At 40.1% G+C, this 115,343-nt stretch carries 113 protein-coding genes and 8 tRNA genes (2 of these 121 running past the window's edge); 48 read left to right on the top strand and 73 right to left on the bottom strand.

Going from position 1 to position 115,343, the window contains the following annotated elements:
• A protein-coding gene (gene ubiD, locus HWV01_RS21995; RefSeq protein WP_211673495.1) for a 4-hydroxy-3-polyprenylbenzoate decarboxylase crosses the window boundary here: on the top strand, nucleotides 1–760 show its 3' portion. 707 nt of this gene lie to the left of the window's left edge; 760 of the gene's 1,467 nt are visible here — the last part of the coding sequence; the start codon falls outside the window, past its left edge; it ends in the stop codon at nucleotides 758–760.
• A 61-nt stretch (nucleotides 761–821) separates the two neighbouring features.
• Nucleotides 822–1,511: an NAD(P)H-flavin reductase gene (fre, locus tag HWV01_RS21990; RefSeq protein ID WP_211673494.1), complete on the top strand. Its 690-nt coding sequence runs from the start codon at nucleotides 822–824 to the stop codon at nucleotides 1,509–1,511.
• Nucleotides 1,512–1,607: 96 nt separating this feature from the next.
• Here the strand turns inward: fre and HWV01_RS21985 are convergent, their stop codons facing one another.
• The 15 genes from HWV01_RS21985 to HWV01_RS21915 form a co-directional block, all read right to left on the bottom strand.
• The gene (locus HWV01_RS21985; RefSeq protein WP_211673493.1) at nucleotides 1,608–2,780 is read right to left on the bottom strand and encodes a heme biosynthesis HemY N-terminal domain-containing protein; all 1,173 of its coding nucleotides are present in this window, start codon (nucleotides 2,778–2,780) and stop codon (nucleotides 1,608–1,610) included.
• Nucleotides 2,781–2,795: 15 nt separating this feature from the next.
• Complete coding sequence (locus HWV01_RS21980) at nucleotides 2,796–3,935, bottom strand: uroporphyrinogen-III C-methyltransferase (protein ID WP_211673492.1); 1,140 nt, start codon at nucleotides 3,933–3,935, stop codon at nucleotides 2,796–2,798.
• Nucleotides 3,936–4,703 (bottom strand): uroporphyrinogen-III synthase, encoded by a 768-nt coding sequence (locus HWV01_RS21975; protein WP_211673491.1) that lies wholly within the window; start codon nucleotides 4,701–4,703, stop codon nucleotides 3,936–3,938.
• On the bottom strand, nucleotides 4,700–5,638 hold the full coding sequence (gene hemC / locus HWV01_RS21970; protein ID WP_211673490.1) for a hydroxymethylbilane synthase: 939 nt from the start codon (nucleotides 5,636–5,638) through the stop codon (nucleotides 4,700–4,702). The genes HWV01_RS21975 and hemC overlap by 4 nt, the downstream gene beginning before the upstream one ends.
• A gap of 283 nt (nucleotides 5,639–5,921) precedes the next feature.
• A complete protein-coding gene (locus tag HWV01_RS21965) occupies nucleotides 5,922–9,071 on the bottom strand; it encodes an efflux RND transporter permease subunit (RefSeq protein WP_211673489.1) in 3,150 nt (1,049 codons plus the stop codon).
• On the bottom strand, nucleotides 9,071–10,573 hold the full coding sequence (locus HWV01_RS21960) for an efflux RND transporter periplasmic adaptor subunit (protein ID WP_211673488.1): 1,503 nt from the start codon (nucleotides 10,571–10,573) through the stop codon (nucleotides 9,071–9,073). The genes HWV01_RS21965 and HWV01_RS21960 overlap by 1 nt, the downstream gene beginning before the upstream one ends.
• Before the next feature lie 8 nt (nucleotides 10,574–10,581).
• Nucleotides 10,582–11,838 (bottom strand): TolC family protein, encoded by a 1,257-nt coding sequence (locus HWV01_RS21955; RefSeq protein WP_211673487.1) that lies wholly within the window; start codon nucleotides 11,836–11,838, stop codon nucleotides 10,582–10,584.
• Between the two features lie 560 nt (nucleotides 11,839–12,398).
• Nucleotides 12,399–12,474 (bottom strand) — tRNA-Lys (locus tag HWV01_RS21950).
• A gap of 51 nt (nucleotides 12,475–12,525) precedes the next feature.
• Nucleotides 12,526–12,601, bottom strand: a tRNA-Val gene (locus HWV01_RS21945).
• A gap of 39 nt (nucleotides 12,602–12,640) precedes the next feature.
• Nucleotides 12,641–12,717, bottom strand: a tRNA-Met gene (locus tag HWV01_RS21940).
• A gap of 48 nt (nucleotides 12,718–12,765) precedes the next feature.
• Nucleotides 12,766–12,841 (bottom strand) — tRNA-Lys (locus HWV01_RS21935).
• A 51-nt stretch (nucleotides 12,842–12,892) separates the two neighbouring features.
• Nucleotides 12,893–12,968, bottom strand: a tRNA-Val gene (locus tag HWV01_RS21930).
• 39 nt (nucleotides 12,969–13,007) lie between these two features.
• A tRNA-Met gene (locus HWV01_RS21925) sits at nucleotides 13,008–13,084 on the bottom strand.
• Between the two features lie 23 nt (nucleotides 13,085–13,107).
• Nucleotides 13,108–13,183 (bottom strand) — tRNA-Lys (locus tag HWV01_RS21920).
• Nucleotides 13,184–13,248: 65 nt separating this feature from the next.
• Nucleotides 13,249–13,324, bottom strand: a tRNA-Val gene (locus tag HWV01_RS21915).
• A gap of 408 nt (nucleotides 13,325–13,732) precedes the next feature.
• Between HWV01_RS21915 and HWV01_RS21910 the strand changes: the two genes are divergently transcribed.
• Complete coding sequence (locus tag HWV01_RS21910; protein ID WP_211673486.1) at nucleotides 13,733–16,219, top strand: class I adenylate cyclase; 2,487 nt, start codon at nucleotides 13,733–13,735, stop codon at nucleotides 16,217–16,219.
• A gap of 939 nt (nucleotides 16,220–17,158) precedes the next feature.
• Nucleotides 17,159–17,815 carry a Qnr family pentapeptide repeat protein gene (locus HWV01_RS21905; RefSeq protein ID WP_211675941.1) on the top strand — a complete coding sequence of 219 codons (657 nt, stop codon included), beginning with the start codon at nucleotides 17,159–17,161 and terminating at the stop codon, nucleotides 17,813–17,815.
• Between the two features lie 662 nt (nucleotides 17,816–18,477).
• On the opposite strand, the gene cyaY is transcribed toward HWV01_RS21905, so the two are convergent.
• Nucleotides 18,478–18,789, bottom strand: coding sequence for an iron donor protein CyaY (gene cyaY, locus HWV01_RS21900; protein WP_211673485.1), 312 nt, complete (start codon nucleotides 18,787–18,789; stop codon nucleotides 18,478–18,480).
• A 78-nt stretch (nucleotides 18,790–18,867) separates the two neighbouring features.
• Between cyaY and HWV01_RS21895 the strand changes: the two genes are divergently transcribed.
• The 8 genes from HWV01_RS21895 (at nucleotide 18,868) to HWV01_RS21860 (ending at nucleotide 26,624) form a co-directional block, all read left to right on the top strand.
• The gene (locus HWV01_RS21895) at nucleotides 18,868–19,080 is read left to right on the top strand and encodes a lipoprotein (protein ID WP_211673484.1); all 213 of its coding nucleotides are present in this window, start codon (nucleotides 18,868–18,870) and stop codon (nucleotides 19,078–19,080) included.
• Between the two features lie 68 nt (nucleotides 19,081–19,148).
• Nucleotides 19,149–20,405, top strand: coding sequence for a diaminopimelate decarboxylase (gene lysA / locus HWV01_RS21890; protein ID WP_211673483.1), 1,257 nt, complete (start codon nucleotides 19,149–19,151; stop codon nucleotides 20,403–20,405).
• 39 nt (nucleotides 20,406–20,444) lie between these two features.
• Entirely contained in the window at nucleotides 20,445–21,275 is an 831-nt protein-coding gene (dapF, locus tag HWV01_RS21885) for a diaminopimelate epimerase (protein WP_211673482.1), read from the top strand.
• The gene (locus HWV01_RS21880) at nucleotides 21,272–21,991 is read left to right on the top strand and encodes a DUF484 family protein (RefSeq protein WP_211673481.1); all 720 of its coding nucleotides are present in this window, start codon (nucleotides 21,272–21,274) and stop codon (nucleotides 21,989–21,991) included. The genes dapF and HWV01_RS21880 overlap by 4 nt, the downstream gene beginning before the upstream one ends.
• Nucleotides 21,975–22,940: a tyrosine recombinase XerC gene (xerC, locus tag HWV01_RS21875; RefSeq protein WP_211673480.1), complete on the top strand. Its 966-nt coding sequence runs from the start codon at nucleotides 21,975–21,977 to the stop codon at nucleotides 22,938–22,940. Before HWV01_RS21880 ends, xerC begins: the two co-directional genes overlap by 17 nt.
• Complete coding sequence (gene yigB / locus HWV01_RS21870; protein WP_211673479.1) at nucleotides 22,940–23,656, top strand: 5-amino-6-(5-phospho-D-ribitylamino)uracil phosphatase YigB; 717 nt, start codon at nucleotides 22,940–22,942, stop codon at nucleotides 23,654–23,656. Before xerC ends, yigB begins: the two co-directional genes overlap by 1 nt.
• 46 nt (nucleotides 23,657–23,702) lie before the next feature.
• Nucleotides 23,703–25,871, top strand: a complete 2,169-nt coding sequence (gene uvrD / locus HWV01_RS21865) for a DNA helicase II (RefSeq protein ID WP_211673478.1) — start codon at nucleotides 23,703–23,705, stop codon at nucleotides 25,869–25,871.
• A 108-nt stretch (nucleotides 25,872–25,979) separates the two neighbouring features.
• Entirely contained in the window at nucleotides 25,980–26,624 is a 645-nt protein-coding gene (locus HWV01_RS21860; RefSeq protein ID WP_249185404.1) for a chromophore lyase CpcT/CpeT, read from the top strand.
• A gap of 46 nt (nucleotides 26,625–26,670) precedes the next feature.
• On the opposite strand, the gene rarD is transcribed toward HWV01_RS21860, so the two are convergent.
• The 6 genes from rarD to HWV01_RS21830 all read right to left on the bottom strand — a co-directional run bounded on the left by rarD (nucleotide 26,671) and on the right by HWV01_RS21830 (nucleotide 34,475).
• Nucleotides 26,671–27,576 carry an EamA family transporter RarD gene (rarD, locus tag HWV01_RS21855; RefSeq protein WP_211673476.1) on the bottom strand — a complete coding sequence of 302 codons (906 nt, stop codon included), beginning with the start codon at nucleotides 27,574–27,576 and terminating at the stop codon, nucleotides 26,671–26,673.
• Between the two features lie 96 nt (nucleotides 27,577–27,672).
• Entirely contained in the window at nucleotides 27,673–28,167 is a 495-nt protein-coding gene (locus tag HWV01_RS21850; RefSeq protein ID WP_045108564.1) for a thioesterase family protein, read from the bottom strand.
• Nucleotides 28,168–28,284: 117 nt separating this feature from the next.
• The gene (locus tag HWV01_RS21845) at nucleotides 28,285–30,465 is read right to left on the bottom strand and encodes a hypothetical protein (RefSeq protein ID WP_211673475.1); all 2,181 of its coding nucleotides are present in this window, start codon (nucleotides 30,463–30,465) and stop codon (nucleotides 28,285–28,287) included.
• Entirely contained in the window at nucleotides 30,458–31,138 is a 681-nt protein-coding gene (locus tag HWV01_RS21840; RefSeq protein ID WP_211673474.1) for a polyphosphate polymerase domain-containing protein, read from the bottom strand. Before HWV01_RS21840 ends, HWV01_RS21845 begins: the two co-directional genes overlap by 8 nt.
• Nucleotides 31,135–33,750, bottom strand: coding sequence for a CotH kinase family protein (locus HWV01_RS21835; protein ID WP_211673473.1), 2,616 nt, complete (start codon nucleotides 33,748–33,750; stop codon nucleotides 31,135–31,137). Before HWV01_RS21835 ends, HWV01_RS21840 begins: the two co-directional genes overlap by 4 nt.
• Before the next feature lie 2 nt (nucleotides 33,751–33,752).
• Nucleotides 33,753–34,475, bottom strand: coding sequence for a DUF4956 domain-containing protein (locus HWV01_RS21830; protein WP_211673472.1), 723 nt, complete (start codon nucleotides 34,473–34,475; stop codon nucleotides 33,753–33,755).
• A gap of 222 nt (nucleotides 34,476–34,697) precedes the next feature.
• Here HWV01_RS21830 and recQ point away from each other — a divergent pair, with 222 nt between their 5' ends.
• Both recQ and HWV01_RS21820 read left to right on the top strand, forming a co-directional pair.
• Nucleotides 34,698–36,518 carry a DNA helicase RecQ gene (gene recQ / locus HWV01_RS21825; protein WP_211673471.1) on the top strand — a complete coding sequence of 607 codons (1,821 nt, stop codon included), beginning with the start codon at nucleotides 34,698–34,700 and terminating at the stop codon, nucleotides 36,516–36,518.
• Between the two features lie 33 nt (nucleotides 36,519–36,551).
• Entirely contained in the window at nucleotides 36,552–36,839 is a 288-nt protein-coding gene (locus tag HWV01_RS21820) for a DUF3630 family protein (RefSeq protein ID WP_211673470.1), read from the top strand.
• A 20-nt stretch (nucleotides 36,840–36,859) separates the two neighbouring features.
• On the opposite strand, the gene HWV01_RS21815 is transcribed toward HWV01_RS21820, so the two are convergent.
• Complete coding sequence (locus HWV01_RS21815) at nucleotides 36,860–37,225, bottom strand: STAS/SEC14 domain-containing protein (RefSeq protein WP_211673469.1); 366 nt, start codon at nucleotides 37,223–37,225, stop codon at nucleotides 36,860–36,862.
• Nucleotides 37,226–37,357: 132 nt separating this feature from the next.
• Complete coding sequence (locus HWV01_RS21810; protein ID WP_211673468.1) at nucleotides 37,358–37,489, bottom strand: DUF3149 domain-containing protein; 132 nt, start codon at nucleotides 37,487–37,489, stop codon at nucleotides 37,358–37,360.
• Nucleotides 37,490–38,103: 614 nt separating this feature from the next.
• Here HWV01_RS21810 and HWV01_RS21805 point away from each other — a divergent pair.
• From HWV01_RS21805 to polA, 4 genes are all read left to right on the top strand, one after another.
• Complete coding sequence (locus tag HWV01_RS21805; protein ID WP_211673467.1) at nucleotides 38,104–38,838, top strand: hypothetical protein; 735 nt, start codon at nucleotides 38,104–38,106, stop codon at nucleotides 38,836–38,838.
• A 214-nt stretch (nucleotides 38,839–39,052) separates the two neighbouring features.
• Nucleotides 39,053–39,730: a 7-cyano-7-deazaguanine/7-aminomethyl-7-deazaguanine transporter gene (locus HWV01_RS21800; RefSeq protein WP_211673466.1), complete on the top strand. Its 678-nt coding sequence runs from the start codon at nucleotides 39,053–39,055 to the stop codon at nucleotides 39,728–39,730.
• Nucleotides 39,731–39,892: 162 nt separating this feature from the next.
• Entirely contained in the window at nucleotides 39,893–41,041 is a 1,149-nt protein-coding gene (locus tag HWV01_RS21795; protein ID WP_211673465.1) for a 1-acyl-sn-glycerol-3-phosphate acyltransferase, read from the top strand.
• 1,413 nt (nucleotides 41,042–42,454) lie between these two features.
• Nucleotides 42,455–45,250 carry a DNA polymerase I gene (gene polA, locus HWV01_RS21790; protein WP_211673464.1) on the top strand — a complete coding sequence of 932 codons (2,796 nt, stop codon included), beginning with the start codon at nucleotides 42,455–42,457 and terminating at the stop codon, nucleotides 45,248–45,250.
• A gap of 292 nt (nucleotides 45,251–45,542) precedes the next feature.
• Here the strand turns inward: polA and yihA are convergent, their stop codons facing one another.
• Entirely contained in the window at nucleotides 45,543–46,223 is a 681-nt protein-coding gene (gene yihA / locus HWV01_RS21785) for a ribosome biogenesis GTP-binding protein YihA/YsxC (RefSeq protein WP_211673463.1), read from the bottom strand.
• 139 nt (nucleotides 46,224–46,362) lie between these two features.
• Here yihA and HWV01_RS21780 point away from each other — a divergent pair, with 139 nt between their 5' ends.
• The 7 genes from HWV01_RS21780 to HWV01_RS21750 all read left to right on the top strand — a co-directional run bounded on the left by HWV01_RS21780 (nucleotide 46,363) and on the right by HWV01_RS21750 (nucleotide 53,814).
• Nucleotides 46,363–46,986, top strand: a complete 624-nt coding sequence (locus HWV01_RS21780; RefSeq protein ID WP_211673462.1) for a cytochrome c — start codon at nucleotides 46,363–46,365, stop codon at nucleotides 46,984–46,986.
• Between the two features lie 270 nt (nucleotides 46,987–47,256).
• Nucleotides 47,257–47,913: a Der GTPase-activating protein YihI gene (gene yihI / locus HWV01_RS21775; protein ID WP_211673461.1), complete on the top strand. Its 657-nt coding sequence runs from the start codon at nucleotides 47,257–47,259 to the stop codon at nucleotides 47,911–47,913.
• A 2-nt stretch (nucleotides 47,914–47,915) separates the two neighbouring features.
• Nucleotides 47,916–48,377, top strand: a complete 462-nt coding sequence (locus HWV01_RS21770; RefSeq protein WP_211673460.1) for a DUF2489 domain-containing protein — start codon at nucleotides 47,916–47,918, stop codon at nucleotides 48,375–48,377.
• Between the two features lie 95 nt (nucleotides 48,378–48,472).
• Nucleotides 48,473–49,846, top strand: coding sequence for an oxygen-independent coproporphyrinogen III oxidase (hemN, locus tag HWV01_RS21765; protein ID WP_211673459.1), 1,374 nt, complete (start codon nucleotides 48,473–48,475; stop codon nucleotides 49,844–49,846).
• 252 nt (nucleotides 49,847–50,098) lie between these two features.
• Nucleotides 50,099–50,704 (top strand): HAD family acid phosphatase, encoded by a 606-nt coding sequence (locus HWV01_RS21760; RefSeq protein WP_249185403.1) that lies wholly within the window; start codon nucleotides 50,099–50,101, stop codon nucleotides 50,702–50,704.
• A 150-nt stretch (nucleotides 50,705–50,854) separates the two neighbouring features.
• Nucleotides 50,855–51,592 (top strand): DNA-binding transcriptional regulator YciT, encoded by a 738-nt coding sequence (locus HWV01_RS21755; RefSeq protein WP_045108587.1) that lies wholly within the window; start codon nucleotides 50,855–50,857, stop codon nucleotides 51,590–51,592.
• 137 nt (nucleotides 51,593–51,729) lie between these two features.
• On the top strand, nucleotides 51,730–53,814 hold the full coding sequence (locus tag HWV01_RS21750; protein ID WP_211673458.1) for a permease: 2,085 nt from the start codon (nucleotides 51,730–51,732) through the stop codon (nucleotides 53,812–53,814).
• Here HWV01_RS21750 and HWV01_RS21745 read toward each other — a convergent pair.
• The gene (locus HWV01_RS21745; RefSeq protein WP_211673457.1) at nucleotides 53,811–54,005 is read right to left on the bottom strand and encodes a hypothetical protein; all 195 of its coding nucleotides are present in this window, start codon (nucleotides 54,003–54,005) and stop codon (nucleotides 53,811–53,813) included. The two genes, HWV01_RS21750 and HWV01_RS21745, sit on opposite strands and share 4 nt — an antisense overlap.
• 210 nt (nucleotides 54,006–54,215) lie before the next feature.
• On the opposite strand from HWV01_RS21745, the gene HWV01_RS21740 reads away from it, so the two are divergent.
• The gene (locus HWV01_RS21740) at nucleotides 54,216–54,833 is read left to right on the top strand and encodes a PilZ domain-containing protein (protein ID WP_211673456.1); all 618 of its coding nucleotides are present in this window, start codon (nucleotides 54,216–54,218) and stop codon (nucleotides 54,831–54,833) included.
• Between the two features lie 46 nt (nucleotides 54,834–54,879).
• On the opposite strand, the gene glnG is transcribed toward HWV01_RS21740, so the two are convergent.
• From glnG to glnA, 4 genes are all read right to left on the bottom strand, one after another.
• Entirely contained in the window at nucleotides 54,880–56,298 is a 1,419-nt protein-coding gene (gene glnG / locus HWV01_RS21735; protein WP_211673455.1) for a nitrogen regulation protein NR(I), read from the bottom strand.
• A gap of 11 nt (nucleotides 56,299–56,309) precedes the next feature.
• Nucleotides 56,310–57,362 carry a nitrogen regulation protein NR(II) gene (glnL, locus tag HWV01_RS21730; protein ID WP_211673454.1) on the bottom strand — a complete coding sequence of 351 codons (1,053 nt, stop codon included), beginning with the start codon at nucleotides 57,360–57,362 and terminating at the stop codon, nucleotides 56,310–56,312.
• 102 nt (nucleotides 57,363–57,464) lie between these two features.
• Nucleotides 57,465–57,986 (bottom strand): DUF4124 domain-containing protein, encoded by a 522-nt coding sequence (locus tag HWV01_RS21725; protein WP_211673453.1) that lies wholly within the window; start codon nucleotides 57,984–57,986, stop codon nucleotides 57,465–57,467.
• Between the two features lie 122 nt (nucleotides 57,987–58,108).
• A complete protein-coding gene (gene glnA, locus HWV01_RS21720; RefSeq protein WP_211673452.1) occupies nucleotides 58,109–59,518 on the bottom strand; it encodes a glutamate--ammonia ligase in 1,410 nt (469 codons plus the stop codon).
• Nucleotides 59,519–60,037: 519 nt separating this feature from the next.
• Here glnA and typA point away from each other — a divergent pair.
• The 5 genes from typA (at nucleotide 60,038) to HWV01_RS21695 (ending at nucleotide 65,431) form a co-directional block, all read left to right on the top strand.
• A complete protein-coding gene (gene typA / locus HWV01_RS21715; protein WP_211673451.1) occupies nucleotides 60,038–61,855 on the top strand; it encodes a translational GTPase TypA in 1,818 nt (605 codons plus the stop codon).
• A gap of 104 nt (nucleotides 61,856–61,959) precedes the next feature.
• Entirely contained in the window at nucleotides 61,960–62,916 is a 957-nt protein-coding gene (locus HWV01_RS21710) for a virulence factor BrkB family protein (RefSeq protein ID WP_211673450.1), read from the top strand.
• A 105-nt stretch (nucleotides 62,917–63,021) separates the two neighbouring features.
• The gene (gene pip / locus HWV01_RS21705) at nucleotides 63,022–63,996 is read left to right on the top strand and encodes a prolyl aminopeptidase (RefSeq protein WP_211673449.1); all 975 of its coding nucleotides are present in this window, start codon (nucleotides 63,022–63,024) and stop codon (nucleotides 63,994–63,996) included.
• A 61-nt stretch (nucleotides 63,997–64,057) separates the two neighbouring features.
• Nucleotides 64,058–64,495 carry a D-aminoacyl-tRNA deacylase gene (gene dtd, locus HWV01_RS21700; protein ID WP_211673448.1) on the top strand — a complete coding sequence of 146 codons (438 nt, stop codon included), beginning with the start codon at nucleotides 64,058–64,060 and terminating at the stop codon, nucleotides 64,493–64,495.
• Between the two features lie 36 nt (nucleotides 64,496–64,531).
• Nucleotides 64,532–65,431: a bifunctional GNAT family N-acetyltransferase/hotdog fold thioesterase gene (locus HWV01_RS21695; RefSeq protein ID WP_211673447.1), complete on the top strand. Its 900-nt coding sequence runs from the start codon at nucleotides 64,532–64,534 to the stop codon at nucleotides 65,429–65,431.
• A 27-nt stretch (nucleotides 65,432–65,458) separates the two neighbouring features.
• Here the strand turns inward: HWV01_RS21695 and recG are convergent, their stop codons facing one another.
• From recG to HWV01_RS21630, 13 genes are all read right to left on the bottom strand, one after another.
• Entirely contained in the window at nucleotides 65,459–67,531 is a 2,073-nt protein-coding gene (gene recG / locus HWV01_RS21690) for an ATP-dependent DNA helicase RecG (protein WP_211673446.1), read from the bottom strand.
• A 126-nt stretch (nucleotides 67,532–67,657) separates the two neighbouring features.
• Nucleotides 67,658–68,344 (bottom strand): tRNA (guanosine(18)-2'-O)-methyltransferase TrmH, encoded by a 687-nt coding sequence (gene trmH / locus HWV01_RS21685; RefSeq protein ID WP_211673445.1) that lies wholly within the window; start codon nucleotides 68,342–68,344, stop codon nucleotides 67,658–67,660.
• Nucleotides 68,345–68,537: 193 nt separating this feature from the next.
• Nucleotides 68,538–70,658 carry a bifunctional GTP diphosphokinase/guanosine-3',5'-bis pyrophosphate 3'-pyrophosphohydrolase gene (spoT, locus tag HWV01_RS21680; protein ID WP_211673444.1) on the bottom strand — a complete coding sequence of 707 codons (2,121 nt, stop codon included), beginning with the start codon at nucleotides 70,656–70,658 and terminating at the stop codon, nucleotides 68,538–68,540.
• A gap of 256 nt (nucleotides 70,659–70,914) precedes the next feature.
• On the bottom strand, nucleotides 70,915–71,190 hold the full coding sequence (gene rpoZ, locus HWV01_RS21675) for a DNA-directed RNA polymerase subunit omega (protein WP_211673443.1): 276 nt from the start codon (nucleotides 71,188–71,190) through the stop codon (nucleotides 70,915–70,917).
• Between the two features lie 59 nt (nucleotides 71,191–71,249).
• On the bottom strand, nucleotides 71,250–71,876 hold the full coding sequence (gene gmk, locus HWV01_RS21670) for a guanylate kinase (RefSeq protein ID WP_211673442.1): 627 nt from the start codon (nucleotides 71,874–71,876) through the stop codon (nucleotides 71,250–71,252).
• Nucleotides 71,877–72,002: 126 nt separating this feature from the next.
• A complete protein-coding gene (locus tag HWV01_RS21665; protein WP_211673441.1) occupies nucleotides 72,003–72,332 on the bottom strand; it encodes a multidrug efflux SMR transporter in 330 nt (109 codons plus the stop codon).
• A 166-nt stretch (nucleotides 72,333–72,498) separates the two neighbouring features.
• A complete protein-coding gene (locus HWV01_RS21660; protein ID WP_211673440.1) occupies nucleotides 72,499–73,629 on the bottom strand; it encodes an S-(hydroxymethyl)glutathione dehydrogenase/class III alcohol dehydrogenase in 1,131 nt (376 codons plus the stop codon).
• Nucleotides 73,630–73,915: 286 nt separating this feature from the next.
• Nucleotides 73,916–74,275, bottom strand: coding sequence for a glutathione S-transferase N-terminal domain-containing protein (locus HWV01_RS21655; protein WP_211673439.1), 360 nt, complete (start codon nucleotides 74,273–74,275; stop codon nucleotides 73,916–73,918).
• A gap of 125 nt (nucleotides 74,276–74,400) precedes the next feature.
• Nucleotides 74,401–76,461, bottom strand: a complete 2,061-nt coding sequence (locus HWV01_RS21650) for a heavy metal translocating P-type ATPase (RefSeq protein ID WP_211673438.1) — start codon at nucleotides 76,459–76,461, stop codon at nucleotides 74,401–74,403.
• Nucleotides 76,458–76,748, bottom strand: a complete 291-nt coding sequence (locus HWV01_RS21645) for a YtxH domain-containing protein (protein ID WP_211673437.1) — start codon at nucleotides 76,746–76,748, stop codon at nucleotides 76,458–76,460. The genes HWV01_RS21650 and HWV01_RS21645 overlap by 4 nt, the downstream gene beginning before the upstream one ends.
• Nucleotides 76,741–77,046: a magnetosome protein MamC gene (locus HWV01_RS21640; protein WP_211673436.1), complete on the bottom strand. Its 306-nt coding sequence runs from the start codon at nucleotides 77,044–77,046 to the stop codon at nucleotides 76,741–76,743. The genes HWV01_RS21645 and HWV01_RS21640 overlap by 8 nt, the downstream gene beginning before the upstream one ends.
• Before the next feature lie 3 nt (nucleotides 77,047–77,049).
• Entirely contained in the window at nucleotides 77,050–77,838 is a 789-nt protein-coding gene (locus HWV01_RS21635) for a YtxH domain-containing protein (protein WP_211673435.1), read from the bottom strand.
• On the bottom strand, nucleotides 77,828–78,166 hold the full coding sequence (locus HWV01_RS21630) for an HMA2 domain-containing protein (RefSeq protein WP_211673434.1): 339 nt from the start codon (nucleotides 78,164–78,166) through the stop codon (nucleotides 77,828–77,830). Before HWV01_RS21630 ends, HWV01_RS21635 begins: the two co-directional genes overlap by 11 nt.
• A gap of 133 nt (nucleotides 78,167–78,299) precedes the next feature.
• Here HWV01_RS21630 and HWV01_RS21625 point away from each other — a divergent pair, with 133 nt between their 5' ends.
• Nucleotides 78,300–78,659, top strand: a complete 360-nt coding sequence (locus HWV01_RS21625) for an HMA2 domain-containing protein (protein ID WP_211673433.1) — start codon at nucleotides 78,300–78,302, stop codon at nucleotides 78,657–78,659.
• Here HWV01_RS21625 and HWV01_RS21620 read toward each other — a convergent pair.
• From HWV01_RS21620 to HWV01_RS21610, 3 genes are all read right to left on the bottom strand, one after another.
• Complete coding sequence (locus tag HWV01_RS21620; RefSeq protein ID WP_211673432.1) at nucleotides 78,646–79,059, bottom strand: hypothetical protein; 414 nt, start codon at nucleotides 79,057–79,059, stop codon at nucleotides 78,646–78,648. The two genes, HWV01_RS21625 and HWV01_RS21620, sit on opposite strands and share 14 nt — an antisense overlap.
• Before the next feature lie 198 nt (nucleotides 79,060–79,257).
• A complete protein-coding gene (locus HWV01_RS21615; protein ID WP_211673431.1) occupies nucleotides 79,258–80,490 on the bottom strand; it encodes an NADH:flavin oxidoreductase/NADH oxidase family protein in 1,233 nt (410 codons plus the stop codon).
• Between the two features lie 103 nt (nucleotides 80,491–80,593).
• Nucleotides 80,594–81,193, bottom strand: a complete 600-nt coding sequence (locus tag HWV01_RS21610; protein WP_211673430.1) for a TetR/AcrR family transcriptional regulator — start codon at nucleotides 81,191–81,193, stop codon at nucleotides 80,594–80,596.
• A gap of 302 nt (nucleotides 81,194–81,495) precedes the next feature.
• Here HWV01_RS21610 and HWV01_RS21605 point away from each other — a divergent pair, with 302 nt between their 5' ends.
• The gene (locus HWV01_RS21605; protein WP_211673429.1) at nucleotides 81,496–81,954 is read left to right on the top strand and encodes a DUF1772 domain-containing protein; all 459 of its coding nucleotides are present in this window, start codon (nucleotides 81,496–81,498) and stop codon (nucleotides 81,952–81,954) included.
• Nucleotides 81,955–82,005: 51 nt separating this feature from the next.
• Here HWV01_RS21605 and HWV01_RS21600 read toward each other — a convergent pair whose 3' ends face one another.
• Complete coding sequence (locus HWV01_RS21600) at nucleotides 82,006–83,250, bottom strand: dicarboxylate/amino acid:cation symporter (protein ID WP_211673428.1); 1,245 nt, start codon at nucleotides 83,248–83,250, stop codon at nucleotides 82,006–82,008.
• A 177-nt stretch (nucleotides 83,251–83,427) separates the two neighbouring features.
• Between HWV01_RS21600 and HWV01_RS21595 the strand changes: the two genes are divergently transcribed.
• The gene (locus HWV01_RS21595; protein WP_211673427.1) at nucleotides 83,428–84,303 is read left to right on the top strand and encodes a LysR substrate-binding domain-containing protein; all 876 of its coding nucleotides are present in this window, start codon (nucleotides 83,428–83,430) and stop codon (nucleotides 84,301–84,303) included.
• Between the two features lie 18 nt (nucleotides 84,304–84,321).
• Here the strand turns inward: HWV01_RS21595 and HWV01_RS21590 are convergent, their stop codons facing one another.
• Nucleotides 84,322–84,810 carry a hypothetical protein gene (locus HWV01_RS21590; protein ID WP_249185402.1) on the bottom strand — a complete coding sequence of 163 codons (489 nt, stop codon included), beginning with the start codon at nucleotides 84,808–84,810 and terminating at the stop codon, nucleotides 84,322–84,324.
• A 193-nt stretch (nucleotides 84,811–85,003) separates the two neighbouring features.
• Between HWV01_RS21590 and HWV01_RS21585 the strand changes: the two genes are divergently transcribed.
• Nucleotides 85,004–85,915: a winged helix-turn-helix domain-containing protein gene (locus HWV01_RS21585; RefSeq protein ID WP_211673426.1), complete on the top strand. Its 912-nt coding sequence runs from the start codon at nucleotides 85,004–85,006 to the stop codon at nucleotides 85,913–85,915.
• Nucleotides 85,916–86,516: 601 nt separating this feature from the next.
• On the opposite strand, the gene HWV01_RS21580 is transcribed toward HWV01_RS21585, so the two are convergent.
• The 4 genes from HWV01_RS21580 to HWV01_RS21565 all read right to left on the bottom strand — a co-directional run bounded on the left by HWV01_RS21580 (nucleotide 86,517) and on the right by HWV01_RS21565 (nucleotide 89,379).
• Nucleotides 86,517–87,188, bottom strand: a complete 672-nt coding sequence (locus tag HWV01_RS21580; protein ID WP_211673425.1) for a YceH family protein — start codon at nucleotides 87,186–87,188, stop codon at nucleotides 86,517–86,519.
• Nucleotides 87,188–87,796 (bottom strand): cob(I)yrinic acid a,c-diamide adenosyltransferase, encoded by a 609-nt coding sequence (gene cobO, locus HWV01_RS21575; protein WP_211673424.1) that lies wholly within the window; start codon nucleotides 87,794–87,796, stop codon nucleotides 87,188–87,190. The genes HWV01_RS21580 and cobO overlap by 1 nt, the downstream gene beginning before the upstream one ends.
• Before the next feature lie 72 nt (nucleotides 87,797–87,868).
• Nucleotides 87,869–88,168: a YdcH family protein gene (locus tag HWV01_RS21570; protein ID WP_249185401.1), complete on the bottom strand. Its 300-nt coding sequence runs from the start codon at nucleotides 88,166–88,168 to the stop codon at nucleotides 87,869–87,871.
• 8 nt (nucleotides 88,169–88,176) lie between these two features.
• Nucleotides 88,177–89,379, bottom strand: coding sequence for a multidrug effflux MFS transporter (locus tag HWV01_RS21565; RefSeq protein WP_211673423.1), 1,203 nt, complete (start codon nucleotides 89,377–89,379; stop codon nucleotides 88,177–88,179).
• Nucleotides 89,380–89,488: 109 nt separating this feature from the next.
• Here HWV01_RS21565 and HWV01_RS21560 point away from each other — a divergent pair, with 109 nt between their 5' ends.
• Entirely contained in the window at nucleotides 89,489–90,445 is a 957-nt protein-coding gene (locus tag HWV01_RS21560; protein WP_211673422.1) for a LysR substrate-binding domain-containing protein, read from the top strand.
• Here HWV01_RS21560 and HWV01_RS21555 read toward each other — a convergent pair.
• Entirely contained in the window at nucleotides 90,411–90,680 is a 270-nt protein-coding gene (locus HWV01_RS21555) for a helix-turn-helix domain-containing protein (RefSeq protein WP_249185400.1), read from the bottom strand. The two genes, HWV01_RS21560 and HWV01_RS21555, sit on opposite strands and share 35 nt — an antisense overlap.
• Nucleotides 90,681–91,336: 656 nt before the next feature.
• Between HWV01_RS21555 and HWV01_RS21550 the strand changes: the two genes are divergently transcribed.
• Nucleotides 91,337–91,588 (top strand): DUF1127 domain-containing protein, encoded by a 252-nt coding sequence (locus HWV01_RS21550; protein ID WP_211673421.1) that lies wholly within the window; start codon nucleotides 91,337–91,339, stop codon nucleotides 91,586–91,588.
• A gap of 95 nt (nucleotides 91,589–91,683) precedes the next feature.
• Here the strand turns inward: HWV01_RS21550 and HWV01_RS21545 are convergent, their stop codons facing one another.
• Nucleotides 91,684–91,866, bottom strand: a complete 183-nt coding sequence (locus HWV01_RS21545) for a hypothetical protein (RefSeq protein ID WP_211673420.1) — start codon at nucleotides 91,864–91,866, stop codon at nucleotides 91,684–91,686.
• Nucleotides 91,867–92,218: 352 nt separating this feature from the next.
• On the opposite strand from HWV01_RS21545, the gene HWV01_RS21540 reads away from it, so the two are divergent.
• A complete protein-coding gene (locus tag HWV01_RS21540; protein ID WP_211673419.1) occupies nucleotides 92,219–93,130 on the top strand; it encodes a hypothetical protein in 912 nt (303 codons plus the stop codon).
• 17 nt (nucleotides 93,131–93,147) lie between these two features.
• On the opposite strand, the gene maiA is transcribed toward HWV01_RS21540, so the two are convergent.
• The 13 genes from maiA to HWV01_RS21475 form a co-directional block, all read right to left on the bottom strand.
• Complete coding sequence (maiA, locus tag HWV01_RS21535; protein ID WP_211673418.1) at nucleotides 93,148–93,804, bottom strand: maleylacetoacetate isomerase; 657 nt, start codon at nucleotides 93,802–93,804, stop codon at nucleotides 93,148–93,150.
• Nucleotides 93,791–94,783, bottom strand: coding sequence for a fumarylacetoacetate hydrolase family protein (locus HWV01_RS21530; RefSeq protein ID WP_211673417.1), 993 nt, complete (start codon nucleotides 94,781–94,783; stop codon nucleotides 93,791–93,793). Before HWV01_RS21530 ends, maiA begins: the two co-directional genes overlap by 14 nt.
• 58 nt (nucleotides 94,784–94,841) lie before the next feature.
• On the bottom strand, nucleotides 94,842–95,966 hold the full coding sequence (locus tag HWV01_RS21525; protein ID WP_211673416.1) for a homogentisate 1,2-dioxygenase: 1,125 nt from the start codon (nucleotides 95,964–95,966) through the stop codon (nucleotides 94,842–94,844).
• 23 nt (nucleotides 95,967–95,989) lie between these two features.
• A complete protein-coding gene (gene hppD, locus HWV01_RS21520; RefSeq protein ID WP_211673415.1) occupies nucleotides 95,990–97,081 on the bottom strand; it encodes a 4-hydroxyphenylpyruvate dioxygenase in 1,092 nt (363 codons plus the stop codon).
• Between the two features lie 157 nt (nucleotides 97,082–97,238).
• Nucleotides 97,239–97,652, bottom strand: coding sequence for a hypothetical protein (locus HWV01_RS21515; RefSeq protein ID WP_211673414.1), 414 nt, complete (start codon nucleotides 97,650–97,652; stop codon nucleotides 97,239–97,241).
• 80 nt (nucleotides 97,653–97,732) lie between these two features.
• On the bottom strand, nucleotides 97,733–99,394 hold the full coding sequence (locus tag HWV01_RS21510) for an AMP-binding protein (protein ID WP_211673413.1): 1,662 nt from the start codon (nucleotides 99,392–99,394) through the stop codon (nucleotides 97,733–97,735).
• 30 nt (nucleotides 99,395–99,424) lie between these two features.
• Nucleotides 99,425–99,844 carry a thioesterase family protein gene (locus tag HWV01_RS21505; RefSeq protein WP_211673411.1) on the bottom strand — a complete coding sequence of 140 codons (420 nt, stop codon included), beginning with the start codon at nucleotides 99,842–99,844 and terminating at the stop codon, nucleotides 99,425–99,427.
• Between the two features lie 60 nt (nucleotides 99,845–99,904).
• Nucleotides 99,905–100,285: a holo-ACP synthase gene (locus HWV01_RS21500; protein WP_211673410.1), complete on the bottom strand. Its 381-nt coding sequence runs from the start codon at nucleotides 100,283–100,285 to the stop codon at nucleotides 99,905–99,907.
• A complete protein-coding gene (locus tag HWV01_RS21495) occupies nucleotides 100,261–101,217 on the bottom strand; it encodes a hypothetical protein (RefSeq protein ID WP_211673408.1) in 957 nt (318 codons plus the stop codon). Before HWV01_RS21495 ends, HWV01_RS21500 begins: the two co-directional genes overlap by 25 nt.
• Nucleotides 101,214–101,507, bottom strand: coding sequence for a hypothetical protein (locus tag HWV01_RS21490; RefSeq protein WP_211673407.1), 294 nt, complete (start codon nucleotides 101,505–101,507; stop codon nucleotides 101,214–101,216). The genes HWV01_RS21495 and HWV01_RS21490 overlap by 4 nt, the downstream gene beginning before the upstream one ends.
• Before the next feature lie 23 nt (nucleotides 101,508–101,530).
• Nucleotides 101,531–101,701, bottom strand: a complete 171-nt coding sequence (locus HWV01_RS21485) for a rubredoxin (protein ID WP_211673405.1) — start codon at nucleotides 101,699–101,701, stop codon at nucleotides 101,531–101,533.
• An 18-nt stretch (nucleotides 101,702–101,719) separates the two neighbouring features.
• Nucleotides 101,720–102,208: a DUF4442 domain-containing protein gene (locus HWV01_RS21480; protein WP_211673403.1), complete on the bottom strand. Its 489-nt coding sequence runs from the start codon at nucleotides 102,206–102,208 to the stop codon at nucleotides 101,720–101,722.
• A 484-nt stretch (nucleotides 102,209–102,692) separates the two neighbouring features.
• Nucleotides 102,693–103,556: a YicC/YloC family endoribonuclease gene (locus tag HWV01_RS21475; RefSeq protein ID WP_211673402.1), complete on the bottom strand. Its 864-nt coding sequence runs from the start codon at nucleotides 103,554–103,556 to the stop codon at nucleotides 102,693–102,695.
• A gap of 122 nt (nucleotides 103,557–103,678) precedes the next feature.
• Here HWV01_RS21475 and rph point away from each other — a divergent pair, with 122 nt between their 5' ends.
• Both rph and pyrE read left to right on the top strand, forming a co-directional pair.
• Complete coding sequence (gene rph, locus HWV01_RS21470; protein WP_211673401.1) at nucleotides 103,679–104,410, top strand: ribonuclease PH; 732 nt, start codon at nucleotides 103,679–103,681, stop codon at nucleotides 104,408–104,410.
• 144 nt (nucleotides 104,411–104,554) lie between these two features.
• Entirely contained in the window at nucleotides 104,555–105,196 is a 642-nt protein-coding gene (gene pyrE, locus HWV01_RS21465) for an orotate phosphoribosyltransferase (RefSeq protein ID WP_211673400.1), read from the top strand.
• Between the two features lie 103 nt (nucleotides 105,197–105,299).
• Here the strand turns inward: pyrE and slmA are convergent, their stop codons facing one another.
• From slmA to coaBC, 3 genes are all read right to left on the bottom strand, one after another.
• Nucleotides 105,300–105,893 carry a nucleoid occlusion factor SlmA gene (gene slmA, locus HWV01_RS21460; RefSeq protein WP_211673399.1) on the bottom strand — a complete coding sequence of 198 codons (594 nt, stop codon included), beginning with the start codon at nucleotides 105,891–105,893 and terminating at the stop codon, nucleotides 105,300–105,302.
• Nucleotides 105,894–105,921: 28 nt separating this feature from the next.
• Entirely contained in the window at nucleotides 105,922–106,380 is a 459-nt protein-coding gene (dut, locus tag HWV01_RS21455) for a dUTP diphosphatase (RefSeq protein ID WP_198155594.1), read from the bottom strand.
• 90 nt (nucleotides 106,381–106,470) lie between these two features.
• Nucleotides 106,471–107,688 carry a bifunctional phosphopantothenoylcysteine decarboxylase/phosphopantothenate--cysteine ligase CoaBC gene (gene coaBC / locus HWV01_RS21450; RefSeq protein ID WP_211673398.1) on the bottom strand — a complete coding sequence of 406 codons (1,218 nt, stop codon included), beginning with the start codon at nucleotides 107,686–107,688 and terminating at the stop codon, nucleotides 106,471–106,473.
• 211 nt (nucleotides 107,689–107,899) lie between these two features.
• On the opposite strand from coaBC, the gene radC reads away from it, so the two are divergent.
• The 5 genes from radC (at nucleotide 107,900) to mutM (ending at nucleotide 110,645) form a co-directional block, all read left to right on the top strand.
• Nucleotides 107,900–108,574 (top strand): DNA repair protein RadC, encoded by a 675-nt coding sequence (gene radC, locus HWV01_RS21445; RefSeq protein ID WP_211673397.1) that lies wholly within the window; start codon nucleotides 107,900–107,902, stop codon nucleotides 108,572–108,574.
• Between the two features lie 151 nt (nucleotides 108,575–108,725).
• Nucleotides 108,726–108,962, top strand: coding sequence for a 50S ribosomal protein L28 (rpmB, locus tag HWV01_RS21440; RefSeq protein ID WP_006030956.1), 237 nt, complete (start codon nucleotides 108,726–108,728; stop codon nucleotides 108,960–108,962).
• 11 nt (nucleotides 108,963–108,973) lie between these two features.
• Nucleotides 108,974–109,129, top strand: coding sequence for a 50S ribosomal protein L33 (gene rpmG / locus HWV01_RS21435; protein ID WP_045108636.1), 156 nt, complete (start codon nucleotides 108,974–108,976; stop codon nucleotides 109,127–109,129).
• 176 nt (nucleotides 109,130–109,305) lie between these two features.
• Entirely contained in the window at nucleotides 109,306–109,770 is a 465-nt protein-coding gene (locus HWV01_RS21430) for a hypothetical protein (protein WP_211673396.1), read from the top strand.
• Nucleotides 109,771–109,832: 62 nt separating this feature from the next.
• Nucleotides 109,833–110,645: a bifunctional DNA-formamidopyrimidine glycosylase/DNA-(apurinic or apyrimidinic site) lyase gene (mutM, locus tag HWV01_RS21425; RefSeq protein ID WP_211673395.1), complete on the top strand. Its 813-nt coding sequence runs from the start codon at nucleotides 109,833–109,835 to the stop codon at nucleotides 110,643–110,645.
• A gap of 20 nt (nucleotides 110,646–110,665) precedes the next feature.
• On the opposite strand, the gene coaD is transcribed toward mutM, so the two are convergent.
• Both coaD and HWV01_RS21415 read right to left on the bottom strand, forming a co-directional pair.
• Nucleotides 110,666–111,151 carry a pantetheine-phosphate adenylyltransferase gene (gene coaD, locus HWV01_RS21420; RefSeq protein WP_211673394.1) on the bottom strand — a complete coding sequence of 162 codons (486 nt, stop codon included), beginning with the start codon at nucleotides 111,149–111,151 and terminating at the stop codon, nucleotides 110,666–110,668.
• A gap of 47 nt (nucleotides 111,152–111,198) precedes the next feature.
• Nucleotides 111,199–112,203, bottom strand: a complete 1,005-nt coding sequence (locus tag HWV01_RS21415; RefSeq protein WP_371816348.1) for a glycosyltransferase family 9 protein — start codon at nucleotides 112,201–112,203, stop codon at nucleotides 111,199–111,201.
• A gap of 93 nt (nucleotides 112,204–112,296) precedes the next feature.
• Between HWV01_RS21415 and HWV01_RS21410 the strand changes: the two genes are divergently transcribed.
• Nucleotides 112,297–113,004 (top strand): 3-deoxy-D-manno-octulosonic acid kinase, encoded by a 708-nt coding sequence (locus tag HWV01_RS21410; protein WP_211673393.1) that lies wholly within the window; start codon nucleotides 112,297–112,299, stop codon nucleotides 113,002–113,004.
• Between the two features lie 94 nt (nucleotides 113,005–113,098).
• Nucleotides 113,099–113,764, top strand: a complete 666-nt coding sequence (locus HWV01_RS21405; RefSeq protein ID WP_211673392.1) for a TetR/AcrR family transcriptional regulator — start codon at nucleotides 113,099–113,101, stop codon at nucleotides 113,762–113,764.
• A gap of 84 nt (nucleotides 113,765–113,848) precedes the next feature.
• Here the strand turns inward: HWV01_RS21405 and waaA are convergent, their stop codons facing one another.
• Nucleotides 113,849–115,156 carry a lipid IV(A) 3-deoxy-D-manno-octulosonic acid transferase gene (gene waaA, locus HWV01_RS21400; RefSeq protein ID WP_211673391.1) on the bottom strand — a complete coding sequence of 436 codons (1,308 nt, stop codon included), beginning with the start codon at nucleotides 115,154–115,156 and terminating at the stop codon, nucleotides 113,849–113,851.
• An 86-nt stretch (nucleotides 115,157–115,242) separates the two neighbouring features.
• Between waaA and HWV01_RS21395 the strand changes: the two genes are divergently transcribed.
• Nucleotides 115,243–115,343, top strand: the 5' portion of a protein-coding gene (locus HWV01_RS21395; protein WP_211673390.1) for a glycosyltransferase family 4 protein. 985 nt of this gene lie beyond the right edge of the window; the window shows 101 of its 1,086 coding nt (coding positions 1–101); the start codon lies at nucleotides 115,243–115,245; its stop codon lies beyond the right edge, outside the window.

Genomic DNA, 115,343 nt, shown 5'->3' with positions numbered 1-115,343 from the left:
ATCTGAATATGCTTTTGCAGGTTTATTACGTGGTAGTCGTACTGAAGTAGTTAAATCTATTTCCAATGACCTTGAAGTGCCTGCAGGTGCTGAAATTATCTTAGAAGGTTATATCGCGCCGGGCGAGATGGCAGAGGAGGGTCCTTATGGTGATCATACTGGTTACTATAACGAGACTGATTCTTTTCCTGTATTTACGGTGACGCATATTACGATGCGTAAAGATGCTATTTATCATTCTACCTATACAGGCCGTCCTGCAGATGAACCTGCGGTACTGGGAGTTGCGTTGAATGAAGTCTTTGTGCCTATTTTACAAAAGCAATATCCCGAAATTGTTGATTTTTATTTGCCACCTGAAGGTTGTTCTTATCGCATGGCGATCGTGACAATTAAGAAACAATATCCGGGCCATGCGAAACGAGTGATGCTGGGGGTATGGTCTTTTTTACGTCAGTTCATGTATACCAAATTTGTGATTGTCTGTGATGATGATATTAATGCACGTGATTGGAATGATGTGATTTGGGCAATTACGACCCGTATGGACCCTGCTCGTGATACGACAATGATTGAGCATACACCAATTGATTATTTAGATTTTGCATCACCGGTCTCTGGTCTTGGCTCTAAAATGGGTATGGATGCAACCAATAAGTGGCCAGGCGAGACAGATCGCGAATGGGGCGAACCAATTGTGATGGATGAGAAGGTTAAGCAGCGAGTCGATGATTTATGGGACGAATTAGGGATTTTGTGATATAAATGAGTTAGATCATAAAAGTTCGTGCTTGTCAGATATTGAGATTGAAAGGGAATATATGTTAAGAATTAAGTGTGAAGTGACGTTGTTAGAGTCGTATACTGAGACTGTATTTAACGTGAAACTAAAACCAGAGCAGAAGGTTGAGTTTCAGGCTGGACAATATCTAATGGTAGTCATGGCAGAAGACGACAAGCGCCCATTTTCTATTGCTTCAAGCCCAAGTAATGATGATATTTTAGAATTACACATTGGTGCATCAGAACAAAATTCATATGCAATGCAAGTTGTGGAAAGACTAAAATCAGGCACGATAGAAGTTGAACTACCAGGTGGTAATGCTGGTTTAAGAGAAGACTCAGAGCGTCCTTTAGTATTGATTGCTGGCGGTACTGGTTTCTCTTACACAAAATCTATTCTAGAGCGTGCGGTAGAAGTTAATCAACGTCCTATTTCATTATATTGGGGTGCGCGTGAAGCATCGCATTTATATGCATTTTCGTTGGCACAAGAATTAGCTGATGCGCATCCACAAGTGACTTTCATCCCTGTTGTCGAAACTGCTCCAGAGCAATGGTCTGGTAAAGTTGGCCAGGTGCATAAAGTCGTGATGGAAGATGTTGCTGATTTAGCTGCATGTGATGTTTATATTGCTGGTCGTTTTGAAATGGCTGGTGCAGCGCGTACTGACTTTGCACCGCTAGGTGTTAAAGAACATTTATATGGCGATGCATTTGAATTCATTTAATTGATAATGAATGTATTCGGATTAAAAAAGCCGTAACAGATGTTACGGCTTTTTATTATTTTAAATATAATACTGGCTTAGTTGTGAGTTGTACGATTAAGCTTGTTGATGATAACTTAAGCTTTTTTTATACGTCGCATTTGCATCATTAACGAGACCTAATTTTTCGTAAGCGTGTGCTAGTGCACTATACGCAGAGGTAGACGGCGATTGACTGATACCTTGGCTTAACTCTTCTACAGCTTCGTTCCAACGACCTTCTTTTACCATTAACTGACCAATACATACAGCTAATAAACCTGAGCCTTCACGCGTGTTCTGCAGACGCTTAAGACGTTCGATGAGCGCATGGTAATCACCAAGATTTAATTTGGGTGTTAGGCTGATCAGTTCTGGATACAGTTCATTACTTAATGCGTCCATCAGCAGCAGATAAGCTGACTGGTGGTCGTTACGTCCTATTAACAGATTAACTGTTTCTGCTAGATAACGGCCATCATGTTTAAGTGCTTTTGGTAGTGAGCTCCAGGTATCAAGTAATCCAGTGCTACCTTGCTGTTTGGCTACTTCACCTAAATGTTGGAAATGACTATGTTTACGTAGTTCATCAGCTTCGCCTGAGGTAAGTAATTTTTGTTTTTGTAATGCTGGAATAAGCGTGAGTAATTGTCCCCATTCTTTTCTTTCAATACAGACCGCTTTAAACATCGTTAGCACTACCTTATGCTTTGGATGTTTATCATGTAACGCGGATAGTGATGCAAATGCTTGTTCAAATTGCTGTTGCTCAATTTGCAACTTAGCTTGTGTTATCTCGACCGCAAGGGTATTTTTATCTGCATTCTTGTGCGCTAATAATAAATACTCATCACGTTTTTTTTCGTTGCCGAGACCTTGTGCAGATTGCGCTGCGGCAAGGTAATTTAACACGGGTACTTGTGCTTTTTTGGCTGCTTTTAAAGTTAACGTTTCTGCTTTTTTAAAGTCACCACTGGCTAATGCTAAAATGCCTTTTTCTGTTTGTATTTTAGCGCGTGCTTGATGATAGCGATTAAACCAACCTAGGCTGTGAGTCAGTTTATTGATTAATGCTTCAAACCCTAATAAAGTAAAGTAGAAAGCAATCACCATCACAACGGCACTACTGACGGTTGCATCGATGACGTAGTCACCAGCTGCAATCATCACATAACCTTTATTGCCCATTAAATATGGGGCACCGATTGCACCTGCAAGAAGCAGCGCGATTAATACTATAAATCTGACCATTTTATCTGCCTCCGTTTATTTTGTGCTTGTGCTATTGGCTAATGCGTTGATTTTACGATCTCTGATGGTTGTCTGGATCAGTACTGCACTGTTTAGTTTTGCAGGGTATTTCGTTGTAATCGTTGCTTTGCTCAATGTATCAAGACTCGCCAGCATACTTTTTGCTGTGGGTTGATTTACATCGTAATAACGCTTAATCCAAGTTTTTGCTGTTTTCAATGCATGCTTGAATTTAGCTTGATCTTGACGATATATTGCGAGTTCTGCTTGTAACAGTTGTGTTTTTAAATTTTCAGTTAAATACCAAGCTGCTTGTGGTGATAACAGGGCGTCAACTGAATTATCTTGGCGACGGATAGTGATAAAGTTATCGCTGAAAGATTGCCATGACTTGGTGAGATTCGCTTTCCAGTCTGAACTATTACTTGATAATGTACTGTCTGTTTTCACGATATCAGGACGAGTAAGGCCTGCTAATACGAGATTATCCACTTGTTCTGCTTGAATCGCGAGTTTCAGTGCTAACCCATCATGATCAATACGCGGTAATTTAGTCAGTGTGGCAATATCTTGTTCAATCACTTTGCGTAATGGTAATAAGCTCGGATCATTTAATTGTGTTAAACGACGACTGGCAGATGATAATAAGGCTAAGCTGGTATCAATATCTTGTTCTAGGGCTATTTTACGACCTGCGATACGAATTAAGTATTCAGCTTCTGCGAGCATCCATTCATTAGGATTACGCATTTTAAGGTTCGCGACCGCCAGTTGTACGGTTTCGAGTTGTGCCGCGGTTAGCTTTTCACTGTCTTGGATCTGGCTAAGCTGTTGCGTCGTTTTCTTTAATTGGCTGGCTACAGTTTCTTTGTCTTCGCTTAGTTGCTGACGTAATGATTGTTGTATGTCTTTTTGATCTTGCAACTGTGCTTGTAGTTTTGTTAACACTTGTTGCTGCAGTTGGCTGTGCTGATGGCTATGATAATAGAGACCTGCGCTAAGGCCTAGCGTTAACAGGATCGCCACCGCACCAGTGACAATACCCGCTTTACTTGCAGGCTTACCTTCCGTTGTAATCGTGTCTGATGAATCAACAATGCCTTTGTTGGTTGTTTTAGTATTGGCATTTTGACTGTTTTTTTTCTTGTCGGTCATTTAGCTTATTCCTATCTGCATATCCAATTGCTTAACAGCATTAAATAATGAATTATTTGATGCACCACTAGCAATGGTGACGTGTTCTATTCCTAACGCATGAGCAAGTGCTGCTATTCGTTGGCTAGGAACAATAAAGTGTAAGTTTAGCACCCAAGGTAACGCTGTGTAGGGTATCGTTTTTATTAGGTTACCCAGAATTTCACCGCTAGTGATAATAACACTATTAATGGCGAATTGTTGCCACTTATTAATCAACAACTCAGGTTCGTAGTAGGGGGAAGTACGTTGATAAACTTCACAATATGTCACGTTAGCCGAGCGTTTTATTAGATCTTCTGCCATCGTCTCTCGACCCCCATTACCGCGTAGAATAACAATGTTTTTATGTTCTACGGCCGTATTAGTAAGTAGTTTTAACACCCCTTCGCTATCATGTGTTTGGGGTATTTTGGCGTGATTTATACCGTGTTTTTTCCAGCGTAGTGCTGTTGTTGGACCTACGGCTATGTAATTGATATGCTGTGGCCACGTTTTATTTTCTTGTATTAAACTGCTATTAGCATAATTTACAGCATTATCGCTTATGGCAATAATATAGTCATCAGGCTGTAATTTTTCCAGTAATGAACTGACTTTATTAAATTGCTGTCCTGCGGATATGTCGATAAACGGACAACATAAGGCAGCCCCATTAGCTGCCTCAATTTGACGAGCGAGTTGCTCGCCTTTAACGCGTGGGCGAGTGATTAGCGCCCTGATTTTCATGCGTCAGCGTTATTATAAACAGTCGCTAAAATTTCTTTTGCACCTTGTGCCAGTAATTTATCTGCAAGTGTTAGTCCCAGCTGGCGTGCATCTTTACGGTCACCACGGATTTCTGCACGAATTACTTCAGTGCCGTCAGGTTTTCCAACCAGTCCACGTAGCCATAATTCATCACCGTCGATTAGCGCGTAACTACCTATTGGTACCTGACAACCACCTTCAAGCGCCAAGTTCATTGCGCGTTCGGCAAGCACGCGATCACTGGTTAGCGCATCATTTAATGGTGCTAATAATGCTTTTACACGTTCATCAGTAGTGCGACATTCAATGCCTACAGCACCTTGTCCTACTGCTGGTAGGCTTTGCTCTGGTTCAATGTAGCTGGCAATACGGTATTCCATATCCAGACGTTTTAATCCAGCTGCCGCTAAAATTATTGCATCATAATTTTTATTATCGAGCTTATTTAAACGTGTATTTACGTTGCCACGTAAGTCCATAATTTTTAGATCTGGACGCGCTTCACTCAACTGGCATTGACGGCGTAAACTACATGTACCAACGATTGCACCTGGTGGTAGTTCTTCAATTTGACGGTAAGTATTTGAAACAAATGCATCACGTGGGTCTTCACGTTCACAAATAACTTCTAAGCCTAAACCTTCTGGAAATGCAACTGGCACATCTTTCATGGAATGCACGGCGATATCGGCGCGATCTTCAAGCATTGCTATTTCTAGCTCTTTTACAAAAAGACCTTTACCACCCACTTTTGCTAAAGGCGTATCTAAAATGATGTCACCCTTGGTTACCATTGGGATTAATTCAACGGTAAGGTTTTGATGAATCGCTTCTAGACGTGCTTTTACATATTCAGCTTGCCACATTGCTAATGGGCTTTTACGGGTTGCAATTCTTAGAGTTTCAGTAGCCATTTTATTTCCAAATTTAACTAGATTAGCTAAATATTAACAGATTTAATCCGTTAATGGTTGATCTAAGATGAGGTTATTTGTAAATAATACTCCTTATTTAAGCATGCGATAACGTACATAATTGGGTCTAAACAGTACGTTATTCAGAGGGCGTAGGTGTGATAGTTAAGTAAGGGAGAGGTTAAGATAATGATTTATATTGTGGGTTATTAGGCTGCAGCGTGTACTACTGCAGCTTAATAAATTAATGACGATCAACTAGTCGAAATTAAGGCAGAATGCGTTATGACTTTTTTTGATGTATTGCTTCCTTTATATCAATCATCTGGGACTTTAAGCTGATGGATTTCCACAGGTAGAAAGACGCAGGTAATACTAATAGTGTCAGAATGATCGCTGATGCCATGCCTCCAATCATAGGTGCGGCGATGCGTTGCATTACCTGTGAACCCGTACCGTCACCATACATAATTGGGATTAAGCCGATGATCACGGTTGCCACTGTCATCATAATTGGACGGACACGTAAGCCTGCGCCATCCATCACTGCTTGCTGTAATTTGGCTTTAGTGAAGTTACCCGCAGCTTGTGCGCTTGCTAACGATTGGTTTAAATAAACGAGCATGATCACGCCGATTTCGACAGAGACACCAGCTAGGGCGATAAAACCAACCCCTACGGCGATTGAGAAATTGTAGTCGAGTAAATATAATAACCAGATACCACCAATCATGGCTAATGGGAGTGTACCGAGGATCAGTAATACTTCACCCACACGTCTAAAGGCGAGATACAGTAATAACACGATAATCGCGAGCGTTGCTGGGATCACCACGGATAGAGTCTCTTTGGCACGCTGCATATATTCGTATTGTCCCGACCAGGTAATTGAATACCCTGCGGGTAATACTAATTGCTCGGCTACAGCTTGCTGGGCATCGACTACATAAGAGCCGAGATCTCGGGCTTCAATGTCCACATAAATCCAACCATTAGGGCGGGCATTCTCGGTTTTGATCATAGGTGCACCGTCTTCGACGTAGATGTTTGCGACATCACTTAAGGCGATTCTTGCACCTAATGGTGTTATCAGTGGTAATAATTTCATTTGCTCAATACTGTCTCGATAAGATTGAGGGTAACGAATATTTACCGGGTAACGCTCTAATCCTTCAATGGTTTGAGTGACGTTAACCCCGCCTACTGCTGTGGATATGACTTCTTGTACATCCGCAATATTCAGCCCATAGCGTGCCGCTTTTTCACGCTCGATATCAATTTTCACATAACGTCCGCCAACAACACGTTCAGCATAAGCGGATGCGGTACCGGGTACGTTAAGTAAGATTTTTTCTATCTGTTTACCAATTTTTTCAATCTCAGCAAGTTTTTCACCCGCGATCTTGATACCAATCGGCGTTTTGATGCCTGTGGCTAACATATCAATACGGGTTTTGATTGGCATTACCCAAGCGTTGGTTAAGCCCGGAAATTGGACTAATTTATCAAGTTCCTGACGTATACTCTCAGAGGTAACCCCTTCTCGCCATTCGGCTTTCGGTTTTAAAGTGATGAACGTTTCAATCATGGTTAATGGTGCTGCATCGGTGGCGGTTTCGGCGCGACCTGCTTTACCCCATACGCGTTCTACTTCGGGCACAGTTTTGATTAACTTATTGGTTTGCTGTAATAACTCTCTGGCTTTACCTATGCTGATGCCTGGGTAAGTGGTTGGCATATACATGAGATCCCCTTCATCAAGCGGTGGAATAAATTCACTACCGATCTTATTTACAGGATAAAAGCCGACAGCGATAAGGCCAATAACGATACAAAGTAGCAGTACTGGCGCTTTGAGAGAGAATGCCAATGCCGGACGGTATAATGCGATTAAACCACGGTTGATTGGGTTTTTATGTTCAGGTAAAACCCTACCGCGAATAAAGTAGCCCATTAAAATCGGTACTAAAGTAACTGCTAGTCCAGCTGATGCCGCCATCGCATAAGTTTTAGTAAAGGCGAGCGGGGCAAACATTTTACCTTCTTGGCCTTCCAGTACGAACACGGGGACAAAGCTGAAAGTAATAATCAGTAACGAAAAGAATAATGCCGGACCGACTTCTGCAGCCGCTTTACTGATGATCTGCCAACGGTTTTTATCCGTTAACGGGGTTTTCTCAATATGTTTATGGACGTTTTCGACCATCACAATTGCCCCATCGACCATCGCGCCAATGGCTATCGCGATCCCACCTAGGGACATGATATTGGCATTGATGCCTTGCCATGACATTACGATGAAGGCAACGAGAATACCGATGGGTAAACTGACTAATACGACTAATGAGCTGCGAATATGGAATAGGAATAATGCGCAAACTACAATAACGACAAGAAATTCTTCCAATAATTTCAGGTAAAGGTTTTCGACCGCATTGTCGATTAATGTTGAACGATCATAGGTAGGAACAATTTCAACACCTTCCGGTAACGAGGCTTGTAATGTTTGTAGTTTGTCTTTGACTGCGGCAATAACGTCACGGGCATTTTCGCTGTAGCGCATGACAATAATACCACCAACCACTTCGCCTTCACCGTTTAGTTCGGAAACGCCACGACGCATTTGTGGACCCAGTACAATATCAGCGACATCACCGAGTAATAAAGGTGTGCCAGTATTACTGAGTTTTAAGGGGATGTTTTTCAAGTCATCGATTGAGCTGATATAACCATTTGCACGCACCATGTATTCGGCTTCCGCCATCTCGATGACGCTGGCTCCCGCTTCCTGATTACCGCGTTTAATCGCATTCGTGATTAATGATAATGGGATCTGGTAACTGCGCAGCTTATCAGGGTTCACACTGATCTGATATTGCTTAACCATACCCCCGACAGTCGCGACTTCCGATACTCCGGGTACGGTCTGTAATTCATATTTTAAAAACCAATCTTGAATACTGCGAAGTTGGCTTAGATCGTGATTACCACTGGTATCGGTTAGTGCGTACGAATATACCCAACCCACACCCGTTGCATCAGGCCCCAGTGCTGGTTTTGCAGTGCTGGGTAGATTCGGAGTCACTTGCGATAAATATTCTAAAACACGCGAGCGAGCCCAGTACATGTCAGTACCATCATCAAAGATAATGTAAACATAAGAGTCACCAAAGAAAGAGTAACCGCGCACTGTTTTGGCGCCAGGCACCGATAACATCACCGTCGTCAGTGGGTAGGTGACTTGATCTTCAACAACTTGTGGTGCTTGCCCTGGATAACTGGTTTTAATGATAACCTGTACATCAGAGAGATCTGGGATGGCATCAATCGGGGTATTTTTGATCACAAAACTACCGTAGATAAGGACGATCAAAGTAGCCAGTAATACCATGACACGATTGTGTATCGACCATTCAATTATTTTTTTGATCATTACAGCTCTCCTGCGTCATCAAAGTCTAACCAAGCTAAATCATCTTTACCTTGAACTGCGGGTGTGGTTGTTTTTGACATCGCCTTATTGTCCATGCTGTCCATATTCATCGAGCTATGATCCATATCCGCCATTGCACTGTGATCTATTGCTATACTGTTCTTGTTACTTGTTGTTGGCGGACCAATACGGCTGAAATCTGCGGTTAAGCTTGATTCTGAGTCCAACAAGAATTGCGCACTAGTAACCACGTTATCGCCATCTTTAAGCCCGGCTAAAACCTCAACATAACCTGCAGACTCTCTGCCTAAAGTGATTTTGATTGATTGATATTGGCCGTTACCTTTTGCTAGTACGATACGGTCCAAGGTACCTGAGCGGATGATAGCTTCACGTGGCACCTGGATTGCTTTGGTCTGCTGTTGGCTGCTAAGCGTTAACGTTGCAAACATGTTTGGTTTTAATTGCTCATCAGGATTGGCTATTTTTATTCTGACTTTCAGCGTGCGGGTTGCTGCATTTAATTCCGGGTATATATAATCAACTTCACCTAACCAGGTTTTTCCAGGGAAACTATCTACTTGCATTTTAGCCTTGTCACCAACTTGTACTTGACCTGCTTGAGATTCAAAAATTTCGGCTTGTAACCATATTTCTGTTAATAGTCCCGCTTCTATTATCTGCGCTGAAGGCGTGATATAAGCGCCTTCACGGATCGCAAGTTTGGTTATATAACCGGATTCTGGGGCTGATATAGTGACATTTTGGATCACTTTTTTAGCACGCGTGAGCTGCTTAATCTGTGTTTGGTTAATGCCTAATGCGGATAAACGATGTTTTGCTGATGTGATGAGGGTTTTATTGCCGATACGGAGTGTGTTGAGTAACTCTTCTTGTGCTTTAATTAGCTCTGGAGAATATAAGGTTAATAGTGGTTGTCCTTTTGTGACGTACTCACCTGTATTATTGATGTAGAGTTTATCTATCCAACCAGACACACGACTATTAATTTGCCATAACGAATCTTGATTAAACTCCAACATGCCTACGGTATTAATTTGCGTAATGAAAGGGCGACGTTGTGCCATTTGTGTTCGTACGCCTAAATTATTTTCTACACGTGATGAAATTGTCACTAAGCCTGCATCGTTTTCCGTTGAGGCATCTTTGTATACTGGGATTAAATCCATTCCCATCGGTGATTGGCCCGGTTTATCGCGGCGGTAATTGGCATCCATCGGTGCAACCCAGTACAGCGGCTCTTGGGCTGCGGTGTTTTGCGTTGCTGTTGTTTGTGATTTTTTAGCATAAATGGGGACTAAATCCATCCCCATCGGTGATTTACCGGGGTTATCGCGGCGGTAATTAGCATCCATTGGGGCTACCCAATACAGGATCTCTGGTTCTGCGCTAGTTGTATTCGTTGTTGCTTGTGTACTAAACCAAGTACCTGCAGCAAGACCCAATGCTAATGTAATTGAGCTGGTAAGTAATGTTTTCATATCGGCCTCTATAATGCTTGAAAATAACGAATGCGAGCTAAGGTTTTTAAATTTTGAAAGTGCAATTGCTGATATTCAAGCGTGAGTGCTTGTTCATCCATTAATGCTTTGATGACTTGTTCAAAATCATTGGTATTGGCTTGATAACCTTGTATTGCGGCATCACTATTGGCTTTAGCTTGCACTAGAAGGGTGTCTTGGTAGCGCTGCATTCTGGCTTGGGTATTACTGAAATTAGCGATAGCACCATTTAATATGCCATTGAATTTAATCAGTAATAGATCTTTTTCTGCTTGCTTAATCCCCCTACCTTGAGCGGCCGCTATAACTACTTGATCTTGGCGGTTACTCGTGAATAGAGGAATGTTCATTGTGATGGAACCACTGATTAAATCACTACGGCTGGATCCGGACGCCATATCTAGCGCTTCACGATGACCGTAACCAATATCAACTTTAAAGGCTGGTTTATAGGATTCATTAGCGGTGGCTATATTATTTTGAGCTACGTCAATGGCTTGTTGCGCGGCTAATACCTGTGGGTGATCAGCCAGTAACCGATAGTGTTTTAGATTCGCTTGCTGTGCATATTCAAGGCTTTGCGGCCACGTTGGTAGCTGAGAATCAAATTCATCAAACGCTTGAGGCCCAATCCAAGAGACGAGTTGCCCGCGCAGCGCTTGCTCTTGCTGCGCAAATGCGGCAATTTTGTCATCAAACTTGGCGAGTTCTAATTCTGCTTTAATCAAATCTTGGTTTTGACGATAACCTAGCTCAAATTGACGGTAGAGGTTGGTAACATGCTGGCTAAATAATTGCTTATTTTTAGCGAGAATGGTTTGGGCTATTTTGGCAAAGCTAATATCAAACCATAATTCTCGGATCTGTAGTTTTAGTTCTAATTGGCGATTTTCTGCGAATTGTATGCTCTGTTGTGTTTGTAGTGAGAACCCTTTCGCTGTTAACTCCAGGGTATCACCCGCTGAAAACTGTTGTGATAAACCAAGACTAAATTGGGTCATTGGATCATCGGATAATGAGAAATTATCAACAGGCACATTGGATAAACCGAATTTAATCATAGGGTCTGCAAGCTGAGATTGGCTAATGCCTTGTGCTTTTAAACGTGCTTGTTGGGCACTGTATAAGATTGCTGAAGGATCGCGTTGTAGGGCAGTGTCTTCTGCAATCGCGAGCGTTAATTGTTGAGCATTGGCATTTATAGTCAGTAATGCGAATAGCCCCAAATAAATTTTTGATAGCATTATACTTCCTTAATTGATTGATTTTTAAATGTTATTAAAATCAGCTAATCAAAGGAGGTCGATAGAGGCTATCTTGGTGTTGTTTTAGAGGTAGGGTTAATTCGTAACGTAGTGAGTTACTTTGTTTATGGGGGTTTAAGAGCGGCTTATTATTATAATTAATAAATGATGATACGCAGGTCGTATTACAGTCGCTGCAATCATCGTCATTATATTGATTTTTTGAATGTTGAAGCTGTGGATTATCATGCTGCATTTTACTCATACTGCTTTGAGAGTTGCATGGCATGTCTGGCATATCACAAGAAATATTGGCTGGCATCGTACGCATGCTCATAGCCTGAAGCGGTAATGAGAATGTGTTTATTAATATTAATAAAATCAACAACACTATACGCATGAAAAAGACACATCAAAAAGGTAAATAATGAATATGGCAGAGAGCATAATCTTTACCTTAAGGGGAAGGTCAAGTATTGAGATAATTATATTAGCAGGTAAATTTTAGGTATAAAAAAACCTCGATAAACGAGGTTTTTTTATTTGTTCTTGTAAGAAAGTGGTGGGCTGTGAAGGATTTGAACCTTCGACCAATTGATTAAAAGTCAACTGCTCTACCAACTGAGCTAACAGCCCCCGTATTCTTTCTTTTTATAGTTTATGTCTTATGACATAACACCACAATAGTGGTGGGTCCTACTGGGCTTGAACCAGTGACCCTCGCCTTGTAAGGGCGATGCTCTCCCAACTGAGCTAAGGACCCACATTATTTTTTAGCGATAGTTGTGTCTATCGTTTAAACTGGTTGCGGGAGCAGGATTTGAACCTACGACCTTCGGGTTATGAGCCCGACGAGCTACCAAACTGCTCCATCCCGCGACAATGCTGTTGTTCACTGTTTATCTAATAGATAGAACAGTAAGAAAGTGGTGGGCTGTGAAGGATTTGAACCTTCGACCAATTGATTAAAAGTCAACTGCTCTACCAACTGAGCTAACAGCCCCCGTATTCTTTCTTTTTATAGTTTATGTCTTATGACATAACACCACAATAGTGGTGGGTCCTACTGGGCTTGAACCAGTGACCCTCGCCTTGTAAGGGCGATGCTCTCCCAACTGAGCTAAGGACCCACATTATTTTTTAGCGATAGTTGTGTCTATCGTTTAAACTGGTTGCGGGAGCAGGATTTGAACCTACGACCTTCGGGTTATGAGCCCGACGAGCTACCAAACTGCTCCATCCCGCGACAATACTGTGTTATAAAGAAAGTGGTGGGCTGTGAAGGATTTGAACCTTCGACCAATTGATTAAAAGTCAACTGCTCTACCAACTGAGCTAACAGCCCCCGAATTCTTTCTTCATAGTAAATCCCGTTACTTATCTTATAAAAGATATACCAGATTTAATATATGGTGGGTCCTACTGGGCTTGAACCAGTGACCCTCGCCTTGTAAGGGCGATGCTCTCCCAACTGAGCTAAGGACCCCATACTTTCGATTAATGTTGGAAACGTTGTTTTGAAGCAGCGCCCCTAATCGAGGAGGCAGATATTATCCAGTTCTAAATGTTTATGCAACCCTTAATTTGATTATTTTATTTAAACTGCTTGAGGGCGATCTTTTTTACTGCGCTTTGTCTACAAAGTGTGCGCAAATGGTTTGTTTACAGCTAGTTTTTTAATAGTAATAAACAAATTAACGAAAGGCGACTGCGATACGAATATTCGGTCACCTTAATTCCAACATTAATAATGTGACTATTTTGGCGCTATAAGTTTACCATTATCTAGAAAACTGTTAGCATCATCACACTTCTATGCCTGCTGTTATGGCTAAATTTCATTGTAAAAAATCAATAAAATTTAAGCATGGTTTCTCTCATTTAAGGTTTTATTTTGCAGAGTAAAATTGTTGAACTGAAACATAAAGCTAAGTTGTTTAATCAACTTAGACTTGATCGCGCCTTATCCATTATGGATGATAACGGGCGTGAAGTGACAGCTATCCTACCTCTTTTACTGCATTTTAATCACCCAAATCTACCTGTTTATCTTGATGAACCCGTACCTCAGGGAATCTGTTTATTTATCCCCGATGAACAACAACAAGATTATTTAACCTCATTAAATGTAGCACTAGATGATGATAAATGTGCCACTTGTTCTCCTATATATAGCTTATATGCAATGGGGAGCACGGGCTCTATTGGTCAAAATTGGCGTAGTGATTTAGATATTTGGGTATGTCATGATCCGGCTATGAGTAATGAGGATACTCAGTTTCTAGAGCAAAAATGTACATTGATAACGGCGTGGGCAGAAACCTTTAATGTTGAAGTTAACTTTTTCTTGATTGCTGAAGATAAATTTAGAAAAGTGAATAATGCGGTAATGACGAAAGAGAGTTGTGGCAGTGCCCAACATTTCTTATTACTGGATGAATTTTATCGTAGTGCCTTACGGATCGCGGGTAAGCCTAGTTTATGGCATATTTTACCGGTTGAATTTGATAATAATTATGATGATTATGTTGATCAGCTGGTTGCCGACGGGGTCCTTGACCGTAACGAGTGGGTTGATTTAGGTGGTTTTCCTTGTATCCCTGCCGAAGAATACTTTGGTTCTGCGTTGTGGCAATTATATAAAGGTATCGACTCTCCTTATAAGGCGGTATTGAAAACCTTATTAATGGAAGCTTATTCGGCTGAATATCCAAATAACCGTTTATTATCGCAGATAATGAAAGAAAATTTTCAGTTGGCGTCTTCACAACAGCTGGAACTGTCGCACGATACCTATTACCAGATCTTAATGAAAGTAACCGCTTATCTCGAAAAAATAGGTGATACTGCGCGTGTAGATTTACTACGTCGCTGTTTTTATTTAAAAATGTTTAGCGGTAATTGCGCTAATGAGAAAAATGCCCGTCCAGAATGGCACCGTACCTCTGTCGCTGAAGTCATTAGTGAGTGGAATTGGCATCCTGACCGTATTGCTCATCTCGATAATCGTGATAACTGGAAGATCGAACAAGTTCAGGAAGCGCATCCTGAATTGCTTGATGCGATGATGAAGGGTTATCGTAATCTGATTGGTTTCGCCCGTCGTAATAATATTAGTGAATCGATTAATCCTGCGGATATTGGTATTTTATCTCGTAAATTATATGCTGCGTTCGAATCGCTACCCGGTAAAGTGACTTTTATTAATCCACAGATCTCGCCTGATTTGTCTGAGCAACAATTAAGTTTCGTGCAAGTACCCGACGGTCGTTTTAATAATTCGGGTTGGTATTTATATAACTCTTCGTTAGAGCCGATGCAGATTGTTGGTCGTAAGCCTTTAGAACATAACGGCTATCTGAGTAAATTGGTGGCTTGGAGCTATTTTAATGGATTAATGACCGATAACACTCAGGTCGAAATTTTCAATCAAGACTCAGATATGAACAGAGATGTATTGAATTCATTCTGTAAAGATCTTAAAAACAAATTCCCAATTCAAGCAAAACCGGCCTCAAATCAGGCTTTGAGTCGTCCTTGTGAGATCCGTGATTTATCTATTTTTCTAAACTTAGAGCACGATCCGACTAATCACTGGGGTGGTCGAATTATTGAGTTTGATACTAATACCAGCGATGTATTCTCATTTGGTGACTGTAAAGCCTGTTTAGTGGGTAGTATTGATCTGATTTATCGTAATTCTTGGAATGAAGTGCGTACATTGCACTTTTCTGGTCAAGAACGTATTGTTGATGCATTAACCACGATCATGGGCAAGATGCATCAAGATGCGACAGAACCCGATTCCATTAAAATATTTTGCTATAGCTTACATTTTCGTGGCTTGATTCGTCATAGCTTCGAACGTTTGGTGCGAGATTGTATTAGTACCCGATTACAGCGCGATAAAGATCAGATTGTTAAAATGCTGACTATTAGTGACGACCGCTTTGGTATTTATTTTGAGCGTCGTGGTGTGTCTATTCGTAAACTTGAAACATCACTCGATCTGTATAACCATATCTCTGAGCGTAAGCTAGAACAAATGCCACTACGAATTGATAAAACTACCACGGCAGAAGGCACGCCTTTAGCTGTGGAATCTCATTCGTCAGAAGGTTTAGTACAGTTCTTTTTTGAAAACTATAAAAATGGTTTTAACGTTTATATTGTCGATGAAGCCAATCGCGTGGAAACTTACCAACATCTTAGTGGTAATAAAGATGAATTAATCAAAGGTGTTCATCGCTTTTATACTAATTCACAAGAAGAATCACGTAACGAAGGTACATTTGCCAATTTCAATTTACCGCAATTTTACGATATCGTTCGTTCAGAAAATAAAGAATTAGAAGTAATTCCTTACGTATCCTCTAAATAATTCTATTTTTTTATAAATAATCCTCATTTTTTAGTCCATTTATCGAAAACGGCAAATTTTATTTTTTTATTTGTTTTTTGTATGTAAGATATTGACCATTCACTGTGTGAGAATATGCATGTCAATTATCGTGGGCATAATCGTTTCTGTCTATGTGATACACGTTGTGGTGTTTTTAAGTTATTGATTTTATATTTCTTATTTTTCAGTGTGACTTGGATCTCCTATTTTTTTTCAAAAAAACACAATTTCTGTATTGCGGCGGTATTGGATTACTTTATAGTAGGTATTCGAAAGGACGCAGTAAGAAGTTGGTAAGGATTACCGACTTGATAACGGATTATCGAAATAGGATTTACCACAGGATGTGGTCGCAAGGAAAAGTCTTCAGGATGAAGATGCGATGGACACTCAAAGGATTTGAGTTAAAGGACACCTCTAGGATGGAGATGAAATAAATCGGAATGATTTATTGTACCAGGATGGTAATAACAAAAACCCGATGGATTGGGAGTTAAACCTAAAGGAAATTAGGTCAGTCAATTTGCAGGGAGCAAAATTAGTTCAAGGACAGAGCTACATGACTACTTTAAGGACGGCATTTATGCCGTCCTTTTCTTTATATACCGTTTTTTTTACGTCTCTTTCCTTTACTAGGCAATACGCTTGCTTTGCTTGTTTATTATACAATAACTTCCCTTTGTTGCTTATTTAATACCACGGCCAATTAAAGCCCCTTATTAGCGCTCTATTTACAGTAGGTAAGTATTTTACCGCGCATTAATTATATTCATATTTGTATCGCTATGGTTCAATTACGCAGCTTAAAATCGCAATTTAAACGACCTGTTTTTATTTGGGATTGACCCTGTAATAGTGCTAGATCTGATTGGTATATTGATAGTAACCTGATGTTAATTCGAACAAGAGAACAAGATGATGAAGACTATCGATAACACATTTATTGAAGAAGATTTTGCTGATCAAGACTTAGAGTCGATGATCTTTACTCGCTGTTATTTTTATCGCTGTGATTTCAATCATGCGCAATTAAGTGATGCCGAGTTTATTGATTGTCAGTTTATCGAACGCGGTGATATTACAGGTTGCCGATTTGATTATGCTGACTTAAAAGGCGCGAGTTTTAAAAACTGCGATTTAAGTATGACTAAATTTACTGGCGCAGAATGTTTTGGTATTGAGTTTCGTAGTTGTAATTTGAAAGGGGCTGATTTTAGTCGTGCTAGCTTTGCCAATTATATTACGGCTAAAACCTTCTTTTGTTCTGCTTATATAACCCAGTGTAACTTGAGCTACGCCAATCTTGTCGATCAACGTATCGAAAAATGCGACTTATATGAAAATCGCTGGACAGGCTGCAACTTACTGGGCGCTTCTTTACAAGGGTCTGATTTGAGTCGAGGTGAATTTTCGGCAGACATGTGGTCGCAGTTTAATTTACAGCACTGTAATTTAAGCCACGTTGATTTAACGGGTTTAGATCCGAGACGGGTTAATTTACATGGTACACGTATTTGTAGTTGGCAGCAGGAACAGCTATTAGCACCATTTGGATTAATAATTATTGGTGATTAATCAATGAATACGATCAAGATCACAAATTTACTGCTGCTAAGTTAGCGGTAGTAGGTACTATTATTGCGTTATATTGATGGGCTGTTTTTATCCTGTAAGAGATCGACTATTCGTGTTGATAGATAAAGTACTTTTATTAAGGTGTGATCCTAGGTATCCATTGTATATATTTCTTTTTGCTTGATTGTTAAATCCTACTCTCACGGCTTGTATAGCTATTCGCGCTAAATAATTAGTGTTTAAGCACTAATTAAATTTGTTTTTTATCGCTATTTATTGTTTTTAGGTTTGCTATATTTGTTTCCAGAGACGCAGGAAGTTCATCAGGATGATGACTTGGCACTCTACATGAAACTGCAAGGATGTGGTGGATTACAAGGATAGCACTCATGGATTTAGAGTGAATAAAGGACACCTCCAGGATGGAGATGAGAAGCAGGTTAGGATGACTTGTTAGGCTAGGATTGCCAAAGGAACAACTCAAAGGATTGGGGAAAAGTAAATCACCTAATGGATTAGGTAAATGTCTAAGTGCAGGGAGCACAATCAGTTCAAGGATATGAGCTATTACGACAACGTAAAAGGGCTGCACTAGTTATTAGTGCAGCCCTTTTCTTTGTCTAAAATTTAGGTTTTATATAAATAAGACCTATCACTTCACGTTAGAAATTAACATTTTCACCGCCTTGATTCTTAACGGCTTCGGTTAATACCAGTGATAATTCTTGTTGGGTGCGGTTATCAATCCATGCATCATTGATAAATGCAAAATGATGGCCATTCGCTTTTGTTGCTACCCATAACTGGTGTAATGGCGCTTGTTTATTCAAGATGATTTGCGAACCATCACGACAATATAGAGTCAAAATACTGTTGCTGTTTTCATAATCGAGTTCAACATCACTGTCATCAATGATTTCTTCAAAGCTTATTAATAGTTCATCAACCTGTTGGTGAAATTCTGAATCAGTCATTTTTTATTAATCCTATTGCTTTTAATTTTGTCGGTGCGATTATAAGGTATATAGAATTAATTTATCATTGAGTCGGTTATGAGCCAAGTAAGAAAAACAACATTTATTACATTAGTCTTTATGTTTAGCGCTGGTTTACTCAGTGGTTGTGGTATTTCAGGTCCTTTATATGCACCTGGCACGGGACCCGATGCTAAAAAAGCACAACAAATCCAGGTAGCAACACCGGTTACAGAAAATGTGAATAGTGATGACGCAACTGGCAAGACGCCAAGTAGCGAAGCAGAATAAACATAATATTGTCACATGATGTGCAATGAATGAATTAGTTTACGAATTAAAAGAAAAGGAATAGAGCATTGGATTACTTTAATTATCAGGATGATGGTCAGTTATTTGCGGAACAATGTGCCGTTGCAGACGTAGCAGACAAATTTGGTACGCCGACGTATGTATACAGCAGAGCGACAATTGAACGTCATTGGCATGCATTTAATGATGCTGCTGGTGCGCATCCGCATTTGGTTTGTTATGCCGTAAAAGCTAATTCAAATATTGCAGTGTTAAATGTGTTGGCACGTTTGGGCTCGGGTTTTGATATCGTATCTGGTGGCGAGCTATTACGCGTAATTGCGGCCGGTGGTGATGCAAGTAAAGTTGTGTTCTCTGGTGTTGGTAAAACTATAGCTGAAATTAATTTAGCACTCGATCATCATATTCATTGTTTTAATGTCGAATCGACGGCTGAGTTGGAACGTATTAATGACGTTGCCGTGGGCCGTGGAATACAGGCACCTATATCGATTCGAGTGAATCCTAATATTGATGCGGGTACTCATCCTTATATTTCTACCGGTTTAAAAGAAAATAAATTTGGTATCGATATTGATTTAGCTGAAGGCGTTTATCAAGCTGCGAGTAAAATGCCGGGTATTAAATTAAAAGGCGTTGATTGCCATATTGGTTCACAATTAACAGAGTTATCACCCTTTTTAGATGCTGTTGATAAGCTCCTGCTGTTGATTGATAAATTATCTTCGCAAGGTATTGTACTGGAACATCTTGATGTTGGTGGAGGCTTAGGCGTCTCTTATGATGGCGAAACACCTCCACAACCTGCTGAATATGCGCAGGCATTAAAAGATAAATTAGCAGGTCGTAAACTGTCACTTATTTTTGAACCAGGTCGTGCCATCATGGCTAATGCCGGTGTTTTAGTGAGTAAAGTTGAGTATATTAAACTTACGGAGCATAAAAACTTTGCTATCGTTGATGCAGCCATGAACGATCTTATTCGTCCTGCGTTATACAGTGCGTGGCAAGCAATTGCGCCAGTGAATAAATCATTAGAGCGTGAATGTTTAAACTATGATGTTGTTGGTCCTATTTGTGAAACCGGTGATTTCTTAGGTAAGAACCGTGATTTAACTATCGCAATGGATGATTATATTGTTGTACGTTCTGCCGGTGCTTATGGTTCAACCATGAGTTCTAATTATAATTCACGTAGTAGACCTGCCGAAGTCATGGTTGATGGAGATGTTGCACATTTAATTCGTCGTCGAGAAGCGCTTGCAGAGATCTGGAAAGACGAAGCAATTTTACCTGCAGAATAATATTCTATCTACTGAATGAAATAGGGGTTACAGGTTCATATGTTTATACAGTTTTCAAAGATGCACGGTCTGGGTAATGATTTCATGGTCGTCGACTGTGTTACTCAAAATGTCTTTTTCAATAATGATAATATCCGTCGTTTGGCGGATAGAAATACCGGTATTGGCTTTGATCAACTGCTTGTGGTTGAAGCGCCTTATGACCCTGATCTTGATTTTCATTATCGTATTTTTAATTCTGACGGTAGCGAAGTGGAACAGTGTGGCAATGGCGCTCGCTGTTTTGCCAGTTTTGTACGTCATAAAGGGTTAACGAACAAGAGCAAGATCGCGGTCAGTACGAGTGCAGGTAAAATTTCTTTACAGGTCGAATACGATGGTCAGATCACGGTAAATATGGGTGTGCCTGAATTAGCCCCGGATAAAATTCCGTTCCGTGCTACCAAGCAAGAAAAAACTTATATTTTACGTGCGTTAGACAGCACTGTGTTTTGTGGCGCCGTGTCGATGGGTAACCCTCATTGCGTGACATTAGTGGATGATATTGAGACTGCACCATTGGCTGAACTCGGTCATGCGATCGCACATCATGAACGTTTTCCTAACCGTGTAAATGCGGGGTTCATGCAGGTATTATCACCTGACCACGCCAAATTACGGGTTTATGAACGTGGTGTTGGTGAAACACGAGCTTGTGGTACAGGTGCCTGTGCGGCGGCTGTTATTGGCCAATTACAAGGTAAGCTCGGGCAAGACGTGTGTATTGAGCTGCCTGGTGGTAAATTGCAAATTTCATGGCGAGGTCCAGGTACACCTGTATTTATGACGGGGCCAGCAACCCATGTTTATGATGGACAAATTAATATATGACCGACGTTGAACCTTCGGCGTTGAGTGCGGAAACGCCTGCTATCTCAGAGCAAAATGTGATTGCTTTTTTACAGGCGGATCCGGATTTTTTTGTGCGTAACAATGACTTAGTCGATTCCTTGCCAATTTCTCATGGCGCTCAAGGTAGTGTGTCTTTGGTGACATTACGGTTAGAACGACAGCGACAACGAATTGCCGATTTAGAACAGCAGTTACAACAGCTAGTGGCTATTGCCGCTGACAACGATAAATTATTTCGTATCTATGCAGATATTTATACGGCCTTGTTTAATTGTACTTCAGTGATGCAAATGCAACGTATTTTGGTCACTCAGATCCAATCTCAATTACCGTTAGCTGCTGTAAATTTACATTTAAATGAAGCCTATTTTCACCTTAAATCACAATATCTACCGTTAGCCATTTCCGCTGGACAGTTAGTGCGTATTCGCCAGAAACAATTTGCTGGCGGTGATCATTACTTTGGTCCTGTCGCTGGCGTGGATAAAGCATTATTGTTTGGTCAAGATGCCTTGGTTAACTCTGTGGCATTAATGGCATTAGGTGAACGAGGTGAATACGGTTTACTCGCTATTGGCAGTGCGAATGCCGATCATTATCAGGCGGGCATGGATAACTTGCTGTTAGGTCAGCTTTGTCGCATTATCTCTACCCTGTTACCGCAACTGATGCCTTCACGTGACAACGCCATTTAAAAATAATACAGCTGTAGGTAGTGAGCTACCTGCACAATTAGTTAAACCTATCGAACGTTTTTTACGTTATATCACCAGTGAACGGCAATTAAGCCTACACACAGCCCGTAATTATCGCCGTTACCTGACCTTATTCGCCGAGCAAATGCTGACGTTACCGATAACGGAATGGCGCGCCCTTGATGCAGCCCAGGTGCGTAAGTTAGCGGCTTTAAATCATAAACTGGGTTTATCGCCTCGCAGTCTGGCAACCAAATTATCTGCATTACGCAGTTTCTGTGATTACTTGGTATTGCAAGGAGATCTCACCGCGAACCCTGCGAAAGGGGTATCGGCACCACGCCAGCATAAAGCTTTACCTAAGAATTTAGATGTTGATGAAATTAATCAATTATTATCCGTGTCTAATACGGTAGACGCAGATGACCCGTTTTTAGTGTTACGCGATAAAGCCATGATGGAGTTAATGTACTCTGCGGGTTTACGGTTAGACGAACTCGTCAATTTGGATTTAACGGATGTTAAGTTGCGTGAAAAAACCATGCGGGTGATTGGTAAAGGTAATAAACAGCGCCAGTTACCGATTGGTAATATCGCGATCACCGCGTTACAGGCGTGGTTAGCTGTGCGTGGTGAATATGCTGACAACGCGCAACCGGCATTATTTGTCAGTCAATTACGACGTCGTATATCTCATCGCAGTGTACAAAGCCGGATGGCCAAATGGGGGCAGCAACAAACATTGACTAGCCATGTTCACCCACATAAATTACGTCATTCCTTTGCGACACATATGCTCGAATCGAGTGGTGATTTACGTGCCGTACAGGAATTATTAGGGCATGCTAATATCAGTACCACGCAGATCTACACCAGTTTGGATTTTCAGCATCTAGCCAAAGTGTATGATGCGGCTCATCCTCGTGCAAAAAAGAAAAGAGATGACTGATGAAATTCTATCGACGATTACACCAGATTAGAGCGATGAGCTTCGATCTTGACGATACCTTATATGATAACTACCCAGTCGTGCGCCGCGCCGAGGCTTGGATGCGCATGCATTTACGCAGTCAATATCCACATATTACGCATTTAGATGATAATGCTTGGTCACAGTTAAAGCGCCATGCTCTTCATCAACAACCCCACTTGATACATGATATTAGTGGGATCCGGATTGCCTGCTTAATTACGTTATTTTTACGTCATGGCTATAGCGATCAAGAGGCTAAATCTGTCGCTAATACTATTTTTTCGCAAGTACAGGCGGTGCGTAGTGATTTTCAAGTGCCGGAACAAACCTTTGCGGTATTAGCAACGCTTGCCAGTAAGATCCCATTAATTGCGATCACTAATGGTAATGTCGATACCGATAAAATTGGTTTAACGCCATTTTTTACAGCCGTGATAAAACCCGGAAATGGCTTGAGAATGAAACCGTACCCTGATTTATTTTCATTGGCAGCAGAGAGGTTAGCCTTACCGCCACAACATATTTTGCATGTTGGCGATCATCTTAAATCCGATGTGGCTGGTGCGATCACTAATGGCTTCATGTCTGCGTGGTTTAATGACCAACAACAATCGCTCATGACGAGTAACAAAGCCAGTCATTTACCTGATATTGAAATAACGCACTTGGATGAATTAACAAGCCTGTTATAATCCCCCCATTCTACTGATTAAATATACAGTCTAAGGTGACTAAATTATGGATGTATCTCTCTTACTGGACGGCCTCAATGACAAGCAGCGTGATGCTGTTGCTGCCCCACAATCGAGTATGCTGATTTTAGCGGGTGCTGGTAGTGGTAAAACCAGAGTATTGGTACATCGCTTAGCTTGGTTAATGCAGGTGGAGCAGTGCTCGCCTTATTCTTTATTAGCGGTGACATTTACCAATAAAGCCGCAGCAGAAATGCGTGGCCGTGTTGATAAGTTATTAGAAGGTCGTCAGCAAGGCATGTGGATCGGTACTTTCCATGGTATCGCGCATCGTCTATTACGCGCCCACCATTTAGATGCTGGCTTACCCGCTGAATTCCAAATTATTGACAGTGATGATCAACTGCGGTTATTGAAGCGTTTGATCAAAGCCATGAACCTTGATGAGAAGCAGTGGCCGGCAAAACAAGCTATGTGGTATATCGGCGGTAAAAAAGATGAGGGTCTGCGTCCTGAACACCTACAAGCGTATGATCCGATTGAACGCACCTGGATCAAGATTTATCAAGCTTATCAAGAATCTTGTGATCGTGCTGGCTTAGTCGATTTTGGTGAGTTGTTATTACGTTCGCACGAACTTTGGCTGCACAAACCACATATTTTAGCCCATTACCAAGATCGTTTTTCTAATATTTTGGTGGACGAATTCCAAGATACCAATAATATTCAATATGCGTGGTTACGTATGTTGACAGGCGATCGCGGTAATTTGATGATCGTGGGTGATGATGATCAGTCTATTTACGGTTGGCGTGGTGCGCAGGTCGCAAATATTCAACGCTTCTTAACCGACTTCACGGGTTCTAAAACCATTAAGCTTGAACAAAACTACCGTTCGAGCAGTAATATTTTGAATGCTGCCAATGCACTCATTGTTAATAACAGTGAGCGTATGGGTAAAGAGCTATGGACTGAAGATAACGAAGGCGAACCGATCTCATTGTATGCGTCATTTAATGAAGTCGATGAAGCGCGTTTTGTCGTCAGTCGAATTAAAGAGTGGCAAGATAAAGGTGGGTCACTCAGTGACTGCGCGATCTTATACCGCAGTAATGCCCAGTCTCGTGTACTCGAGGATGCGTTATTACAAGAGCAGCTCGCTTACCGTATTTATGGTGGTCATCGCTTCTTTGATCGTTTGGAAATTAAAGATGCAATGGCGTACATGCGTCTTAAAAATAATCGTGATGATGACGCGGCATTTGAGCGTATTGTGAATAAACCAACTCGTGGTATTGGTGATCGTGCTTTATCACTATTACGTGATGCCAGTCGTGAGCAAGGCTCGACATTATGGCAAGCGGCGATCTATTTACTTGATAACAATTTGATCGCTGGTCGTGCAGCGAGTTCGATCCGTAAGTTTGTTGAGTTGATTTCGCAGTTAGATAACGATGTTGCCGAGCTTGCTCTGCATGAACAAATTGATCATGTGGTTTTATACTCAGGTCTGAAATCTATGTATCAGCTAGAAAAAGGTGAGAAAGCCCAATCTCGTATTGATAACTTAGAGGAATTGGTTTCTGCGGCGCGTGGTTTCAAGATCCCAGATGACAGTGAAGAAATGACCGAGCTATCTGCCTTCTTAGCTTTTGCGGTATTAGAGTCTGCAGAGGGGCAAGCAGATGAGTTTGAAGATGCAGTGCAGTTGATGACGCTACACTCGGCAAAAGGTTTAGAATTCCCAGTGGTATTCATGGTCGGTGTCGAAGAAGGTATGTTCCCAAGTCAGCAATCGACAGAAGAAGCGGGACGTATGGAAGAAGAGCGCCGTCTTTGTTATGTGGGTATTACCCGTGCGATGAAGAAGCTATATATCAGTTATGCGGAGTCGCGTCGTTTATACGGCAAAGAGATGAATCATCGTCCGTCTCGTTTCATTCGAGAAATACCCGAAAAGTATATTGAAGAGATTCGTTTAAAAACTCAAATTCGCCAACCAACTCAGTTTGGGCGTTTTAGTGCGGGTTCTGAAAAAATGTCATTTGAGTCGACTGGCTATCAGTTAGGTCAACGTGTACTGCATGCTAAGTTTGGTGAGGGTATTGTGATGAACTATGAAGGCAGTGGTCCGCAATGTCGAATTCAAATTGAGTTTGATCAACTGGGTAGTAAATGGTTGGTAGTATCTTACGCTAGACTGCAGGCTCTATAGTCACACTTAAATTTTTATAGTATAGTGCGCGATTTTTTAGGATAGTATCACTGCATAGTAAACGCTAACGGGATGTTAGCGCTACCCATGCGGTTACAGGGAGTTATTTTGATATTACGATTTATCGTCGTGCTAATGTGCTTATTCAGTTCATTTGCTTATTCTGCTGTTTTTAAATCGGAACATACGGCGTTATTAAAGCAATGGCTATCTGGCATGTATAGATCGACCAATGATGTGATTCAAGGACGTGTAATTAACATCGATCTAAATATCTCTCCTATTTGGCAAGACCGTATCGATGGTGAATGGCTATATATGGAGAGCCGCATTACTCATTCTTCAAACAAACCATTTCGTCAGCGTATTATACAATTAGTCGCCACACCGAATGGTTTGATCCGTTTATACAGTTATTCTATTCCACGCGCATCTGACTTTGCTGGCGCTTATTATACGCCACAACTATTGACGAGTTTGACTCAATCTCAACTCAGTATTAGTAATAACTGTGAATTACTGATTGAGTTGAAGGTAACATATACCTTTGTTGGTGAAACTGATCCTGACTCTTGTATTACTCATCGAACGAACACACCATTAATGACGACATTTTTTGCTGTCTCAGAAGTGAATATTTCATTTTTAGATGGCGGTTATGATAAGTCAGGAAAATTAGTACCGGGTCGTCTTGATGTGCCTATTACTTTTTTGAAAATTGAAGATTATGACATGAGTAAATACGCAAAATAAAATAAGCACCTAAGGGTGCTTATTTTATTTGTATCGCGGTAATGAACTAAGATTTTAATCGCGCACGTTGATGACGGTTATTTTTAAAACCATCGATGCTAAACACGACTAATCCAGCCCAAATAAATACAAACGTCAGCAGTGTTTCGGTATTTATAACTTCATCATAAAGCGTGACACCAAGAATAAATATTAATGTTGGGCCTATGTATTGGAAGAAACCTAGCGTTGATAAAGGTAAGCGTATAGCCGCATGATTAAAGCAGAGTAGTGGTATTGTGGTGACAAAGGCAGCACTGAGTAACAGTAAGTTAAGGTGCATACTGTTGGCACTCAGATCCGATGTTGCTGAGTCGGCGAAGATAAATAAATAAGTGGCCGCGATAGGTAGCATGATAATAGTTTCAATTAACAGACCAACTAGCGCATTGAGACGTAATTTTTTACGCAGTAATCCATAGAAACCAAAAGTACAACTTAGGACCAAGGCTATCCAAGGCAGATATCCGAGTGTAATAACTTGAATTAAGATCCCGATCACCGCAAGTAAAATAGCAACCCACTGTAATTTACGCAATTTTTCCGATAAAAATACCATGCCAAGAAAGACGTTAATAATTGGGTTAATAAAGTAGCCTAAGCTGGCATCGAGTAAATGGTCGTTATTTACCGCCCAAATATAGGTTAACCAGTTAGCACTGATTAATAATGATGTGCAGATCAGTAATAACACATTTTTAGGCTTTGATAATACCGACTTTACCATTGGCCATAATTTAAATAGGCTCAGTAATACCGCAATTAAAATACAAGACCATAGCGCGCGATGGGCTAATATTTCATAAGCGGGTACTTGGTTTAATTGTTTAAAGTAGAGGGGAGCCATGCCCCACATTACGTAAGCAAGGATTGCGAATATCACCCCTTGCTTAGTCTCATTGTTGGTTGTCATTACTTATACCAGTGATTTTTATAGGTGTAGATAGATTGGTTAGCATAACAATGATGAATAAGCAGGGGTAGTGATATTAATAATCTTTATTGTTGGTTATCCGACTAAATAAGTGCCAGTACCAAAGGCAATGTGGATCCCTTCTTGGTTGTGCAGCTCCATACGGGTAACCGCAACTTTATTACCCGAACGAATCACGTGTGCTGTGGCGGTAAATTCATCTCCCCAACCAGGACGTAAATAGTCGACTCGCAAGTCTATCGTACCGAGTGACTTTAAATTTTTATGAAAGTTAGCGGTACTTTTTGTTTCCATGTAGGGAATGGCTGCTGCTGCCACTAACATGCCGCCTGCGACATCAAGCAGACTTGCTGTTACACCGCCATGCAGTATTTTTCGGATAGGGTTACCAATCAATTTATCATCCATGTTGATGCGTAATTCTATACTGTCAGTGGTGTAGTTGGTGATGCGCATGCCGAGTAGGTCGTTAAATGGCATTTGGTTCATAAACATATCACTGATGAAATCCAGCATTTGCTGTTCAGTGAGTTCTTGATCAATTACATCTTGCTCTGTCATTGTTTGCATGCGTCCTGCCTAAACTGTATGTGCTATTAAAATCGAGTGTTTAATAAGTGAGTTACGTTAAGGTAGCTCACTTCTGTCGAAAATACACCTTAAATTAATTATTCAGCAGATATTATTTTATGAAGGGCTGGGTTCTGGTATCAATATTATGCCTTGGTAACCAGTTAATGTGATCTTATTTATTCGTTCGCTTAAGCTACCATCAGCATTAAGACGTCGGTAATATCCGGGTAGGTCTAGGGTTACCTTTGCTTGCTCACTGAATTGTTTATCACCGCCATTACGGTCGGTATAATAAAGGATTAAGCCATGTTGATAGCGCCGAGCGATGACTGCTACTGTTGGTGACTGCGGTTGCTGCCAAGGTAATACACGGCTGGCTTGACGATAAAAATAAAACCAATGGCTTGGTGTGATTGATAGCGTTTGATTATTCACAGTGAGTTGCGTATCGAGGCTGGTCGCCATTATATTATTGTCTTTATCAACATAGTCGACAGGCGGGTAATTATCGGGAGCTGAAATCGGTTGACCAATGTTATAGCGTAACATTGCAGTGGGCTGGTAAGCGACATTGTTTGGAATGCCGGGTTGGTAGTAGTTATCTGCTCGGGTATTTTTGCTCGAGTAATAAAAACTATTATTCCATTGCTGATAAAAATCCAGTCGGGGGTTATTCAGTAAGTAGAAAATAGCCAGATTGGTGCTTTGGTCATGCTGCCAGTTTGCTTGACTATGGCCTTGCCAACGTACTTTTCCGCCTTTACGCATATGCGCCATCAGCACGCTACGCTTACCTTGTGCGTTTAATAAGAAATGTTCCCAGCGTTGCAGTAATCCGCGTTGTTGTGACAAGCCTAGGCTTGGATTAATGTAATCTTCACGTACAAAAAAATTAAACCCGGCAACTAAAGGTTGTAAGTCGGGTTGGCTAAAGAGGTTTAAATCAGAGATATTGGCACCAATCCAAGCTTGTGGGTTTGTGTGTTGTAAATGCTGGTTAAAGGCACTTAGACTCTGCCAATAAGATTTTCCTGCTTGTCGAACAGGGATCTGTAATTCGAGAATATTTCCTTCAGTGGTGGTGGGAAATTGGGTACTGTTCGGAACCCGGTAAAGTGAGTCATTATAAGCACCTTGGTAGCCTTGTTGTTGCCAATGTTGATAAAGATAGTCTGTTAGTAAAGTGCGATTGAGTGCAGAGAATAAATTAACGTAGCACAGCGCTGATTTTTCATTCCACATTCTACCTAACGGTATCAAGCGCGCTTGATACGGCAAGCGAGCACTGGCATTATTATTTAAACGTTGCAGGTATTCACTATCATCAATATAGCCATCTTTATTACGATCGTTAATGGGATCCCAGCCAGGGATTGTTACATAGTGTTTTTTTGATTTTTCAGTAAATTGATACCAACTTGGTAAACTGAGTTTAGTTAACGTTAACCCTGTAATTGGATTATTAATCTCAATTTTCAGTGCATAAAAACGGGCGTGTTTGACTTTTAATTGGGCGCTTAATTGCGAACTGAGTTGTGGCGAAATACTGACTCTGGGCCAACGTTGAGGTGGCTGCCAGCGGCTGTTTAATGTCGATCTCAGAGGTTGAGTTATCAATGGCTGCCAAGCATATTCAAGTGTGTTTGTTGCTATGTCTCGTGTTGCATAGGAAATGGTTATATTGCTGCTTTCGAGTTGCTGTCCATGAAACGCGATATCTAAACCTATTAATTTTTCTGACGAAAATAAATATAAGGTTTGGTTTTTCTTTAGCACTAGCGGTTGCTGTATTGGCATGTTGAGGGGCTTAATGCGACCTTGCCGCGTTAGCGTTGAAGCTTCTTGAATGGCAACAAACTCGGGAGTGCCGTAGAGTGGAGTATGCGCACCGTGATTGTTGCTTGGTATTTCAAATTGGGTGTCGTTTTGAAAGTGTAGAAATAACGATTCATAATCTTGCTGATTCAGGGTCATCCAGTGTCGTAATTGCTGTTCCTTTTGGCCCATCTGCCAATCTAGTTTTTGGCTATACATATAACCAAGTTGGGTAATGTTTTTGGCATTATATTGACTATAATGCCCACCAATACTGATATCGGCATGGGTATCTTCCCATTGTGATACTGCAGAGGCTGAATGAAATCGTTGCTGAAAATGAGGTGCTGTCGCGGCTTGCTGTTGGCCTGTGAGCACCCAAGCGGTACCTGCAGAAGGATATACTTGACTGACTGCGACCGACATTACGAAAATAAATATCAGTAAACCAGAGCAGCAGCCAATCAGATACCTATACATAAATCATGTGTCTCACACCATTCACGTATTTTGAATGTCGTGAAGGGTTAAGCGGGCAGCGACTGACTAAATCACTGAGCAGACGTTCATGTTGATCTTGGCATTTTAATTCCAATAGCACATAGTCGCCCATTTTTCGTGAGCGAGTGGTATTAGGTTTACTCCAATAGCGCTGATCATATACTTCCATACGACTATCAAGTGTCGCGCGTATTCGTCCACAAAAACTGACTAGGTATTGACGCTTATAACGTCCTAGCAATATTGGGTACGTTTGGCTGTCCCATTCTGACAGTGCTTGTAGAGGTAGCTGAGATTGGCAGTGCTTAATGTGATCTGACCAACTAATATTGGGATCATCAAAGTTGAGCTGTAAAGGATAAATGACTTTACAGCCTTTACCGCTACGGCGTTGTTTAAACTCAAGCTGCGCTTTACCTGCGTTAGTAATATCGTGATACCAACGAATACGCATTTTGTTACGGTTGCTAATACCGGTGAGGTTCTCGGCAAAGCAAGCCATTTGGTAGCTGTCAAAATAAACACTATTTACATATTGGTCTGGGTGATGCTGGCTAAATCCCATTGATGATAGCCTCAACCAAGACAGCATGTACTCTAAGCGATTAAGCGGGATTGGTATTTTAATTTCAAAGCGATAGTCTTGGGTCATTTTGGTTTGTCCGAGCGCATTGAGCCAGTATAAAGTTTCTTCACGTTTAATTTTCTAGCGGTTTGTTGTTGACCATCCAATGACAGGTAGTTATTTTTTTGAAGCATGCTGATATTGCTGCAGTTATCACAGTTAAAACTAGATGCTTGTAAACTCGCCCCACCAAAGAATGGTTTTTTCATATAAGACATGAAGAGGTAATGTTTTATATCTACAGCATTAATATCGGCAGCGGTAACCTGCGAACCATCTTTAGCAACAATACCAAATGCCGCATTATTCACTTGGATATTACTCGCATCAACGCTGCTGTGTTCGCCAGCTGAAATGGCTTTATCACGGATTTGACTAAATTTGCTATTACGCACGATAATGTTTGAACCACTAATATCAATGGCATCACCACCAGACCTCACGCCGACAGTGTTGAATTGACTGTCACTGATCGTGCCTTTACAAAAATCACAATCAAAGCCATCTGAATAAGCATTTTCGATGAGTAATTTAGTCAAATTAAATTTACTATTTACCATATTAAAAGCATCTTCGGAACGGTTATTACGCAAGCTAATATCATTGGCATTAAGGTCTACATCGTACATGTACAGTGCCCCTCTGGGTTGCCAATTACCTTGTTTTGGACTTGCACTAGCTGCCATATCCAAATGTTGGATTGTTGATTTACTGCCCGAGCCGAATACCGCAATACCTTGCCAGGTTTTTTTATTACTGGCTGTGAGGGTGACTGGATATTGAGTACTGCCATCAATATCAAGTTGCCCGAAAATTAGCATGCCTGCATTTTTGCTGAAACGTAAATGGGTATTTTCCGGCATATACACTCGGGTATCTTCAGGGGTGATGAGATAATCATTAATTTGCCAATTACCGGGTTTGAAATACCAACCATCTTGTTGCACTTGAATAAAGTCATATTTAGCAAGTACATCAGACTTTTGCAGCATAGGCAGAGGTCGAGGTAAAAAACTCGTTGCAGATTCACCTAATTCAAAGCGATATGTTTGGAGTTTTTTATTATTTTGGCGACTGAGTAATTTAATATTATACGCTTGATCGTTATCGATGATTAAGCTGCCGTCAGCTTGGTTACTGATTAAGGTAAAAGGTAATTCGGGCGCATTGACTAAACTAATTTCACTGCCCCATTTGTCACTGACAATTATATCAACAATAGATACAGGTGATTGATTATTATTACGTAACTGCAGTTGTTTTTCATTGTTGCTATAGCGAAACTGACTAGCAAGATCCCAAGGTAATTCCGCGCTGAATGTATCGACATGACGATGCCAGTCTGTGGGCATAGTGGGGAGTGATTGACAACCGTTTGCTAAACATTGTGCGTGGACCGTTAAACTATCAAAATTATAGCCTTGCAGTAATGGCGAACCATGCTGCATTTTTTTAATAATGTGCTGCTGTAAAATATCTAATTGTTTAGGTAATTTTTTATTCTTAACAAGGGTAATAAGGTGATTGAGCGCTCTATCGTATTGGTCTTGTATTTTGTCATCGTCCAGCATGGCTTGGATCAGCGGGAATTGGGCACTGACGGGCTGTAATAAAATTTTATCCGGTACTGGAGATAATGCTTCATCACTTTGGATCGGTTCAAGTTTGGCGGTATGTGGATTGTAATAAAAGCGTAAGTTGTTCCAGCTAAAAGCATGCCATGCAGACCACAGGTCGACGGTTGCTATGTATTGGCCAAGTTTACGACTGTCAAATACATCGGATGCTTTGCGGCGTTGATTGAGAAAATCACTGAGTAAGGTTAAAGCGATCTTACGTTGTTTATTTAAACTTGGGTCACTGATCGCGTCACGTTGTTGAAATACTTTGGGACGAAATATTTTGTGTAATTGGCTATTATCTTCTTTTTGTGTGGCTTGCTCTAATTTTAGAATGAGTCCTTCGGTACGGTTATTATTGGCGAGTAACTCTTTGGCGAATACTTCTTCTAATAGCATCAAGCCCCAAGGTGTGCCGTTAACGGTCAGATTAACAGGGATATGCTGAGGTGAAATAATATCAAATCCGGCCACATCTAAAGTTTTCGTAAATAATAGCGGGGCGTGATTACCGCGTACATTTGGGCTGAGTAAGGCAAACCTTTTTACTTTTAATAGACTGCTTTTACCTTTTAATTCGACACGTAACGACCATCGCTGTGGTGCCGCAACATGATCTAATAAATCACCTTGTAGACGTACCTTGGCGCTATATTTGTTTTGTAAGTAACTGACACTGGCTTTGACTTCAGAGCGTTGGGCGGGGATTTGGCCTTCTTTTAATGCTTGTTTTCGATCGGCAACCAAGCGCATCCAATCTTGATATTTAATATCTAACTGTAAGTTAGGGATATTAGTATCGGCGTTGAGGTATTTTAGTGGCGCATCAATCAGGGCGTTTAATAGTTGTTTGTTTTTTGTGTTGCCGTCAGTACTGTGTGCAACGAAACCATGCTGGATAAGCCAGTTTTTAACGGTTTTAGGCGATGGGGTCATGAGCAATAATATCAATAACAACCCACCAACCGTGTACCATCGATCGCGTTTTTTAAACCGCGATCTGTTTTCGGATAGGAGCATGATTACACCCCTGCGATGTTATGTTGTTCGAGTAAAGATAACGCAACTCCTGGATATCGATGTTCTAATGCTTCAAATAAATTATCTAAATGTTCACTGTTGGCAAAAGAGATAAAAAAGGTGGCTTCGACGAGTTGCCGCTCGTGATCATAGCGGCGTAAATCACTGCGGGTGGTATAGGTGGTGAAGATCGCTTGCAGTTCACTGATACTTACTTGATTTTCTCCTTCATGTTGATGGCGTAATGATAAGAAAATACCTTTTTCGCCATGGTGCTCTGTTTTAGAATGTCTAATAAAGCTCACCAGTATTAAGGTGGTAATACACGCTGTGATTGCTGCAGTTGTTTGCCCTGCACCTAGAGCGACAGCAATACCAATATTTAAAAATAAATAAAGCAGTTCTTCAGGTTCTTTTATTGGGGTACGAAAGCGTACAATTGATAACGCACCCACTAGGCCCAGCGCCAGAGCGAGAGATGCTTTAACAATTGAGATAATTAAAATAACCGTCAGCATAAGTAAAGGAAATAAACGGGAGAAATCTTGACGGTTACAAAATGAAGAAGCGAAATAGCGGAAGTGGGCACCAATAACCCAAGATAAAGCAAAGCCTATCACCAAATTCATTAATAATGGTGCGAGCATGACACTCGCAAAAGGGAAGAACATATCCTGAACTTCGTTTGGTAAAAACGCGGCTATAGCAGGGTTAATTTGTTCCACAATAGACTCTCCTTGTATGTGGGTACGCGTAAATATATAACTATTTTTTATACTGTTACGATCCAGTTTAGGCAATATTCTGTATATTGATGACTACAGTTGAATAATTCGCGCTAATTTTGTTTTAGTAGCATTTGTTTAGTGCATGCATATCCTGCTAAAATCGCCGATTACGTTATTTACAGAACAACCCAAATTGAATTAAACCGAGAACGAACTATCATGACAGTATCTGTTTCAACTCTTCCATCAGCTCAACAAGTACTTGAGAGCGTCTTTGGCTATCAACAATTCCGCATGGGTCAGGAAGACGTGATCGCACATGCTGTCGCAGGACTTGATAGTTTAGTTATTATGCCTACGGGTGGCGGTAAATCATTATGTTATCAAGTACCCGCATTAGTGCGTGGTGGATTAACGATAGTGTTAAGCCCGTTAATTTCGTTAATGAAAGATCAGGTTGATGCACTGCGAGCCAGTGGTGTTTCTGCTGCTTATATGAATTCAACGTTGGCGCGACAAGAGTCTGCGCAAATCTTTAATGACTTGAATAATAACCGTCTACAAGTATTGTATTTATCGCCTGAACGTTTGATGGTGGGCGATTTTTTACAGTATTTACAACAGTTGCCGATCAGTTTATTTGCCATTGATGAAGCCCATTGTATTTCGTCTTGGGGTCATGATTTTAGACCTGAATACAATGAGCTAGGTAAATTGAAACAGCTGTTTCCAAATGTGCCTTTGATGGCATTAACGGCCACGGCAGACGATGCAACACGCTTAGATATACTGAATCAATTGCAAATGAACGACCCGAAAGTGAGTATGTCGAGTTTTGACCGACCTAATATTCGCTATTCACTGGTGGAAAAATTTAAAGCGTTAGATCAGTTAAAGCGTTATGTAAAACAACAAGACGGTGTCAGTGGCATTGTTTATTGCACAAGTCGTAAACGCGTTGAAGAAGTGGCGGAAGGGTTAACTCGGGCAGGGTTTGATGCTAAGCCTTATCATGCTGGTTTGTCCCAACAAGAGCGCCAAGATACACAAGAAACCTTTATTCGTGATGAATTGGATATTGTGGTGGCGACAGTGGCATTTGGGATGGGGATCAATAAGCCTAACGTGCGGTTTGTTGTGCACTACGACTTACCAAAAAATATTGAATCATATTACCAAGAGACAGGCCGAGCAGGGCGTGATGGTTTACCCGCAGAAGCATTATTAATGTTTGATCCCGCGGATATTATGCGGGTACGTTATATGGTTGAACAAACTGAAAACGAACAGCAGCAACGTGTTGAAATGCATAAACTTAATACCATGGTGGCATTTGCCGAAACACAAACGTGCCGTCGTCAGGTATTACTGAATTATTTTGGTGAGTTTAATGATAGAGCCTGTGGTAACTGCGATATTTGTTTAGATCCGCCGAAACGTTATGATGGCGCTAAAGATGCACAAATGGCATTGTCGTGCGTGTATCGTGTTGGCCAGGCATTTGGTATGGGATATGTGGTTGATGTATTAAGAGGTTCGCAAAATCAACGGGTTAAAGAGCGTGGGCACGATAAGTTATCGACGTTTGGTATTGGTAAAGATAAATCACAAGAGCATTGGTTAAGTGTGTTACGCCAATTAGTGCATAGCGGATTATTATTACAAAATATTACCCGCAGCTCGGTATTACAATTAACAGAAGCCGCACGTCCGGTATTACGTGGTGAGCAAGAGCTAGAGTTAGCTGAGCCTCGATTACAGCCGATTACGAATGTCGATAAAGCGCCAAAACGCAGTAGCCGTATTGCTAACTTTAATTATGACCGAAAGCTGTTTGCTGCACTGCGTAAGTTACGTAAAGATATTGCCGACAGTGAAAATATTCCACCTTATGTTGTGTTTAATGATGCTTCATTAGCTGAAATGGCAGAAATAAAACCACAAAATGAAGCTGAAATGTTGGATATTAACGGTGTTGGTCACGTTAAATTAGAACGTTTCGGACGTCAATTTTTAACTAAAATAGCGTCTTACGATTAACATTACAGATTGATCGTATTTAAGGATAAAACAATGAATTGGACACTAGCAACACAACAAGCAACAGATAATATTTTGATGTTAGAGCATGACGCGGTGAGCTTCGAAAACTTTACGACGCTTGCACCTAAATTAGTCACGTTATTAGATGCGCGAGTATGTGATAAAAATTGGGGAGCAGATCGCCACGCTTGGATGTTGGAATATAAGGATATTAATTTGTTGTTTGAATTTGAAGATTACACATGCAGTGTATGGCTTGCTGTTACGCGTGAAGAAGACCAGGGCATTCTTGCTGAAATCGCAACAAAGTTAGCGTAGGTGCTTAATTATTATATCAATTAAAAATACTCTTCTTCGTTAAACCATAATTCTGCTTGTAATATTGTTGAGAAACTTTCGACAGTAATGGGATTGATCGCCTCGATGGTTGTTGCAATTGAATGCAGCCATTTGGGTTCGGAAACCAAGGCTATTTTATGCCAATATTGCCAGTATTTTATACCCATCATGGCATCATCGATTAAGGCATGAAATTCAAAACCTGAAAAATCATCTGCAAATATCACGCAGACGTTTATCTGACTGTGCTGCTTAAGAATATCGGTTATGACGGGTTCTAATACATTTTCGTAATCACTGTGAGTGATTGTTTTAGACAGATTTATAAACAGATTGGCTTCAGAAAGGTTGATGATAGTGATCATGGACATCTCCGGGTAATTGAATGTCCTTAATCAATGCAAGGCATAACTTGGTGTGCATAGCGGCTAACATTCATGACTATGCACTAATTATAGTCGCTATTTGCTAATAGTAATTAACCCGTAGTTGTTACCTTATCGACTCTTCACAATAAACATACTGATAAGTACACTGACAATAATAAAGGTGAGGGCGATGACACTAATGGAGGCAATGCCGACCGTGTCAGAAAAAAGATCGCTTAAAAGTTTAGTCCAAATTTCCATCGTGTTCGTCCTCTTATTATTGGCTATATCAGTGAATAGTAATGCTTGTATTGGTAAGTAATAGTTACTTATTTATGAGTAATACTACCGTGTCCTATATTTGATAAACTGATCCAGATCAGTGAATGTTTTTGTTACCGTTATGTTATTTGGAAAGTGTGATGACGGCATATGATGACTCGTTTTTTGCATTCTTATCAGGCTTGGGGATGGTTTACATTGATACGTTTGGTTTTAGGCGGATGTTACGCACGGCCATGGAGCAATGGGTAAATAAACGGGCGGTGCTGTAATGGATTTTCCTACGATTTCACTGTTAAGCAGTCTTGGTATTAATCCGCTTGTCGTTTTTACGTGTTGGGTAGGTAGGCAACTGGTAAAGGTAAACAAGGGAATAAGAGACAGTATTGTTGATCTCAATACCCGCGTAACGGTTTTGGAGAAAACCGATAAAACCTAAAAGCGAAAACCATTGAATAGTGCACTCAGTTTGAGTGCATTTTATATTTGAAATAGAATAATCCGCTTAATCATAAAATTCGTTATACGCATAACCCATACGTGTTAGTCTCTCAACTTATGACCAAATTAGCGATACCACTACAGGGGTTTTAATGAGTAAAAAAAATACAATCAATTGTGGCAAGTATACTGAATTTATAACTTTAGTTACTTTAGTCGGCACACCCGTTTTATTCATTCTGGGTCACTTGTCCGCGTATTGGTATTTTTCATCTTTTGATATCCCTTATTTAAAATACACGGACATTAACACAGCTTTTAGTTTTGCATTGAAATCCTTTGATGTGCTCTTGTCTGTTATTGCATTAGTACTCGTCCTTGTTATAGGTATAACTACATTTAGGTTTCTTGTTAAAAATAAAACCGAAAAATCAAGGCTGTGGAATGTCTTAACTCTGATAACAATGCTTATTTTTATATTGGTTATAATCAACTTTTTATTTAATTTAATAACTTCATACGATTTAAAAAAAGAAGTGAAAAGCAAGCTCTACATTCCTTATGAAGTGAGCTATAACAGAGGCTTAAATACTTTAAAATGCGTAACGCCAATTGGAACTCTTGGACAATATCAAGTATTTGTTTCTCAGTCACTTCAAACAATACTCATTCCTGAAACTAAGATTTTTTCTGTTAAACAAATGTTTTCTCCAGTTCCAGCAAAAGAATTTATGGCTAACCGACGCACTTTTCCTAATCCTAATTACGATAAGGAACTAGGAATTTGGTTAAATAAATGGGAATCAGATTGCCAAGGTGAAGCGCTAGAGTCTTTTAGACATTTTGATTTCTTAACAAATCCTAGGCCTAAAGTTACTAGCCCGTAATATTGTAATAACGAAGGTCACGCCAATAACAATTCCTTAATGGTGAATAAATTCGTTTTTCGTTTAAAGTCGACCTCCTAATTGGAGGTTTTTTTATGTCTGAAATATAATTCATTGAATTCAAAGTCAGCTTTTGTATAATGCTCGTCCGCCTAAGTGCGGCACAATTTGCATGGGTTCCCTCACCCCATGAATTTAACTAAAAAGGTTTATTATGCGTGAATTAACTGCAATGCAGACGCGTCAAGCGTTGATCTGTCTCTCTTGTTTTCATATTTTGGTGATCTCGGCGAGCAACTATCTAGTCCAACTTCCTATCAATATTTTTGGCTTCCATACTACATGGGGTGCTTTTACGTTTCCGTTTATTTTTCTGGCGACGGATCTAACCATTCGTGTATTTGGTGCTGGTATGGCTAAGCGCATCATTGCGCAAGTTATGTTACCCGCGTTATTGATTTCATATGTTCTGTCTGTCGTATTTTTTGATGGTAGTTATCAAGGAGTTGCAGGGCTAAGTGAGTTTAATAGTTTTGTGGGGCGTATTGCTCTCGCAAGTTTTTCGGCTTACTTATTCGGTCAGGCTCTTGATATTGTTGTTTTTAATCGTTTAAGACAATTGAAAACATGGTGGGTTGCGCCAGTAGTATCAACGGTATTTGGTAATTTAATCGATACCGTTATTTTCTTCTTTATCGCGTTTTATCAAAGTGTTGATCCATTTATGGCGGCTAATTGGGTTGAAATTGCCACGGTAGATTATGGGTTTAAATTGCTCATTAGTTTAGTTATATTTTTACCTCTTTATGGTATTTTATTAACTAAGCTAGCGGGTGTTATTACATTTGAAACAAATGCGAACAATAACCTCTCCTCTGTAAAATTAAATTAATGTAACTTAATTTTGTAAGGGGGCGAAAGGCACTAAACTATTCACTATCAGTGAAAAGTTTGGTGCCTTTTTTGTTTTATTACAGTAAATGTATCGGTAGTTAAGGTATAATCGCCCGTTCTAGATCTTATGCTTTTAATTTACACGCAATTGAGGTGCCGAATGGCAACAGACGTGGGTTTATACGATGATATTCGTCCTTTTAATGATAACGAAATAGCAAGTGTTGTTGAACGCTTAGTTAACGATAACGAATTTATTACTGCGATCGCGCACTTTCAGTTTCCGCGCTTGATTAAACATTTTAGTTGGGTGATATTCCCAATGATCCGTATGGCGTTACGCCGTAAATGTCGAAAAATCACGAGTGTGAGTGAAATTCAGCACGAAGTGATCGCTTATATGGAAAAAATGATAGCGACCACAACGACTCAAGTTACCTTTGACGGTATAGAGAAGTTGGATAAAAATAAAAATTATTTATTTATTTCGAATCACCGCGATATCGCGATGGACCCAGCATTTGTGAACTGGGGATTACATCAATATGGTCATGATACAGTGCGTATTGCAATTGGTGATAATTTATTGAAAAAGCCATTTGTATCCGATTTGATGCGTTTGAATAAAAGTTTTATTGTGAAACGTTCAGCGAAAGGTGTACGTGAGATGATCGCGGCATTTAAATCATTATCTGGTTATATTGCCCATTCAATCCAAACTGAGCAACAGTCGATTTGGATTGCGCAAAAAGAAGGCCGTGCTAAAGACGGTAATGATCAGACTGACCCTGCAATTTTAAAAATGATGTATATGCATGGCAAAGGTCAGAAAATTAGTTTTCCTGAATACATGAAATCATTAAATATCGTGCCGGTGACTATCTCTTATGAATATGATCCAAACGATGCAGCTAAGGCGAATGAACTTTCAGAATTAGCGACAGCGGGTGAGTACAATAAAACTGAATTTGAAGATATTGATAGTATTGTTCAAGGTATTGTTGGCTTTAAAGGTCATGTGAATGTGACTTTTGGTGATGTCATTGCTGATGATCTTACCGATGCGATTGAATTGGCCGAGCGTATTGATCAGACCATCGATAATAATTATTACTTGCATGGGACTAATTTATTAGCGGCAGAGCAACTACATACCAGTACTGAGTATAAGCAGGCTGCAAGTAAAGTCACTGCTGAGCAACGCGCTAAATTTACTGCTCATTTACAAGCGATACCGACTAAGCTACATACTGTAGTGTTATCTGGGTATGCAAAATCAGTAGAGAAGCAGTTAGCGATCGCAGATTAATATTGAAAGTTAAATTGTATTTTAAGCCCAGCCTCGCTGGGCTTTTTATTTGAATTTTTATTATTTATATAAAACCCTTGCAAACGCAAATGAGAATCGTTACTATTAACTTGTTCTTCAGGAAATCAGTATTTGTTTCGGTAGGACAAGACATTGCTCACATTGCTTCCGGGTTAATTTTAATCCATTACTCCTTGCAGGGTAAACCGAATTTTTTCGGGCCGGTAGATCAGACTTCTTATCCCTCGATTATCGAGAAGTCTGATTGATACCGGCTTTTTTATTTCTGCAGATTTTATCATTCCAATTATTCTATATTACCGAACCATGTCCAAATTGTTCTCGATTCTCTGCACCGTTTACGCTGTCAGGTATTCTGTCTTTGTTACATTATTATTTTTGTTATTAATGACATTATTTTGATTTAATATAAATAAACCCTTGCAAACGCAAATGAGAATCGTTATTGTTAACTTGTTCTTCAGGAAATTCGTATTTGTTTCGGTAGGACAAGACATTGCTCACATTGCTTCCGGGTTAATTTTAATCCATTACTCCTTGCAGGGTAAACCGAATTTTTTCGGGCCGGTAGATCAGACTTCTTATCCCTCGATTATCGAGAAGTCTGATTGATACCGGCTTTTTATTTTCTGCAGATTTTATCATTTCAACTATTCTATATTATCGAACCACGTCCAAATTGTTCTCGATTGCATGCTGGGTTTACGGTGTCAGGTATTCTGTATTCGTTTATTTTTTTTTGCTATTAATGACACTATGTTGGTTTTATATAAATAAACCCTTGCAAACGCAAATAAGAATCGTTACCATTGAGTTGTTCTTCAGGAAATCATTATTTGTTTCAGTAGGACAAGACATTGCTCACATTGCTTCCGGGTTAATTTTAATCCATTACTCCTTGCAGGGTAAACCGAATTTTTTTTTTCGGGCCGGTAGATCAAACTTCTTATCCCTCGATTATCGAGAAGTTTGATTGATACCGGCTTTTTATTTTCTGCAACAAAATCATTTTTTTATTAACACAAATCAAACATTTTATTTATTCAATGATGTATTATTTTTAATCATCATGCCTTCTTTTTGCACATAATATTCTTCAGTTTAAGATTCTTTTCCACATAACCTAAAAGCGTTAGATAACTTTAGATCTTACAGTTTAAATATTTAAGTTATTGTTATTTAATTGTTTTAGTTGTTGCTGTTAACGATCCATATTTTTTACTGAGTTTTTTGATCGTCATTGTCAACAGAGTTATCCACAGTTAGATCAAGATCTATGATCGAGTGGTTAAGATCTGATCGCAAGATATATTTTTATCATCAACATAGCGAGAATTCACGGCTTGTGGCATGCTTAGCCTATTCATCATTTATTTCACTGAGTTTTATTTTATGTCTACGATCCCCAGCAATCCCCTCGTGCTTGTCGATGGCTCTTCGTATTTGTTCCGTGCTTACCATTCACCTCCGCATTTGACCAATGCTGAAGGTATGGCGACGGGTGCTGTGTATGGTGTCGTTAACATGTTAAAGAGCTTATTAACACAGTTTAGTCCCAGTCATATCGCGGTTGTTTTCGATGCCAAAGGTCCTACATTTCGAAATGAAATGTACCCAGATTATAAAGCGCATCGTCCACCAATGCCGGATGATCTACGTTGTCAGATCGAACCTGTACATAACGCTGTTAAAGCACTTGGTTTACCCTTGATCTGTATTTCGGGTGTTGAAGCCGATGACGTGATCGGTACGATCGCCAAGCAAGCGAGTGCAGAAGGTCGTGCTGTATTGATCAGTACTGGTGATAAAGATATGGCACAGTTGGTTGATAATAATGTCACGCTGATCAACACCATGACGGATACGGTATTGGATCCACAGGGTGTTAAAGATAAATTTGGTGTACCACCAGAGTTGATCATTGATCTGCTCGGGCTTATGGGTGATGCTGCCGATAATATTCCGGGTGTGCCTGGTGTTGGTGAGAAAACAGCGTTAGGTCTGCTGCAGGGATTAGGCAGCATTAAAGATATCTACAATAACTTAGACGCTATTGCCCCTTTAGGTTTCCGTGGTTCGAAAACTCTCGCTAAAAAGATGATCGAGCATAAAGATAATGCTGAAATTTCTTATGCATTAGCGACGATAAAATTGGATGTTGAAACTGGTGTAAGCCTTGATGATTTGGCTATTGCAGAAACAGATACCGATGCATTGGCTGAGTTATACCAGCAGATGGGCTTTAAACGTTGGTTAGCGGCGTTAGTAGGTGGTGCTGATGCAACTAAACATGTGTATGCGGGTAAAGCAGCAAAATCGAGTTCAGCGGCCAGTGAGTCTGACAGTAATGACGTTATAGCCCCTTGTACAATTGATCGCAGCAATTATGAAACTATTTTAACGCAAACAGATTTTGATCGCTGGTTAGAGAAGTTACAAAAAGCCGATCTGTTTGCATTCGATACTGAAACCACGAGTCTTAATTATATACAAGCTGAGTTAGTGGGACTGTCATTTGCAGTTGCAGAAGGCGAAGCCGCTTATTTGCCGGTTGCGCATGACTATTTAGATGCGCCGGAGCAGTTAGACCGTGATCATGTATTAGCGTCATTAAAAGTACTACTCGAAGACAGTAATGCAAAAAAAGTTGGTCAAAATTTAAAATACGACAAATCAGTGTTAGCAAACTACGGCATTAACCTCGCAGGTATTGCTTATGACACCATGATTGAATCGTACGTTTATAACAGTATCGCGACGCGTCATGATATGGACAGTTTAGCGGATAAATACTTAGATCATAAAACCATTAGCTTTGAAGAGATCGCAGGTAAAGGTAAAAAGCAATTAACCTTTAACCAGATTGAATTAGAGCAAGCATCACCATATGCAGCTGAAGATGCTGATGTTACGCTACGTTTACATAATGTACTGTGGGCGAAACTTGAAGCTGAGCCATCGTTAGTTACTTTATTTAACGAGGTTGAATTACCACTCGTTAGCATTTTGTCTGGTGTTGAGCGCCAAGGTGTATTGATTGAGAAATCAAAACTTGATGCGCAAAGTGTTGAACTTGGCACTCGCATGTTGGAGCTAGAAGCTAAAGCCCACGAAATTGCTGAGCAACCATTTAACCTGAGTTCGCCAAAACAGTTGCAAGAAATTCTATTTGTAAAAATGGAACTACCAGTCATTAAGAAAACGCCAAAAGGCGCACCGTCGACAGCTGAAGAAGTGTTACAAGAACTGGCACTTAATTATCCATTACCAAAATTGATTTTAGAATACCGTAGTTTAAGTAAGTTAAAATCAACGTATACGGATAAGTTACCAACCTTGATTGAAGAAAAAACCGGGCGTGTGCATACGTCTTATCATCAAGCTGTTACCGCCACAGGTCGTTTGTCTTCGAGCGATCCAAATCTACAGAATATTCCAGTACGTGCGGGTGAAGGTCGACGTATCCGTCAGGCATTTATTCCAGAAGCGGGCTATAAATATGTGGCAGTGGATTATAGCCAAATTGAATTACGTATTATGGCGCATTTATCACAAGATAAAGGGCTGCTAACAGCGTTCTCGGAAGGTAAAGATATTCACCGCGCGACGGCTTCAGAAGTATTTTCTGTTGAACTTGACGACGTTACGAGTGATCAACGTCGTAGTGCTAAAGCGATTAACTTCGGGCTTATTTATGGGATGAGTGCATTCGGTTTAGGCCGTCAGTTAAATATTCCACAAAAAGAAGCCAAGCAATACATGGCGCGCTATTTTGAACGTTACCCTGGTGTATTAACGTATATGGATGAAACGCGTAAAGTGGCTAAAGATAAGGGCTATGTTGAAACCTTATCGGGGCGTCGTTTATACCTACCTGAAATTAATGCGCGTAATAAAATGCGTCAAATGGCGGCTGAACGTGCGGCGATTAACGCGCCAATGCAAGGGACAGCATCAGATATTATCAAGAAGGCTATGATTAATGTTGCAGGTTGGATTGAGACTGTAGAAGCTGACTCTATTCGTATGCTTATGCAAGTTCACGATGAATTGGTATTCGAGATAAAAGAAGAACATGTGGACGACTACGTTGTTAATATCAAAGCGTTGATGGCGGCGGCAATGTCATTGGATGTACCACTACTTGCGGAAGCTGGTGTGGGTGATAACTGGGATGAAGCGCACTAATCTTGTATTAAGCATTAATTTCATTATATTGTAATTAAAAATAAAACCAGTCTCAGGACTGGTTTTGTTGTTTTTATACATAAAATAACGATGAAAGTGCGCTTTGTCACAAAAAATGTAACTAAATAACGTATTTTACTTTCGGTTGAAACAAGTTTGGCGTATATTAGCGGGGTAGGGTATGGAGGTTCGAAATTATATTTCAAACCTTTTGTTTCAAATTGAATTTATTATTCATCGCCACGTCACTTTTTGACGAGGCGTTTTTTTTGCCTAAAATTTAGCGTTTGAATTAGTCTTCGTTAATGTACTCAGAATCGCTATCGTCAAATGCTTCGTCGTCTTCACTTGGCATACCCGTCGCAGGCTCAAGATCATACCACTCGCATAGTTTGTTTTTAAGTACATCAATGCCAGTATGCTTCAATGATGAGAATGGTGCGACTGTTACGTCACCACCAAATTCTTTTACCGCTTCTTTTACTTCTTTAACAGTTTTACTACGAACGCCTTGTTTTAACTTATCAGCTTTCGTTAATAGCGCCATCACTGGAATATCAGAATCAATCGCCCAAAGAATTAATTGTTTATCTAAATCTTTTAATGGGTGACGAATATCCATTAATACCACGATACCTTTTAATGAATCGCGTTTTTGTAGGTATTCACCTAAAGCTTTCTGCCATTTTTTCTTTACTTCAAAAGGTACTTTAGCAAAACCATAACCTGGTAAATCGATGAGACGTTTGCCTTCTTCGATTTCAAATACGTTAATAAGTTGTGTACGGCCAGGGGTTTTACTGGTTCTCGCTAAGCTTTTTTGACGTGTCAATGTGTTCAATGCACTTGATTTACCAGCATTAGATCGCCCAGCGAAAGCAATTTCAATGCCCGAATCATCTGTTAGGTGACTAATGTCTGGCGCACTAATCCTAAATGCAGCGTTTTCGAAGTGTATCTTTTTGTTATCCAATCTAATATCTCTCATTGAAATTGTGTTAAATGATTACTTTTTTTTGAAAATGTGTAAAATAGTCAAATAGAATAATAATAAGTGTAACATGTCACGCCGTGACATGGGATCGGAAGCTGAAAATAACAAGTGGAATGCTATGAAAAGTCTTGTCTTATCTTTTGCAATGTTAATCGGATTAATGGGTACCGCTCAAGCTGCAGGGGATGCAGCAGCGGGTGAAGCTCTTTCCGGTACATGTGCTGCGTGTCATGGTGCTGATGGTAATAGTCCAGCAAGTATCTATCCTAAGTTAGCGGGGCAAAATGCGTCGTACATTGTTAAGCAGTTGAAAGATTTTCAACTGGCGATGAAAACCGGTGGTGAAAAGGGTCGTAATGATCCAACCATGATGGGGATGTCTGCAATGTTAACTGAACAAAACATCCAGGATCTTGCGGCGTTTTTTGCGTCTAAAACCATGAAACCTGAAGAAACACCTGAAGATGTTATCGCTGCAGGTCAGCAATTATATCGTGGTGGTGATATCGAACGTGGTATTGCTGGCTGTGCTGCATGTCATGGCCCACGTGGTAATGGTAGCGAAACAGCTAAATTCCCGAAAATATCAGGTCAACACGCTGATTATATTAAAGCGCAATTAGAGAAATTCAGTAGCCAAGAACGTGCAAATGACCAAAATGGTATGATGCATGACATTGCTTATAAATTGAAACCTGCCGATATGGAAATTATTTCTAAATATCTAGGTGGTCTTCACTAATCATTTTTGTTTAGTGAGTTCATTTTTATATCGTAAAAAACTCAGCTTCGGCTGAGTTTTTTATTTTCATCAGATCGGAATTATCTTTTTTCTTCCTCGCTTTTTTGATAGTCTGCGCTCACTTAAAGAATTGCCTCATTATGCCCTTAATAAAGACGGGTCAATTGACTATCTTTAAATAAGGCGCAATACGATACCCGCTAATAAACAATATGGTTAACAAGATAATTGTGGACCTTGTTATTAGACAGATTAAAGACAGAGAATACTATGACTCGTAAAAGAAAAGAACGCTCAGGCGGCCCGCTAGCTATTGCTAAATCAGATCGCAAAAAGCGTGAAACAAATACCCAAGCGTTAGAAGCGCGTAAGCATAAACGTTTAAAAAAGCGTAAAGGGTTAACATCAGGTAATAAAACCACGGAAGCTGTGAAAGGTAAAAAAGGCACAGGTGGTTCACGTAAGTCGGGCGATCCAAGAGTTGGCAGTAAAGCACCTATTCAATTGCTAACGACACTGACACCAGTTGCACAACCTGCGATTATTAAAGTGAAACAACCTAAAGCTGAAGTTAAGCTTGTTGCACCTGTATTAACGTTTGAGCAAGAGCTAGACAAACTAGAAAATGATGCACGCTTAAGTGGTCTATTACTACGTTTAGATAACAATGAAGTGCTAAACAGTGATGACCAAGCATATGTCGATGAAGGTGTTGATCGTCATGCATTCTTACTTGAAGAACTTGGTTACGCTGATGACGAAGAATTTGAAGAAGATTATGACGAAGATGAGTGGGATGAAGAGATGATGGCTGAACTTGATGCTAAATCACTACAAACTAATCATGAGAAATTATCGGAAGATGAGTTGTATGAACGCTTCTTAGCAACAGAAAAAAAATTAAAGAATAACGATAACGAGGACTAATAATGCAAGCAAGTTGGATGATTTTAATCGGCATCGGATGCCTGATCATTCTGGCATTATCAGTGTATGCAGGACGTTTACTGTATCGTATAAAAGCGCAACAAGTGCAGCAGTCAAATCAACAAAACGACGCTATTGCTGCACGTAAAGTCCGTATTACTGAAAGTGTACAGATCATTGCTAAAGCAATGGGCAGTGAAGAATGTGACCTTTCTGAAGGCGCGATTCGTATCAGTAAATTATTGGCTGCTATACCAGCTGTAGAACCTGTGGATTGGGCTCAAGAATATCCTGATTTACATGCGTTTTATGACAAAATAAAACATATGCCAATCATGGATGCTCGCAGTGAATTACCAAAAAAAGCCCGTATGCAATTTGATTTAGATCGTTTTCGTTTTGAAGGTGAATATGCAGAACGTGTGCAAAAAGACGTAGCCCGCTTAACTACGTTTGAATGTTAATAAATAACGGTGTTAATCGTTAATATTATGATGTAAGACAAACGGCATGATGTTTATTTTCGGCATACTGCCGTGATATGTCTTAGGGGATGAATATGCTAAATCAAAAATTGGTCTGGGATCAGGCTATGATCGAAAAATATAATTACAGTGGTCCAAGATATACATCTTATCCAACTGCGTTGGAATTTGATGAGTCTTTCGGTTATCAAGACTTCCGCTTTGCTTGTGATGAGACACCTGATAAGCCGTTGTCATTGTATGTGCATATTCCTTTCTGTCATAAGCTTTGTTATTACTGTGGTTGTAACAAGGTCATTACCCGCCATCAGCATAAAGCCGATCCGTACCTTGATGTGCTTGAAGCTGAGATCAAGCAACAAGCTGTATTTTTCAAAAACCGTAACGTATCGCAATTACATTGGGGCGGTGGCACTCCAACATTTTTAACTCAACCACAAATCCAACGTTTGATGGATGCGTTAAAAAACAGCTTTAATTTTGACGACGATGCTGAAATTTCAATTGAAGTTGACCCGCGTGAAATTGAACTAAGTACCATTGATTTATTAGCGAAAGTTGGCTTTAATCGTTTGAGCCTAGGCGTGCAAGATTTCGATAAAAAAGTACAAGCGGCAATTAACCGTGATCAAGATGAAGACTTCATTTTTGCGCTTATCAAACGTGCTCATGAATTAGGGTTCAAATCGACCAATATTGATTTAATTTATGGCTTACCACATCAAACCAAAGCAACTTTTCACAAAACGCTAGAGCGTGTGCTTGATTTAGACCCTGCACGTTTAACGGTATTCAATTATGCGCATTTACCAAGCTTGTTTGCAGGTCAGCGTAAAATGAAAGAAGAAGATATGCCGTCGCCTGCGGATCGCTTAGCTATTTTAGAAGATGCGATTGCATTTTTGACCGATAACGGTTATCAATTTATTGGTATGGATCATTTTGCAAAACCGGATGATGAATTAGCGATTGCTCAGCGCGAAGGTATACTACACCGTAATTTCCAAGGTTATACCACTCAAGGTGAAACGGATTTGTTGGGGTTAGGAGTATCATCAATTAGCCAAATTGGTAATGCTTATTCACAGAATCAAAAAGAGCTGAAAACTTATTATCAACAGGTTGATGAACTTGGTCACGCACAATGGCGTGGCGTGGGTCTGAATGATGATGATTCGATTCGTCGCGCGGTGATTAAACAGCTAATGTGTAATTTTGAGCTGGATATGGATAAGATTGCGGATACTTTCGAACTTGATTTTGCCACTTACTTTGCTGAAGATATGGCATTATTACAAACCTTCATTAACGATGAACTGGTCATTATTAAAGGTAATATGTTGCAGGTCGCACCGAAAGGAAAATTGTTGATCCGTAATATTTGTATGTGTTTTGATGTGTATTTACGTCAACGTGCACGTCAGCAACAGTTTTCTCGCGTGATTTAATTTCCGCAGAGGATTAAATAATAGTGAGGCACCTTAGGGTGCCTTTTTAATGCCTGTTTGAATGTAACCATTGCTGTTTTAAGGAAAATAGTGCTCTAGATTTTCTGACTATTACGTTAGTATTGGTGGCCTGATCACATAGAAGTTAAATATACATAACTTGTTATCTATGCAATATTGTTCTTCGATAACATTATCTTATTTTACAAAGTTATTAATGATAGACATAATCACAAAAATGGAAATAAGCCTATGAAAGCGATAGTCATTGATATTGATGATACGGTATTAGATTTTGGTTCTCGGTTACGTGAGTTTGTTAATCACCAATATGATAAACAAGTGACTGGTAAGCCCTTAGCATGGGATTTATGCGAGTGGTTAGGTGTTAAAGAAGGTCAAGATGTTAAAATATTAAAAGAGTTTGCATCTAGTTGGCAGTTTGGTGCATTAGATGCGCTGCCAGGTGCTTCGCGAATTCTAACTAAATTAATTCAAGAAGGTTATGATATTTTTTGTATTACCGCGTGTAGTCGTGATCCTAAGGTGGAAGCGTTACGTCGAGCAAACATGTATCATTGCTTCGGTAATATTTTTCAAGATATATTTTTTGTTGAGTTTGGAGAGTCAAAAGCGACTTATTTAAACAAGATTCAACAGACGCATGAGATCCATGCTTTTGTAGATGATAAATATGATAATTTACTGGATGCGAAAAATGCTGGGGTTGATAATTGCATTATGATAAAGCAACCGCATAATAAAGCGTTCAGAGAAAGAGTAACGAGTGCACACGACTGGTATGAAATTTCATATATTATACAAACGTGGCATGAAAAAACATGGTCGGTACAATAAGCTAAACTTAGCATTAGCGATGAAGCTCTCAGTTATACGATGTATCTGAGTTTTTTCAATTTGTAGCTCTAATTAGTACTTATGACTTTCAGATGAAAGTGGTACTATCTACTTTATAGGAAACTTAAATTGTGTGGGATATGAGAAATCATGCAGCAACGACATACTGATATTATTAATCTTGTAAATGAAAAGGGACGTGCTTCTGTTGGCGAAATGTCGAATAAGCTGGGTGTTTCAGAGGTCACGATCCGTCATGACCTGAACAAGTTAGAAAAAGAAGGGTTCATCCGTCGTGTTCATGGTGGAGCTACTCCGCATAATACTGATAATGTGTCTCATCGTATTACGGTCAATTATGAGCACAAGCGTAAAATGGCTATGTGTGCAGCAAGCCTTGTTGAACATGGCGAAACTGTCATGATCGAAGGGGGTAGTGCTAATGCTTTACTGGCAAAAGAACTGGGAAAACGTAGTGATGTAACCATCATTACGCCGAGCAGCTATATTGCCCATTTAATGAAAGAAACCGATGTGAAGATTATTGTGTTAGGTGGTCTTTACCAACATGAAAGTGAAAGTATGGTGGGTACCTTGACGCGTCTTTGCATCAAACATACTCACTTCACTAAGGCGTTCTTAGGTATTGATGGTTTGCATCCAAATACGGGCTTTACGAGCCGTAATATGATGCGTGCTGATGTCGGTGTGGCTATCTTAGAGAAAGGTGCACAAAATATTGTCATCACGGATTCTTCTAAATTCGGTCAAGTTCATAATACGCCATTATATCAATTTGATCAGGTTGATATGGTGATTACTGACGAAGATGCGTCGTTAGAATATGTACATTTATTAGAAAAACATAATATTAAAGTCGTAAAATAATTCTCCTCTACGACTAATTTAATCTATGTTTTATTAATGGCAGTCAGAATTGTTATAATATAACAATTCTGACTGGCATCAGTAACGGCCGTTATGTTATAATATAACACCTGTTTTACTGACCTCGTGTTTATACCATGTCTTTACTTTTATTTTTGAGCATCGCGACACTCTTTCTCGGCCCTTACTTATGTAAATTTGTCGGTTCTAAATCTGATCGCTTTGCTTTCTTTGATAGTTTTATCTTTGTTTCCATTGGCGGTTTGGTGTTATTCCATATCTTGCCTGAATTATTGGAAAGTGGGGGTATTGCCGTTCTTGGACTGATGCTCGTTGGCTTATTTGGCCCCGGCATTGTGGAAAAAATATTTCATAAAGTCGCAAAACAAACCCATTCTGTTACCTTGATATTAGGCGTGTTAGGCCTAGTATTACACGCTCTCACCGATGGTGGTGCGCTTGCGATTGAAGATGATCAGACCGCTTATTTGTTGGCAATCGGTGTGGTACTCCATCGTTTTCCTGTTGGTTTGACTGTATGGTGGTTATTACGTCCGCATTATGGCAGAGCGTTACCGTTAGCGGTATTAACGGCAATGTCAGTGGCAACGGTTGCAGGCACTTGGCTGGGTGGAGAACTGATCGCACATGATAGTGGCAATTGGTTGATCTGGTTCCAAGCATTAGTGATGGGTTCTATTTTACATGTTGTATTTCACCAGCCCTATAAACAGGAACACGGTAAAGAAACTCAACGTGATAAATTTGCTGCTGGTACGGGTAGCTTAATTGGTGCTATCTGTTTACTTGCGGTATTACTGCCGCATTGGTTAGGTTATGCGTCGCATGATCACGGTTCGGAAGAAACCGTGTTGGTATCAAAAATGGCGGCATCCCCTGAGCTACAGGCCAGTATCGAATTACATGAGCATGCGGAACATGAAGACCACGTGGGACACGATGACCATGCAGGACACGATGACCATGCAGGACATGATGACCATGCAGGACATGATGACCATGCAGGACATGATGACCATGCAGGACATGATGACCATGTGGGACATAATGACCATGTGGGACATGATGACCATGTGGGACATGATGACCATGTGAGACATGATGACCATGCGGGACGTGATGAGCATGCGGGACATGCGCACGGTAATGGAACAGCTGAAACCTTATTACGATTTGTGAGCTTGTCGTTACATGCGGCCCCGGCGTTATTGTTCGCTTATATCCTGACATGGCTGATTAATTTTGTGAAACCTGCATTCAATCAGGTTGGCCAATTACGCAGTACTGGTTCAGTCGCAGGTGCATTAAAAGGCACGCTGATTGGTTTACCTCTGCCGATATGTATTCCAGATGCATCAAGCATGTATAAGCAATTGATTAAAGCGGGCTGCGGTTCTGCATTAGCAGTGTCATTTTTGGTGGCATCACCTGTGATAGGGTTTGATGCATTACTTATTTCACTACCGTTATTAGGTGCTGAGTGGGTTGGTATTCGTTTAGTGATGGCGATAATTTTAGCGGTAACATTGGGTTTATTGATTGGGTTATTGTTTAAGAAACATGATTTAAATACCGAAACGTATGCGACACCTGAACAGCTAAAACAATCTACATCGCGTTTGAAGCATGCTTTTGAACATGGCTTTGCGCATTTAATTGATCATACAGCACCTTGGGTATTGTTTGGCTTAATTGCTGCAGCAACCTTTACCCCGACGATTGGTTGGCAGTTTTTACAGCAAGAACCTTGGTTACAAGTGGTTCTGGCGATCTTGATTGCGTTACCCTTTCATTTTTGTGCGACGGGTATTACCCCTGTATTAGCGATTATGCTTATTGCTGGCGTATCGCCTGGTGCGGTTGTTGCCTTTAGTTTAGTGGGACCAACGCTTAACTTAGATTTATACCGCTTTATTAAAGATAACCAAGGTAAGCACATTGCAATCGCTGTGGTTATGGCGATTGTCACTGTAGCCTTGTTATTAGGTCTGGGGATTATGTATTGGGTACCTGAATTGCCTAAGCCATGGTTAACGCTAGCACCACATTGGCAAGATGATTGGTGGCGTTATTTAAGTTTAGTCATTGTGACGGTTCTATTTTCGATAAGTATTTTACGTCGCGGTGCGCGTAGCTTTATGTTGGAATTATTACCGCATAGTTTTAGAAATGCCAAACCGCATCATCATCACCATCATTAGATTGTAATATCAATCTTGTTTCTATGGGGATTACGTCGATTGTGTAACCGACGCTCGTAACGAGAACTGTGATTTGATTGACGTTGCCGCCGCTCATGGCGGTGACGTTGTTCCATAATAAACTCGCCTTTTACTTCTATCGTTTCTATTAGACAGACTTCATTATTTATATTATCTAGATTTACTTCCATGTTCGGCTCCATTGTTGTTACATCGGAATCGTTATTTGTTAATACTTACTTTTATGACAATGCATCAAGCTCACAGTTTTTATATTTGCAAGGTTAAACCTGTTCTGGTTTACTAAGATTAGTATAACTAGATGAAAATGTAATTTAAATTACTCCCACTCTTTGTATCGCAAACTGGATGTTTCTCGACAAAGCAATAAAGGTTTTTTCATGCCAAAGAAAGTGACGGATATTTTAACTCAAGATGAACTTAATTTATTACAGGAAGTAATAGAAAGTCATGCTGATGATGTTAGCCGTGAAGTATTTATTTCGCACATCTCAAAAAAAATGCTGAATGTATTAGCGCAATCTGATGACATTGTATTGGTAACGCAAAGCCAACAAAAAGAATTTCGTTTTCCGCTTTATCTTATAAGTGATGGCTATAGCGATGAACTAAAGGAGCTTGGTCCTCCCGATATCATTGATCATAAAGGTGGAGAAGGGCGTTATTGGCGCCTGTCGGATCCCAAAGGCTTAAAGGTATTTGATCCGCAAGGTGAAGTCTTATTGGGCGCTGTTCTGAATATATCGACGTCGGGTTTGTTTATGTTATGCAGTGCGCAGCAATTTTCGTCTATCGATTTGAACCTTCAAAAAGGGGACCGTGTGAACTTTTATTTAAAGATCCCACAACGTGGTTTTCATTTAGTTAAGGCTAACGTTGTACGGATTGAAAATGAAAATAATAATGGCAAAGGACTGGCGCTGAATTTTGATATTGATAATGACTTAGCTTTGATACTCCATAATTATATTATTGAGAAACATGATTCGCTGAATTAGTAAGAGGGCAGCTAACTTAAAGAATAGGTTAACTGCCTAAGCATAATTAATTAATATCGAGTTCCTTCAACTTACGGGTGAGGGTATTACGACCCCAGCCCAGTAGTTTTGCTGCATCTTGTTTATGACCTTGAGTGTACTCGAGTGCGGTTTGTAACATGATACGTTCAAAATCGGGCATTGCTTCAGCAAGGATATCACTCTGCCCTGATGCGAGTTGCTGTGCCGTCCAGGTTTTTAATTGTGTGCGCCAGTCGCCACTTTGAGCCGCGCTACCATGACTTATTAAAGGCGATTGCTCTTCGGTGATCTCAGAAGGTAAATCAGCAATGAATATTTCTTGGCCGCTGGCCATCACGGTTAACCAACGACAAATATTTTCAAGTTGGCGAACGTTACCGGACCAATGATGATTGGCTAAATAGGTTTGTGCTTCTTTACTGAGAATTTTGGTTTCGACACTCAGTTCTTTACCCGCTCTGATTAAAAAATGATTGGCGAGTTTAGGAATATCTTCTCGACGTTCATTTAACGATGGAATATGAATACGAATGACGTTCAAACGATGGAATAAGTCTTCACGAAAACTACCATCAGCTACTTTCTTTTCTAAGTTTTGATGCGTTGCTGCGATGATTCGTACATCCACACTTACCGGAGAATGGCCCCCTACACGGTAAAATTGCCCATCAGAAAGTACCCGCAATAATCGCGTTTGAATATCAATCGGCATATCCCCGATCTCATCTAAAAATAGGGTACCGCCATTAGCTTGTTCAAAGCGACCATTACGCACACCTGCTGCGCCAGTGAAAGCACCTTTTTCATGACCAAAAAGTTCTGATTCAATCAAATCTTTGGGAATTGCAGCCATGTTTAAGGCAATGAATTCGTTATTTACGCGTGGGCTGTGTTTGTGTAGCGCTTGTGCAACTAATTCTTTACCTGTGCCAGATTCACCATTAATTAATACGCTGATCGAAGAACGTGATAAGCGACCGATAGCGCGAAAAACTTCCTGCATGGCCGGTGCTTCACCAATAATTTCAGTCACTGGCGCGACTTTATTATTCTTACGGCGGTTTTTGCTTTGCTCTCTGGCATGAGTAACGGCACGAGTCGCTAAGGATACGGCTTCATCAATATCAAACGGTTTTGGTAAGTATTCAAATGCACCAGCCTGATACGCATTGACTGCGCTGTCGAGATCGGAATGGGCAGTCATTATGATGATCGGGAGGTCAGGGTGAATGGCATGTACTTTATTCATTAACTCTAACCCGCTCATTTCTGGCATGCGGATATCAGAAATAATGATATCTGGTTGTTCGAATTCGAGTTTATTTAATAAGGCATGCGCACCACTAAATGCAGAGGTTTCAAATTTCTGTGATTTTAATGCTTTGTCGAGAACCCAGCGGATAGAACTATCGTCATCGACAATCCAAACTGTTGCTGTTGTCATAGTTTAATCCTTTATTTTCTTAGTGGCAGATAAATGGCAAATTCGGTATGACCTGGCCAGCTATGGCACTCAATTTTCCCCTTGTGTTGCTTAATCAGGTTTTGAGCAATAGAAAGTCCAAGTCCGGTGCCGCCTTCACGTGCAGTAACCATTGGGTAGAACAAGGTATCTTTAATGTGCTCTGGAATACCGGGTCCGTTATCAATGATTTTTATTTCAGCACATAAGCGATATTTCTGTCCTTGGATATTCACTTGATGTGCTGTACGCGTAATAATTTTAATGATGCCATGTTCTTTTAGTATTTGAATGGCATTACTAATTATATTAAGTAGTGCTTGCTGTAATAGGTCTGGTTCCATCTCAAAATCAGGTATTGATGGATCATAATCTCGCTCGATAATAATACTTGGTGGTAAATCAAATTCGACTAACTGTTTTACTTTTTCAATGACGGAATGAATATTTAAAATGGTTTGCTGACCAGGCTTTTGTGGCCCCAATAAACGGTCAACTAGCGTCCGTAATCGATCGGCTTGTTCGATGATAATACCTGTAAATTCTTTTAATTCCGGTGTTGGTAATTCTTTCTCTAACAATTGTGCGGCGCCACGTAATCCCCCGAGTGGGTTTTTAATTTCATGGGCCAAGCCACGAACTAATTCTTGTGCAGCTTGCTGTTGTACGTGTTGATAAAGTTCTTGGCTAATTTTCTTTTGTAAGTCTATTTGTCTCGCTTCAATTAGAACACAGACTTCCGAGTTAAAGTTCGTTAATGTTGCTGAAATTTCGACTAATAGTTGGCGATCATCAATGACTAATGATACTTCATTATCAGTAAATCCTTGCCCTGTTTTAATTATGCTTGCTAATAATGAAAGGTCGAGTGTTGTATGTTCGATGATATCCGTGATCTTCACATCAAGCACACGACTGGCACTGGATCTTAATAGTTGTTCACCCGCTGGATTGAGATATTTTATATACAGATCATGATTGAGAACGAAAACTGAAGAAACTAAGCTATTCATTAATGACTGTTGAGGTTCTGGGAGCATTATCATGGCACTTCCTTATTAGGATAAACATCCCGTGACTGAACGCACCAATTTGGTGCTCACTTTAAAATATTACTGTACAGCGTGGTGAAATTAAAGCGGAAATGCTTAGTTGGCCTTAAATCGATGTAAATAAACAGTAATGAGCTCTGATGATGCAATTACCTTGCCTAAGTTGTTAATTATTTGTAACTGTAATTTATGCGTACCAATGGGTACGTTCGTGACATCAAACTGCTTCTCAATTTGCTCACTATGAGTAATGCCATCAATTAATAAACGAATACTTGAACCGTACAGCAGTGTTGAACTGAGAGTGGCAGACACTGTGATATCGCCAGTATTACTGCGTATTGTTTGTTGATCGCGTGGTGTGCTGATATGAATGCTAATTGGCGTGACTGATTTGTCATTCATTGTGGTTTTTGTATGACTTGCTTTCGGAGGGATTGATTGAGTAAGAGAGTCAATAGAAGGTGGCGTTAGCTTCACATCAATTTCTTTGGCTGATGCTGGTTTACTTTCATCATCCGAAAAGTGGGTAATACCTTGTTCATCAGTCCATTGATAAATAGCGGCAACACTAGTATAGCTTGTGATTATTAATATGAATAACATTACGTGTTTCATGGCGACATCCTGTCTTTGATTACTTGATTTATATGGTTATTTTCACCTAATTACATTTGTTTCACAAATAAAAAACCCGCTAAATAGCGGGTTTTTTGATATTAATTTTTATTAATAAGAAATTATACGCTGTAGTACATTTCAAACTCAACTGGGTGAGTTGTCATGTTCAGTCTTTCAACTTCTTCTTCTTTTATTGCAATGTAAGCATCGATAGTATCGTCAGCCATTACATCGCCAGCCGTTAAGAAGTCACGGTCAGTATCTAGTGCTGATAGTGCTTCTTGTAGTGAAGAGGCAACTTGTGGAATTTCTGCTGCTTCTTCTGCTGGAAGGTCGTATAGATCTTTATCCATTGCATCACCAGGGTGAATACGGTTTTTAATACCGTCAATACCTGCCATTAACATTGCAGAGAATGCTAAGTATGGGTTTGCTGCTGGATCTGGAAAACGAACTTCAATACGTGTCGCTTTTGGCGATGGTACGATTGGGATACGGATTGATGCAGAACGGTTACGCGCTGAGTAAGCTAGCATTACTGGTGCTTCAAAACCTGGGACTAAACGTTTGTACGAGTTAGTTGCTGGGTTAGCAAATGCGTTAATTGCTTTTGCGTGCTTGATGATTCCACCAATGTAATAAAGTGCAGTTTCAGAAAGACCGCCATACAGATCACCAGAAAAAATATTTTCGCCATTTTTCTGTAGTGATTGGTGACAATGCATACCTGAACCGTTATCGCCTACAAGTGGCTTAGGCATAAATGTTGCTGTTTTTCCGTAAGCGTGTGCAACATTATGGATAACGTATTTAGTGATTTGAACTTCATCCGCTTTTTCAACGATTGAGTTATATAGTGCTGCGATCTCGTTTTGACCTGCTGTAGCTACTTCATGGTGATGCGCTTCAACTGTTAAGCCCATTTCTTCCATTATTAGGCACATTGCACTACGGATGTCTTGTGCAGAGTCAACTGGTGATACTGGGAAATAACCACCTTTAACACCTGGACGGTGACCCATGTTGCCGCCTTCGTACTCTTTATCAGAGTTCCAAGAAGCTTCTTCAGCGTCAATTTTGTACATACTACCTGACATGTCAGTTTTGTACTTAACATCATCAAATAGGAAGAATTCTGGTTCAGGACCGAAGAATACATCATCAGCGATACCTGTTGAGCGTAAGTATGCAAGTGCACGTTTTGCTACTGAACGTGGGTCACGGCTATAACCTTGCATTGTTGCTGGTTCTAGTACGTCACAACGAAGGTTCAGAGTTGTTGCTTCTGTGAACGGGTCAAGTACAGCTGTTGCCGGATCTGGCATTAAAATCATGTCAGATTCGTTAATGCCTTTCCAACCTTCAATTGATGAACCATCAAACATTTTACCTTCTTCAAAAAAGCCGGTATTAACTTGATGATGTGGTAGAGATACGTGCTGCTCTTTACCTTTAGTATCTGTAAAACGTAAATCTACAAATTTAACGTCTTGTTCTTTAATTAGAGCTAATACGTTTTCTGCTGACATAAAAAATAACCTCCGGTGTCATCAATATGATGGCTTAATTTAAAGTGGCTGACTGTAAACAATCATGATTTAAATAATGCCATATATGTGCCAACTATTTAAGTTGTTGATTTTATTGATTTAGCGTGCGTATTCTCCCTTGCTTTAATCTATTGCTGCACGAACATCGTGCGTACCATGCACTTATTTGGTGCAGCGATTATTGCGGTAAAAAACGCATACATTTACTATTACTAAGTTCGATATTATGGTTTATTTTCAGGGATTACCAGTAAAATCGTATTCAAATATAGTTGATAAAACGTCTCATCTGTAAATCGAATTGATCACGATGTGATACGGCCTATATTTATTTATATTTTGTGTGCTAAAAGCCCATTTAGTGGCTATCGCTCGGTTTTTAAATAAAATAAATTGCAATCATTTTACTCTGCGTTAAAATTTTGTTAGGTAGATCACAGCGGGGCGGTTACAATACCGCCTAATTTTTACCCATATAAAATATATAGAGGCATCACAGTGCTAGATAAACTACGCAACATTGCGATTATCGCTCACGTTGACCACGGCAAAACGACTTTAGTTGACAAATTATTAGAACAGTCAGGTACGTTAGAAACACGTGGTGGTAATGAAGAACGTGTAATGGATTCCAACGATCTTGAAAAAGAACGTGGTATTACAATTCTTGCAAAAAACACTGCAATTACTTGGAAAGATTACCGTATCAACATCGTAGATACTCCAGGACACGCCGATTTCGGTGGTGAAGTTGAACGTATTATGTCTATGGTAGACAGTGTTTGTTTAATCGTTGACGCAGTTGATGGCCCAATGCCACAAACGCGTTTCGTAACACAAAAAGCATTCGCACACGGTCTTAAGCCAATTGTTGTTATCAACAAAATCGATAAGCCTGGTGCTCGTCCTGAATGGGTAATGGATCAAATCTTCGATTTGTTTGATAACCTAGGCGCAACTGATGAACAGCTTGACTTTAAAGTTGTTTACGCTTCAGCTCTAAATGGTTGGGCTAACGCTGAATCAGAAGAAGCAACAGACAACATGGAACCTTTATTCCAAGCTATCGTTGATGGTGTTGCTGCACCAGAAGGCGATCGTGACGGTGATTTCCAAATGCAAATCTCACAACTTGATCACAACGCATATGTTGGCGTGATCGGTGTTGGTCGTATAACGCGTGGTTCTGTTAAAGTAAATCAACAAGTTACTATTGTTGGTGCTGACGGTAAAGAGCGTAAAGGTAAAGTTGGCCAAGTATTAGGTTACTTAGGTCTTGAACGTCATGATGTTGAACTTGCACAAGCGGGCGATATCATTGCAATCACTGGTTTAGGCGAACTTAAAATTTCTGACACTATCTGTGCACAGAACAATGTTGAAGCGCTTCCACCGTTATCAGTTGATGAACCAACTGTAACAATGACGTTCCAAGTAAATAACTCACCATTCTGTGGTAAAGAAGGTAAATTTGTTACATCACGTAACATCCTTGACCGTCTGAACAAAGAGTTAGTACATAACGTTGCACTTAAAGTAGAAGAAACTGCTGATCCAGATAAATTCAAAGTATCAGGCCGTGGTGAATTACACTTAGGTATCTTAATTGAAAACATGCGTCGTGAAGGTTTCGAGCTAGCAGTATCTCGTCCTGAAGTTATCGAACGTATGATTGACGGTAAGCTACATGAGCCAATGGAAACATTGACTGTTGACTGTGAAGAGCAACATCAAGGTTCTATCATGGAACAGTTAGGTATCCGTAAAGCGGAACTAACTAACATGACTCCAGATGGTAAAGGTCGTATTCGTTTAGACTTCATCATCCCAAGCCGTGGTTTAATCGGTTTCCAAACTGAATTCTTAACAATGACATCTGGTTCTGGTCTTCTATACCATAGCTTCGATCATTACGGTCTACATAAAGGCGGTACAATTGGTCAACGTCAGAATGGTGTATTAATTTGTAACCAAACTGGTAAAGCTGTTACTTACTCTTTATTCTTCTTACAAGATCGTGGTCGTCTATTCTTAGGTCACGCTACAGAAGTATACGAAGGTCAAATTGTTGGTATTCATAACCGTGCTAACGATTTAACAGTTAACTGTATTCGTGGTAAACAGCTTACTAACGTACGTTCTTCTGGTACTGATGAAGCACAAACGCTTTCACCTGCGATCGTATTGACTCTTGAGCAAGCGCTTGAATTCATCGATATTGATGAATTAGTAGAAGTTACACCAAAAAGCATTCGTATCCGTAAGAAACTTCTTTCAGAAAACGAACGTAAACGTGCTAGCCGTCCAGCTAAATAATAGTTAATTAAGGTTATTATTTAATAATCTTGGCGCTATTATAAAAAAAGGTGATACTTAGGTATCACCTTTTTTTTACCTTAAAATTACCAGGGAGGGAACCTGTGGTTAAGTCATCTTATCAATATCCGCTACTGCTGTGGTTGGCAAAAACTAAAATCGTGTTGTGGTTATTTTTGTTAAATTGCTTTGCATTTTTGCGCTATTTAGGTCAACGCGTGAGTGATGACCGGATCACGGTTAACGCGAGTGCGTTAGCGTATACAACGTTACTTTCTCTCGTCCCATTAATCACTGTCGTATTTTCGGTGATGTCGGCTTTTCCTATTTTTGAAAGTTGGCAGCAAAGTGTTGAAGCATTTTTATATACCAATTTAGTGCCACATGCGACGGGTACGATTCAAGAGTATTTACAGGATTTTGTTGCCAATACAGGCAAGATGACCTCGATTGGCTCTGGCGCGCTGTTTATGGTGGCATTGCTGTTAATTAATACCATTGATAAACACATTAATCATATTTGGCGTTGTAAAATTGAACGTAGTTTCTTTTTATCATTTGCGGTGTATTGGTTGATATTAACTTTTGGTCCATTATTTATTGCCATTAGTTTAGGTATTTCGTCTTATTTATTATCCTTATCGTTTGTTTCTGATGTGACTGAAGTGACCGGGATTGTTAGCCTGTTAAAGTTGGTGCCTGCCTTGCTGGGTACATTGGGTTTATTTGTGATGTATGTGGTTATTCCTCATCGTCACGTACCGTTACTTTATGCATTTATTGGCGCCTCGATTAGTGCTTTGTTATTTGAAGGTATCAAACGGATCTTTACTTGGTATTTAGTACAATTTCCCTCTTATGAAGTGATTTATGGCGCATTAGCAACTATACCTATCTTATTAGTTTGGATTTACCTGTGCTGGTTGATTGTCTTACTCGGGGCTGAAATTACCGCGTCATTAACAGAGTTTGATGAGCATAAAAAAGCACAGGTAAAATTGAAACAACAGTCACAAAATCAACAGCAAAAACATCTATCTATGGATGACAGCTCTAACTAAGTAAGGCAAAGTTAATACGCAAGCGGGTTAACATTGTTGCGCTAATGTTAGGTTTAGCTATCAACCTCTAGTGTCTTTTGTTGTGGATAAGAGGTTGATATTGCTATGATTGGACTGTACCCGGCCATTCAGCATTATGCTGAACATCATTTATCTGTAAGTCCCTTGCACAGTCTTTATATTGAGGAAGTGGGTAATCCTGATGGTATACCGCTATTATTTCTGCATGACGGTCCCGGTAAGGGGGTTCTGGAAGATGATAGACGTTTATTCGACCCTAAGCTATACCGAATAATTTTGTTTGACCAACGTGGCTGTGGGCGCTCTAAACCGTATGCCTGTATTGAAGACAATACTACCCAAGATTTATTGCAGGATATTAGTGCTATCTTAACGCTGTTAGATATTCGTCGTTGCGTATTATTCGGTGAAGGTTGGGGGGCTACGTTAGCGTTACTGTATAGCTTGAGCCATCAAGATAAGGTACAAGGCTTAATACTACACAGTTTATTTTTAGCGCGTAATCAGGATTTAACGTGGCAATTTTCAGCATCGGGTGGTGCTGCACAGTTATTTCCTGATCATTTTAAGCAGCTAGTTAGCCGTGCTAATGGAAGGGATTATGGTGCCTTACTCTCTGCATATAGTCAGTTGTTAGTCAGTGATAATGAAATAGAAAAAATGGCAGCGGCAAAAGATTGGGTAGAGTGGCAAGCGCAAATTGGTAATCCACATCCTGAGTTCCGCAATAAAGTTGATCTGATTGATGCGGATGTGGCGTTAAGTATGTCGACGCTACAATGTCATTATTTTTCGAAAAATTGTTTTATTTCTGACAATTATATTTTTAAGTGTCTAGACTCATTATCACATTTACCGATAATCATGGTGCATGGGCGCTTTGATATCTCTAATCCGTTGGGGCCTGCGTACGAATTATGTCAGCACCTCTCATTAGCTAAGCTGTTTATTGTGCCTCATGCGGGTCATTTTGATTGTGAACCTGGCATGATAGATGCGTTACGAAAAGCAACAGAACTCATGGCTGAGATTATTGCGTTTGAGTTTGTCAGTGATTAATTTAAGGAGTTTCGGTATTATCAATAACATTAAATTTTAATAATGATTATTGAGGAATGGCATGATCGCATTGATCCAGCGTGTGCGCAAAGCAGATGTAACCGTTGAAGACGAAGTTATCGGTAAAATAGGCCAAGGCTTAGTGGTGTTATTAGGCATCGAGAAAGGTGATACCGAGGCGAAAGCCAAGCGTTTATGTGAAAAATTATTAGCGTATCGCGTTTTTAGTGATACAGACGATAAAATGAATTTAAATGTTCAACAAGTCAATGGCGAACTGTTAGTGGTATCGCAATTTACTTTAGCGGCAGACACTAATTCTGGTACAAGGCCGAGCTTTTCGACTGCTGCTGCTCCTGCTGATGCCAGTCATTTATATGAATATTTTGTTGGTCAATGTCATCAAAAAGAAATAACGACAGAGACTGGGCGCTTTGCTGCAGATATGCAAGTGTCGTTAGTCAATGATGGACCGGTTACTTTTTGGCTGCAAGTGTAGACTGCAACCATGAGTGATAATAGACAAGGAGAGAATATGTTTCATGTGCATATACCTGAAACGGAACAAGAGTTAGAAGATTATTATCATTTACGCTGGTCGCTATTAAGAGCACCATTACAACGTCCGCGTGGTAGTGAAAAAGATATCTATGATGAGCACAGCGAACATCGTATGATCTTGAATAATGCTGGCACACCCATCGCGTGTGGGCGGATTTATACCGCGGGTGCGGATGAATCTCAGATTCACTATATGGCCGTTGATCCTAATCACCGTAAGCAGGGCTTAGGCAGTTTACTGATCTCGGCTTTAGAAGATGAAGCTTACAAGGCAGGTAGTGAACGCATTGTCATGAATGCACGTGTTGAAGCGGTGCCGTTTTATGAAAAATGCGGTTTTTCTTTAGTGGGAAGTGGCCAAATTAGTGAAGGTGTTCGTCATCGTCAGATGATTAAAGAAGTGAATGCCATGGATAAGATTTTACGACATCCAGATTGGTGCGCTGAGCTACAACAAGAATGGGCAACCAAGATCCCGATTAGCCAACACATGGGCATTAATATTCGTCAGTACAGTGGTTGGCGATTTGAAACTGCGGCGCCATTAAATGCCAATGTGAATGTTCACGATACCATGTTTGCTGGCAGTATTTATAGCCAAGCGACGCTAACAGGCTGGGGATTAGTTTGGTTAATGTTAAAAGAGCAGGGGTTATTGGGGAATATCGTACTGTCGAAAGGCTCTATTAATTATAAACGCCCTATTAATTTGGAACCCTTTGCTGTGGCACATAAATATCGGATGAAGGGCAGTTTGCTGGAATTATTAGAAGGGCGTAATGCCAAGTTGGATATTGACGTTGACGTTTACAGTGGCCCGAAATTGGCCGCGGTTTTCAGTGCGACCTTCGTTGTTATACCTGTCGGTGCCTAGCGTTAGCGCCGTTTATTAAATGACAGGTTAAGCGTTGGAATAAATGTCCTTGTCTGCCATCCAACGTAGGGTGATCGCATGGGCATTATCGGGATGCTGTTGCAGTAAGTGGCGAGCAATATTTTGGACTAGAGGAATAAGTTGTTGGTCGCGGACTAAGTCTGCCACTTTTAAGTCTGCAATACCGGTTTGTTTACTGCCGAGCATCTCGCCGGGGCCACGGATCTCGAGGTCTCGCTGTGCAATTTTGAATCCGTCTGTGGTTTCCCGTAATACCGATAATCGCTTACTGCCGGTATCGGAAAGTGGTGCGTGATAAAGTAATACGCAGTGGCTGGCCACTTTCCCACGGCCGACTCGACCACGTAGCTGATGTAATTGTGCCAGACCCAAACGCTCTGGATTTTCGATAATCATCAAACTTGCATTTGGCACATCAACACCGACTTCAATAACAGTGGTTGCGACTAATAAATCCAACTGCTTGTTCTTAAAAGCTTCCATTACGTATTGTTTTTCAATGGCTTTCATTCTGCCATGTACTAAACCAATTCGTAAATCGGGCAACATTTTTTGTAAATCATTAGCGGTATCTTCAGCGGCTTGGGCCTCTAACACCTCTGATTCTTCAATAAGAGTACATACCCAATAGACTTGACGGCCTTCATTTTTAACGGCTAATTCAACCCGTTCGATGATCTTTCCGCGTTTACTATCGGGCATCACCACCGTGGTAATAGGGGTTCGCCCTGGTGGTAATTCGTCAATGACCGAGGTATTTAAATCTGCATAAGCGGTCATGGCCAAGGTGCGTGGGATAGGGGTTGCTGTCATAAATAATTGGTGCGGGTATAAACCACTGACCGCGCCTTTTTCACGTAGGGCAAGACGTTGCTCTACACCAAAGCGATGTTGCTCATCAATAATGACTAAGGTTAAATTTAAGAATTTTACTGCATCTTGAAAAATAGCATGGGTGCCGATAATCATTTGCGTTTCGCCACTAGCAATCGATTCTAGCTCCGCTTCTCGCGCTTTACCTTTTTGTTTACCAGATAACCAGCCGACTTTGATACCCAGCTGATTGAACCAGCCTTTGAAATTAAGTGCATGTTGTTCGGCTAATATTTCAGTTGGAGCCATCAATGCCACCTGATAGCCATTACCGATAGCCTGAAGGGCCGCTAAGGCTGCAACGAGGGTTTTGCCTGACCCAACGTCACCTTGAACCAAACGCATCATAGGGTAGGCTTTCTGGAGGTCCTGTTGGATTTCAGCAACAACACGTTGTTGGGCATTGGTTGGCGTAAAAGGTAATTGTGCCAAAAATTTATCAGTAATTGTTTTGCTGGACTGCAATTTGATTGCGGGATGCTGCTGCATTTTTTTGCGTAATTGCAGCATGCTGATATTTTGCGCCAGTAGCTCTTCAATTATAAGGCGTTGCTGCGCAGGGTGTTGACCTTGTTCTAGCAGCTCAAGTGAGACATCGGGTGTTGGTCGATGCAATAGTTGGATTGCATGATTTAACTCGATTTGTCCTGTGTATAAACCTTCAGGTAATAGCTCTTGTAATGTCGTTTGTGTTAAGTGTTGCAGTGCTTGGTCTGTTAGATTTCGTAAGGTAAGCTGCTTTAACCCATCTGTTGAAGGATATACAGGTGTTAGCGTTTCTTCACTCATTTCTGAGCTGGTAGCATGCGCAAGTTTATATTCCGGATGGACAATTTCATAACCAAAGCGGCCTCGGCGAAACTCGCCAAATGCGGTAATTGTTTTTCCGACACTGAAACTGTTTTTTTGTCCGGCATTAAAATGGAAAAATAATAAGGTGATGATGCCTGTGCCGTCGTTGACTTTACAAGACATTATTTTACGTTTACCAAACGTGACATCGCAACTGACGATCTCACCTTCGATAGTACCGTGTAGACCGGGTAAAAGCTCTTGAATCGGATAGATGGTCGTACGATCCTGATATCGGCTTGGCAGATGAAATAGCAGGTCCTGAACTGTGACTAAGTTCAGCTTTGCTAATTTCTCGGCCATTTTGGCGCCAACACCTTTTAATTCGATAACCGGGATCTTATCTAGTCGCATAATCACTCTCGAATCTACTGTACATATAAACATATATTATCAGAAGATTTATACTCAAGCTACTACGATATGGAGCATGCTAGCTTTGCATTATTTCATTAAATGCAAAGCATAATTTAAGTCGCTCTAGTTTGAACTACGCAGTGCATCCCACCACGATTCGTCAGCAACAATTTGACCTTCTTCATCTAATGCTGGGTAAGCTAAACCTTTACGTTTACATGCTTTTGCATAGATAGGGTGGCCACCTTCAAAGTAGATTTTGTGCTGTTCTTCAGCGGATAGTTTGCTTTCGCCTTGGTACATGCCAGCATTGTCACGTTGACGCTGTGCTTCATATAAGATCGTCGCAGTTGCTACTGATACATTTAACGATTGCACCATACCAACCATAGGGATGATGATATCTTGATCGGCAAGTGCCAATGCTTCTGCACTGATACCAGTCTTTTCTTGACCCATTAAGATCGCAGTTGGTTTGGTGTAGTCAATTTCACGGAAATCAACAGCAGTATCAGACAGGTTAGTTGCAAGTACTTGCATGCCTTGGGCTTTTAATTCTTTGATTGCTTCAGCAATGTTATCGTGAGAGTGTACTTTTACCCAGTTTTGGCTACCTGTTGCAGTGCCTCCAGATACCTTTGTTGGACGTACAGACCATACCGCGTGAACATTGTTGACACCAACTGCATCGCAAGTTCTTACTACGGCTGCAAGGTTATGTGGTTTATGCACAGATTCCATACAAACAGTAAGATCTGGTTGGCGGTGTTGGAGCATTTTAGTGATGCGTTCGAGACGTTCTGGGGTCATGGTCTTACTCTATCAGATTTAATTGGCGAGGTATTATACCCAAATCACGGGCTAATGCGAATATCTGAACTTAGCTTAGGCGGGTCTGGGTCGGTTGAATGGCGTTTATATAACGAAGCCGTATTTTACAACGGCTTCGTTATCAGCAAACTAGCACTTTGTTATACATACATTCACATTGTTCATTGAATGCTTAATTATAACTGCGTGATATTTTTAGTACATCCTGCAGGGTGCGTATCTTCTTCATTACATCTGCTACATGTTTACGGTTTTTTGCGGTAATGAGTATATCAACGTTATAAACACGAGCATCCTTTTCATCGGTAACAATGTTATGAATATTGGCGCCTGTCGATGCTACAGTATTGGTCAATTTTGCTAATACACCTTGGTGATTAACAACTTGAATACGGATCTCGGTTTTAAACTCTTGGCTTGGATCAATATTGTCATCCCATTCCACAGGGATATAGCGGTCCGGTTCATTTTGATAACCGTGAATATTACGACAGGTTTCAATATGCACAACTAAACCTTTGCCAGGACTTAAGTGGGCAACAATTGGGTCACCTGGAATCGGATGACAGCAGTTCGCAAAACTAACTAGCATGCCCTCAGCGCCCTTAATTGGCATTTTATCTTCTTCCGAGCGTGGTGAAAGGTCGGTCAGTTCATCAACACGACCTTGCAGGCGGCGGGCAATCAGGATGCTCATCATGTTACCGAGACCGATCTCGATAAGCAGGGCATCTAAATTTTCACACTTGGTATCTTCGAGTACTTGGTTTAAGTTTTCGATGTCAATGTCATCGACTTTAACACCGCTTAATGCGTGATTTAATAAACGACGACCTAGAATGATTGAATCTTCGGTACGCATGTTTTTCAATTGCTGACGGACACGAGCGCGGGCTCTTCCTGTGACAATAAAGTTTAACCATGCTGCATTTGGTCGCGCACCTGGCGCGGTAATAATCTCAACTGTTTGACCATTTTTCAATGGTTGGCTTAGCGCATGTGGCTGGCGATTAACACGGGCACCAACACAAGTATGACCAACATCGGTATGGATTGAATAAGCGACGTCTACGGGTGTCGCACCACGTGGTAGCTCGATGATCTTACCTTTCGGTGTGAAAACATAAATTTCATCTGGAAACAGATCAGTTTTCACACTTTCAATAAATTCAAATGACGAACCAGCACTTTGCTGTAATTCGAGTAAGCTTTGCATCCACTTCTGTGCACGTAATTGTGCATTGGTATTAATTTTGTCTGCGCCTTGTTTGTATGACCAATGTGCAGCAACACCACGGTCAGCCATAAGGTCCATATCTTTAGTGCGGATTTGGATCTCAAGTGGCACTCCGTGTGGACCCACTAATGAGGTATGTAAAGATTGATAGCCATTGGTTTTTGGAATGGCTATGTAATCTTTAAAGCGCCTTATCTTTGGTTTGTACAAACTGTGCATTTGACCCAGTACACGGTAGCAAGTATCAAGGTCGTCAACGATGATCCTGAATGCGTAAATATCAACAACTTCATGGAACTGGACGCGTTTCTTTTTCATCTTGTTGTAGATACTAAAGATGAGTTTTTCACGACCATCTGTTTTCGCAGGGACGCCTGCTTCAACTAAACGGCCTTCAATTTCTTGGCGGATGTTAGACATCACTTCTTTGCGATTACCACGTGCTGATTTTACCGATTCAGTCAGGATTCGGTAACGCATTGGGTACATGGCCTCTAGCCCTAATTCCTCTAATTCATTTTTAATATTATGAATACCAAGGCGGTTAGCGATCGGCGCAAAAATTTCCAAGGTTTCACTGGCGATACGACGGCGTTTGTCTGGTCTTAAGGCACCAAGGGTTCGCATGTTATGGGTACGATCGGCCAGTTTGATTAAGATAACGCGTATATCTTGTACCATCGCCATGAACATTTTACGGAAGTTTTCCGCTTGTGCTTCTTTGCGATCGCGGAATTTAAGCTTATCAAGTTTAGAAACACCTTCCACTAATTCAGCAACGGTATCACCGAATAATGACGCAAGGTCTTCTTGGGTTGTTTCTGTATCTTCAATCACATCATGGAGCAGTGCCGCCATAATGGTTTTATGATCGAGGCGCATATCAGCAAGAATTTCAGCAACGGCAACTGGGTGAATAATGTAAGGTTCACCCGTGCTTCTCTTTTGAGGTAGATGCGCTTCCCGCGCGACTAAATAAGCATGTTCAATGAGTTCGACTTGTTCAACCGATAGGTAGGTTGATGTCGTTGCTTTTAAATTTGCGAATATATGCAAGTACTGCCTCGTCACTAAAAAGTTGATATAAATAAGGTGATAATATTAGCAAGATAATCAAAAGTGGAGCTAATTGCACCTTTAAATTTATATCTTCTTAATATTTATGCCAACTCAATCTAGAATCAGCAGCTTCGGGATTTTTAGTTTAAACATATATAAAAACCCATAAAGACCATTTTTGGGTGGATCATAGGCATTAAAAAAGGTGCATATTGCACCTTTTTTATAAAATCATCGAAAAGATGATTAGGTATTAGCCACGGCCTTCAGCGATTGCTGCTACTGCTGCAATTTGCTGTGCTTCGTGCTCTTGCTGCTCTTGACGGTCGCCAGCATCCATTAATTCGTTGCTAATTAGACCCGCTTCAATTTCACGAAGGGCGATTACAGTCGGTTTATCATTCTCCGGTGCTACTAGAGGTTCTTTACCATGAATCTGTAATTGACGAGCGCGACGTGCCGCCATTAATATTAGGTCGAAACGGTTACCAACCTGTTGTACAGCATCTTCTACGGTTACGCGTGCCATGCAGGAACTCCCAGTGAATTAAGTCTAAAAAATGACGAGAAACTATACTTTATTTTTGCCTACTTAACCAGCAAATCTTTCATAATTACGTTGTTTTTTGCTGCTTGCTTTGTTGAACTGAGTCTTTCTGCACGAACAATCGCGTGAAGATCTTCTAATGCAGTCGAAAAATCGTCATTAATAATAAGGTAATCATACTCATTATAGTGTGACATTTCAGCTTCTGCTTCAGCCATTCTGCTTGCAATAATTTCGTCGCTGTCTTGACCGCGACTATTTAGACGACGCTCTAACTCTTCACGGCTTGGAGGCAGGATAAAAATACCACGCGCATCCGCAATTTGTTCTTTTATTTGACGCGCACCTTGCCAATCGATATCGAGGAAAATATCAATACCGCGAGCAAGTGTTTTTTCAATCGTTACACGAGATGTGCCGTAGTAATTACCGAATACTTCAGCCCATTCAAAAAACTCATTGTTTTCGATTTGTTGTTTGAAGTCTGTTACAGGGATGTAGTGGTAATGAATGCCGTCAACTTCACCAGGGCGAATTGCTCGAGTCGTGTGAGATACAGACACTTTCATATCGCTGCTTGGGTTTGCATCTAGAAGTGCTTTGATAAGACTTGATTTTCCTGCGCCACTTGGAGCGGATACAATAAATAGAGTGCCTTTACGTGCCATGGTGAGCCTTTGATTAGCGTTAAAAGCGGCCCAAGATAGCATAAGTACAAGGAAGAATTAAACTGCTTTCATACTTTACTCTGTCACAACACACAAAAAAGTGCTGGAAACTGTTAGTAAAACAGCTTAATGGGAGTGTGGGGTCGATGACAGATTGATTAAGGCAATGCCGACTGCGATAAATAACATGCCGATCCAAACTTTAGTATCGAGGTGTTGTTTGTAGACTAAGCTCGACATATAGGTAACCAAAATAATCGCTAATCCAGCCCATGATGCATGCACAATACCCACGGGTAAATTTTTAACGGCTTGCCCTAAAAATAAAAAGGCGAGTAGGTGGCCAAAGATAACAATGACACTGGGCCAGAAGTTGCTAAATCCATTGGTTGCTTTCAGTGCTACGTGTGATGTGGCTTCTGCCAATACGCCTAATAAAAGAAATAACCAACCCATAACGATACCTGCTCACGATTTAATATAAAAATTTTGACAATTAAAAGCCGCCTTCACACGTTTAATAAGGTGTGAAGGCGTCGCCATAAAGTTGTTAATTTATGACGGCTAGATGTATGACTTATCGAAGGTTCGATCACCAACGATATTATTTTTACCAAAGATATTATTTATCAAAGTGAATGACGGTGCGGATGCTTTCGCCTTTGTGCATCAATTCAAATGACTTGTTAATATCTTCTAAGCTCATCGTATGAGTAATGAAATCGTTTAGTTTGAAGTCACCTGCCATGTAGCGTTCTACTATTTCTGGTAACTCTGAACGACCTTTCACACCACCGAATGCAGAACCGCGCCATACACGGCCTGTTACCAGTTGAAATGGACGGGTTGAGATCTCTTTACCCGCACCGGCTACGCCGATAACAATCGATTCACCCCAACCTTTATGGCAGCATTCTAATGCCGAACGCATGACGTCAACGTTACCGATACATTCGAATGAGTAGTCAACACCACCGTCCGTTAATTCAACGATCACGTCTTGAATTGGTTTGTCGTAGTTTTTCGGGTTAATGCAATCTGTTGCGCCTAATTGACGGGCCAGTTCGAACTTGCTTTCGTTAATGTCGATAGCAATGATACGACCTGCTTTTGCCATTTGAGCGCCGATAATCGCAGAAAGACCTATACCACCTAGACCAAATACAGCCACTGTATCGCCTTCTTGTACTTTGGCAGTATTAAGTACCGCACCCATACCGGTAGTTACACCACAGCCTAATAGACAAACCTCTTCTAATGGTGCTTCTTTGTTTACTTTTGCTAATGAAATTTCTGGTAATACTGTGTATTCAGAAAATGTTGAGCAGCCCATGTAATGGAAGATTGGTTGACCGTCTTTGTAAAAACGCGTCGTGCCATCTGGCATTAGGCCTTGACCTTGAGTTTCTCTAATTTTTTGACAAAGGTTAGTTTTACCTGATTTACAGAACTTACATTCACCACATTCTGGAGTGTAAAGTGGGATGACATGGTCGCCAACTTCAACGCTTGTTACGCCTTCACCTATTTGTTCAACGATACCGCCACCTTCATGACCCAAAATTACTGGGAAGATACCTTCTGGATCATCACCTGACATAGTGAATGCGTCTGTGTGACATACGCCAGTTGCGATAATACGTACTAATACTTCACCTGCGCGGGGTAACATCACATCTACTTCTTCAATAGAAAGTGGTTGGTTAGGGCCCCAGGCAATAGCCGCTTTTGATTTAATAAATTTGTCAGTCATGTTGTTCTCTCTAATTTATACTGTCAGTCGGGAGGTAACACTGAGGTCCCTCGTTTTGTTGGAGCCATTATAGTTATTTCTCAGATATTGATAATCCTATAATATAGTAAATTACTTTTACTATATGGTAATAATGTGAGGGTATTCGTAGTGATTAGGTTAAAATTGAAATCGAATGGCTGGTATGTTGGGTTATTACGGCGAGATGATTTTATTTATCATAAAAAAGCCTGATATTGTTATCAGGCTTTTCATACATTAATTAACTTGGATGGGCGCCATTTAATTAAGCAAATTTCTTTTCTAAATGCGCAATGATGTCATTTGATTCATACATCCATTGCACTTGACCATTTTCTTCAATACGTAGGCAAGGTACTTTACGGCGACCGCCTTGTTGCTCTAGCTCGTTACCAAATGTCGCATCGTTTTTAGCATCGCGTACGGTGATATCTAAGTTTAAACGCTTCATGCTACGACGTACTTTTACACAAAATGGGCAAGCTTCAAATTGGTAAAGTGACATGTTATTGATCTCGCTATCAACTTTTGCTTGTGCATCAGCTGGGCGTTTCATGCTTTTTGGCGTGAAGATGAAATTAAGCGTTAAAATTAGACGGCCTAGTAGCCAGCGAATAACTTTCATGAATATGGTCCTGTTAAGAGGGCTAATAATGGAGTGTAATGCTAGCATATTCGTTCGAATAAATACCACATAATAAATATTGGATATATTTTATGTGGTATTTATTTTTTGATAGTAATTAAGTGCTAGCCATTCTTTAATGCCGCGGAACGAGCAAGGATCGCGAGGGTGGTACCGTTATGAAGTAGTGCACTCATCGCGGGGCTTAGCATTCCGAGCGCTGCTGCTAACATAATACCGCTGTTAACATATTCAGCGGCTTTAATGTTTGAGTTGATCATCGACATTGCAATTTGTGCCAATTGGCGTGTTTCAGCGACACCATAAAGCGTATCTTTTAATAACACTACATCAGCGGCTTGCCTTGCTAGTTCTGTGCCTTTAGACATAGCAATACCAACATCGGCAGCAGTTAATGCGGGCGCATCATTGACGCCATCACCAATAAACATCACTGTTTTACCAGCTTGTTTGAGTTGCTCAATAATACTGGCTTTGCTTTTAGGTGTAGCTTCGGCATAAACGCGATCAAGTTTGAGTTCATCTGCAAGTGTTTGTGCCTTATAAGCGCGATCACCAGAGATCATGATTAGCTCTTTAATCCCTAAGTGGCGTAGCTTATTTAGTGTATCTTTTACGTCTTCACGCAAATGATCACGTAACCCAATCATTCCAATAAGCTTACCTTGATGGGAAATGAAAACTAAATGACGCCCCATTTCTTCAAGTTTACGAATGTGCTCTTCAAATGGAATAAAGTCTACATTTTTATGTGCTTCAAGGAAGTGACGGCTACCCATAACAAGACAGTGCCCATTGAGAGTACTTTTAAGGCCATGGGCAATAACATATTCCACTTCACCGTGTTCAATATGTGGGAGTTTATTGTGTTTTGCTGCATTGACCACGGACTGTGATAATGGGTGATTACTGTGCTCTTCTACAGACGCTGCAATTGCCAATAAATCACGGGCATCGTTGTTTTGGCAAAACGGCACAACATCTGTCACTTCCATATCACCGTACGTTAAGGTGCCAGTCTTATCAAATACACAAGTATCAACTTTGACTATTTTTTCAATCGCGCTGCCGCCTTTGAGTAAAATACCATTTTGTGCAGCTCGATACATTATCGACTTAAATGTAACTGGTGTACTTAGTTTTAGAGCACAGGAGTAATCGACAAGAAAAACTGAAGCAACGCGATTAATATCTTGAGTTAGAGCAAACACTGCAGCCCCGATACCTAAGGTGATTTTAACGCGGCGATCTGCCATCTCTTGAGTGACTTGCTGAGTTTCACTTTTTTCGCTTAGCGAATCGTAAATTAACTGTGCAATTTTTGCTGTGGTTGCTTCGCTTCCGATTTTATCGACACGTACTTTAATCGTACCTTCGTATACACTAGAGCCGGAATAAACAATGGCATCCTCTTCACGTCTAACAGGAACATTTTCACCAGTAAGGGCTGATTGGTTAATCAGTGCAGCACCTGATATTACAGTACCGTCGATGGGAATTGCATTACCTGGAGCAAGCTCAATTATATCGCCAGTAATAAGTTCATCTGAGTTAACTTGGATTTTTCCTGATTCGTCAATACGCCACACGACAGATTGTTGAGGATGCATGAGTTCAGCCAGTAGTTGATCACTGTTTCGGCAGGTTTTCTGTTCCATATACTCGCCTAAGCTGATTAAGCTTTGCGTGACCATCGCTGTTTTATAGTCCCCACGCCAGATGGATAAGCCAACAGCAATAGCATCTAAAACCTCAACAGAAATACGCTTCTCTTTGATCTCATTAATGCCTTCAAAGAGGGTCGGTGCCACCAGTGTTGCGGTTGTTAGTGCGCCCCACTTATTTGGTAATAAAGCGGTTGAAAGTGTACCAATAACATTCATGGCAATGTCGCCACGCGTATATTGATGCTCTGTTTCAGTTTGTTCTGCTTGAGTAAAATCAAGTTGTGCTAAACGAGCTTCGAGAGTATCTACATGCAATATTTGCGTATCATAATGCACGATAATAGATGCAGCCGCTTGATTTATTCGTACATCACTGATCCCTTGGATTGCGAGTAAACTTTGCTTAATCCACTCTTCAATATCAGAGTGTTGGCGCAGAGCTGGTACTTTAAAACGGATACGTCCTGACAAGTGGTGCTTAACGACCAAGTCGATCATTTTTCGCCTTTATTTAAGTTACGGTAGTAATCTAATTCTGCTTGTGTGTCTTCTAGACGTTCTTTTAACTCTTCGACTTCACCACGCACAGCTGACCATGCCTTTTCGCCTGTTGAGCTAACACCCTGTTGGAATTTTTTATTAGATAATAAATAAGCAACGGCAGCACCAGCTGCAAGACCCATGGCAAAGTGGGTTTTATTGTTTTGTTGCTTGTAACTAGGAGCCTGTTTCACTTCACCTTGCGGATAACCGTAATAAGGTGAATAAGGTGGTTTATTATTCATGTTTTTTCCTTTCCGACATTTGATCTATCATGTATAAGCCAGCTGCGCCTACACTTAATATTGTGAATAAAGATAATGCTGGCCGACCTGCCATATTTTCGGCTATATAGGTAGATGTTCCACTGATAGCCCCCGCCTTAATTGCCGATTTTGCAGCATTCATCGCGACATCATTGGTTGCTAATGTCCCATTTTGGTGATCACGCCATTGGCCAGCTAATGAAGCTCCACCGCCAGCCATTGCACCAATGAGCATAGCTCGATGGCTTGCACTTAACTTGTCTGATGAATTACTCATAATTTAGCTTTCAGTTTTAGGTTGTTCTACGTTATGACGCTCAACAGATTCTTGAAAACCTTGTTTGCCAGCGGTATATGTATCGCGGAAAATTTCGCCGCTTGTTGATACATTATCTTTTACTGATGCAGCTGTTTGCGTTGCAGTATCTTTAACACTTGAGCCACCTGATTTAAGCATATCACCAGCACCAGCAACTAAATCGACTAATTTGCCACGTACGTTTTCGTTGCTTAGTAGTAGGGCTGCTGCCGCGCCAACCATAGCGCCTTTCCAAAATTCTTTATCATTCATACCAAAGTTTCCTAATAAGTCTTTAAACATTCCAACTTCTTCGCCGAGCACACCTTCAAGCATAGCTTGGGCTTGTTCAATGAAAGCATTGTTTTCTTCTTGTTGCTGAGCAGGGGGTTCTTGCTGTGGATGCATACCTGGGTGCGAACCTGGATGCATACCAGCGTGTGAATCTGGATGCATACCTGGGTGCATACCTGGTTGCATACCTGGGTGCATACTTGGGTGCATACTTGGGTGCATACCTGGGTGCATACCTGGTTGCATACCTGGGTGCATACTTGGGTGCATACTTGGGTGCATACCTGGGTGCATACCTGGGTGCATACTTGGGTGCATACTTGGGTGCATACTTGGGTGCATACCTGGGTGGTTATAACCGTATACAGGCATCATGTAAGGTGAATATCCACCATTAGTAGCATAAGGGTCTGACTGCTCGGTGTTCTGTGTATAAGGGATATCGTGTGAACCGTATTTAGGACCATCACTCATCATTTACTCCATCCATCTTAAGACTTGCAGCAATATTCAAATAAGCTTGTTGCACGTCGACCTCTGATTCTGAAAACAACTGGTTGATAAATTCTGGTTTGATGATGCCTGCATCGTATTCAATCAGAATGCTACCTGTATCGCTGTTTATTTTATAATTTTTAAACGCAGGTATATCAGCTAACGCTTGCTCAATGTCAGTGACTTTTATCGTCACCAAATGGGCCATAATACCCATCTTGTATTTAAGTCGGATACGTCCTGGGATGTGGTGCGCTAGCGTTAACCAACGTCTTATTTTTAAAGCTTTTTTGATTTTATCTTTCATCATAAAATTATATATAAGAAGAGGGTGGATGCGAATAGTGATCAATTGTTAATTGAATTTGATTGAGTTTTCTTTGCGCAGGGTCAACTTTGATGTTACCTTATTGATAATCATTATCGCTTGCATTTGAGTAGTTATGAACACGTATATTCACAAAACATCCCAACGATTACGCGTCAGATCCGACTATATTCGCCATAATCCAAAGGCCGTTATGGCATTGATTGAACAATTGCAGCAAATAGATGCGATCTCGAATGTTAAGCATAAATATCATGCAGGTTCAGTAGCAATTCATTTTGATCGTGAAGAGCTTGATTGTGACAGTTTGTTAGAGATTTTAGAGACGCATGAGTGGACTAAAAGTGATGAAAACCCCTCATTTGTTGAAAACGCGGTGGTTAATGGTGCAAAAACGCTAACCAAAGGTTTAGCTACAATAGCATTAAAACGTTTAGTTGGTCCCTCCGTTAGTCGTATGATTATGAGTTTTTAAATTTTTTAGCTGCACATTTACATATTCCATTTGCTCGTGCTGGACATTTTTTACAAGCGGGTGATTTCAACGGAATATTAAGCACGGATCGAGTTGCTGTGCGTTGTTGATGTTTAGCCAGCGTTAGTATTTGGCCACTCGCAATAACTTCTTTATTGTACTCAACATTATCTGAACCTTCTTTAAACCAAGATATAACAGGTTCTAACGGTGTTTTTAATTCTGACATCATACTGGCAATGACGTCTTGCGATAAATCCTTGATCTCGTGGTGCCAGTCACTGTTATTAGCCGCGACTTGAGTCGTGATTTTGGATAATTCATGTAGTTGTTTTAGCGATTTTTTTTCAATCTTCTTGCTTTGTTTTTTTAATTTCTTTAATGCTTTTTTTGCACTCATAGCTATGCCTACTTGCTGACTTTTATATAATCTAACAAGTTACCAACTGCAAATAAATCTCATTCCTATATTTATATTTTTTTTATGTCATGAAGCATGAAATTAGTGATCTGAATTAAGCTATCAGAGCTTCATTTTAATTAAGTTATCTTCCTACGCCTAGAAATATTCTAGGCGTATATATTGTGTCCTTTCTGCTTAAGCACGGCGTTTTCTAAATGCGTAGATACCTGCGCCATAGAGAGTTTTGAAAAATACTGGCCAAGTACCTAAATTGGCTTTTGGCTGCTGCTGTTTAGCAATACGCGCAAGCTGGGCTTCGTACCACGTAATGTTTAACATCGCGATGCGATCAATGGCTTTAACACCTGTGGTTAAGTTCGGTAAACTAATCTTGTGGTCATCAGATGCCATCAGTTTATTCGGCAACTGGGTATCTAACGACATTGGGCGTGCTAGTCCAATAAAATCTGTTGCGTTACTTTGTAGTGCAGAAAGCATAGCTTTACTTGAACGAAAACCACCAGTCACAACTAATGGTGTATCGGTAATAGCACGCACCTTTTCAGCATAAGCAAGGAAGTAAGCTTCACGCGCTAACGTTGACTTCTTCACTTTGTGACCGGTCATCGTTGGGCTTTCATAAGTACCACCACTGATCTCAATTTGATCGATGCCTGCATCAGATAATGCTTTGACGACTTGCATGGATTCTTCTTCGGTAAAACCACCGCGCATAAAATCGGCAGAATTCAGTTTAATACCAATTGGGAATGCGTCACCTACTTCGGCACGTATTGCTTGATAGATTGATAATACAAAGCGCATGCGATTTTCAATGCTGCCACCCCATTGGTCGTCACGTTGATTATGACGTGGAGACAAGAACTGATTAACCAAGTAACCATGTGCTCCGTGAATTTGTACACCTGTAAAGCCGACTTGCTTAGCTAATTTGGCACTGGTTTGGAACTGACCAATAATATTCAAGATCTCTGATTCTGTCAGTGCGCGCGGAGTATTAAAGCCTTTTTCTAAACCGTTTGTCAGTGCGATCGCCGACGGTGCAACAGGCTCTGCATTAATAAAATTCGGTGTTTGTTTACCGGGATGATTTAGTTGTGCCCACAGTTGGGTATCGTTAACACTGCCTTGTTGAGCCCAGCGTTTAAACTCAGTTAAATCACTCTGTTCATCTAACACGACTTGCTTTGGTTCGCCTAATGCATTGCGATCAACCATGAGATTACCGGTCATTGATAATCCTAAACCGCCGAGAGCCCAAGTGTGATAAAGCGTAGCAAGTCCCGGTAATGGGTTATGTTCGGCATCACTAAGCTGTTCACTCATTGCTGACTTAAATAAACGGTTTTTAATAAACGTGCCATTTTTTAAGGTAAAACCTTGTTGTAATGTAATTGCTGTTGTCATTATCAATCCTGTTTCAATAATTAGACCGGTCGTCTTAACTTCGGGACTTAAAAAAGCGATATTACAATTCGACTGATAATATCGCTGTTTGCGTGTTCGTTAGCTAGTCGGCTTTTAAAATGTCATCAAAAATGAAATCAGTGATCTGAGTAAGATTATCGGTATTACCGGCGATCTTCATTTCGATTAAACTGCCTTCCCATGCTGTCCACATTAATGTCGCCAACTGTTTTTCGGGTAGGTCGGTACGGATCAATTGCTGTGCTTGCGCATCGCTGATTAATCCTGATAATAATTGGTTTAATGCCTTCACCGAACGTTGCATTGCTTGTTGGCATAATACACTTGAATCACCAATGTCGTTGGCAACACTCGCGACCAAGCAACCTTGCTTGCCTTGTTGCTCGCTGTATTTTTGGCGAGCTTTTTCGAATAGCGCCCGCAATTTTTCAATTGGGTTCAGGTTCGTGTTATCCAATAGCGGTTGAATTTCTTTTGCATTGGCGTGCATATCGGCTTCGATAAGCTCGGCAACAAAAGCTTCTTTGCTATTAAAGTAATTATAAAAGGACCCTTTCGGTACTTTTAGCTCATCTAGGATCTGTTTTATCCCAGTGCCGTGATAACCGTGTTGAGAGATATGCTTGATACCAACTTCAATCAGGGCTTCGCGAGTATGTTCGTTTTGTTTAGGTCTTGGCATTTGGTCATTCTATGACCGATCGTCTTGAAATGCAATCGTTAAAGATCGAGTGTAAATATAATTTCTTTATTTTGCGCCGCCTAACTAATTCCTATCGGCTGAAGGCTTGGAAGTATGAATTGATCATTTTCATGAACAACCTCATTAGCTATTTTGTAAGTTGCTGTAAATTGACTGTAAGTTATTGGTAAATTCATCGGGATATACTTGTGGCTGGATGGTGGGTGTGGTTAATTAAGCGCGTATATTGATGCTATATAAAAGTAGGTATGAATGTACTTTCCATTCATTCAGGAGTAAGTATGAAACAAATCAATAAAATAATGCAAGTATTAGTCATTGCCTTAAATGGCTCATTTATAGGTGCTATGATTTTAATTGCAATTGTTTTAGTGCCATTTTGGCAACTTTCTGAACCGCAATTATTCTTAGATTGGTTTTCAACTTATGGACATCTCATCGGTAGCGTAATGGTACCATTTGGACCCGGCGTTCTTATTTTGGCTGTTTTAACGTGTTGTTTAAGCACTGAAAATAGAAAATTATGGTTCTTGACTATTATTTTCATGCTGGCGAATATGTTGTATTATCCAATTTACTATGTGCCAACAAATACTTCATTTGCAGAGCAAACAATTGATGTTACTCGCGTAAGTAATGAGCTATCAACTTGGCTAACGTTACATTGGCAAAGAATATTTTTTGCTATTGCAGCTTTAGTTACTTCTATTTTGGCTGTGACCAAAAAATCAATCAAGTAATATCCCACAAATAAGAATAGGTGTCGGACGAACGACACCTATTTACTCATCTTAACGCTTATTATGCTGCCATTTATCAACAACCAGCGCTGCAATCAGATCACCTTCGACATTCACTGCAGTTCTGAATGTATCCAGTGGACGTTCGATAATCAGTAAGATCGCAATACCTTCGAGTGGAATACCTACAGCTAACATCACTAGCTGCATACCAGACATAGAACCCGATGGCATACCCGGTGCACCGACTGAGGATACCATTGCCATAATAAAAATCATCACGATACCAGTTGTACTTAAATCAATACCAAATAATTGCGCAAGGAAGATAGCGGCCACACCTTCAAACAAAGCGGTACCATCCATGTTCATGACAGCGCCAAGGGGTAATACAAAACTGCTGGTACTTTGTGATACACCCAGATCTTTTTCTGCTGCTTGCATTGATAACGGTAGCGTTGCAGTACTTGATGAGGTCGCAAATGCCATCGCTAGTGGTGCAGATATGGCTTTAAATAAGGTAGTAAATTTAATGCCTGTAAATATTTTTGCTAATACAGGTAAGATAATCACGCCATGGATCAGCGTCAGTACAAATACCAGTAAAGCGAATAATGCTAACTGACCAAATAAACCGGAATTCCCGGCAACAGTAAATTCAAACACAATAGCAAACACAGCAATCGGAGCGAGACTAATTATGCTTTGGACTAATTTATTTAACCCTTTATTCAAGCCCGCAATAACATCAAATACCACATGGTGTTGTGGCAGTGACCGCAATAGCGACACTGAAAATAACAGCGAGAATAAGACAATGGCTAATAAATTGCCGCTAACCAAGGCTGCGAAAGGATTTATCAGTGCCATGGCGAGTAGTTTTGCGGCAATACTTGACCCTGTGACAGACTCCTGATCAATAAGTCTGATGTGATCTGCAACCGTGACAGGCTCGACTAAGGGTTGCCATTCTGGCATTAGCATTACTGCGCCAAGCCCTAAGCTAATAGCGATAATCGAAGTCAGGCTATAAAAAATGAGCGTACTTACACCCAAGGTTTTTAATTTTAGCGTGGAGCCTATATTGGTCATGCCTTGCATTAAAGACAGCATCACCACCAACCCGATGAGCATTTTTAGCAAACCGATATAGGTGGTCTTTCCTAACAAGATTAATTGATACCAAGTTTGCTCGGTAATATTGGCGACTGTTGGCATGATAGTGGCAAAAAACCAAGCCAAAATAGCGGCAGTCAGTAATTGCAACGGCAATGAACGCTTGATCGTGGATAACATAATCTTTCTCGTTAGGGTTACTGGATATCAGTAAATGAGGCGCGATTATATTGGAGTTATTCGACAATGATAATTAGCTTGATAAGCAAATCACTTTTACTGGTTAGTAATAATGTAGGTTTATTGCAGGGAATAACTTATAATTGTTACCTAACTGTAGAATAAGAGAGTGTATAGATGAGTGATTGGTCTGGTGTTAGTGAATTTGTTGCGGTTGCTGAAACCGAAAGTTTTACTGCGGCGGCAAAGCGTTTAGGGATCTCTACAGCGCAGGTCAGTCGACAAGTTTCTGCCCTTGAAGAACGGTTATCGGCAAAATTATTTTATCGTACTACACGCAAAGTATCGGTGACAGAGGTGGGGGGGATTTACTATCAACATTGCCGTCAGGTCATGGATGGGTTAGCAGATGCAGAACGTGCGATCACCAATTTACAAAGCACACCAAAGGGTAAGTTAAAAATCACTGCGCCGATTACCTATGGTGAACGTAGTGTCGCGCCGTTAGTAAATGATTTTGTGACGCAATACCCTGAATTAGAAGTGCAGTTGATACTATCGAATCAGCAAATTGATTTAATCGATGAAGGTTTTGATTTGGCGATCCGCTTGGGTCAGTTAGGCGATTCATCCATGATTGGTAAACGATTAGCGACCCGAAAACAATATGTTTGTGCTGCGCCTGAGTATTTAAGTGCATTTGGTGCGCCGCATAGCTTATCTGAATTAGACCGTCATAATTGTTTGTCAGGGACACTGGATTATTGGCGTTTTCAGGAAAAAGGCAAAGCGCGTAATATTCGCGTGAAAGGTAATTTTAGTTGTAATAGTGGTCCGGTATTAGTGGATGCGGCGCTAAAAGGCGTGGGTATCGTGCAACTGCCGGATTATTATGTGCAGGAATACATTAATCAAGGTCAACTCATTGAATTACTACCTAACTACCGTGAACCAGATGATGCGGTATGGGCGTTATACCCACAGAATCGTCATTTATCGCCGAAAGTACGGATGCTGGTAGACTATTTAGCGAAAGAACTGGCAGTAAACTAGTAATCGGAAAGTGATTGTCTAGGGTATAGAGCAGACGTGATTAAATTCTTCACTATTATTGGCGGAGTAAAGATAAAGGAAGTTGTCTTTACGCTCAATCTTATAATCGATTGAAAAACCTTTATATAATAATTGATCATTATTAATCACATCATCAGAATGCTTTTTTTTAAAATTTACATCGTTGAAAACCATCGACAAATTATTACCGTCCAGAATATATTCACCAATAAAGAGTAGTTCTACTGTTTCTGTGAGGCCGTTTTTATCCTTGACCAACATTCTGTCTTTAATATAAAAACTACTCTTAGAGCTAAAAGTATAAAGCATTGACTCATTTATCATTTCGTATTTTGAGTATGCATTAGTTGAGAATCTAATTTTTTGGAAATTACATTTCCATTGACTACCGACTAAAACTAAATCTTCTGTTATCAAACTTTTACCAAGTAAAATAAAACATAAAATGGCATATATAATGATCAGTTTGACTAAATATGATTGCATTTATTCACCACTCTACTATTTAATTTTCTTACCATTGTCGAATATGAATATGAATATGAATATGAATATAAATAGCTAATAATATGAACTAAGAATTTGCGTTATAATATATTATATACAATTTTATTGCTTGTTCGTAGCTATGTTTACGAAGTGAAGCTCTATAAGTATCTAATTTAATTGTAGGACTTTAATGATTCATAAGCAGCAAGTAACCCAAAAGACTATAGTCATAGATGTAGAGATGCGTGTTATTACTTGTCTTACTTCAGGCGTTACAGTGAGCATGCGCCCTTTACCTTTTAGAGTGTTAATGCATTTATTCAAAAATCAAGATAAATGCATTTCTAGAGATGAACTGTTCGAAGTGTGCTGGCAAGGCGCAGTTGTTTCTGAGCAATCATTAACGAATACGATTTCTTATATAAGAAAGACGATAAAGAAACTAGAGTCTAATGAGTTGAAACTCAATACCATTAGTAAAAAAGGCTACTCATTGGTAATTACTTTGAATAATGAATTACCTGAAAATAGCCTTAATGGGTCAATTGTAGATGGAGCTGAAGAGTCAAGTAAAGCACAAGAGTTAGATGATTCTTCTGATGACAGTGATAAAAAGAATAACGCTAATCGTGAGTTGTTAAACGATAGCAAAAGAATAAGCTTACCATCAATTAAGGGGAACTACAGAAGAGGGCTCTGGCTTGTTGTTAATATAGTGTTTATATCGACATTAATCTTTTTAATAGCAAAGAATAATATGAGTAGCGCTTCTTTTATGGATACAAAAAACTATGAACGTTATGAACTGGATAATATTGATATCTACATTAGTGATCTTGATGCATTACTTGTTGGGAAGGAATTTAGAAAAGACCTGGATGGTTCAAACCTAAATTTATGTGATATAAATAAGGTCTATATTAGGGTTTATTCCTCGCCATACGATAACGCTAACATCGCAATGAGTGCTTTTATCATAACCAATAAGAGCGAAAGTTTGAATATTGTTAATTACAAACTAGTGGAGGAGGAACTCTACAGTTCAATAGTCGAATCAATTGCAGGTGACGATTTGTGTCATGGATCTATCAATATCCATTAGTCTTTTAAAATGTGATTATTTCAGCCTAAAATAATTCATATCACACTAAGCATTGTCTTTAAACGTTGTGTTTTTATAATAAAAATATAACCAAAATGAAAAGTTACATGTGTTTTAGTTTGGGTTGAGTGTTTTTAATTGTTATTATACAGTTGCTTACGTCTAGTTTTTGTTGTTGTGTATTAAATTATAAACATATTTCATTCTTGTTTATTTTTTAGTTAAATTTAACTTTATTATGATGCCTGATTTAGATTGAAACTTAGATTAAAGGTAAGTAATGAAAGCTGCGATAATATTTACGGCTGTGCTGATGTCGACATTGATGGTAAGTACTGTATCAACTTTTGAACTTAAAGGGTTTTATTTTGATGGTGTAAGCGATATTTCTGTCCGTAACGGTTATCGTATGAATCATCCATTGAAAATGTTCAGGCGGGCACGCGTAAATTCCAAGTATATTCTCTTCAATAGAAAAGTTAGGTGACGTTTCGACAATGGTATTCGTTAGGATCAAATTACACTGTCTTTCAATAGAGTAATTTGGGAGTTCGAATCTGTGAACTCAGAACTCCCTTTGTTATTACTATGATCTAAAAATCTATTTTTTGAGTGCGACTACAGTAGATTGTAACGATTCTAACTGCGCTTTAAGTGTTGCGACTTCTTGCTCAAGTTCACCTACTCTCGTTGATAATGCACCATGTTCATCAGAACATTGATTCATCGTTTGTACTGCACTATCTGCTATTGCTGCCGAGGTTACTTCACCACTGAATAAATGGGCATAACGACAAGCACTTTGTCCCGGCTCTCTTGCCAGTTTAACGATAAATGGACCTTGTTCATGATTGACAAGTTGTTCCAGTGTCGCTTCAACTTCTTGTACATCATTAAATGGACATTGACGTGCTGAACGGGTTCTTAGTTCGCCAGGGGTTTGTGGCCCACGTAAAAATAGCAAGGTAAGAATCGCTAATTGCTGCGGGTTGAAACGAATTTTACTGAACTCGGTATTACCAAAACGATGGCGAATTTTAGCGCTGCGTTTACCGCCATGTTCATCATTTACGACTAAACGTTTTTTCACTAAATCATCAACAATGTTTTGTACTTCATCTTGGCTAAGTGAAAGTACAGGCTCTCGGCTGCTTTTTTGATTACAGGCCGAGGTTAATGAGTTTAACGATAGTGGGTAATTATCTGGAGTGGTGTGTTCTTTTTCGATTAACGCGCCTAATACGCGGGTTTCATGTAGCGAGAGTTCATCCATTACCAGTCGATCCCTATTTGAGCTTTAATACCTGAGCGAAAAGCGTGTTTTTCTTCTCTTACTTCACTCACTGTGTCGGCGATTGCGACTAAATCTTTGTGGGCACTACGGCCAGTGACGATAACTGTTTGATCAACTGGGCGATTACGGATAGCGCTGAGTACTTCTTCCAAATCTAAATATTGGTAACTGAGCATGTAAGTCAGTTCGTCTAAAAGCACCATTTTAAGATCTGGATTAGCTAACATGGCTTTAGCATGAACCCATGCTGCTTCTGCAGCTGCGATATCTGCGGCTTTATCTTGCGTATCCCAAGTGAAGCCCGTTTTCATTGCGTGATAAGGCATGTCAGGACGTACTTGCTGGATGAATTTTACTTCCCCCGCTTCCCATGTACCTTTAATAAATTGCACAACACCCGCATTAAAACCGTGGCCTATACAGCGAATGACATTACCAAAACCTGCACAGGTTTTACCTTTACCATTACCTGTCATTACGATCAAAATACCACGTTCTTCTGTGGCTTTATTGACGCGTTTGGCGACTGTATCTTGGATTTTTTGCATTTTTTGTTGATGTTTATCTTGGTTATGTTCTTCCGTCATTCTGCATTCCTTTCATGCCTTGTGCTATTAACTTCAGTGTAAGGCTTTTATGACTAAATGGAAGTGGGGAAATTAAAAATCACCATTAATTAGTTTTTGATAAATCTGGTCTTTTAAGGCAAGTCGACGGTTTTTTAATTCAATAAAATGGCTATCTGTGGTGGGAATGTCACTGGCTTCAAGGCCGTAAATATGATGGTCGAGTTTATGATACTCTTTGGCTAGGGCGGCAAATTCGGGGTCATCGCTTTTTAGTTTGGCGATATCAATGGCGTGTTCAGGAAATTCATGGTTTAACGGGTGTTTTTCATTTTGCATTATTATTGCCTCAAGTGATGAACGAGTTCTTTCAGTGTAGTCGAACTCGTTCATTGCGGCACCTAATGTTGGACTTGTTCTTGATGCCAATGGTCGAGACGTGGCGTAAGCATTATCACTAGGAATATTGTCGATAAACTACCCATTAATACAATTACAGCATATGGTGCGGTCAGTTCTGTTTGTTGAATCAATCCTGCGAGTAGTGCTGCGCCACTCATTTGGATACAACCTAGCATCGCAGCTGCCGTACCAGCGCGTTCGCCAAATGCGGCTAACGCCATACTGGTTGCTGGACCTAGCAATAATGCAAAGCCAATACAGAGCAACATCATAGGTAACATAAAGGCAAACGCGGCGGCCATACCTGCTGTCGGCCCCCAATGTTGCACGGCCAATTGCAGTGCCGCGGATAATAATAACGCGATAAAGGCAATGATAACGGTTGGACGATTACCGAAGCGTTTGATTACCGTAGGCGCCGCAAAACAAGCGGCGATATTGACGATAGCATTTAGACCAAACAATGCACTAAACTCTAGTTCTTCGACCCCTAAATGACGGATTAACCAGTCTGGTGCATAGGACACATACGTTAGGATTGATGCCATACCCACCATACAAGCTATAGCGTAAAACATGAAGTGCGCATCGTATAATACCGGTTTAAAGCGAGACCAGTGATACAGCGAACCGGATGTATCAGTATTATCTGGACGCGTTTCTGGTAACTTGTTGATAATAATGGTTAATATAATCAATCCGTATAGCATCATAAAAACAAAAGTTGAGCGCCAACCAAATTGCAGCGCCAATAAGCCACCTAGCGTCGGTGCAAGTGCAGGTATAACACAAATAACGCCATTTAAATAACTGTAATAATGCGCGCCTTTTTTAGAGTCAAAGCTGTCACGTACTGCACTAAACACTACGATTGATACTGCACACGCGGCGATACCTTGTAGTACTCGTGCTATTTGTAGCCAGTGAAATTCAATCGCGCCTGCGGCAAGGATACTGCTTAAGCAATACAGCATAACACCACCGATTGCGATTGGACGACGACCAAAACGGTCTGCCAGTGGCCCAATTAATATTTGTCCGATGCCCATGGCAAATAAGAATAAAATTAATGTAGATTGAACTTCGCTAGACGACACCTGAAATTCTGCTGCCATTGTCGGCATTGAAGGCAGGTAGATATCGATAGCGAGGGGGCTTAACACCACCATAGCCATCAAAATAGGTAATATATTTCGGCGCATTGTTATTCTCGAATAAAAGGCATGGATTAATGTGGAGCAGTTTACGTAAAGCATGATATGAATGGAAGTGGTATAATTTCAGGACTGAGTTTCCATTTAGGAATATCTTATGAATTTAGATAATCTTGCCAAGATAGATCTAAATCTCTTGGCTATTTTACAGATCTTACTTGAAGAAGAGAGTGTCACCCGCGCAGCGCATCGCTTGCACTTAAGCCAGTCGGCATTGAGTAAAAGTTTAAACCGACTACGTGATACCTTGGGTGATCCGTTATTTTTACGTACTGCCCATGGTTTAAAGCCGACGGCGCATGCTTTGCAATTAAAAGCGCAATTACCGACGATATTACAGGGCTTGTATCATCTCTGCTTACCGCCGAGTTTTATTCCCGAAAATAGTCATCGCCAGTTTTCGTTTGCTATGCTTGAAAGTGCCTATGAAACTTTACTACCTCATTACATTGGGCCAATATTATCGCAAGCACCTAAGCTGAATTTAGGTATTTATGATTGGAATGAAAAATCATTATTAGACTTGCAGCAAGGACAAATTGATTTTGGCATTACGGCTAGGGAGTTGCACCCCACGGCCGATGTTCGCCTCAATAATTTACCTGAGGGGATTGCGCATCAGCGTTTGTTTACCGATAACCAGGTGTGTTTAATACGCGAAAACCACCCTATGTTAGCAAGTATTAATGCAGGACATTGGGATGTTGATGCTTATTTGAATATGTCGCATGTACAGGTTCGCTGCGAAGGCAATGATTGGTGGTTATTGGATTATCAATTGGCTGAGTCAGGACTACACCGTCATATTTGCGCAACCTTACCGGATTTTTACGGTGCCGCCAGTGTATGTGCACACAGTGATTTGATTTTTACTTTACCGTCGAGCTTTGTTTCGCATGCACAAAAGTTATATGGCTTGGTAGAATTGCCTTTGCCAATAGATTTTTCTTCATTGGTCTATGTATTGTTATGGCATGAACGTAATAATGATGAACCGGGGCATAAGTGGGTCAGAGATACTATTTGTCAGAGTGTTGCGAAAGAGATGGGCTAATCGTATGCAGCCGTCGTGTGGTTGATGGGTTTTCACCAAAAAGTAATTTATAGTCCTGAGAAAATCCCCCCGGATGATAAAAACCGTAATCGAGGGCGACATCCACGATGGCTCTGGTTTGATGTGGTTTACTGAGTTCTCGGCGTATTTGGTTTAAGCGGGTAAGGCGAATAAAGCGTTGGGGACTAATACCTAATATTGATTCAAAGCTGTATTGCAGCGTACGCCTGCTCACATTGGCGATACTACAAAGTTCACTAATCGTTGTTGGATAGCGGCTGTAGCAATATATTTATTTTATATTGCATGGTGAATATTATTGTTTTTGTATGATGAGAGAGCTGGATGGGGCTATTGATTAGTAATAGCTAAGTTGAAGTACAGAGAGTGGGATTGATAAAATTCAGAGCTAAAACTATTACAGAATTGGTATCGTAATATGGGGTGGAGATTAACTAGTTGAATATACTGGGAAAAGGCTGGTGTAAAAGCATTATTAGCATAATACTTTGTTTTATTATTAACTGATAATTTACGGTTGCAGAATGTTCAATTTCACATAGACTCTCCAATGTGATTTAACATTTACATCACATTTAATTTTGGATTAATTAGTTAACCGGAGGTACACATGAAAAATTTAAATCTTGTTCAATATGTTTGTGTATCTTTTGATCATACCAGTCTCATTATGGCCGTTCATCACGCCTTCGTGATCTGTTCCGATCGAAATCCTGGCACCAATAACTAACTAATCCGTACCCTTAAAGGCTGCGGGAAAATGGCAGCTTGATAGGGTAATAACCTCATTAATATTCCTAGATAGCCGAATTAATTCACGCCATTTTTCCCAGTATTTTATATACCAAAACTATATACTGGAGAATTATTATGCGTCATTCACTTTATTTACACCTTGCTGTTTTTTTTGTTCGAGCCGATATACGTCGTGAAGAACGCGTGTGGCTAGCAAAAGTTCGTCGTGCTACCAGCGAGATCCCATTGGGTAATGCTTATCTGTTAAAGGATATTGGACTTAATGCCGATGGTCGTCCACTTTGCAGTTCGGAACCACGTAATGTAACTGCTAAACGTCAAGTGCGTCATCTACGCCGCGCTTGCCGATTGAAAAGAGCAACGTAATGATAGGGGCTAGGCTGTGTGTGCAGTTTAGCCCCGCATCTTTATTGAAGATTTACTTCGAATTAAAATAATAAAATATAACTTATTGAGGTCTGTTAGTGTTCAAGCGCTGCCGAACCATCTTCGTTGAAATGCAGTTTTGCTTTACACTGACTTATTAACTGTGCGGCATAAGAAGGTGAGACTGAGCGTAAGCTGCCTTTTCCTGTGTGGAATGAAGGTTCCCAAACTCTGTCTTTGTATCTACCCGTTTCCATAAATTCCACTACTACTTTCATAACGTACCTCTATATTGTTGGTCTTGCTGGTTTCCAATTACGAAGCGATTATCGTCTGGTAATGGTTATTCACGTAACTAGTAATATAATAAATACGCGACAACTTCAAATATAATTGGCTCTTATTTCAAATGAAACTAATGGCTTTTTTCTTATACTTTTATTGATATATACAGCCGTCATTATTTTATATTAATGGCGCAGACAATTATGCTTGTCATTACAACTCGCTAGCGTCTGCTGACTGACACAAGAGAAATTAGCAACTAAACTATTAGAAATATACCCATTACGATCACAATTTACCGTTCCTGGTATGTGTTAATGCAACGCATTTGGGAGGAGGGTTAGTATGAGAGATAATTCTGCCATCGAAGCGTATCGTAAAGACCATGGACTGGAAAAACTCACTTATCACACGGTTGAAGAGATTCAGTCAGGGCATTTTGATTTAGACAAAGCGCAATATTTTCTGGTCTTTCAATCCCGTATCAACAACGAATTACTGAATCACAAGGTCATTACTGCTAACCCCTATACGCAGTGGTTTTGCGATGCGTCACTCAATGATGCACAGATTAAACAGCTAATTGTGCAATTCTCGGTTTTTTCCAATCAGTTTTTGGTTGCACAACTGGAGAAAATGCTGAATGCCGAAACCATTGAAGAAATGCGTGCCTCGAAAGAAATTTTAGCTAATGAAATCGGGGTTGTGTATAAGAACCCAAAGCGAAACCGTGCTAGGCAATTAACGCAGGATGAACGTGATTTTGGTGATATAGAAGGCAGTATTGATGGTGGTGCTTTCCATTTTAAAGCCGCACATTTTGAACTGTTAAATCAATTAGCCGATTATTTTGGTATCGCATTTAATCAAATTGGACGACGCCAGTTTGGTTCTGCCAAGACTTTATTCTTTTGTGATGAATTGGTGCGACTTTACGGTTCGCCAAGTTACGCCACGTCAACGGCGGCTTCTTATGCTGTAGAGAATTGGGCTGCAGCAGGGTTTTGGGATGAGCTGGTCTCTGGGTTTAATCATTATCGCCAAACGAGAAACCTGAAAGGTTTACCGCTGACCTTTTTTACCTGGCATGCAAAACTTGAAGCCAACCATGCGAATCATACTCAGGAGGAACTCGAGGCTTATTATTTTAATAATGACGTTGATGAAGACCATTTTATCGTTAGTGGTAACGAAATGCTTGATGGTGTGTATACGTTTTGGCAAGGGCTTGATGAAGAAAGAAAACGCATTCATTAAGGCGTTTAATTTGGATGTTAGTCTGCATCAGGCTGTAGTTCTGGCGCGGCGTCGTTAAATGCAGGCAATTGAATACAGTGCTGATAAATACGGTTGATTGCGGGATAGAGGGCCATATTAAGTTTAAAACGCTGTGCATTGTAAACTTGGGGGATCAAATAGACATCTGCCAAGGTGATTTGGTCGTTGTAGCAATAGTGAGTACTCTCTTTTTTTGTTAGTAATGTTTCGACGGCTGCGAATCCTTTTGCTAACCAGTGATGATACCAGACCATTTTTTCGGTACCGTCACAGTCGAAGTTTTCCTCGATATACTGTAATACCCGCAAGTTATTCAGTGGGTGTATATCGCATGTAATTATCTGCATCAATGTGCGTACATAGGCACGTTCAATTAGGTTTGTTGGTAATAAAGCTGGTTGCGGAAAAGACTCTTCCAGATATTCGATAATGGCCCCTGATTGGGTGATTATTTGTGGTTTATGTTCTGCCTCAGCGATATCAAGGCTTGGAACCAGACCTTGTGGATTAATATTAAGATATTCGGCTGAGTGCTGCTCCCCACCATTATGAACTAAATGGATAGGCTCGGTGGTATAACTAATTTTCTTTAAATTTAAGACGATCCTAACGCGGTAAGCTGCCGATGAACGGAAATAGCTATAAAGCTTCATCTTGCATCACCACCATTTGTTCTATTGCGCCGAAAATGGATTGCCCCGCGTGATCACGCATTTCAATTTTTACTCGGTCGCCATTCTGTAGAAAGGGGGTAGTGATTTCACCTGTGGTTATTTTTTCCAGCATTCTTTTTTCTGCTAGGCAGGATGAGCCTACCGTTCGGTCACAATTAGACACTGTGCCCGAACCAATAATGGTTCCCGCAGTTAAAGTTCTGGTTTTGGCTGCGTGGGCAATTAAACGGGGGAAATCAAATGTCATATCAGTGCCTGCATCGGGCGAGCCGAATAATGCATCATTGAGATAACTGTACAAAGGTAAATGTAACTTGGCTCCGTCCCATGCCTCGCCGAGTTCATCTGGGGTCACTGCAACGGGAGAAAATGCGGTGGAGGGCTTGCTGTGAAAAAATCCAAACCCCTTAGCTAATTCACTGGGGATCAAGTTACGCAGTGATACATCGTTGACTAAAGTAATTAATAAAATGGTATTACTGGCCGCGGAGGTATTTACGCCCATGTCCACATCGCTAGTGATCACCGCTACCTCACCTTCAAAATCCAATCCCCAAGCTGGGTCTATCAGTGGGATATTGTCATTGGGGCCTAAAAAACTGTCGCTGCCGCCTTGGTACATTAACGGATCAGACCAAAACGATGCCGGCATTTCAGCCCCTCTGGCTTTACGCACTAACTCGACATGATTGACGTAAGCGCTGCCGTCAATCCATTGATATGCTCTGGGCAATGGTGATTCTAATTGGCAATTTGAGAACTGAATAATATCGTCTAATTCCCTGTTATTTAATCGTGTATATTGTGCTTGCAGTTGGGACTCGACAGCTGGCCAGTTTTCTAATGCCCATTGTAAACTTGTCGCTATCGATGAAGTACACACTGCGGTTTGTAAGTCCTTACTTACCAGGTGTAGGCTGCCATCTCTAGATCCATTTTTTAATGTTGCTAATTTCATTCCAGCCTCTTACCTATGTGTTCGTTAAGTTTTAATTTTTACAATCGGTTTTATAGCGTTATTCTTTCCAGCTATCGACATAACCGTGCCATTCCACATCTTGCATCAGGGACCCAATATCTAAGCCATCGCGAGTATCAATCATTACTGCTACTTCATCTGTTTCTTTTCGCTGTGACTTACAACCTGCGCGATAGGCTTTGGGCTGAGGGCCGTGGGTAAAACCGCAAGGGTGAAAGGTCAACATGCCTGGTTCTATACTGTCGCGGCTAAAGAATTCACCCTGGTGGTAAAAGATAACTTCATCAAAGTCATCATTGCTGTGGTAAAAAGGTACTTTCAATGCCCCCTGATCAGTTTCCATTGGTCTGGGCACGAAAGTGCAGACTACAAATCGATTGGTCACAAACGTTGAATGCGCGGACGGTGGCAGGTGAAAACGATGGCTCATTAACGGGCGAATATCTTGCCAATTAATCCTGACGACAGATACATTACCGTGCCAGCCCACCACATCAAGGGGGTTGAAAGGGTACTCAATCATCGACAGTTCATTAAAACGTTTAAGCACGACTTGCCACGGATCTTCATTTTGTTGTTGCAGATAGGCTGCATCTATTTCTGGGGTATCCAGTACTGTTTGATCAAATATCGCATGCTGGCCGACGATAGTTTTATCAGGTAAACCATAATAATCATTGGTGGCTTCGATCATCAGTAATGTGATGGGTTCGGCAGGCTCTAAACGCCATAAGCAAGCGCGTGGAATTAATATGTAGTCGCCTTGTTTGACACTTAAATGGCCGTAATCACAAAACAATTCGCCGTGGCCTTGGTGGATAAATAACAGATCATCACCATCTGCGTTTCTGACTAAGGTTTTCATGTTTTCGTTACATTTCCAGAAGCGGATCTGACAATGGGCATTGTGTAACAGTAGCGGTGCATCCCAGGGCGATATTTGCGAGTAGGACAGTTTTAATAGGTTATATGCCCTTGGCCTGTGATTACCTGACCATGCACTCCAGCCAGTCGGTGGATGTTTATGATGTAGGTGTGTTGCGGGTCCATAGAAACCTTCCCGACTGACTTCTCGCTCAAATATACCTTGTTCAGGCAGGTCTGCATGCGCCTGCCGAGAGTAGGTGCCTTTGCGTAGTGGGAAGCTAATTCTACGGATCATATCTTTTCCTCTAGGCACTGTGTTTATTTATCTTTCGTCGAAAGTACACCTCGTACGAGCTGGTCTCTTTCAATGGATTCGAACAAGGCTTGAAAGTTACCTTCGCCAAACCCTTCATCTCCTTTGCGTTGAATAATTTCGAAGAAGATAGGGCCGATTAATGTTTTAGTGAAAATTTGCAGTAGCAGGACTAATTTTCCTGATTCGATATGACCATCAATTAGAATACGATTTTTTCTTAGTTGCTCAATCGCTTCATGATGACCGGGTAAGCGTTCTGTAATCATGTCGTAATAAGTGTCGGGTATATCCATAAACTCGATACCATTCGCTCTTAACGTCGAGACAGTTTGATAAATATCATCTGTGCCTAAGGCGATGTGCTGGATCCCTTCGCCGTGGTATTCCTGCAAGAACTCTTCAATCTGCGACTTATCATCACTGCTTTCATTGATGGGAATACGGAGGTTGCCGCAAGGGCTGGTCATGGCACGGCTGCGTAAACCTGTCATCGTGCCTTTAATATCAAAATAACGTATTTCTCGAAAGTTAAAGATACGCTCATAAAATTCAGCCCACGGATCCATATGCCCACAATGCACATTATGGGTCAGGTGGTCGATATAAGTGAGTCCCGCCGAGTTAGATGCGTCTTCAGTTTTGCCTATTAATTCAAATTGTTCCTGATACAGCCGTGTTCTTACATCATCATCGACTAAATACAGCAGACTTTCGCCAATGCCATAAATCGCAGGTACACCGAACTCGAGAATTTTACGCTTACAAGGTTTGGCTTCACGGCTCAATGCGTGTTGATACGCTTTGTGTGCATCCGTTACTTTAAAGCCCATCGCACAGGCAGAAGGACCATGTTGTTTCGCAAATTCAGAGGCGAAACCGCGACCTTCTGTACTGACTAAAAAATGGATATGACCTTGTTTGAACCAAGTTAACGGGCGTGTTTGATGTTGGGCATAAGGATGAAAACCCAACTGTTGGAAAAGCATGGCAAGCTGCTTTGGATCGGGAGACGAGAATTCGACAAACTCGAAGCCTTCGGTCCCCGCAGGATTACTAAACTGCTGCTGTTTAGTATAATCATATGCGTGGTCCATTTTGACCTCCTTTGCAGACGATAGTGTTGCAAATAAGCCTACAAATTTAAAAGGAACTTAGAGGTAGTATGGACGATTTATCGTGATTCTGCTTTAGCGATGCCTTATAAAGAAAAGAAAGTTTTCGATTAAGGCATCGCTATATTTATTGAATTGCTTAGACAGCCGTTGGTGTTGTATTGACAGTTACTTTTAATAGTTTAGCTGTGTAAAGGCTGGTCCAGATGAGACCTAAAATTTGTGAGGGTAAGATAGTAATAATAATATTGGGTGTGGCATTTAAATAATGTGAATAATAACTGACAAATAAGGTGAGTAATAATGGGGTGATAACTGACGCCGGAATCATAATAAATCGGGGTGTTCGTTTATTCGCACAAATTTGGTCCATAATAAATGTCATGAAAAACCCAAGTAGAGCACTACAGATAAATTGCACTGCAGCAGCTTGGGACGCAATTACAATTCCGTCGGCGTAATTTGCATATAACGCCCAGCTACCATATAGCAACCCCGCGATAATACCTGTCACAACAGCTGCTTTTGTGATTCTATTTTTGATCGCATTCATTTTAAAATCCTTTTATAAGATAAAATCTATTTGAAATTAACTTTTGAATAAAGTGTATGTTCAGTATAATTGTTCTGAGTTTATGAAAATAATTTAAGACGAAGTAATGCTAGGTAATATCTCATAAAATCAACCTGGTAGGTGGTTGTGCTCATGTTTGATAGTTTGTTGTTAGCTAATAAATCTAATATATTGTGGCGTTTTAACTTACCGCTACTGGTTTTCAGAATCGATTTTTTTCGAACAAAATGGATATGCCCTACTGGAATTGAAATATTATAAATAGCGCTGATACTGTCACTTATTTTATTTTTAAACTGGTCACTATCATTAAGTATTTTTAATGTATTTGGTACGCCAATTGCGTGTATATTTTTGCCAACCTGTACAACCGCAAAGTTACCTTTTTTGAATACCGCACAATCATCAATTATTCTTTCTAAATCAATAGCGAAAATACTTTTACCATTGACTTTTAAACGGTCTCCAATTCGGCCTATAACATAAAGTTCATTTTCATGAACAAATCCAATGTCACCTGAATGATAATAACCATTTTTATCAGTTAACAGATCTTCTACACCGTAATAGCTTTGAGCTAAGTCATTTGACTTTATTAGTATTTCACCTGCAGGAAGGTGAGAATCTGAAAAGTCAGTCTTATTAATTTTTATTTTTATATCTTCAAGAGGTTTACCTACAGATACATATTCAACCCCTAAACTATCAGTGAATGTATTAAACCCAGTTTGATGATTTCCCGTTACCATTAATACTGCTTCAGCCATACCGTAACATGCCACAATTGCCTTCTCATTTAATCCGACATTAGCTAAAAGTGATGTAAATTGTTTCAACGATGTTGGGTTGATTGGTTCACTTCCGATGTAAATACTTGTTAAATTAGATAAGTCTAAATGTGATATTTCATCTAGATCAGGACATAATTTTATAATGTATTCGATAGCAAAATTTGGTGTCGGGAAAATGGCTATTTTTTTATCTGACAGCAGTTTAAGCCACCCTAATGGATCAAATAAAAATACTTTAGGAGGAGATAGATATAAATTGTTTTGTTTTACAAGAGATGAGAGTAGGCCTCCAATTAATCCCATGTCATGATAAAGTGGAAGCCAAGATGCAAAGTTGTCATCGCATGTCCGCTTATCAAAATTTATAACTCTATTTGTATGGGTCCATACTTTTTGATGAGTAATTGGAACCCCTTTTGGAAATGAGGTCGATCCTGAAGAGAATTGTACAAAAGCTAGATCATCTAAAGTTTCAGTACGATGAGGGGACTCAATTAGAAACTCACTACTTTTTATATCATCTAGTTTTAGTAAATTAATATCAGAAGGTAAGTTTAGTCCGATGTCTTCTGGTATAAAAATTTTAGTGGCATTAAATTTATTTTTAATACGAGTTATATAACTTATATATTCTTTTTTGTTTTCAGTTGCAGATAGCGCGGTTATAGATAATGGTATTGCTTTTATCGTCATGATAGCGAAAAATGTTACAATGTGTGTAATTGTTGTTTCAAAAGGAAATAATATATGCTCGCCTTCAGTAACGCCGTTACTTTTTAATTTATTTTTGGTTTCATGGATTAAGTTAGCCAAATCATGGAAAGAGGTAAATACTTCATTTTCAAAATCAGAATCCATTAAATGGATCCCTTTGGTATAATTACCTTTCATGCTATCAATGATATTACTTATACATGCATCATTTATCATGTAGATTCCATTCCTTATATGATGGTGACGTTATTGGGTATAGTCATTAATACTAATTAATATTCGTTTATCTATATCTATAAAAGAAATTTTTATGATTGCATTTACATAGATATCTTCCGAATCAGGTTGTGATTTTATGGATTGATTCAGTGTTATTGAATAGCAGCATTCTCGTTCGTCCTGCTGTGTGAAATCAATATTTTTATTATTGTTAAACAAAGTGTTTATAAATGGTTTTCCGAAGCCGATTTCTTTTATATAGTCGATCTCAATTCTTGTTACCACAGCCGCCGAACTTGTGTTTGGTTTCCAACTTTGAGAGTTTAGCCATTTCATTCGACCATATTCTAATAATTCTAATACTCTTGCATTATTAACATGCCCGACGACATCTAGATCCCCAGGTCTTATTGATATTTCAGAGCAATTACATACATTGATATCCATGGCTTTTAATACCAAACTAATAAGATTGGTATTTCTCCTTTTCTAATAGTTAAGTTTAATTTAGGCTTCAATGATGACAAACGATTGAACATAACCTCCACTATGACTTAAGGATAAGTTAATGTTCCAGTTAGCTATAAGTGGATATGCCGCTATTATTTTATCTATCGATAAATATGGACTTCCATCAATATTTTTTTTAAGTTCAATATCTATCCATGCCCATTGAAATGAAGACGGAAGTGCTTTAAAAAAGGCTTCTTTGACACTAAATAAAGTGGCTAATCGTTCAGTTTTATTTTTTCCATTGCATATATAACCAATTTCATTCTGGGTGAACATTAGGTCTGGATAAAGTAGCGATGAAATATATTTCATTTCATCGACGACTTGAATATCGGTCCCTATCCCAAGGATCATGCTACGAGTAGCTCCATCCATATTTCTTCAAGTTCTTCTACATCACTCACTTTTATACCTGTTATATTTTCTACAACTTTAAAAATAATTTGCTTAACTTCTTTTTCCTCACTCGCAGGATCTCGTTTACAGTTATCATCAATTGCATCCCACCAATTTACATGAGTATCACGTTCTTTGACTCTATTTTCCGAGTTGCCATATATCTCCCCATCTTCACGCATAAACATTATCGCCATACTTAAAACATCACGTATGTCAAACTCACCACTATCAACCAGCGCTTTAGCAAATGATACGAAATTACGCATGTGTTGAGACTCGTCTAAACTAATTTTTCTAAACAATGCTATAAGTGCGGGATCTGTTGCTGCGTCAGCAAAATCGTTATATTGAAGCGTTGCTATGCCTTCAGACATAGCTAAAATTGTTAGTGTTCTTAGCATATTGTCATCAGGATATATTCTTCTAAAATCTATAATTTCCTTATCAGACGGTACTGCATTTAGAATAGGGCTGTCTGTGTTTTCATTAGCAGCATAAGATAGATATAAGAAAGCCATTTCATGATGGCTTTCTTCTTCATTCCAATAGCGGCTCCAGGTACCACATGCTTGCATTACTGCTGATAATTGAGGGTTTGTATTTAACCATTTTTGGCATTCGCTATCGGCTTGACGAGTCAGTCTATCGGCCCCAGGTTTTGTTGTGATCTCTGCAAATCCGGCATTTTTTATGTAGGATCGTTCTAGCATTGTTAAATTAGGAAAATCAATTTCATTGATGAAGTCAGTCACACTCCATCGCCTAGCTTCATGATACCTATGTTGTTGCCAGAACGTTTTAAATAAGCCATTATCGTTTGTTGTAATCGCTGCCCATACATTACGTTCTACATTTGGTTTATTTCCGCAAAGAGGAAGTTTAGTTTTATTTATATCTAAAGTATTCACTGTCTTACCTCTAACTTTAATTTTGTTGTTTCAAATAAGTATTCAACCACTTCATCCATTGTTGTACTTAATGGCAAGGCTGGTAATTTAGGAGCGACTTGATATTTTTTCTTTATTTGAATTGCGGTATATGCAAACACTTCCATTAAATCAACGCTATTAATTAGTTTTGGTGATGTATGAATTAATTCAGATAAAGTGAAATGTGACTTCGAAATTATTGTTTTCGATATATTTGAGTGCTTTGATATGGTATCTAACACTAATTCTTTAAATTCATTTTTAATCATAAAAATCCCTTTTTTATTTTAACTTAAGTAGTTAGTTCGACCATATCGAATCTGTTTTTACCCATTCCACAATCAGGGCAAACCCAAAATTCGTCAACATCATCCCATCTTGTACCCGGTGATATTCCTGAATCTGGGTCTCCATTTTTTTCATCGTAAACCCAGTCACATATCTTACAAATATAAGTTTTCATGTTATTTCCACATAAATATTATTTCTTTTTGGTTTTCCATGCCCAAATGAATTCAGCATCAACAGGGTTATTATCACTACTATCTGTAATAACGACTTTTACTGATGCCTCCCCCCTATCTGAATTTTTGATATCTGATATTTGAGTTTCGGTTAAACTTGCTGTTGCTTTCAAATTACCATCAGCGCGGTGGACGTATTTAATATTCATAGATTTGAGTAAAGGAATACGATCATCAGGAACGTGCATGCCAACTAAAAAACCAGTAGCTGATTCGCCCAATAATGCGGTTGCCGCAGAATGAATGCCACCAATATGATTTTGTACTGTTTCGTTGTTTTCGAGATGTAGAATTGCATTGTTAAAATTAAGTGATTTAACTTGAATACCAGATTGCCCAAAAAATTTAACTTTTTCACCAAACATTGAAGATAACTGTAATGAACTTATTTCTTCTGATTGTTTAGATATCTTGTTTACAATGGTACTTAAATTGTTAATAGACATTTGTTAGGTTCCTTATTTATAAATTATGGTTATCAAGATAGTAGCTCTTTTATTTATCCATGTATAAAATGTGGATATATAACGTTGTTACCGTAATGTTATCTATGTGTTAATTCAAATTCATTTACAATGAATTACTTTAGGGGTACTCATTTGGGGGTGTTTGGCTTGATGTTGTAACTTTAAGTGTGACGATTGTCGCAGATTAAGAGCACGTTCTAGATGTTTGTCTCTTTGGTTTTATTCAAATAATGCTTAGATAGAAAGTGGGATTTGGATTAATAATACAGTCGGTTAATACTTAGAATCGAGCGATGAGTGATATAATCGAGAATCTTGATTAATTTTGTCGGTACTCAATATTATTTAGTTAAATAGCATGAATTTAATAGCCTTTGATACTTTAGTTTTAGGCTTATCATTGAAAAAAGCCCTCTGCTAATAAAAGAGGGCTTTGAATTATCGTAACTTAGTGGTTAAACAATTACTCAATATTCTGTAACTGCTCGCGCATCTGCTCAATCAATACTTTAAGCTCTACCGCAGACTTAGTGATGTCTGTGCTGATAGATTTAGAACCTAGGGTATTTGATTCGCGATTGAATTCTTGCATCATAAAATCAAGACGACGGCCACATGCGCCACCTTTTTTCAAGATACTGTGCGTTTCTGTTACGTGGGCATTTAAGCGATCGATTTCTTCAGCAACATCTAACTTCTGCGCCATTAAGATAAGTTCTTGCTCAACGCGGGTTTCATCTAATTCGATTTTCGCATCGGTAAATTTCTTTTGAATGCGTTCGCGTTGCCATTCGATGATTTCTGGCATTTTACTTTGCACAAACGCAGCTTGTTCAGTGATACCCGCTAAACGTTGCTCTAGCATCGCTTGCAGTTTTTCACCTTCAGATGCGCGCGACTCTAAAAATTCAGTCAGCGTTTCGTTGAAAAAGCTGAGTAGGTCAGTTGATAACTCACCCATGTCTTTTTCTGCGGCTTCCATTACGCCAGGCCAACGTAGAATATCTACAGGGTTTAGTTTTGCCTTACCGGCTTTTTTTGATACCCAGTTTGCGCTTTCAATTAATTTTTCGGCTAATGCTTCGTTTAACTGTAATGCACCACTATTTGCTGCACTAGCTTCAAAACGCAGGTTACATTCAACTTTACCGCGTTGTAATTGTTTACGGAAACGTTCACGTAATACTGCTTCTAAACCACGAAATTGTTCTGGTAATCGGATGTACGTTTCGAGGTAACGTTGGTTAACCGAACGGATCTCCCATACAGCAGTACCCCAATCACCTTTAAATTCTTTACGGGCATATGCCGTCATACTATGAATCATGTTAAATCCGTTAATTAAAATAAATTAAGCTAATTATACCTTCAGGTTATTACAACTTGCTATAGCGATAGTTTAGCTTAGCTCATATAATATTGGGCAATCATCATTGAAGAGTTAAAATAATGCGTCCAAGTCAAAGAACATTAGGTCAAGTTAGACCTGTAACAATTACCCGTAACTTCACCGCTCATGCAGAAGGGTCTGTATTAGTTGAATTCGGAGGTACGAAAGTATTGTGTACTGCGACTGTTGAAAACAATGTGCCACGTTTCTTAAAGGGTAAAGGCCAAGGTTGGGTAACGGCTGAATACGGCATGCTACCGCGCTCTACGCACAAACGTATGAATCGTGAAGCGGCGCGTGGTGGGCAAACTGGACGTACGATGGAAATTCAGCGTCTGATCGCGCGTTCACTACGTGCTTGTATCGACCTTGGATCATTAGGTGAACACACGATTGTAATTGATTGTGATGTTATTCAAGCTGACGGCGGCACTCGTACGGCTGCTATTACAGGCGCTTGTGTGGCACTGGCAGATGCGATTGAATTCCTGATCCGTAAAGGAAAATTAAAGATTAGCCCAATCAAATTTATGATCGCAGCTGTATCTGTGGGTATCTACAAAGGCGAAGCCGTGTGCGATTTAGATTACCCAGAAGATTCAGATGCTGAAACAGACATGAATGTGGTGATGACTGAAACTGGTAAATTTATTGAGATCCAAGGAACTGCTGAAGGCGAACCGTTTAGCCACGAAGAAATGCTAAGCATGCTCGCGTTAGCGAAAGATGGTATCGAGCAGATTATTGTAGAACAAAAGAAAGCACTCGGTGATAGCTTGATTAAAGCGTAAAGCTTGTTAGAATAGCGGCGCTTATCGTTAGTCGCCGAGCGCTGACAATATTAATTGCCTAATAATATACCCCATATTATTAGGCTTTTTAGGTGAAGTGGCTTTTAGCTAACAACATTTAATTAATCATAATAGGGGAAAACGATGAAAGATTACCAACGCGAATTTATTGAGTTTGCTTTAGAAAAAGAAGTACTTAAGTTTGGTGAGTTCACTCTAAAGTCTGGTCGTACTAGCCCTTATTTCTTCAATGCCGGTTTGTTTAACACAGGCCGTGATTTATCACGTATCGGTCGTTTCTATGCCGCTGCTTTAGTTGATTCTGGTATTGAATACGATGTAGTATTTGGCCCTGCCTACAAAGGTATTCCAATTGCGACAACAACGGTTGTTGCACTGAATGATCATCATGATATTGATGCACCTTACTGCTTTAACCGCAAAGAGAAAAAAGACCACGGTGAAGGTGGTTCATTAGTAGGTGCTGCGCTTGAAGGTCGTATTATGTTAGTTGATGACGTGATCACTGCGGGTACTGCAATCCGTGAGTCAATGGATATCATCCAAGCAAATAACGCTGAACTATCGGGTGTGTTAATTGCGCTAGACCGCCAAGAAAAAGGCAAAGGCGAATTATCTGCAATTCAAGAAATCGAACGTGATTATGCGTGTAAAGTATTATCAATCGTGACGTTAGGTGATCTTGTTTCTTTTTTAGCAGATAAGCCAGAAATGCAAGAGCACCTTGAAAACGTAAAAACATACCGTGAAAACTACGGTATCTAATTAGCAGTGTTAGATATACTGCTGTTATAGAAAATAAAAAGGCTACCTCGGTAGCCTTTTTTGTTTTTATACTTTGAGTAATTAAACATTAACCTGGTAACGATTAACTCTGTAATAGCTGCTTGTGTAAGAAGGTCCACTGTTGATCAAAATCAGTCGTTGGTTTTAATGCAAAGCGGGTGCGAACGTATTGATTAATTCGCCCTTCTGCGTACGCCAGTAATAAGTTGGCTAACGTACCTTCGTCTAAACTAAAACCTGTGGCTTCGCGCATTTTCTTTTCACGTAGTACTTGTTTAAAGTGTGTTTCAATCTTGGCATACAAGGCGCTGATCTGCTCACCGAGACGTTCGTGCTCACCTTGTAGTGCATCGCCAGTCATAATGCGGGTGATGCCAGGGTTCCGCTCGGTAAAGACCAACAGTAGATGCAGGATGTGATGACAACGAGTAATGGTATCTTTTTCTTCATTTAAGATTTGATTAATACCCGCTAATATTGAATCTTCGATAAAGGTAATTAAACCTTCAAACATACGCGCTTTACTTGGGAAGTGACGATAGAGGGCTGCCTCTGAAACGCCGACTTCTTTAGCGAGTTTTGCGGTCGTGATACGCTGACCTGGATGGGTCTCCAGCATATGCGCTAACGCTTGTAAAATTTGTTCTCGACGATTTTTTTTAGTGCTTGTTGACATCTTTTTCATCCTAGAATGGTGTTAACCGTTATTGCTTACCCGAATGGCCAAAGCCACCTTCGCCACGTTCACTGCTATCAAACTCTTCAACGATAGTTAATTGTGCTTGTATTACTGGCACTATCATCATTTGAGCGATACGATCGCCCGGTTGAATACTGAAGCTGTCTTGACCTCGATTCCAACATGAGATCATTAACTCACCTTGATAATCAGAGTCGATTAAACCCACTAAGTTACCCAATACGATACCGTGTTTATGGCCTAAGCCTGAACGTGGTAAAATGGTTGCTGCCATCGTTGGGTCTGCAATATGAATGGCAATACCCGTTGGGATCAAATGCGTTTCACCTGGATTAACCGTGAGTGGTTGTTCAAGGCAAGCGCGTAGGTCCAAACCTGCTGAACCCGGCGTTGCATAACTTGGTAATGGGAATTCTTTACCCACGCGTGGATTTAATATTTTTACTTCTATTTGCTTCATTATTTGTTTCACTGAATATATCAATTGATAGATCTACAATGCTTTGCGTTAGCGCAAGACAAGGTAGAATGTTGAATGTAATTTTAGTTATCGTTATGTATTGGCATTGAATTGGGTTGCAATTAACTGCAGTAATTGTGTTGCCACATCTTGCTTGTTCGCTAATGCTATTTGCGCAGTGCCTTGTGGCCAAAATACGGTCAATGCATTGTCTTCGGCATTGAAGCCTTGGCCGGATTGTGACACGTCATTTGCAGCGATCATAGCAAGATTTTTACGTTGCATTTTGTCGCGTGCATAATGTTCAACATCTTGTGTTTCTGCAGCAAAACCGACAGTAAAAGGAGAATTTTTGAGCGCTGCGACACTGGCTACGATATCGGGATTCTTGACCATTCGAACAATCATTTCGTCGCTATTGGTCTTTTTGATCTTTTGTTCAGCAATGGTTTCAGGGCGATAATCAGCAACGGCTGCACAGGCAATAAAAATATCTTGTTGGTTGATATCAAACATAACGGCATCGTGCATATCAAGTGCGCTGGTGACGTTGATAATACGACACTCTGCGGGTGCTGCTAGTGCAACGGGGCCGCTAACGATGGTGACATTTGCGCCGAGTGAAAGAGCTGCTTGGGCAAGGGCATAGCCCATTTTACCAGAACTGTGATTACTGATGTAGCGTACTGGATCAATCGCCTCACGAGTTGGTCCTGCTGTGATCATGATATTTTTACCCGCGAGCACTTGTGGTTGTGCCGCTGCGGTAAAGAAATCGACAACGGCGGTGACGAGTTCATCGGGATTAACCATTCGACCTGGGCCCACGTCTCCACAAGCTTGGGCGCCTGAAGCGGGTCCCCATAGTGGAACTGCGCGCTGTTTAAGTGTTGCTAAATTAGCCTGCGTTGCGGGCGCTTGGTACATGACTTGATTCATCGCTGGTGCAACGGCAATCGGTGCGGGTGTGGCTAAACACAATGTCGAGAGTAAATCATCGGCAATACCGGCTGTGAACTTGGCAATGAAATTAGCGGTTGCTGGGGCGATTAACACTAAATCTGCCCACTTCGCTAATTCAATGTGACCCATGCCTGCTTCGGCAGCTGGGTCTAATAAGCTATGGGAAACGGGGAATCCAGAGACTGCTTGCATGGTGAGCGGGGTAATGAATTCTTGTGCTGATTGGGTCATCACGACGCGTACTTCTGCGCCTTGTTCCGTTAAGCGACGCGTTAATTCTGCACATTTGTAAGCAGCGATGCCGCCCGTAATACCGAGCAAAATGCGTTTATTGGCAATTACAGTCATTGTGTATTCCACGTTAAAATCTGAAAGGTTATTCTAATAACGTAATAACAATACCATAATTAAATTATCAGATGCTAAGGTTTGTTATTAATTTTATACACGTCATTATCAAATCCATAAATTTGAACTATTTCACTGTTTTATCATTATCTAGCTCTTTTATTCATCGAATTACTAAGCTAACAGGATGTTATGTTAAATGGGAATTCAGATGAAATTAAAAGCATTACCCAGAGATGAGATGCCCCGAGAGAAGTTGGTTAAGTTTGGCCCACAATCACTATCCGATGCCGAGTTATTGGCTATTTTTCTACGTACTGGTATTAAAGGGACGAATGTGGTGATGTTGGCTCGGCATATTTTAGCTGAATTTGGCACGTTAAGATCCTTGTTTGCTGCGAGTGAACATGAATTCTGTCAAACGAAGGGATTAGGCGTGGCAAAATATGTACAATTACAAGCCACTGTTGAGATGTCTCGGCGCTTTTTGGCCGAAAAGTTAGAGCGCGGTGATGTGTTAACTAACCCCCAAGAAAGTCGAGATTACATACGCGCAAAATTACGCGATCAGCCTAATGAAGTCTTTGCGGTATTATTTTTAGACAATAAGCACCGAGTTATTCGCTTTGAAGAGTTGTTTTATGGCACAATAGACAGTGCTAGTGTTTATCCGAGAGTTGTGGTTAAAAAAGCGTTAGAAAGAAATGCTGCGGCAGTAATATTTGCCCATAATCATCCTTCTGGCATTGCTGAACCCAGCCGTGCAGATCGTATGATCACAGATAAACTTATTTCAGCCTTACAATTAATTGATGTTAAAGTCCTCGATCATTTTGTTATAGGTGACAGTGACATAGCGAGCTTTGCAGAGCGAGGATGGGTATGAATTTTATATTTATGACCATCTGAGAAATATAAAAAGCTTGCTCTATGTTTTAATTTACTGTATAAAATGCCGCCTTTAGCACGCGTCTTGGGCGACGGCCAACAAGACGCTGTATATTTGCTCGAGCAAGAAAATATTTGGAGAAGACGACATGTCTAAAGTATGCCAAGTCACTGGTAAAAAACCAGCTGTTGGTAATAACGTTTCTCACGCAAAAAACCGCACTCGTCGCCGTTTTTTGCCAAACCTACATACACACCGTTTTTGGGTTGAGAGCGAAAACCGCTTTGTAAAGTTACGCCTTACTTGTAAAGGTATGCGTATTATTGATAAAAAGGGTATCGATTCAGTTCTTGCTGAAATGCGTGCCCGTGGTGAGAAGGTTTAAGGAACTCTATTATGCGCGATAAAATTCGTCTGAATTCATCTGCTGGTACAGGTCACTTCTATACCACTGATAAAAACAAAAAAAACATGCCTGAAAAAATGGAAATCAAAAAATTTGATCCAGTTATTCGTAAGCACGTTATGTACAAAGAAGGTAAAATCAAGTAATCTTTGGTTTTATGTTCAAATATTGAAAACTCAGCTTTTGCTGGGTTTTTTTTTGCCTAAAATTCCTTGTTTCTATCTTGCCCAATCCGACATTTTCACGTAATTTGCATATACTTATTGATGTATATACCCAAACTACTTCAAGATGCGATATCAGAGAATTAGAAGGATTTAATGTGCAGTTATCACGACGAGGTTGGAATAACGTATTGATATTTGCGGTACTGGCGATGATGCTGGTATTTCAATATTCAGGAAAAAAAATAGAAGGTGATGAGTCTGCTGGTCAATACCAAACGGCGTTACCTGCTCATGCTGTTGTATTGTCGATGCAGTTTGATAATATCCAGATCCAGCGTGTGGGTAGCCAACTTGCTACGTTACCGGAGTTAGGACTTTCACAACCGCAACTTAAACAAATTATTAAAGCGTGGGAAACGGCCACATTTAAGCCTGTGGTTAACGATATTGTGATTGCTAATTTGGCCTACGGCATTAATATATCTTTCGAACTGGCGAACTTATCAGAGCCGATTACGCTGATTTTATACCAAATTGATGGTGGCTATCTGCTACAAAATTGGCAGGGTAAGTTATTGCAAATAGATGAGTCTGAATTACAAGTTTTATTACCTCGCTAGTTATCTTGTTTATTTCCCTTTTTTACCATCAACAGATTAAGTTCTCATATACTGGATTACACATGCCTGAATTACCGGAAGTTGAAGTAAGCCGTCAAGGCATTGCCCCTTATCTCGAAAATGCACAAATTACTAAGATAGTTGTGCGTAATGCACAATTACGTTGGCCAGTGCCAATCGCGATACAGGATGCGGTGGGCTGTACAGTGACAAGCGTACGTCGCCGAGCCAAATATTTATTACTCGAGACTGAAAAGGGCACAATCATCATTCATCTAGGTATGTCTGGTAGTTTAAGAGTGCTTGATTCGACCGTGACAGTCGAAAAGCATGATCATGTAGACATAGTATTGGATTCTGGTAAATGTCTTCGCCTGAACGATCCTAGGCGATTTGGTTCGGTGTTGTGGCAAGTCGGCGATGTGCTTGAACATAAATTATTAGCCAGTTTAGGACCGGAACCGTTGACCGATGCGTTTACTGCACAACGTTTATTTGAGCGCTCGCGATCACGAAAAGTACCGGTTAAGTCATTTCTAATGGATAACCATATCGTGGTGGGTGTAGGTAATATTTATGCCAATGAAGCATTATTCTCTGCTGGGATTAGTCCAAAACGTGCCGCGGGCAAGGTGTCTTTACAGCGTTATAAGGTACTCGTGGAAGAGGTGAAACAAGTATTAGCGAAAGCCATTGAACAAGGCGGTACGACACTGAAAGACTTTACTCAGACGGATGGTAAACCGGGTTATTTTGTGCAGGAACTGCAAGTGTATGGTAAGGCTGGTAAGGCGTGCCCGAAATGTGGTGAAGTATTACAAGCGATGAAGATCGGCCAGCGCAACACGATTTATTGTAATCAATGCCAACGCTAACCTAAGCTTTACTTAACGGGCTATTTTTTTGCAATTTTATCTAAAATAGCCTGGCAAACAATCGGTGCGACAAACTGTGCTACATCGCCGTTGTGAATGGCCACTTCTTTCACCAGTGTTGAAGAGATAAATGAATTTTCTTCAGAGGGTGTTAGGAATACGCTTTCTAAATCAGGACTTAAGCGACGATTCATATTCGCAAGTTGGAATTCATACTCAAAATCAGATACCGCACGTAAGCCTCGAATTAATACGGACGCATTATATTCTTTAGCAAAATCAACTAATAAACCACTAAAGCCTACCACTTCCACATTATTCAAATGTGCTGTTACAGTTTTTGCTAACTGCACGCGTTCATCAAGATTAAAGAATGGCTTTTTGGTAGGGTTAAAAGCCACGCCAACAATGACGTGATCAAACAGTTTTGCTGCGCGTTCGATTAAATCAGTATGACCATTGGTGATAGGGTCAAATGTACCTGGGTAAATTACTTTTACTGTCATGATAATTTCTTACTCTACTCAGTGTTAGTTCAAGGTATATGTAATTATTATTGTATAAAACGTGCTAATTTATTTTTAACGGTTGTGATGCTTATGTTATTCATTAAGTCAGGCCCTTTCGCCCGTTGTCCCCATTCACTGTTTGGTAAATGTTGATGGTAAACTTCAGCGACATCGTTAAGATTATTATAAGGCCCTGTACGTCCCGGATTACTGTGCGCGTATAAACCAACAACGGGAGTTCCTACAGTGGTACTCATATGCGCAGGACCAGTATCGGGTGCTAACACAAGATCAGCATGTTTTAAAATAGCGAGCAATTGCTTCAAGGATGTTTCACCAACAAGGTTATTAATTGGTGTTGTGGTTAGCTGCATTATATCTTTAGCGAGTTGCTTTTCGCTTTCTGTCGGGCCTCCACATATTGATACTTGATAGTCTTGCTCATGCATATAATTGGCTATTTCGGCATAACTTTCTGTTGACCAATTACGTTCTGCTTTACTTGCTGATGGGCAAATAATAAAATTTTTCTTTTCGTGGCTTAATTGTGAATGCGCCCATAAGTTATCTTGGGTTGAAAGTGGGATATCCCATTGCGGAGGTGCGACGGGTACGCCAATCGCTTCGGCAAACGCCATAAAACCATCGAGTACATGGGGTTGTGATTGCGGCTTAATTTTATGATTAGTGAACAACCACTGGCCTTCTTTGGCTCTTGTTTTATCAAATCCCCAGCGCTGTTTGGCTTTAATACATAAACTCGCGATGCTCGCTCGGAGTGCAACTTGCATATGCAGTAATACATCAAACTGACGGTTATTTAATTTTTTCCGTAGGTCTGAATAGCCTTTTAATCCGGCTTTTTTATCAAAAATAATAAATTCAACATTGTTGATGTCCCCAACTAACATGGCTTCTATTTTTCCGATCACCCAAGTGATCTTTGCATTTGGGTATTGTCGCTGAATTGCTTGTACAACAGAAACAGCATGGCAAACATCACCAATTGCGGAAAAACGTAATATACAGATACTCTGTGGAGGGGTCATATTCATCATTTCTAGTTGTTGAATGTAAAAGGCTATTATGCAAATCGTTTGAGGTAATGTAAAATTTATCGACGAAGTTTTTTTGGAGATCACATGTTAATAGAGACACAAGGCGCTAGAGTCTTATTTTTTCAGGACGAATTAAAAGGCGAGATCACCCCTGAATATTTTGATGGGGCATATTGGCAACGTAATAATGCGATTATTGGTTCAGCGTTTGGTCGCGGTATTACCTGGTTCTTTAAAATAAACGATGATGAATTTGTGTTACGTCATTATCATCGTGGTGGTTTGATTGCGAAGTTAATTAAAGATGCCTATTTTTATACTGGGTTAAAGAATACTCGTGCTTACCAAGAATTTGTGGTGACTCAGCAACTTGTGGATAAAAACTTACCAGCACCAAAACCAATTGCTGGACAGATTATTAAACAGGGATTGTTTTATCATGCTGATTTGATTACCGAGAAGATTGCGGGTGCCAACGATTTAGTTGCGGTATTAAAAGATCGTGCGTTAAAGTCTGATGATTATAGACAAATTGGCGCAATGATAAGACGTTTCCATGATGTTGATTTATGGCATGCGGATTTAAATACCCATAATATTATTCTCGATGGAAAGGGTAAGTGGTGGCTTATCGATTTTGATCGCTGCAAATTTAAACCCGCTGCAAATTCGTGGAAAAAAGATAATTTAGCACGGTTAAAGCGCTCTTTTTTGAAAGAACAAAGGAAAGATACGGCGTTCAAATGGCAAGAGACAGATTGGGATTTATTATTCGCGGGTTATCATAATTGAGCGAACATTCTAACAATGGGATATTACACTGTGTCATTTAGCAATAAATGTGCGAGTATTGAGTATTCCATTATAAATCAAAGCGGTCATTTTCATGAAAACCAGAGATAAGATCATTTATACTGCACTTGAGCTGTTTAATGAATGTGGTGAGCGTAACGTGACCACCAATCATATTGCCGCACATTTAGGTATTAGTCCTGGCAATCTTTATTATCACTTTCGTAATAAAGAAGACATTATTGACTCTATTTTTGATCAATATGTTAATTATTTAGCGGAGCATTTTCAACCTCACCGTGAAGGTGACGTGACATTAGAAGTGATGATGAGTTATTTAGATTCGATGTTTGAAACGATGTGGCGTTTTAGATTTTTGTATTACAGTTTACCGACCCTGTTATCTCGAGACCCAAACTTACATAAAAAATATTTAAAATTCCAAGAAGTGTCAGCGCAGCGTGAAGTGGATTTGTTATTCTCTTTACAGAAAAATAAAGTGGTGAATATTCCGATGGAAGATCTGGACGAATTAGCCAACTCGATTAAGGTTGTGCTTGTGTCTTGGGTAAGTTATCGCACCACAATCAGTAAAGATGCAAAAGTATATAAAACGGATATTTATCGTGGCATTCTGAAATCTATCTTCATGATGAAGCCTTATTTCACTGAAAAAGCCCTTGTCGATTATCAGCATATGCGTGAATATTACTTACGTTTAGCGACGGCTGAAACGGTTATTCCTGAGATAAACAGCTAGTTTATTGACTGTGTAAGTATGCAATATGGTTTTTCTTTATCGCTGATTATTTCGTGAAAAGATAAACCATATTGACGATACACACTATTTTGTATTGGCTTGCTTGAGCGTTTGGTCGATGTAAAAGGTTAGTTTTTGCATGATTTTGGTTAATGCGCCTTTGTTCTTTTCCACTACACTCTTTGCTTGTTGACCCATAGTTACTGCAATCTCTGGCTGTGACATTAATTCATTTATCTTATTAGCTAACTCAAGCTCATTATTGACGACAGCAACCCCATCACATGCAAGTAATTGGGCTGTTACGTCCGCAAAATTATAGTAACTTGGACCTGTGATACACGCTTTTGATAATGCGGCTGGTTCTAATAAATTATGCCCACCGACTTTATCTCCAATTAAACTTCCGCCCATAAAGCAAATATCACTGGCAGCAAGTAGCAGTGGCATCTCTCCCATACTATCTCCTAAATAAACATCAATGTTACTTAGGTTTTCTGTCGCTTGAGTTTGGCTGCGTCGTTGTGTGTGAGGAAATTTATCTAAGCAGCGTGTAGCTACATCATCGAAGCGTTCTGGATGGCGTGGTACCAATATTAATAACGCATCATTATGTTGTTGTTTTACTTTTTCAAATGCGGCAAGCACGATTTCATCTTCACCTTTATGTGTACTTGAGGCGATGACGACAGGACGTTGTTTGCCAAACTGTTCGCGCAGTGATAAACCATGATTGATGATGGTATCTGAAAATTGAATATCAAATTTCACTGTACCTGTGACAGAAAGTTGGGTTTGGATTAACCCTAACGTTGTAAAGCGACGTAGATCGTTTTCATCCTGACATAAAACATGGGTCAACTTTTGTAATGGTGCTGAGAATAATGATTGAAATCGTTGGTACTTTTGTTGCGACTTCTCAGACAGTCGAGCATTAACTACTATCGTGGGAATATTTTCATCGTTACAAATAGTTAGCATATTAGGCCATAACTCGGTTTCCATTATTAAACAGAGTGCTGGTTTCATACGGCTAATAAACTGTTTTACCGCACAAGGGTAATCTGCAGGAAAGTACCTGTGTTCAATGTGACCAGTTAAAGCCTCTACACGTTCTGCACCCGTACTTGTTGTTGTCGTAATGAGTAGTGGTTGCTCAGGGTAGTGCTGTTGTAATGCCTTGATAATTGGTGTTGCAGCAATCACTTCCCCCACTGAAACTGCATGGATCCAGATCGGTTGCTGTGATAGCGTTAATTCAGGGGTTATACCTACAAACTCTTTCCAACGGTCGCCAATAGGAGGCTTTCCTTTTTTTGTCTTTAACAGTAAAGAAAATATCAACGGTGAAGTTGCATAAAGTAACGTGGTATAGAGCGTTCGGCTTAGCATCTGGCATTCCCTTCTGGATCAATATTAACAATGTGATAGTATCATAAGCATTGTTAATAATTGAATTCGGAATGAAAAGGCACTATATGAAAATTTTGGTTGTAGGCGATTATGCTAAGATTACAAATGTTAGTAGACCTGAAGTCATGATTACGATCGGCTTTGCAAAAAAAGGTCATGATGTTAC

It is taken from the genome of Moritella sp. 5 (genome assembly GCF_018219455.1).
Taxonomy (GTDB): domain Bacteria; phylum Pseudomonadota; class Gammaproteobacteria; order Enterobacterales; family Moritellaceae; genus Moritella.
The sequence above is the reverse complement of the archived record's forward strand: the minus strand, read 5'-3'. Positions and strand labels throughout refer to the sequence as shown.

Bases quoted from the DNA above. Each gene is read 5' to 3' on its own strand.
- HWV01_RS21405 (WP_211673392.1), top strand. From the start codon at position 113,099: ATGAAAACCAGAGATAAGATCATTTATACTGCACTTGAGCTGTTTAAT.
- HWV01_RS21895 (WP_211673484.1), top strand. From the start codon at position 18,868: ATGAGCCAAGTAAGAAAAACAACATTTATTACATTAGTCTTTATGTTT.
- HWV01_RS21655 (WP_211673439.1), bottom strand. From the start codon at position 74,275: ATGAAAGTTATTCGCTGGCTACTAGGCCGTCTAATTTTAACGCTTAAT.
- HWV01_RS21525 (WP_211673416.1), bottom strand. From the start codon at position 95,966: ATGATCCGTAGAATTAGCTTCCCACTACGCAAAGGCACCTACTCTCGG.
- HWV01_RS21780 (WP_211673462.1), top strand. From the start codon at position 46,363: ATGAAAAGTCTTGTCTTATCTTTTGCAATGTTAATCGGATTAATGGGT.
- HWV01_RS21565 (WP_211673423.1), bottom strand. From the start codon at position 89,379: ATGCGCCGAAATATATTACCTATTTTGATGGCTATGGTGGTGTTAAGC.
- rpoZ (WP_211673443.1), bottom strand. From the start codon at position 71,190: ATGGCACGCGTAACCGTAGAAGATGCTGTACAACAGGTTGGTAACCGT.
- HWV01_RS21480 (WP_211673403.1), bottom strand. From the start codon at position 102,208: ATGTCTATTAACAATTTAAGTACCATTGTAAACAAGATATCTAAACAA.
- HWV01_RS21880 (WP_211673481.1), top strand. From the start codon at position 21,272: ATGACCGACGTTGAACCTTCGGCGTTGAGTGCGGAAACGCCTGCTATC.
- rph (WP_211673401.1), top strand. From the start codon at position 103,679: ATGCGTCCAAGTCAAAGAACATTAGGTCAAGTTAGACCTGTAACAATT.
- HWV01_RS21955 (WP_211673487.1), bottom strand. From the start codon at position 11,838: ATGCTATCAAAAATTTATTTGGGGCTATTCGCATTACTGACTATAAAT.
- HWV01_RS21800 (WP_211673466.1), top strand. From the start codon at position 39,053: ATGCGTGAATTAACTGCAATGCAGACGCGTCAAGCGTTGATCTGTCTC.
- HWV01_RS21625 (WP_211673433.1), top strand. From the start codon at position 78,300: ATGAACACGTATATTCACAAAACATCCCAACGATTACGCGTCAGATCC.
- cyaY (WP_211673485.1), bottom strand. From the start codon at position 18,789: ATGACTGATTCAGAATTTCACCAACAGGTTGATGAACTATTAATAAGC.
- waaA (WP_211673391.1), bottom strand. From the start codon at position 115,156: ATGCTAAGCCGAACGCTCTATACCACGTTACTTTATGCAACTTCACCG.
- dapF (WP_211673482.1), top strand. From the start codon at position 20,445: ATGTTTATACAGTTTTCAAAGATGCACGGTCTGGGTAATGATTTCATG.
- HWV01_RS21590 (WP_249185402.1), bottom strand. From the start codon at position 84,810: ATGCAATCATATTTAGTCAAACTGATCATTATATATGCCATTTTATGT.
- mutM (WP_211673395.1), top strand. From the start codon at position 109,833: ATGCCTGAATTACCGGAAGTTGAAGTAAGCCGTCAAGGCATTGCCCCT.
- HWV01_RS21605 (WP_211673429.1), top strand. From the start codon at position 81,496: ATGAAACAAATCAATAAAATAATGCAAGTATTAGTCATTGCCTTAAAT.
- HWV01_RS21820 (WP_211673470.1), top strand. From the start codon at position 36,552: ATGAATTGGACACTAGCAACACAACAAGCAACAGATAATATTTTGATG.
- HWV01_RS21580 (WP_211673425.1), bottom strand. From the start codon at position 87,188: ATGGATGAACTCTCGCTACATGAAACCCGCGTATTAGGCGCGTTAATC.
- pyrE (WP_211673400.1), top strand. From the start codon at position 104,555: ATGAAAGATTACCAACGCGAATTTATTGAGTTTGCTTTAGAAAAAGAA.
- HWV01_RS21645 (WP_211673437.1), bottom strand. From the start codon at position 76,748: ATGAATAATAAACCACCTTATTCACCTTATTACGGTTATCCGCAAGGT.
- pip (WP_211673449.1), top strand. From the start codon at position 63,022: ATGATTGGACTGTACCCGGCCATTCAGCATTATGCTGAACATCATTTA.
- HWV01_RS21835 (WP_211673473.1), bottom strand. From the start codon at position 33,750: ATGCTCCTATCCGAAAACAGATCGCGGTTTAAAAAACGCGATCGATGG.
- HWV01_RS21415 (WP_371816348.1), bottom strand. From the start codon at position 112,203: ATGACCCCTCCACAGAGTATCTGTATATTACGTTTTTCCGCAATTGGT.
- HWV01_RS21475 (WP_211673402.1), bottom strand. From the start codon at position 103,556: ATGATTCATAGTATGACGGCATATGCCCGTAAAGAATTTAAAGGTGAT.
- HWV01_RS21505 (WP_211673411.1), bottom strand. From the start codon at position 99,844: ATGGATATCAATGTATGTAATTGCTCTGAAATATCAATAAGACCTGGG.
- HWV01_RS21840 (WP_211673474.1), bottom strand. From the start codon at position 31,138: ATGACCCAAGACTATCGCTTTGAAATTAAAATACCAATCCCGCTTAAT.
- HWV01_RS21845 (WP_211673475.1), bottom strand. From the start codon at position 30,465: ATGTATAGGTATCTGATTGGCTGCTGCTCTGGTTTACTGATATTTATT.
- HWV01_RS21640 (WP_211673436.1), bottom strand. From the start codon at position 77,046: ATGAGTAATTCATCAGACAAGTTAAGTGCAAGCCATCGAGCTATGCTC.
- HWV01_RS21725 (WP_211673453.1), bottom strand. From the start codon at position 57,986: ATGAAACACGTAATGTTATTCATATTAATAATCACAAGCTATACTAGT.
- yigB (WP_211673479.1), top strand. From the start codon at position 22,940: ATGAAATTCTATCGACGATTACACCAGATTAGAGCGATGAGCTTCGAT.
- HWV01_RS21740 (WP_211673456.1), top strand. From the start codon at position 54,216: ATGCCAAAGAAAGTGACGGATATTTTAACTCAAGATGAACTTAATTTA.
- HWV01_RS21755 (WP_045108587.1), top strand. From the start codon at position 50,855: ATGCAGCAACGACATACTGATATTATTAATCTTGTAAATGAAAAGGGA.
- HWV01_RS21540 (WP_211673419.1), top strand. From the start codon at position 92,219: ATGAGAGATAATTCTGCCATCGAAGCGTATCGTAAAGACCATGGACTG.
- recG (WP_211673446.1), bottom strand. From the start codon at position 67,531: ATGCGACTAGATAAGATCCCGGTTATCGAATTAAAAGGTGTTGGCGCC.
- coaBC (WP_211673398.1), bottom strand. From the start codon at position 107,688: ATGACTGTAATTGCCAATAAACGCATTTTGCTCGGTATTACGGGCGGC.
- fre (WP_211673494.1), top strand. From the start codon at position 822: ATGTTAAGAATTAAGTGTGAAGTGACGTTGTTAGAGTCGTATACTGAG.
- HWV01_RS21500 (WP_211673410.1), bottom strand. From the start codon at position 100,285: ATGGATGGAGCTACTCGTAGCATGATCCTTGGGATAGGGACCGATATT.
- uvrD (WP_211673478.1), top strand. From the start codon at position 23,703: ATGGATGTATCTCTCTTACTGGACGGCCTCAATGACAAGCAGCGTGAT.
- gmk (WP_211673442.1), bottom strand. From the start codon at position 71,876: ATGGCACGTAAAGGCACTCTATTTATTGTATCCGCTCCAAGTGGCGCA.
- HWV01_RS21805 (WP_211673467.1), top strand. From the start codon at position 38,104: ATGAGTAAAAAAAATACAATCAATTGTGGCAAGTATACTGAATTTATA.
- HWV01_RS21985 (WP_211673493.1), bottom strand. From the start codon at position 2,780: ATGGTCAGATTTATAGTATTAATCGCGCTGCTTCTTGCAGGTGCAATC.
- HWV01_RS21960 (WP_211673488.1), bottom strand. From the start codon at position 10,573: ATGAAAACATTACTTACCAGCTCAATTACATTAGCATTGGGTCTTGCT.
- rpmG (WP_045108636.1), top strand. From the start codon at position 108,974: ATGCGCGATAAAATTCGTCTGAATTCATCTGCTGGTACAGGTCACTTC.
- HWV01_RS21905 (WP_211675941.1), top strand. From the start codon at position 17,159: ATGAAGACTATCGATAACACATTTATTGAAGAAGATTTTGCTGATCAA.
- HWV01_RS21615 (WP_211673431.1), bottom strand. From the start codon at position 80,490: ATGACAACAGCAATTACATTACAACAAGGTTTTACCTTAAAAAATGGC.
- HWV01_RS21660 (WP_211673440.1), bottom strand. From the start codon at position 73,629: ATGACTGACAAATTTATTAAATCAAAAGCGGCTATTGCCTGGGGCCCT.
- slmA (WP_211673399.1), bottom strand. From the start codon at position 105,893: ATGTCAACAAGCACTAAAAAAAATCGTCGAGAACAAATTTTACAAGCG.
- HWV01_RS21410 (WP_211673393.1), top strand. From the start codon at position 112,297: ATGTTAATAGAGACACAAGGCGCTAGAGTCTTATTTTTTCAGGACGAA.
- HWV01_RS21850 (WP_045108564.1), bottom strand. From the start codon at position 28,167: ATGCAAACAATGACAGAGCAAGATGTAATTGATCAAGAACTCACTGAA.
- HWV01_RS21485 (WP_211673405.1), bottom strand. From the start codon at position 101,701: ATGAAAACTTATATTTGTAAGATATGTGACTGGGTTTACGATGAAAAA.
- cobO (WP_211673424.1), bottom strand. From the start codon at position 87,796: ATGACGGAAGAACATAACCAAGATAAACATCAACAAAAAATGCAAAAA.
- HWV01_RS21510 (WP_211673413.1), bottom strand. From the start codon at position 99,394: ATGATAAATGATGCATGTATAAGTAATATCATTGATAGCATGAAAGGT.
- hemN (WP_211673459.1), top strand. From the start codon at position 48,473: ATGCTAAATCAAAAATTGGTCTGGGATCAGGCTATGATCGAAAAATAT.
- HWV01_RS21635 (WP_211673435.1), bottom strand. From the start codon at position 77,838: ATGATGAGTGATGGTCCTAAATACGGTTCACACGATATCCCTTATACA.
- glnG (WP_211673455.1), bottom strand. From the start codon at position 56,298: ATGACAACAGCAACAGTTTGGATTGTCGATGACGATAGTTCTATCCGC.
- HWV01_RS21815 (WP_211673469.1), bottom strand. From the start codon at position 37,225: ATGATCACTATCATCAACCTTTCTGAAGCCAATCTGTTTATAAATCTG.
- HWV01_RS21490 (WP_211673407.1), bottom strand. From the start codon at position 101,507: ATGATTAAAAATGAATTTAAAGAATTAGTGTTAGATACCATATCAAAG.
- glnL (WP_211673454.1), bottom strand. From the start codon at position 57,362: ATGATAATGCTCCCAGAACCTCAACAGTCATTAATGAATAGCTTAGTT.
- radC (WP_211673397.1), top strand. From the start codon at position 107,900: ATGAAATTAAAAGCATTACCCAGAGATGAGATGCCCCGAGAGAAGTTG.
- trmH (WP_211673445.1), bottom strand. From the start codon at position 68,344: ATGACCCCAGAACGTCTCGAACGCATCACTAAAATGCTCCAACACCGC.
- coaD (WP_211673394.1), bottom strand. From the start codon at position 111,151: ATGACAGTAAAAGTAATTTACCCAGGTACATTTGACCCTATCACCAAT.
- maiA (WP_211673418.1), bottom strand. From the start codon at position 93,804: ATGAAGCTTTATAGCTATTTCCGTTCATCGGCAGCTTACCGCGTTAGG.
- HWV01_RS21545 (WP_211673420.1), bottom strand. From the start codon at position 91,866: ATGAAAGTAGTAGTGGAATTTATGGAAACGGGTAGATACAAAGACAGA.
- HWV01_RS21810 (WP_211673468.1), bottom strand. From the start codon at position 37,489: ATGGAAATTTGGACTAAACTTTTAAGCGATCTTTTTTCTGACACGGTC.
- HWV01_RS21515 (WP_211673414.1), bottom strand. From the start codon at position 97,652: ATGAATGCGATCAAAAATAGAATCACAAAAGCAGCTGTTGTGACAGGT.
- polA (WP_211673464.1), top strand. From the start codon at position 42,455: ATGTCTACGATCCCCAGCAATCCCCTCGTGCTTGTCGATGGCTCTTCG.
- rarD (WP_211673476.1), bottom strand. From the start codon at position 27,576: ATGACAACCAACAATGAGACTAAGCAAGGGGTGATATTCGCAATCCTT.
- HWV01_RS21750 (WP_211673458.1), top strand. From the start codon at position 51,730: ATGTCTTTACTTTTATTTTTGAGCATCGCGACACTCTTTCTCGGCCCT.
- dtd (WP_211673448.1), top strand. From the start codon at position 64,058: ATGATCGCATTGATCCAGCGTGTGCGCAAAGCAGATGTAACCGTTGAA.
- HWV01_RS21650 (WP_211673438.1), bottom strand. From the start codon at position 76,461: ATGATCGACTTGGTCGTTAAGCACCACTTGTCAGGACGTATCCGTTTT.
- HWV01_RS21665 (WP_211673441.1), bottom strand. From the start codon at position 72,332: ATGGGTTGGTTATTTCTTTTATTAGGCGTATTGGCAGAAGCCACATCA.
- HWV01_RS21760 (WP_249185403.1), top strand. From the start codon at position 50,099: ATGAAAGCGATAGTCATTGATATTGATGATACGGTATTAGATTTTGGT.
- HWV01_RS21795 (WP_211673465.1), top strand. From the start codon at position 39,893: ATGGCAACAGACGTGGGTTTATACGATGATATTCGTCCTTTTAATGAT.
- HWV01_RS21695 (WP_211673447.1), top strand. From the start codon at position 64,532: ATGTTTCATGTGCATATACCTGAAACGGAACAAGAGTTAGAAGATTAT.
- recQ (WP_211673471.1), top strand. From the start codon at position 34,698: ATGACAGTATCTGTTTCAACTCTTCCATCAGCTCAACAAGTACTTGAG.
- HWV01_RS21610 (WP_211673430.1), bottom strand. From the start codon at position 81,193: ATGCCAAGACCTAAACAAAACGAACATACTCGCGAAGCCCTGATTGAA.
- HWV01_RS21975 (WP_211673491.1), bottom strand. From the start codon at position 4,703: ATGAAAATCAGGGCGCTAATCACTCGCCCACGCGTTAAAGGCGAGCAA.
- HWV01_RS21595 (WP_211673427.1), top strand. From the start codon at position 83,428: ATGAGTGATTGGTCTGGTGTTAGTGAATTTGTTGCGGTTGCTGAAACC.
- HWV01_RS21550 (WP_211673421.1), top strand. From the start codon at position 91,337: ATGCGTCATTCACTTTATTTACACCTTGCTGTTTTTTTTGTTCGAGCC.
- HWV01_RS21620 (WP_211673432.1), bottom strand. From the start codon at position 79,059: ATGAGTGCAAAAAAAGCATTAAAGAAATTAAAAAAACAAAGCAAGAAG.
- hemC (WP_211673490.1), bottom strand. From the start codon at position 5,638: ATGGCTACTGAAACTCTAAGAATTGCAACCCGTAAAAGCCCATTAGCA.
- HWV01_RS21560 (WP_211673422.1), top strand. From the start codon at position 89,489: ATGAATTTAGATAATCTTGCCAAGATAGATCTAAATCTCTTGGCTATT.
- HWV01_RS21745 (WP_211673457.1), bottom strand. From the start codon at position 54,005: ATGGAAGTAAATCTAGATAATATAAATAATGAAGTCTGTCTAATAGAA.
- HWV01_RS21570 (WP_249185401.1), bottom strand. From the start codon at position 88,168: ATGAACGAGTTCGACTACACTGAAAGAACTCGTTCATCACTTGAGGCA.
- HWV01_RS21600 (WP_211673428.1), bottom strand. From the start codon at position 83,250: ATGTTATCCACGATCAAGCGTTCATTGCCGTTGCAATTACTGACTGCC.
- yihI (WP_211673461.1), top strand. From the start codon at position 47,257: ATGACTCGTAAAAGAAAAGAACGCTCAGGCGGCCCGCTAGCTATTGCT.
- rpmB (WP_006030956.1), top strand. From the start codon at position 108,726: ATGTCTAAAGTATGCCAAGTCACTGGTAAAAAACCAGCTGTTGGTAAT.
- HWV01_RS21630 (WP_211673434.1), bottom strand. From the start codon at position 78,166: ATGATGAAAGATAAAATCAAAAAAGCTTTAAAAATAAGACGTTGGTTA.
- HWV01_RS21530 (WP_211673417.1), bottom strand. From the start codon at position 94,783: ATGAAATTAGCAACATTAAAAAATGGATCTAGAGATGGCAGCCTACAC.
- HWV01_RS21585 (WP_211673426.1), top strand. From the start codon at position 85,004: ATGATTCATAAGCAGCAAGTAACCCAAAAGACTATAGTCATAGATGTA.
- HWV01_RS21770 (WP_211673460.1), top strand. From the start codon at position 47,916: ATGCAAGCAAGTTGGATGATTTTAATCGGCATCGGATGCCTGATCATT.
- hppD (WP_211673415.1), bottom strand. From the start codon at position 97,081: ATGGACCACGCATATGATTATACTAAACAGCAGCAGTTTAGTAATCCT.
- glnA (WP_211673452.1), bottom strand. From the start codon at position 59,518: ATGTCAGCAGAAAACGTATTAGCTCTAATTAAAGAACAAGACGTTAAA.
- HWV01_RS21980 (WP_211673492.1), bottom strand. From the start codon at position 3,935: ATGACCGACAAGAAAAAAAACAGTCAAAATGCCAATACTAAAACAACC.
- HWV01_RS21965 (WP_211673489.1), bottom strand. From the start codon at position 9,071: ATGATCAAAAAAATAATTGAATGGTCGATACACAATCGTGTCATGGTA.